At 63.7% G+C, this 113,145-nt stretch carries 108 protein-coding genes and 2 tRNA genes (2 of these 110 cut by a window edge); 57 read left to right on the top strand and 53 right to left on the bottom strand.

Annotated elements, in window-relative coordinates; translation table 11 throughout:
* Positions 1-16, bottom strand: the start of a protein-coding gene (locus tag LDZ23_RS04010; RefSeq protein ID WP_034471274.1) for an aminotransferase-like domain-containing protein. 1,451 nt of this gene lie to the left of the window's left edge; the window shows 16 of its 1,467 coding nt (coding positions 1-16); it begins with the start codon at positions 14-16; its stop codon lies beyond the left edge, outside the window.
* A gap of 176 nt (positions 17-192) precedes the next feature.
* Between LDZ23_RS04010 and LDZ23_RS04005 the strand changes: the two genes are divergently transcribed.
* From LDZ23_RS04005 to LDZ23_RS03980, 6 genes are all read left to right on the top strand, one after another.
* On the top strand, positions 193-975 hold the full coding sequence (locus tag LDZ23_RS04005; protein WP_244807834.1) for a VOC family protein: 783 nt from the start codon (positions 193-195) through the stop codon (positions 973-975).
* Positions 972-1,913, top strand: coding sequence for a DMT family transporter (locus LDZ23_RS04000; RefSeq protein WP_008350719.1), 942 nt, complete (start codon positions 972-974; stop codon positions 1,911-1,913). The genes LDZ23_RS04005 and LDZ23_RS04000 overlap by 4 nt, the downstream gene beginning before the upstream one ends.
* A gap of 75 nt (positions 1,914-1,988) precedes the next feature.
* Complete coding sequence (locus LDZ23_RS03995; RefSeq protein WP_008350720.1) at positions 1,989-3,185, top strand: aminotransferase-like domain-containing protein; 1,197 nt, start codon at positions 1,989-1,991, stop codon at positions 3,183-3,185.
* Between the two features lie 24 nt (positions 3,186-3,209).
* Complete coding sequence (locus LDZ23_RS03990) at positions 3,210-3,671, top strand: RidA family protein (RefSeq protein WP_008350722.1); 462 nt, start codon at positions 3,210-3,212, stop codon at positions 3,669-3,671.
* A gap of 427 nt (positions 3,672-4,098) precedes the next feature.
* On the top strand, positions 4,099-5,010 hold the full coding sequence (locus LDZ23_RS03985; RefSeq protein WP_244807833.1) for a PhzF family protein: 912 nt from the start codon (positions 4,099-4,101) through the stop codon (positions 5,008-5,010).
* A 453-nt stretch (positions 5,011-5,463) separates the two neighbouring features.
* Entirely contained in the window at positions 5,464-7,905 is a 2,442-nt protein-coding gene (locus tag LDZ23_RS03980) for a bifunctional diguanylate cyclase/phosphodiesterase (RefSeq protein ID WP_034471280.1), read from the top strand.
* 13 nt (positions 7,906-7,918) lie between these two features.
* Here the strand turns inward: LDZ23_RS03980 and LDZ23_RS03975 are convergent, their stop codons facing one another.
* From LDZ23_RS03975 to LDZ23_RS03950, 6 genes are all read right to left on the bottom strand, one after another.
* A complete protein-coding gene (locus LDZ23_RS03975; RefSeq protein ID WP_008350729.1) occupies positions 7,919-8,377 on the bottom strand; it encodes a CopD family protein in 459 nt (152 codons plus the stop codon).
* Between the two features lie 204 nt (positions 8,378-8,581).
* A complete protein-coding gene (locus LDZ23_RS34825; protein ID WP_235366286.1) occupies positions 8,582-8,758 on the bottom strand; it encodes an XRE family transcriptional regulator in 177 nt (58 codons plus the stop codon).
* Positions 8,759-8,873: 115 nt separating this feature from the next.
* Positions 8,874-11,192: a DNA topoisomerase IV subunit A gene (gene parC, locus LDZ23_RS03965; protein ID WP_034471282.1), complete on the bottom strand. Its 2,319-nt coding sequence runs from the start codon at positions 11,190-11,192 to the stop codon at positions 8,874-8,876.
* Between the two features lie 26 nt (positions 11,193-11,218).
* Positions 11,219-13,198, bottom strand: a complete 1,980-nt coding sequence (locus LDZ23_RS03960) for a DNA topoisomerase IV subunit B (RefSeq protein WP_008350734.1) — start codon at positions 13,196-13,198, stop codon at positions 11,219-11,221.
* Positions 13,199-13,499: 301 nt separating this feature from the next.
* Positions 13,500-15,434 (bottom strand): ATP-binding cassette domain-containing protein, encoded by a 1,935-nt coding sequence (locus LDZ23_RS03955; protein ID WP_244807832.1) that lies wholly within the window; start codon positions 15,432-15,434, stop codon positions 13,500-13,502.
* Between the two features lie 202 nt (positions 15,435-15,636).
* Positions 15,637-16,044 (bottom strand): DUF4399 domain-containing protein, encoded by a 408-nt coding sequence (locus LDZ23_RS03950; protein WP_033536673.1) that lies wholly within the window; start codon positions 16,042-16,044, stop codon positions 15,637-15,639.
* A gap of 217 nt (positions 16,045-16,261) precedes the next feature.
* Here LDZ23_RS03950 and LDZ23_RS03945 point away from each other — a divergent pair, with 217 nt between their 5' ends.
* The gene (locus tag LDZ23_RS03945; protein ID WP_008350739.1) at positions 16,262-16,444 is read left to right on the top strand and encodes a rubredoxin; all 183 of its coding nucleotides are present in this window, start codon (positions 16,262-16,264) and stop codon (positions 16,442-16,444) included.
* A 527-nt stretch (positions 16,445-16,971) separates the two neighbouring features.
* Here the strand turns inward: LDZ23_RS03945 and LDZ23_RS03940 are convergent.
* From LDZ23_RS03940 to LDZ23_RS03910, 7 genes are all read right to left on the bottom strand, one after another.
* Complete coding sequence (locus LDZ23_RS03940) at positions 16,972-18,003, bottom strand: IS110 family RNA-guided transposase (RefSeq protein ID WP_244807831.1); 1,032 nt, start codon at positions 18,001-18,003, stop codon at positions 16,972-16,974.
* A 107-nt stretch (positions 18,004-18,110) separates the two neighbouring features.
* Positions 18,111-19,703 (bottom strand): GT99 family glycosyltransferase N-terminal domain-containing protein, encoded by a 1,593-nt coding sequence (locus LDZ23_RS03935; RefSeq protein WP_244807830.1) that lies wholly within the window; start codon positions 19,701-19,703, stop codon positions 18,111-18,113.
* Between the two features lie 123 nt (positions 19,704-19,826).
* Complete coding sequence (locus LDZ23_RS03930; RefSeq protein WP_008350742.1) at positions 19,827-21,791, bottom strand: HAD family hydrolase; 1,965 nt, start codon at positions 21,789-21,791, stop codon at positions 19,827-19,829.
* Positions 21,792-21,793: 2 nt separating this feature from the next.
* Entirely contained in the window at positions 21,794-22,876 is a 1,083-nt protein-coding gene (locus LDZ23_RS03925) for a glycosyltransferase family 2 protein (protein WP_244807829.1), read from the bottom strand.
* Positions 22,877-23,463: 587 nt separating this feature from the next.
* Positions 23,464-24,210 (bottom strand): class I SAM-dependent methyltransferase, encoded by a 747-nt coding sequence (locus LDZ23_RS03920; RefSeq protein WP_244807828.1) that lies wholly within the window; start codon positions 24,208-24,210, stop codon positions 23,464-23,466.
* A complete protein-coding gene (locus tag LDZ23_RS03915; protein WP_008350748.1) occupies positions 24,210-25,007 on the bottom strand; it encodes a bestrophin-like domain in 798 nt (265 codons plus the stop codon). The genes LDZ23_RS03920 and LDZ23_RS03915 overlap by 1 nt, the downstream gene beginning before the upstream one ends.
* Before the next feature lie 124 nt (positions 25,008-25,131).
* Positions 25,132-25,206, bottom strand: a tRNA-Arg gene (locus LDZ23_RS03910).
* A gap of 140 nt (positions 25,207-25,346) precedes the next feature.
* On the opposite strand from LDZ23_RS03910, the gene LDZ23_RS03905 reads away from it, so the two are divergent.
* Positions 25,347-25,664 (top strand): hypothetical protein, encoded by a 318-nt coding sequence (locus LDZ23_RS03905; protein WP_244807827.1) that lies wholly within the window; start codon positions 25,347-25,349, stop codon positions 25,662-25,664.
* A gap of 6 nt (positions 25,665-25,670) precedes the next feature.
* On the opposite strand, the gene LDZ23_RS03900 is transcribed toward LDZ23_RS03905, so the two are convergent.
* A complete protein-coding gene (locus LDZ23_RS03900) occupies positions 25,671-27,569 on the bottom strand; it encodes a bifunctional sugar phosphate isomerase/epimerase/4-hydroxyphenylpyruvate dioxygenase family protein (protein ID WP_244808104.1) in 1,899 nt (632 codons plus the stop codon).
* A gap of 249 nt (positions 27,570-27,818) precedes the next feature.
* Between LDZ23_RS03900 and LDZ23_RS03895 the strand changes: the two genes are divergently transcribed.
* Positions 27,819-28,676 (top strand): shikimate dehydrogenase, encoded by an 858-nt coding sequence (locus LDZ23_RS03895; RefSeq protein WP_034471290.1) that lies wholly within the window; start codon positions 27,819-27,821, stop codon positions 28,674-28,676.
* 69 nt (positions 28,677-28,745) lie between these two features.
* Here LDZ23_RS03895 and LDZ23_RS03890 read toward each other — a convergent pair whose 3' ends face one another.
* Complete coding sequence (locus LDZ23_RS03890; RefSeq protein WP_008350756.1) at positions 28,746-29,426, bottom strand: TetR/AcrR family transcriptional regulator; 681 nt, start codon at positions 29,424-29,426, stop codon at positions 28,746-28,748.
* A 131-nt stretch (positions 29,427-29,557) separates the two neighbouring features.
* On the opposite strand from LDZ23_RS03890, the gene LDZ23_RS03885 reads away from it, so the two are divergent.
* A complete protein-coding gene (locus LDZ23_RS03885) occupies positions 29,558-29,956 on the top strand; it encodes a hypothetical protein (RefSeq protein WP_244807826.1) in 399 nt (132 codons plus the stop codon).
* Here the strand turns inward: LDZ23_RS03885 and LDZ23_RS03880 are convergent, their stop codons facing one another.
* On the bottom strand, positions 29,957-31,435 hold the full coding sequence (locus LDZ23_RS03880; protein WP_244807825.1) for a sensor domain-containing diguanylate cyclase: 1,479 nt from the start codon (positions 31,433-31,435) through the stop codon (positions 29,957-29,959).
* Between the two features lie 282 nt (positions 31,436-31,717).
* Between LDZ23_RS03880 and LDZ23_RS03875 the strand changes: the two genes are divergently transcribed.
* The 6 genes from LDZ23_RS03875 to LDZ23_RS03850 all read left to right on the top strand — a co-directional run bounded on the left by LDZ23_RS03875 (position 31,718) and on the right by LDZ23_RS03850 (position 35,901).
* Positions 31,718-32,221, top strand: coding sequence for a YbhB/YbcL family Raf kinase inhibitor-like protein (locus LDZ23_RS03875; RefSeq protein WP_008350762.1), 504 nt, complete (start codon positions 31,718-31,720; stop codon positions 32,219-32,221).
* Between the two features lie 103 nt (positions 32,222-32,324).
* On the top strand, positions 32,325-33,692 hold the full coding sequence (locus LDZ23_RS03870; protein WP_034471296.1) for an MFS transporter: 1,368 nt from the start codon (positions 32,325-32,327) through the stop codon (positions 33,690-33,692).
* A 116-nt stretch (positions 33,693-33,808) separates the two neighbouring features.
* Positions 33,809-34,357 (top strand): type 1 glutamine amidotransferase domain-containing protein, encoded by a 549-nt coding sequence (locus LDZ23_RS03865; RefSeq protein ID WP_244807824.1) that lies wholly within the window; start codon positions 33,809-33,811, stop codon positions 34,355-34,357.
* Between the two features lie 25 nt (positions 34,358-34,382).
* Entirely contained in the window at positions 34,383-34,913 is a 531-nt protein-coding gene (locus LDZ23_RS03860; protein WP_244807823.1) for a DUF4142 domain-containing protein, read from the top strand.
* Positions 34,910-35,269: a DUF1488 family protein gene (locus tag LDZ23_RS03855; protein ID WP_008350770.1), complete on the top strand. Its 360-nt coding sequence runs from the start codon at positions 34,910-34,912 to the stop codon at positions 35,267-35,269. Before LDZ23_RS03860 ends, LDZ23_RS03855 begins: the two co-directional genes overlap by 4 nt.
* A gap of 56 nt (positions 35,270-35,325) precedes the next feature.
* Positions 35,326-35,901: a glycine zipper domain-containing protein gene (locus LDZ23_RS03850; protein ID WP_034471300.1), complete on the top strand. Its 576-nt coding sequence runs from the start codon at positions 35,326-35,328 to the stop codon at positions 35,899-35,901.
* 58 nt (positions 35,902-35,959) lie between these two features.
* Here LDZ23_RS03850 and LDZ23_RS03845 read toward each other — a convergent pair whose 3' ends face one another.
* A complete protein-coding gene (locus LDZ23_RS03845; RefSeq protein ID WP_244807822.1) occupies positions 35,960-36,211 on the bottom strand; it encodes a hypothetical protein in 252 nt (83 codons plus the stop codon).
* 183 nt (positions 36,212-36,394) lie between these two features.
* Here LDZ23_RS03845 and LDZ23_RS03840 point away from each other — a divergent pair, with 183 nt between their 5' ends.
* Positions 36,395-36,847 (top strand): PA2169 family four-helix-bundle protein, encoded by a 453-nt coding sequence (locus tag LDZ23_RS03840; RefSeq protein WP_008350776.1) that lies wholly within the window; start codon positions 36,395-36,397, stop codon positions 36,845-36,847.
* A gap of 102 nt (positions 36,848-36,949) precedes the next feature.
* Here LDZ23_RS03840 and LDZ23_RS03835 read toward each other — a convergent pair whose 3' ends face one another.
* Both LDZ23_RS03835 and LDZ23_RS03830 read right to left on the bottom strand, forming a co-directional pair.
* The gene (locus LDZ23_RS03835; RefSeq protein ID WP_008350777.1) at positions 36,950-37,171 is read right to left on the bottom strand and encodes a hypothetical protein; all 222 of its coding nucleotides are present in this window, start codon (positions 37,169-37,171) and stop codon (positions 36,950-36,952) included.
* A 322-nt stretch (positions 37,172-37,493) separates the two neighbouring features.
* The gene (locus LDZ23_RS03830) at positions 37,494-37,835 is read right to left on the bottom strand and encodes a BON domain-containing protein (RefSeq protein ID WP_008350779.1); all 342 of its coding nucleotides are present in this window, start codon (positions 37,833-37,835) and stop codon (positions 37,494-37,496) included.
* Between the two features lie 450 nt (positions 37,836-38,285).
* Between LDZ23_RS03830 and LDZ23_RS03825 the strand changes: the two genes are divergently transcribed.
* Complete coding sequence (locus LDZ23_RS03825; protein ID WP_008350781.1) at positions 38,286-39,773, top strand: RNA polymerase factor sigma-54; 1,488 nt, start codon at positions 38,286-38,288, stop codon at positions 39,771-39,773.
* 72 nt (positions 39,774-39,845) lie between these two features.
* Here LDZ23_RS03825 and LDZ23_RS03820 read toward each other — a convergent pair whose 3' ends face one another.
* The 9 genes from LDZ23_RS03820 to LDZ23_RS03780 all read right to left on the bottom strand — a co-directional run bounded on the left by LDZ23_RS03820 (position 39,846) and on the right by LDZ23_RS03780 (position 46,605).
* Entirely contained in the window at positions 39,846-40,757 is a 912-nt protein-coding gene (locus LDZ23_RS03820; RefSeq protein WP_034471304.1) for a YihY/virulence factor BrkB family protein, read from the bottom strand.
* Between the two features lie 116 nt (positions 40,758-40,873).
* Positions 40,874-41,221 carry a hypothetical protein gene (locus LDZ23_RS03815; protein WP_008350784.1) on the bottom strand — a complete coding sequence of 116 codons (348 nt, stop codon included), beginning with the start codon at positions 41,219-41,221 and terminating at the stop codon, positions 40,874-40,876.
* 108 nt (positions 41,222-41,329) lie between these two features.
* Positions 41,330-42,784, bottom strand: coding sequence for an alpha,alpha-trehalose-phosphate synthase (UDP-forming) (otsA, locus tag LDZ23_RS03810; protein ID WP_008350786.1), 1,455 nt, complete (start codon positions 42,782-42,784; stop codon positions 41,330-41,332).
* A gap of 191 nt (positions 42,785-42,975) precedes the next feature.
* Positions 42,976-43,212 carry a hypothetical protein gene (locus LDZ23_RS03805; RefSeq protein ID WP_175981823.1) on the bottom strand — a complete coding sequence of 79 codons (237 nt, stop codon included), beginning with the start codon at positions 43,210-43,212 and terminating at the stop codon, positions 42,976-42,978.
* 224 nt (positions 43,213-43,436) lie between these two features.
* Positions 43,437-43,655: a hypothetical protein gene (locus LDZ23_RS03800; protein ID WP_008350790.1), complete on the bottom strand. Its 219-nt coding sequence runs from the start codon at positions 43,653-43,655 to the stop codon at positions 43,437-43,439.
* 222 nt (positions 43,656-43,877) lie between these two features.
* The gene (locus tag LDZ23_RS03795) at positions 43,878-45,281 is read right to left on the bottom strand and encodes a sigma-54-dependent transcriptional regulator (RefSeq protein ID WP_244807821.1); all 1,404 of its coding nucleotides are present in this window, start codon (positions 45,279-45,281) and stop codon (positions 43,878-43,880) included.
* Between the two features lie 323 nt (positions 45,282-45,604).
* Complete coding sequence (locus LDZ23_RS03790; protein ID WP_008350794.1) at positions 45,605-45,838, bottom strand: hypothetical protein; 234 nt, start codon at positions 45,836-45,838, stop codon at positions 45,605-45,607.
* 71 nt (positions 45,839-45,909) lie between these two features.
* Positions 45,910-46,227 (bottom strand): ElaB/YgaM/YqjD family protein, encoded by a 318-nt coding sequence (locus LDZ23_RS03785; protein ID WP_008350795.1) that lies wholly within the window; start codon positions 46,225-46,227, stop codon positions 45,910-45,912.
* A 48-nt stretch (positions 46,228-46,275) separates the two neighbouring features.
* On the bottom strand, positions 46,276-46,605 hold the full coding sequence (locus LDZ23_RS03780; protein ID WP_008350796.1) for a hypothetical protein: 330 nt from the start codon (positions 46,603-46,605) through the stop codon (positions 46,276-46,278).
* 589 nt (positions 46,606-47,194) lie between these two features.
* On the opposite strand from LDZ23_RS03780, the gene LDZ23_RS03775 reads away from it, so the two are divergent.
* From LDZ23_RS03775 to LDZ23_RS03765, 3 genes are all read left to right on the top strand, one after another.
* On the top strand, positions 47,195-48,262 hold the full coding sequence (locus LDZ23_RS03775; protein WP_008350797.1) for a sigma-54 interaction domain-containing protein: 1,068 nt from the start codon (positions 47,195-47,197) through the stop codon (positions 48,260-48,262).
* Between the two features lie 294 nt (positions 48,263-48,556).
* Positions 48,557-49,111, top strand: coding sequence for a hypothetical protein (locus LDZ23_RS03770; RefSeq protein ID WP_175981819.1), 555 nt, complete (start codon positions 48,557-48,559; stop codon positions 49,109-49,111).
* Positions 49,108-49,632, top strand: coding sequence for a hypothetical protein (locus LDZ23_RS03765; protein WP_244807820.1), 525 nt, complete (start codon positions 49,108-49,110; stop codon positions 49,630-49,632). The genes LDZ23_RS03770 and LDZ23_RS03765 overlap by 4 nt, the downstream gene beginning before the upstream one ends.
* Before the next feature lie 63 nt (positions 49,633-49,695).
* Here LDZ23_RS03765 and LDZ23_RS03760 read toward each other — a convergent pair whose 3' ends face one another.
* From LDZ23_RS03760 to LDZ23_RS03745, 4 genes are all read right to left on the bottom strand, one after another.
* Positions 49,696-50,097 carry a type II toxin-antitoxin system HicB family antitoxin gene (locus LDZ23_RS03760; RefSeq protein ID WP_033536674.1) on the bottom strand — a complete coding sequence of 134 codons (402 nt, stop codon included), beginning with the start codon at positions 50,095-50,097 and terminating at the stop codon, positions 49,696-49,698.
* Between the two features lie 13 nt (positions 50,098-50,110).
* Positions 50,111-50,311, bottom strand: a complete 201-nt coding sequence (locus LDZ23_RS03755) for a type II toxin-antitoxin system HicA family toxin (RefSeq protein ID WP_075644177.1) — start codon at positions 50,309-50,311, stop codon at positions 50,111-50,113.
* 173 nt (positions 50,312-50,484) lie between these two features.
* Positions 50,485-51,840, bottom strand: coding sequence for an ABC transporter ATP-binding protein (locus LDZ23_RS03750; protein WP_033536675.1), 1,356 nt, complete (start codon positions 51,838-51,840; stop codon positions 50,485-50,487).
* Between the two features lie 12 nt (positions 51,841-51,852).
* Entirely contained in the window at positions 51,853-53,616 is a 1,764-nt protein-coding gene (locus LDZ23_RS03745) for an ABC transporter permease (RefSeq protein WP_008350803.1), read from the bottom strand.
* A 726-nt stretch (positions 53,617-54,342) separates the two neighbouring features.
* Here LDZ23_RS03745 and LDZ23_RS03740 point away from each other — a divergent pair.
* A complete protein-coding gene (locus LDZ23_RS03740) occupies positions 54,343-56,028 on the top strand; it encodes a sensor domain-containing diguanylate cyclase (RefSeq protein WP_034471417.1) in 1,686 nt (561 codons plus the stop codon).
* A gap of 120 nt (positions 56,029-56,148) precedes the next feature.
* The gene (locus tag LDZ23_RS03735) at positions 56,149-56,412 is read left to right on the top strand and encodes a hypothetical protein (RefSeq protein ID WP_008350806.1); all 264 of its coding nucleotides are present in this window, start codon (positions 56,149-56,151) and stop codon (positions 56,410-56,412) included.
* Between the two features lie 31 nt (positions 56,413-56,443).
* Here the strand turns inward: LDZ23_RS03735 and LDZ23_RS03730 are convergent, their stop codons facing one another.
* Together LDZ23_RS03730 and LDZ23_RS03725 are read right to left on the bottom strand one after the other, a co-directional pair.
* Positions 56,444-57,784: an ATP-binding protein gene (locus LDZ23_RS03730; protein WP_008350808.1), complete on the bottom strand. Its 1,341-nt coding sequence runs from the start codon at positions 57,782-57,784 to the stop codon at positions 56,444-56,446.
* On the bottom strand, positions 57,768-58,490 hold the full coding sequence (locus LDZ23_RS03725; RefSeq protein WP_008350810.1) for a response regulator: 723 nt from the start codon (positions 58,488-58,490) through the stop codon (positions 57,768-57,770). Before LDZ23_RS03725 ends, LDZ23_RS03730 begins: the two co-directional genes overlap by 17 nt.
* Before the next feature lie 245 nt (positions 58,491-58,735).
* On the opposite strand from LDZ23_RS03725, the gene LDZ23_RS03720 reads away from it, so the two are divergent.
* Complete coding sequence (locus LDZ23_RS03720) at positions 58,736-59,332, top strand: Spy/CpxP family protein refolding chaperone (RefSeq protein ID WP_244807819.1); 597 nt, start codon at positions 58,736-58,738, stop codon at positions 59,330-59,332.
* Between the two features lie 69 nt (positions 59,333-59,401).
* Here LDZ23_RS03720 and LDZ23_RS03715 read toward each other — a convergent pair whose 3' ends face one another.
* Positions 59,402-60,100 carry a pirin family protein gene (locus LDZ23_RS03715; RefSeq protein WP_008350815.1) on the bottom strand — a complete coding sequence of 233 codons (699 nt, stop codon included), beginning with the start codon at positions 60,098-60,100 and terminating at the stop codon, positions 59,402-59,404.
* 356 nt (positions 60,101-60,456) lie between these two features.
* Between LDZ23_RS03715 and LDZ23_RS03710 the strand changes: the two genes are divergently transcribed.
* From LDZ23_RS03710 to LDZ23_RS03690, 5 genes are all read left to right on the top strand, one after another.
* Complete coding sequence (locus LDZ23_RS03710) at positions 60,457-61,143, top strand: ABC transporter permease (protein WP_008350817.1); 687 nt, start codon at positions 60,457-60,459, stop codon at positions 61,141-61,143.
* Between the two features lie 27 nt (positions 61,144-61,170).
* Complete coding sequence (locus tag LDZ23_RS03705) at positions 61,171-61,884, top strand: ABC transporter permease (RefSeq protein WP_008350819.1); 714 nt, start codon at positions 61,171-61,173, stop codon at positions 61,882-61,884.
* Between the two features lie 25 nt (positions 61,885-61,909).
* Entirely contained in the window at positions 61,910-62,689 is a 780-nt protein-coding gene (locus LDZ23_RS03700) for an ABC transporter ATP-binding protein (RefSeq protein ID WP_008350821.1), read from the top strand.
* Positions 62,690-63,239: 550 nt separating this feature from the next.
* Positions 63,240-64,388: a porin gene (locus LDZ23_RS03695; RefSeq protein ID WP_008350822.1), complete on the top strand. Its 1,149-nt coding sequence runs from the start codon at positions 63,240-63,242 to the stop codon at positions 64,386-64,388.
* A 332-nt stretch (positions 64,389-64,720) separates the two neighbouring features.
* Positions 64,721-65,830 (top strand): porin, encoded by a 1,110-nt coding sequence (locus tag LDZ23_RS03690; RefSeq protein WP_008350824.1) that lies wholly within the window; start codon positions 64,721-64,723, stop codon positions 65,828-65,830.
* A gap of 78 nt (positions 65,831-65,908) precedes the next feature.
* Here the strand turns inward: LDZ23_RS03690 and LDZ23_RS03685 are convergent, their stop codons facing one another.
* The 3 genes from LDZ23_RS03685 to zwf form a co-directional block, all read right to left on the bottom strand.
* A complete protein-coding gene (locus tag LDZ23_RS03685) occupies positions 65,909-67,819 on the bottom strand; it encodes a bifunctional transcriptional regulator/glucokinase (RefSeq protein ID WP_033536676.1) in 1,911 nt (636 codons plus the stop codon).
* Positions 67,800-68,510 (bottom strand): 6-phosphogluconolactonase, encoded by a 711-nt coding sequence (pgl, locus tag LDZ23_RS03680; protein ID WP_175981807.1) that lies wholly within the window; start codon positions 68,508-68,510, stop codon positions 67,800-67,802. Before pgl ends, LDZ23_RS03685 begins: the two co-directional genes overlap by 20 nt.
* 128 nt (positions 68,511-68,638) lie before the next feature.
* The gene (gene zwf / locus LDZ23_RS03675) at positions 68,639-70,099 is read right to left on the bottom strand and encodes a glucose-6-phosphate dehydrogenase (RefSeq protein ID WP_244807818.1); all 1,461 of its coding nucleotides are present in this window, start codon (positions 70,097-70,099) and stop codon (positions 68,639-68,641) included.
* A 586-nt stretch (positions 70,100-70,685) separates the two neighbouring features.
* Here zwf and LDZ23_RS03670 point away from each other — a divergent pair.
* From LDZ23_RS03670 to LDZ23_RS03645, 6 genes are all read left to right on the top strand, one after another.
* Complete coding sequence (locus tag LDZ23_RS03670; RefSeq protein WP_008350833.1) at positions 70,686-71,939, top strand: ABC transporter substrate-binding protein; 1,254 nt, start codon at positions 70,686-70,688, stop codon at positions 71,937-71,939.
* 255 nt (positions 71,940-72,194) lie between these two features.
* A complete protein-coding gene (locus LDZ23_RS03665; RefSeq protein WP_235366287.1) occupies positions 72,195-73,052 on the top strand; it encodes a carbohydrate ABC transporter permease in 858 nt (285 codons plus the stop codon).
* Entirely contained in the window at positions 73,042-73,899 is an 858-nt protein-coding gene (locus LDZ23_RS03660) for a carbohydrate ABC transporter permease (RefSeq protein WP_008350838.1), read from the top strand. Before LDZ23_RS03665 ends, LDZ23_RS03660 begins: the two co-directional genes overlap by 11 nt.
* 30 nt (positions 73,900-73,929) lie before the next feature.
* Positions 73,930-75,048 carry an ABC transporter ATP-binding protein gene (locus LDZ23_RS03655; protein ID WP_244807817.1) on the top strand — a complete coding sequence of 373 codons (1,119 nt, stop codon included), beginning with the start codon at positions 73,930-73,932 and terminating at the stop codon, positions 75,046-75,048.
* A gap of 106 nt (positions 75,049-75,154) precedes the next feature.
* The gene (locus LDZ23_RS03650) at positions 75,155-77,266 is read left to right on the top strand and encodes a prolyl oligopeptidase family serine peptidase (RefSeq protein ID WP_244807816.1); all 2,112 of its coding nucleotides are present in this window, start codon (positions 75,155-75,157) and stop codon (positions 77,264-77,266) included.
* Between the two features lie 86 nt (positions 77,267-77,352).
* Complete coding sequence (locus tag LDZ23_RS03645) at positions 77,353-77,559, top strand: hypothetical protein (RefSeq protein WP_244807815.1); 207 nt, start codon at positions 77,353-77,355, stop codon at positions 77,557-77,559.
* Between the two features lie 428 nt (positions 77,560-77,987).
* On the opposite strand, the gene LDZ23_RS03640 is transcribed toward LDZ23_RS03645, so the two are convergent.
* Complete coding sequence (locus LDZ23_RS03640) at positions 77,988-79,199, bottom strand: Bcr/CflA family multidrug efflux MFS transporter (protein WP_008350845.1); 1,212 nt, start codon at positions 79,197-79,199, stop codon at positions 77,988-77,990.
* 146 nt (positions 79,200-79,345) lie between these two features.
* Here LDZ23_RS03640 and LDZ23_RS03635 point away from each other — a divergent pair, with 146 nt between their 5' ends.
* From LDZ23_RS03635 to LDZ23_RS03620, 4 genes are all read left to right on the top strand, one after another.
* The gene (locus LDZ23_RS03635) at positions 79,346-79,798 is read left to right on the top strand and encodes a hypothetical protein (RefSeq protein ID WP_244807814.1); all 453 of its coding nucleotides are present in this window, start codon (positions 79,346-79,348) and stop codon (positions 79,796-79,798) included.
* Between the two features lie 154 nt (positions 79,799-79,952).
* The gene (gene hemL, locus LDZ23_RS03630) at positions 79,953-81,236 is read left to right on the top strand and encodes a glutamate-1-semialdehyde 2,1-aminomutase (protein WP_008350851.1); all 1,284 of its coding nucleotides are present in this window, start codon (positions 79,953-79,955) and stop codon (positions 81,234-81,236) included.
* A gap of 18 nt (positions 81,237-81,254) precedes the next feature.
* On the top strand, positions 81,255-82,367 hold the full coding sequence (gene ribD, locus LDZ23_RS03625) for a bifunctional diaminohydroxyphosphoribosylaminopyrimidine deaminase/5-amino-6-(5-phosphoribosylamino)uracil reductase RibD (RefSeq protein WP_034471322.1): 1,113 nt from the start codon (positions 81,255-81,257) through the stop codon (positions 82,365-82,367).
* Between the two features lie 28 nt (positions 82,368-82,395).
* The gene (locus LDZ23_RS03620; RefSeq protein WP_244807813.1) at positions 82,396-83,010 is read left to right on the top strand and encodes a riboflavin synthase; all 615 of its coding nucleotides are present in this window, start codon (positions 82,396-82,398) and stop codon (positions 83,008-83,010) included.
* 19 nt (positions 83,011-83,029) lie between these two features.
* On the opposite strand, the gene LDZ23_RS03615 is transcribed toward LDZ23_RS03620, so the two are convergent.
* Both LDZ23_RS03615 and LDZ23_RS03610 read right to left on the bottom strand, forming a co-directional pair.
* Positions 83,030-83,434 carry a hypothetical protein gene (locus LDZ23_RS03615; protein ID WP_244807812.1) on the bottom strand — a complete coding sequence of 135 codons (405 nt, stop codon included), beginning with the start codon at positions 83,432-83,434 and terminating at the stop codon, positions 83,030-83,032.
* Positions 83,427-83,783, bottom strand: coding sequence for a type II toxin-antitoxin system Phd/YefM family antitoxin (locus LDZ23_RS03610; RefSeq protein WP_425306893.1), 357 nt, complete (start codon positions 83,781-83,783; stop codon positions 83,427-83,429). Before LDZ23_RS03610 ends, LDZ23_RS03615 begins: the two co-directional genes overlap by 8 nt.
* Positions 83,784-83,970: 187 nt before the next feature.
* Between LDZ23_RS03610 and ribBA the strand changes: the two genes are divergently transcribed.
* The 4 genes from ribBA to LDZ23_RS03590 are packed head-to-tail and all read left to right on the top strand — an operon-like array spanning position 83,971 to position 87,307.
* A complete protein-coding gene (ribBA, locus tag LDZ23_RS03605; protein ID WP_033536677.1) occupies positions 83,971-85,134 on the top strand; it encodes a bifunctional 3,4-dihydroxy-2-butanone-4-phosphate synthase/GTP cyclohydrolase II in 1,164 nt (387 codons plus the stop codon).
* A 35-nt stretch (positions 85,135-85,169) separates the two neighbouring features.
* The gene (gene ribH / locus LDZ23_RS03600; RefSeq protein ID WP_008350863.1) at positions 85,170-85,679 is read left to right on the top strand and encodes a 6,7-dimethyl-8-ribityllumazine synthase; all 510 of its coding nucleotides are present in this window, start codon (positions 85,170-85,172) and stop codon (positions 85,677-85,679) included.
* Positions 85,676-86,113, top strand: coding sequence for a transcription antitermination factor NusB (nusB, locus tag LDZ23_RS03595; protein ID WP_008350865.1), 438 nt, complete (start codon positions 85,676-85,678; stop codon positions 86,111-86,113). Before ribH ends, nusB begins: the two co-directional genes overlap by 4 nt.
* The gene (locus LDZ23_RS03590) at positions 86,114-87,307 is read left to right on the top strand and encodes a pyridoxal phosphate-dependent aminotransferase (protein WP_008350867.1); all 1,194 of its coding nucleotides are present in this window, start codon (positions 86,114-86,116) and stop codon (positions 87,305-87,307) included. It abuts the gene before it with no gap.
* A gap of 68 nt (positions 87,308-87,375) precedes the next feature.
* Here LDZ23_RS03590 and LDZ23_RS03585 read toward each other — a convergent pair whose 3' ends face one another.
* Positions 87,376-88,521, bottom strand: a complete 1,146-nt coding sequence (locus tag LDZ23_RS03585) for a lytic transglycosylase domain-containing protein (RefSeq protein WP_244807811.1) — start codon at positions 88,519-88,521, stop codon at positions 87,376-87,378.
* A 587-nt stretch (positions 88,522-89,108) separates the two neighbouring features.
* Here LDZ23_RS03585 and LDZ23_RS03580 point away from each other — a divergent pair.
* The 3 genes from LDZ23_RS03580 to LDZ23_RS03570 are packed head-to-tail and all read left to right on the top strand — an operon-like array spanning position 89,109 to position 92,372.
* Positions 89,109-90,704 carry a UbiD family decarboxylase gene (locus tag LDZ23_RS03580; RefSeq protein ID WP_244807810.1) on the top strand — a complete coding sequence of 532 codons (1,596 nt, stop codon included), beginning with the start codon at positions 89,109-89,111 and terminating at the stop codon, positions 90,702-90,704.
* Positions 90,701-91,699 carry an asparaginase gene (locus LDZ23_RS03575; protein WP_244807809.1) on the top strand — a complete coding sequence of 333 codons (999 nt, stop codon included), beginning with the start codon at positions 90,701-90,703 and terminating at the stop codon, positions 91,697-91,699. Before LDZ23_RS03580 ends, LDZ23_RS03575 begins: the two co-directional genes overlap by 4 nt.
* Before the next feature lie 4 nt (positions 91,700-91,703).
* Positions 91,704-92,372 carry a LysE family translocator gene (locus LDZ23_RS03570; RefSeq protein ID WP_008350875.1) on the top strand — a complete coding sequence of 223 codons (669 nt, stop codon included), beginning with the start codon at positions 91,704-91,706 and terminating at the stop codon, positions 92,370-92,372.
* A gap of 10 nt (positions 92,373-92,382) precedes the next feature.
* Here the strand turns inward: LDZ23_RS03570 and LDZ23_RS03565 are convergent, their stop codons facing one another.
* The gene (locus LDZ23_RS03565) at positions 92,383-93,348 is read right to left on the bottom strand and encodes a threo-3-hydroxy-L-aspartate ammonia-lyase (protein ID WP_175981788.1); all 966 of its coding nucleotides are present in this window, start codon (positions 93,346-93,348) and stop codon (positions 92,383-92,385) included.
* Between the two features lie 129 nt (positions 93,349-93,477).
* Positions 93,478-93,780 carry a hypothetical protein gene (locus LDZ23_RS03560; RefSeq protein ID WP_034471336.1) on the bottom strand — a complete coding sequence of 101 codons (303 nt, stop codon included), beginning with the start codon at positions 93,778-93,780 and terminating at the stop codon, positions 93,478-93,480.
* Positions 93,781-95,111: 1,331 nt separating this feature from the next.
* Here LDZ23_RS03560 and LDZ23_RS03555 point away from each other — a divergent pair.
* The 3 genes from LDZ23_RS03555 to trmB all read left to right on the top strand — a co-directional run bounded on the left by LDZ23_RS03555 (position 95,112) and on the right by trmB (position 96,617).
* Positions 95,112-95,672 carry a YggT family protein gene (locus LDZ23_RS03555; protein ID WP_008350879.1) on the top strand — a complete coding sequence of 187 codons (561 nt, stop codon included), beginning with the start codon at positions 95,112-95,114 and terminating at the stop codon, positions 95,670-95,672.
* 54 nt (positions 95,673-95,726) lie between these two features.
* A tRNA-Gly gene (locus LDZ23_RS03550) sits at positions 95,727-95,801 on the top strand.
* Between the two features lie 75 nt (positions 95,802-95,876).
* A complete protein-coding gene (gene trmB / locus LDZ23_RS03545) occupies positions 95,877-96,617 on the top strand; it encodes a tRNA (guanosine(46)-N7)-methyltransferase TrmB (RefSeq protein ID WP_008350880.1) in 741 nt (246 codons plus the stop codon).
* A gap of 69 nt (positions 96,618-96,686) precedes the next feature.
* On the opposite strand, the gene LDZ23_RS03540 is transcribed toward trmB, so the two are convergent.
* The 3 genes from LDZ23_RS03540 to LDZ23_RS03530 all read right to left on the bottom strand — a co-directional run bounded on the left by LDZ23_RS03540 (position 96,687) and on the right by LDZ23_RS03530 (position 98,536).
* Positions 96,687-97,520: an undecaprenyl-diphosphate phosphatase gene (locus tag LDZ23_RS03540; protein ID WP_244807808.1), complete on the bottom strand. Its 834-nt coding sequence runs from the start codon at positions 97,518-97,520 to the stop codon at positions 96,687-96,689.
* Positions 97,521-97,582: 62 nt separating this feature from the next.
* Complete coding sequence (locus LDZ23_RS03535; RefSeq protein WP_244807807.1) at positions 97,583-98,176, bottom strand: DUF1439 domain-containing protein; 594 nt, start codon at positions 98,174-98,176, stop codon at positions 97,583-97,585.
* A gap of 72 nt (positions 98,177-98,248) precedes the next feature.
* Positions 98,249-98,536 (bottom strand): YkgJ family cysteine cluster protein, encoded by a 288-nt coding sequence (locus tag LDZ23_RS03530; protein WP_033536695.1) that lies wholly within the window; start codon positions 98,534-98,536, stop codon positions 98,249-98,251.
* Positions 98,537-98,684: 148 nt separating this feature from the next.
* Here LDZ23_RS03530 and hemN point away from each other — a divergent pair, with 148 nt between their 5' ends.
* From hemN to LDZ23_RS03490, 8 genes are all read left to right on the top strand, one after another.
* Positions 98,685-100,067 carry an oxygen-independent coproporphyrinogen III oxidase gene (gene hemN / locus LDZ23_RS03525; RefSeq protein WP_008350884.1) on the top strand — a complete coding sequence of 461 codons (1,383 nt, stop codon included), beginning with the start codon at positions 98,685-98,687 and terminating at the stop codon, positions 100,065-100,067.
* 146 nt (positions 100,068-100,213) lie between these two features.
* Positions 100,214-101,593, top strand: a complete 1,380-nt coding sequence (locus LDZ23_RS03520; protein WP_244807806.1) for an amidase — start codon at positions 100,214-100,216, stop codon at positions 101,591-101,593.
* A gap of 145 nt (positions 101,594-101,738) precedes the next feature.
* The gene (locus LDZ23_RS03515) at positions 101,739-102,257 is read left to right on the top strand and encodes a disulfide bond formation protein B (protein WP_033536679.1); all 519 of its coding nucleotides are present in this window, start codon (positions 101,739-101,741) and stop codon (positions 102,255-102,257) included.
* A gap of 466 nt (positions 102,258-102,723) precedes the next feature.
* Entirely contained in the window at positions 102,724-103,749 is a 1,026-nt protein-coding gene (gene xdhC / locus LDZ23_RS03510; protein WP_008350887.1) for a xanthine dehydrogenase accessory protein XdhC, read from the top strand.
* A 40-nt stretch (positions 103,750-103,789) separates the two neighbouring features.
* Entirely contained in the window at positions 103,790-104,812 is a 1,023-nt protein-coding gene (locus tag LDZ23_RS03505; protein ID WP_008350888.1) for an adenosine deaminase, read from the top strand.
* A 9-nt stretch (positions 104,813-104,821) separates the two neighbouring features.
* A complete protein-coding gene (locus LDZ23_RS03500; protein WP_008350890.1) occupies positions 104,822-106,192 on the top strand; it encodes an NCS2 family permease in 1,371 nt (456 codons plus the stop codon).
* Positions 106,193-106,217: 25 nt separating this feature from the next.
* On the top strand, positions 106,218-107,546 hold the full coding sequence (gene guaD, locus LDZ23_RS03495; RefSeq protein WP_244807805.1) for a guanine deaminase: 1,329 nt from the start codon (positions 106,218-106,220) through the stop codon (positions 107,544-107,546).
* Positions 107,547-107,695: 149 nt separating this feature from the next.
* Positions 107,696-108,130 carry a hypothetical protein gene (locus tag LDZ23_RS03490; RefSeq protein WP_008350894.1) on the top strand — a complete coding sequence of 145 codons (435 nt, stop codon included), beginning with the start codon at positions 107,696-107,698 and terminating at the stop codon, positions 108,128-108,130.
* Here the strand turns inward: LDZ23_RS03490 and LDZ23_RS03485 are convergent, their stop codons facing one another.
* The 5 genes in view from LDZ23_RS03485 to LDZ23_RS03465 are tightly spaced (at most 24 nt apart) and all read right to left on the bottom strand, a layout consistent with a single transcriptional unit that may run on beyond the window.
* A complete protein-coding gene (locus LDZ23_RS03485; RefSeq protein WP_244807804.1) occupies positions 108,131-109,195 on the bottom strand; it encodes a 2-aminoethylphosphonate aminotransferase in 1,065 nt (354 codons plus the stop codon).
* Entirely contained in the window at positions 109,195-110,352 is a 1,158-nt protein-coding gene (gene aepY, locus LDZ23_RS03480) for a phosphonopyruvate decarboxylase (protein WP_008350898.1), read from the bottom strand. Before aepY ends, LDZ23_RS03485 begins: the two co-directional genes overlap by 1 nt.
* Positions 110,345-112,042 (bottom strand): phosphoenolpyruvate mutase, encoded by a 1,698-nt coding sequence (gene aepX, locus LDZ23_RS03475; RefSeq protein WP_008350901.1) that lies wholly within the window; start codon positions 112,040-112,042, stop codon positions 110,345-110,347. Before aepX ends, aepY begins: the two co-directional genes overlap by 8 nt.
* On the bottom strand, positions 112,039-112,815 hold the full coding sequence (locus tag LDZ23_RS03470) for a phosphocholine cytidylyltransferase family protein (protein WP_008350902.1): 777 nt from the start codon (positions 112,813-112,815) through the stop codon (positions 112,039-112,041). The genes aepX and LDZ23_RS03470 overlap by 4 nt, the downstream gene beginning before the upstream one ends.
* 24 nt (positions 112,816-112,839) lie before the next feature.
* Positions 112,840-113,145 carry the 3' portion of a flippase-like domain-containing protein gene (locus LDZ23_RS03465; RefSeq protein WP_244807803.1) on the bottom strand. 711 nt of this gene lie beyond the right edge of the window, so 306 of the gene's 1,017 nt are visible here — the last part of the coding sequence; the start codon falls outside the window, past its right edge; its stop codon occupies positions 112,840-112,842.

The following is a 113,145-nucleotide window of genomic DNA, read 5'->3' as shown; positions in this document are numbered from 1 at the left end:
CGAGCGGAACGGACATGCGGGCCTCCGGTCTGCGGCGCGCAGCGTGACTGGGCCGTCAAAAAGTGTACCGAATAGTATGGGGCCGATTGTACCGTTACTGTTCCGGTGCAAGCGGCTACATTTTGCTTTCGGGCTGCGCGGCGCGTGCGAACGAAGCGCTATGCTATCGGCCCTTTTTATCGCTCGCCCGTCATGACCGACCATCGACTGAAACTCGATCACCTCGTGATCGCCGCACGCACGCTGGAAGAAGGCGCGCAGTTCGTCGCCGCGAAATTCGGCGTGGAAACCGCGCCCGGCGGCGCGCATCCGCTGATGGGCACGCATAACCGGCTGCTGAATCTGTGGGGCGGCGCGTATCTCGAAGTGATCGCGATCGATCCGGCGGCGAATGCCGAAGCAGCGCGGCCACGCCTTTTCGCACTCGACGATCCGTCGATGCAGCGCCGCCTCGACGAGCACGGACCGCAGCTCGTGCACTGGGTCGCGCGCGTGGACCGGCCGAAGTCGCTCGCGCGCTGGCGCGAGCAGTATCCGGAGCGCATCGCGCCCGTCGCGGCAATGTCGCGCGCAGGCAATACCTGGGGCCTGACCGTACCCGACGACGGCGCGTTCCCCGCCTGGCAGGGCGCCGGCGATGGCGTGCTGCCGTCGCTGATTCAGTGGGACACGCCGCGTCATCCGAGCGGCGCGCTGCCGGAAACCGGCATCGCGCTGCGTTCGCTGACGGGGTTTCATCCGCGCGCGCGGGCCGTGGCGGAGCAGCTCGCGTGGCTCGGCGCGGCGCATCTGATGCGCGTCGAGGAGACGGCGGGCGCGCCGGTGCTCGTCGCGCAGTTCGATCTGCCCGATGGCACGACGCTCACGCTCGGCGAATCGGCGGAACAGGCCGAGGCGCGGGCGGCATCGAAGCCACGTCGCCCGAAGAAAACGGATTCACCCGACATGACCGACCACGGAGACACCGCACAATGAAGACCCGCGAAACCGAAGGCATGCTGCTCGGCCTGATCGGCGTCGTCATTTTCAGCCTGACGCTGCCGATGACGCGCATCGTCGTCGCGGAAGTCAATCCGATCCTGAACGGCCTCGGACGCGCGCTCGTGGCGGCCATTCCCGCCGCCGCGCTGCTTTTGTGGCGTCGCGAAAAGCTGCCGACGTGGCCGCAGGTCAAGAGCCTCGCGGTGGTCGCGCTGGGCGTCATCATCGCGTTTCCGGTGTTTTCCGCGTGGGCGATGAAAACCGTGCCCGCGTCGCACGGCGCGGTCGTGAACGGCCTGCAGCCGCTGTGCGTCGCCATCTATGCCGCGTGGCTCTCGCACGAGCGGCCGTCGAAGGCGTTCTGGGCGAGCGCGATCGCGGGCAGCGGGATCGTCGTCGCGTTCGCGTTGCAGGCGGGCGGCGGCGGGCTGCAGGCCGGCGACCTGCTGATGCTCGTCGCGGTCGGCATCGGCGCGCTCGGTTATGCGGAAGGCGCGCGGCTCGCGCGTCAGATGGGCGGCTGGCAGGTCATCTGCTGGGCGCTCGTGCTCTCGGCGCCGTTCCTGCTGCTGCCGGTCGGCTGGCTCGCGTGGGCGCAACTGTTCGGCAGCCACGCGACGCATCCCGAACCGCTCGCTCTCAAGACCTGGCTCGCGTTCGGCTACGTGACGCTGTTCTCGCAGTTCATCGGCTTCTTCGCGTGGTACGCCGGACTCGCGATGGGCGGCATCGCGCGCGTCGGGCAAGTGCAACTGCTGCAGATCTTCTTCACGATGGCGTTTTCCGCGCTCTTCTTCGGCGAGCACGTAAGCGGGTCGACGTGGCTGTACGCGGCCGCCGTCATCGTGACGGTCGTGCTCGGACGCAAGTCCGCCGTGCGCGCCGCGCCGCAGCCGGCCGTGGTCGCTGCCGGCACGACGCACGCAAGATGACGCCTTCGCGCGATAATCGACGTTTGCGGTACGTTCCGCGATAAGAAATCACCCCAGAGACAATCGAGGCATTTCATGAATCAAGCCGATCTCCGCGCCACGCCGTGGCAACTCTCCGAACGTGCTCGCAAGCTCACCAGTTCGGCGATTCGCGAAATCCTGAAGGTCACGGAGCGGCCGGAAGTCATTTCGTTCGCGGGCGGTCTGCCCTCGCCGGCGACGTTCCCCGTCGAGGAAATGCGCCACGCCTCCGAACGCATCCTGCGCGACCAGCCCGCCGCCGCGCTCCAGTACAGCGCGACCGAAGGCTACATGCCGCTGCGCGAGTGGATCGCGAAGCGGTATTCGGTGAACGGCGCGCATATCCGTCCGACGCAGGTGCTCATCACGACGGGCTCGCAGCAGGCGCTCGACCTGCTCGGCAAGACGCTCGTCGATCCGGGCAGCCGCGTGCTCGTCGAAACGCCGACGTATCTCGGCGCGCTGCAGTCGTTCTCGCTATTCGAGCCGCACTACGTGCAGGTGCCGACCGATGAATCGGGCCTGATCCCCGAAGCGCTCGACGCCACGCTCACCGCGAACGCGCGCCTGCTCTACGCGCAGCCGAATTTCCAGAACCCGACCGGCCGCCGCCTGCCGCTCGAACGCCGCCGCGCGCTCGCCGCGCTGGCTCAAAAAGCGTCGTTCCCGGTGATCGAGGACGATCCCTACGGCGCGCTGGACTACGCGGGCGCGCCGCTGCCCACGATGCTGTCGATGGCGCCCGATCACATCGTGCATCTCGGCTCGTTCTCGAAAGTGCTGGCGCCGGGCCTGCGCGTGGGCTACATCATCGCGCCCGAGGAGTTGCACTTCAAACTCGTGCAGGCCAAGCAGGCGACCGACCTGCACACGCCGAGCCTCACGCAGCGCATCGTTTATGAGGTGGTGAAAGACGGCTTCCTCGACACGCACGTTCCCAAGATCCGCGCGCTCTATCGCGATCAATGCAACGCGATGCTCGACGCACTGGAACGCCACATGCCCGCGGGCGTCGAATGGAACCGGCCGGAAGGCGGCATGTTCGTGTGGGTGAAGCTGCCGCAACACATCGATTCGATGAAGCTGCTCGAACAGGCGATCGCGCAGAATGTGGCCTTCGTGCCGGGCGGCCCGTTCTTCGCCAACGAAGCCGAACACAACACCATGCGTCTGTCGTTCGTGACGGTGCCGCCCGCCACGATCGACGAAGGCGTCGCGAAGCTCGGCGCGCTGATCCGCGCGAGCATCTGATTTCAACGTTTAGAGGAGCAACCGATGGCATCGAACGTGTACGACAAGCTGAAGGAACTCGGCATCGACCTGCCCGTCGCGGGCGCGCCCGCCGCCGCTTACGTGATGAGCGCGCAGAGCGGCAACACGGTGTATCTCTCCGGACACATCGCGAAGAAGGACGGCAAGGTCCACGTCGGCAAGCTCGGCGACAACATCACGACGGAAGAAGGCAAGGCGGCGGCGCGCAGCGTCGCCATCGACCTGATCGCGACGCTGCACGCGCACGTCGGCGATCTGAACAAGGTCAAGCGCATCGTCAAGGTGATGAGCCTCGTCAACTCGACCTTCGATTTCACCGAGCAGCACATCGTCACGAACGGCGCGTCCGAGCTGATCGCGGAAATCTTCGGCGATGCCGGCAAGCACGCGCGCTCGGCGTTCGGCGTCGCGCAGATTCCGCTCGGCGCGTGCGTCGAGATCGAGCTGATCGCGGAAGTCGCGTAAGGCGCGCTTTCGCTTCTGCATGGAGGCGAACCAAACGCCTGCTCCAATGACAACGCCCCGTCTCCGGACCGCGAGAACGGGGCGTGCGTCACGTCACTTCATGTGAGTCTTACTTTGCCGGACGGCCGAAGCTCTGGAACTCGAGGTCCAGCCCCATCGGGCGCACCACGGCGACGCGGAAGGTCAGCGAATCGTATGCCGCGGCGGAGACGCCCTTCAGATCGGTGATAGTCGATCGCCAGCGAGATCGCGTACTTCGCATTGTCGACCGTCGAAGGTGAAACGCCGACGAAGCGGCTTGCCGCCGCATTGGTCGCTCGCGCCCGGCGCCAGACCGCAACGTGAAGCGCGGACCGCGGCCTTTCACAGACCGCGCCGGAGTGTATTGGGGGCAGAATGGCCCTTCCATCGAACTCATTCCAAAACCATGTCCTCACGCACCGTCCAGTTCAAGCAGGTCGATGTCTTCACAGCCGTTCCATTCAAGGGCAATCCGCTCGCGGTGATCTTCGACGCGGAAGGCCTCACGGCCGAGCGCATGCAGGAAATCGCCCGCTGGACGAATTTGTCGGAGACGGCGTTTCTCCTGCCGCCGACCGATCCGCGCGCCGACTACCGCGTACGCATCTTCACGACGGCAGTCGAACTGCCGTTCGCCGGACATCCGACGCTCGGCAGCGCTCACGCGCTCATCGATGCCGGTTACACGCCGAAGACGCCCGGCCGGCTCGTGCAGGAATGCGGCGTCGGACTCGTGGAGCTCGCGCAACGCGGCGATGCCAATGGCGATGCCGATGGCGGCGAGTGGGCGTTCGTCGCGCCGCCCGCCACCATCGCGCCGCTTTCAGATGCGCAGTGCGAGCGCCTCGCCGCCGCACTCGCACCCGCCGTAATCGATTTCAGTTCGCCGCCCGCCGCCTTGGACAACGGCGTGCCGTGGCTCGTCGTGCGCGTGAAGGACGCGGCGCAGTGTTTCGCGACGTCGCTGCAAGGCGCGGCGCGCGAATCGCTCGCGGCGCTCGTCGCCGAGGTCGGCACACACGGCATCGCCATGTATGGGCCGCACGAAGCCGGCGGACCCGCGACGTTCGAATTGCGCGTGATTCTGCTCGGCGCGGAGAACATCGAAGATCCGGTGACGGGCAGCGCGAACGCGGCGCTCGCGACGCTGCTGCGCGCGCGGGACCAGCGGCCCGGCCAGCGCTTCACGGTGAGACAAGGCACGGCGCTCGGCCGCGATGGCCGCGTCAGCATCGAATTTGACGATGGGGCGGACGGCGCACCGATCTGGATCGGCGGCGCCTCGGTAACTGTGATCGACGGCACATTCCGCATCTGAAACAATGACCTACGCGCTGCCCGACGCCGCGCGTATACCCCCAAGCGCGGCCCCTTTCTTAATCCCGGCGGCTTCGTTAATATCTGAACAATCGGGGATCGGAACGCAATGGCGGTTCACATCGGCGGGCGACAGGCGTCGTGAGGGTGAGCCGCTCGCGCCGCAGCGCAAACGTATGCACTCGACGACACCGGATGCTCGCCGTCTCGCTCATGCCGGGCTTCGGGCGCTGCAGCGGCAAACGGCTCGCCGAACGGCCGTCGCGCGCGGACCTGAGGTGGATCGAGATGTGGATCGGGTCTCGGAGAAAATATCCGCCGATCATCCGCTGTGCGCCGCGCGCGGTATATTCACTCGTTTCGGTCGAACGCCTCAGAACATGCATCGCTTCATCCACCTCGCGCAGTCCGCAGCACGCAAGGCGCCACGCGACAGAGCGCCGACGGACACCCCATGAAGCGCACGCGCTCCCACGCCTTTTCCGACACCGTCCTCGGCGCGCCGTCGGCGCGGCGTCGGCGCGCGCTTCTCGCGATTCCCGTGCTCGGCACCTTCGTGCTCGTGCTGCTGTGGGCGGTGATCTTCGCCCGGCTGTCGGTCGAGCGCGAAGCGACCACGCATGAGTCGATGTCGTCCGCCGCCATTCTTTCGTCGGCGCTCGAACAGCACACCATCAAGGCGATTCACCAGGTCGACCAGATCACGCGCTTCGTCAAATACGAGTACGAGAAGTCGCCCGACAACTTCGATCTGATCGCCACCGTCGAAAAAGGCGTCGTGCAAAGCGACACGCTCGTGCAGGTTTCGCTGATCGACGAATACGGGACGCTGATCGCCAATACATCCGATCCGCATCCGAAACCGATCGATCTCTCCGACCGCGAACACTTCAAGGTCCACGCGCATTCGAACGACGATCTGCTCTACATCAGCCGCCCGGTGCGCGGGCGGGTATCCGGGCTCTGGACGCTGCAGATCACGCGGCGGCTCAATCATCCGGACGGCTCGTTCGCGGGCGTCGTGGTCGTGTCGGAAGACCCGGCGTATTTCACGAACGACTTCTACAACGTCGCGTCGATCGGGCACGAAGGCGTGATCGCGGTCGTGTCGGACAACGGCTCCGTGCTCGCGCGCAGCACGGGCGGCAGCCTGGCCGAGAGCGCCGCCGCGAATGCCGCCGCGAGCGCCCCGGCGAAAGGCAGCGCGCGCAGCGGCCCGGCCGATCGCTCGCACGCCGCGTTCAGCGCGACCGGCGTGTATCCGACGACCGATCACGCGTCGGGCATCTACGTCGATCCGATCGATCACGTGAAGCGCATCGTGTCGTACCGGCATATCGACGGCTATCCGCTCGGCGTGCTCGTCGGCCTGTCCGAGCGCGAGGAGATGGTCGACTACAACCACACGCGCAATGTCTATCTGCTGATGGCGAGCTTCATTTCGCTCGCGATGCTCGGCTTCTTCGCGGTCGCCACGGGCCTCATCGGCAAGCTGCTCGGGCGCGAGCGCGAGATGACGCATCTCGTCGAATACGACCTGCTCACCGGCCTGCGCAACCGGTATTCGACGCTGCGCGCGCTCAGGCTCGACGTGGCGCAGCCGGAAAACATCGGGCGCCTGGCGCTGCTCTTCATCGATCTCGACAACTTCAAGACCGTCAACGACACGCTCGGCCACAACGCCGGCGACATCGTCCTGCAGATGACCGCGTCGCGGCTCGCCGAAACGGTCGGGCAAAGCGGCACGCTGTCGCGCATCGGCGGCGACGAGTTCGTGGTCGTCGTGAAGGGCGACGACGTCGAGCAACGCGCCGTCACGCTCGCCGACGACATCTCGACGATGTTCGCCACGCCCTTCGACGTGCGCGGCAGCGCGTTCGTGCTGCATGCGAGCATCGGCATCGCGCTCTTTTCCGTGTCGAACGAGAGCGAAATCGATCTGCTGAAGAAGGCCGATCTCGCGATGTACAGCGCGAAGGACGCGGGCCGGAACTGCTATCAGTTCTATTCGCCGCAGTTGTCGCATCGCGCGGACCATTTGATGAAGTGGGAGCAGCAACTGCGCGTCGCGTTGACGGAGCAGCAGCTTTTCCTCGTCTATCAGCCGAAGATCGATCTGACGCGCCGCTGCATCACCGGTTTCGAGGCGCTCGTGCGCTGGAATCATCCGCAGCACGGGCTCATTCCGGCGAACGAGTTCATTCCGGTGGCGGAATCGACAGGACTGATCGTCGCGGTCGGCGATTTCGTGATTCACACCGCGTGCATGGAGCTCGCGCAATGGCAGCGCGACGGGTATACGGGACTGTCGCTCGCCGTGAACATTTCGGCCGTGCAGTTCTGGCGCGGCGATTTGCTGGAGACGGTCGCGCGCGCGATCGAGGCGAGCGGCATTCCGCCCGACAAGCTGGAGCTCGAAATCACCGAGACCGTGATGGTCGAGTATCCGGAGCTCGTGCAGGAGAAGATCGTCGCGCTGAAGCGGCTGGGCGTGCGTATCGCGCTCGACGACTTCGGCACGGGATATTCGTCGCTGTCGTATCTGAACCGCTTTTCGGTCGATACGCTGAAGGTGGATCGCTCGTTCATCCAGGCGATTCCGGAAGATCGCAGCGTCTGCGTGATGGTGTCGGCGATCGTCAATCTGGCGCGCTCGCTCGGGTTGACGGTGATTGTCGAAGGCACGGAGCGCGAGGAGCAGATTGCGTGGCTCGCCGCGCTCGGGCCGGTGGAAGCGCAAGGCTTCCTGTTCTCTCGCCCGGTGCCGGCGGATGGCGTGCAGGCGCTGCTCGACCGTTTCGGCGTATGCGGATGGCCGCGCGGACACGCCCCGCGATCGCGCAAGGACGCCGGCCACGAATCGAGCACCGCGCTCAGCGACGAGCGCGGCGTTTAAGCGACGGGTCGAATCAGAAGCCGCGCGAAAGAACCGCCGTGCCGATCGTCACGACGCCCAGCACGAGATTGATCACGACGAGCCTTCTCACGGTGCCGACCGCCCTCGCGCCATCGGGCCAGTTCTGCGCCTGCACCGCGCGGCGGATGCGCGGAAAAACGGCGAAGCGGATGTGACCGAAGATCAGCATCATCACGATGCCGAGACCGGCCATCGCGTGCAGCGGCCACGCCGCATGACCGCCGCCGAATTGCATGAGCAGGAAACCGCCGGTGAGCAGGATGACGATCACCGAGGCGCCCACCCAGTTGAAGAAGCGCGCGAATACCGACTCCCAAAGCGGAAGACGCAGTTGCGGCGTGAGATCTCCGAGCGCGGGACGCAGGCAGAAATGCGCGAAGATCATTCCGCCTATCCAAACGGCGACGCCGAGCAAATGCAGAAAGAGCGCCGCTTCGATGGCTTTGTTCATTGTGAATTCCGGGGCTGATTTGAGTTGTTGAGTACGTGCAGGCACAAGGCATAGGAATACGCGCGGAGTGTGGAGTTCCCCGCCCGGCCGATTTTGTTCGACGATGACAGCGTGGCACGCGAAAGAACCGGATTATTCGTGACCCTAAGGATCGCGCGAATGGGATATGTTTTGCCGATGCCCCATGCCAGTCCGAGGCTTGCCTTAGTGACGGATATCGGCCGCCGGGCAGCTTTCCCGCCCCGGCTTCGCCGAGCGCCGCGGTGGACCGACGACGATCTGCACATTGCGACCAAGGCGCGCGAGCAGTTCGAGCATCTTCGCCTCGCCGAGCCCGCGAAACTGGCCACGCATCAGCTGCGAGAGCTTGGGCTGACTGATGCCAAGAAGCGTTGAAATGATTAATGTCTGAATCTCGCGAACGACAGACGATAAAAAGCCCGCACTGAGCGGGCTTCATGCCGTCATGGAGCGCGCGCGGCGCCCCACTGAAACATCACCCCTCGAACACCGGCCGCAGCTCCGTCACCTTCAACGACGAATCCGGCGCCCTTCCCTTTCTCGATCGCTTGCCGAGATGCAGTTGCAACTGCGATCCGCTGAGCTTCTCGTCCCTCGCCTTCCCGCCGCGCCCGGTGCCGATCATCATCACGCCGCGCGCATCGATGGCGAGCGCCTGGCGCAGCGTTTCCTTCGGATCGAGGCCCATCAGAATGACGCCGCGCCCCCCGCCCGACAACGTCTTCATCTCGTCCATGCCGAAGACGAGCAGTTTGCCCGCGCTCGACAAGCACGCGACATAGATCGCGCCCGGAATGACGGGCATCGGCGCGAGCGGTGCCGCGCCTTCATCGATCGTCATGAACGCCTTGCCGGCCTTCTGGCGGCTCACCATGTCGCCGAGCTTCGCGATGAAGCCGAAGCCGTTGCTCGATGCCAGCAGCAGTTGTTGTTCAGCATTCGCCGCGAAGTAATGCAGCAGATGCGTGCCCGATTCGAGCTCGATCAGCGACGTCACCGGCACGCCATCGCCGCGTCCGCCCGGCAACGCCGAAACCGGCACCGAATACACGCGACCCTTGCTGCCCCACGCGACGAGCGAATCCGGCGTGCGCGCCTGGAACGCGGCGTACAGCCCGTCGCCCTGCTTGAACGTGAAGCCCGCCGGATCGAGCCCGTGGCCCTTCAGCGCGCGCACCCAGCCCTTCTGCGACACGACCACCGTCACCGGTTCGTCGACGACACGCGCCTCGAACGTCGCGCGCTTCTCCTGCTGAATCAGCGTGCGGCGATCGTCGCCGTACTGCTTCGCGTCCGCTTCGATTTCCTTGATCAGCACGCGCTTCATCGCGGCGTCGCTGTTGAGCAGTTCTTCGAGCTTCGTCTTTTCGTCGCGCAAGTCGGACAACTCTTGTTCGATCTTGATCGCCTCCAGCCGCGCCAACTGACGCAGGCGGATTTCGAGAATGTCTTCGGCCTGCCGGTCGGAGAGATTGAAGCGCGCGATCAGCGCCTGCTTCGGTTCCTCCGATTCGCGGATGATGCGGATGACTTCATCGATATTCAGGAAGACGATCATTCGTCCTTCGAGAATATGGATGCGGTCGTTGACCTTGCCCAAACGATGCTGCGTGCGCCGCGTCACCGTGACGAAGCGAAAGCCGATCCACTCGTGCAGGATCTCGACGATGCCCTTCTGACGCGGCCGGCCATCCGAGCCGATCATCACGAGGTTGATCGACGCGTTCGATTCGAGGCTCGTGTACGCGAGCAGCGTGTTGACGAACTCGGTCTGATCGATACGGCTCGACTTCGGCTCGAACACGAGCCGCACGGGCGCGTCCTTGCCCGACTCGTCGCGCACGGCGTCGAGCAGCGCGAGCATCGACTGCTTGGTCTGCACCTGCTCGGGCGTGAGCGTCTTCTTGCCGAGCTTGATCTTCGGATTCGTGAGTTCCTCGATTTCCTCGAGCACTTTCTGGCTCGACACGCCCGGCGGCAATTCCGTGATGACGACCTGCCACTGGCCGCGCGCGAGATCCTCGATCTTCCAGCGCGCACGCACCTTCAGGCTGCCGCGTCCGGTTTCGTAGGCCGTCGAGATTTCCGTCGGCGATGAAATGATTTGCCCGCCGCCGGGGAAATCCGGTCCGGGCAGTTTCTCCATCAAGCCCGCGTGGCCGATCTTCGGATCGCGGATCATCGCGACAGCGGCTTGCGCGACTTCGCGCAGATTGTGCGACGGAATTTCCGTCGCCAGCCCGACCGCGATGCCCGATGCGCCGTTCAGCAACAGGAACGGCAAGCGCGCGGGCAATAGCTTCGGCTCTTCGAACGAGCCGTCGTAGTTCGGCATGAAATCGACCGTGCCCTGATCGATTTCATCGAGCAGCAAACGCGCGATCGGCGTCAGACGCGCTTCGGTGTATCGCATGGCCGCTGCGCCGTCGCCGTCGCGCGAGCCGAAATTGCCCTGGCCGTCGATGAGCGGATAGCGCATCGAAAAGTCCTGCGCGAGACGCACGAGCGCGTCGTACGCCGATTGATCGCCGTGCGGGTGATATTTACCCAGCACGTCGCCGACCACGCGCGCCGACTTCACCGGCTTGGCGTTGGCCGCGAGGCCCATCTCGCTCATCGCGTAGAGAATGCGGCGCTGCACGGGCTTCTGTCCATCGCACACGTCGGGCAGCGCGCGGCCCTTCACCACGCTCACCGCGTAGTCGAGATAAGCACGTTCGGCGTAATCGCCGAGCGTCAGTTGTTCGCCGTCCGGTGCAGTCTGTTCGGCGAAGAGATCGTCTGTGATTCCCATCGAATGTCCGTGTTAATGCGTTCGCGTCAGATGTCCGCTTCGACTTCGTTGCCCTTTTCTTCGAGCCAGCTTCGGCGCGAGGCCGCTTCGCCCTTGCCCATCAGCATCGTCATGCGCGAAACGGTGAGATCGAAGCCGAGATCGCCGAGCGCGACCGGCAGAAGACGGCGCGTGTCCGGGTTCATCGTCGTGTCCCAGAGCTGTTCGGCGCTCATTTCGCCGAGGCCCTTGAAGCGGCTGATGGTCCACGCCGTTTCGCGCACGCCGTCCTTGCGCAGCTTGTCGAGGATCGCTTCGAGTTCGCCTTCGTCGAGCGCGTAGAGCTTCTGCGCGGGCTTCTTGCCGCGCGCGGGCGCATCGACTCGGAACAACGGCGGACGCGCGACGCACACATGGCCGCGCTCGATCAGTTGCGGGAAATGCTTGAAGAAGAGCGTGAGCAGCAGAACCTGAATGTGCGCGCCGTCGACGTCCGCATCGGAGAGAATGCAGATCTTGCCGTAGCGCAGATTCGACAGATCGATCTGATCGTCGGGACCGTGCGGATCGACGCCGATCGCCACCGCGATGTCATGCACTTCGTTGTTCGCGAAGAGCCGGTCGCGTTCCGTTTCCCACGTATTTAGCACCTTGCCGCGCAACGGGAGAATCGCCTGGAACTCCTTGTCGCGGCCCATTTTCGCGGAGCCGCCCGCCGAATCGCCCTCGACGAGAAAGAGTTCGTTGCGGGAGATATCCGTCGATTCGCAATCGGTGAGCTTGCCCGGCAACACGGCGACGCCCGAACTCTTCTTCTTCTCGATCTTCTGGCCCGCGCGCGTGCGCGCCTGCGCCTGGCGAATCACGAGCTCCGCGAGCTTCTTGCCGTATTCGACGTGCTGATTCAGCCACAACTCCAGCGCCGGCCGCGAGAACGACGACACGAGCTTCACGGCATCGCGGCTATTGAGGCGTTCCTTGATCTGCCCCTGGAACTGCGGATCGAGCACCTTCGCCGACAGCACGAACGACACGCGCGCGAACACGTCTTCCGCGAGCAGCTTGACGCCCTTCGGCTGGAGATTGTGAATCTCGACGAAGTTCTTCACCGCCTGAAAGAGACCGTCGCGCAAACCGGATTCATGCGTGCCGCCCGCGGGCGTCGGAATGAGGTTGACATACGATTCGCGCAGCAGCGGGCCTTCCTCGGTCCACGCGACGACCCACGACGCGCCCTCGCCTTCCGCGAACGTTTCCTCGGTGTTCTTCGAGCTTTCCGCGTAGCGTTCGCCTTCGAACAACGGAATCAGCAGTTCGCTGCCGCCCATGCCTTCGAGCAGATAACCGCGTAGACCGTCTTCGTATTTCCACGTCTGACGCTCGCCCGTTTTCTCGATGACGAGCACCACTTCGACACCCGGCAACAGCACGGCTTTCGAACGCAGGAGGCGCTGCAATTCGCCGAGCGGCAGATTCGGCGAGTCGAAATACTTCGGATTCGGCCATGCACGCACGCGCGTGCCGCTCTTCTTCGCGCCGCGTTCGGCCGGGCGCGTCGTCAGCTCTTCGATGACGTCGCCATTGGAAAACGCAAGCTGCGCGACCTTGTTGTCGCGCCAGACGGTGACTTCGAGACGGGTTGCGAGCGCGTTCGTCACCGAGACGCCGACGCCGTGCAGACCGCCCGAGAACGTATAGGCGCCGCCCGCGGCCTTATCGAACTTGCCGCCCGCATGCAGCCGCGTATAGACGATCTCGACGACCGGCACGCCTTCTTCCGGATGCAGCCCGAAAGGAATGCCGCGGCCGTCGTCCTCGACGGTCACGGAGTTGTCCTGATGCACGGTGACGGTGATTTGCTTGCCGAAGCCGCCGAGCGCTTCGTCGGAGGCGTTGTCGATCACCTCCTGAATGATGTGCAGCGGATTCTCGGTCCGCGTGTACATGCCGGGCCGCTGCTTGACCGGCTCCAGGCCCTTGAGCACCTTGATCGATGCTTCGCTGTAGCCGGCTGCCTTGGCGTTCATGACCTGGCGCTTGCCTCGTTCAGTGCCTGTCGCCATTGCGCTGGATTTTTTCGTGGACATAGTTGAACGTTGATCCGGCTCTCGAACGCCTGACGGAATGTCACGACATGACGCCCGATCTGCCGGCAAATGCTTGATGTTGTGCCTGGCCGGATGCGTTGAAAGCGAGGCAAAAAAACGCCCGCCGATCCGAGCCGCGCTAGGAGAATAGCGGTTTTCGCCCGCCGCGCCCACCTCGGCGCGATAAAACGCGCTTCGTTCGCGTACATGCGTTCAGCACACGCACAGCGGGCGCGAGCCGCTATTTGCGCTTCGCTTCGAGCTCTTCCCAGCGCTCGAGGGCGACGAGCAACTCCTCTTCGATCGCCGCGTGTCGCTCGGAAAGACGCGCGCCTTCCTTCGCGTCCTTCGCGAAGATCGAGCCGTCTTCGAGTTGCGCGCCGATAACCTTCTGCTCGTCTTCGAGTTCGGCGATGCGCCCCGGCAGCGCTTCGAGTTCGCGCTGTTCCTTGAACGACAGCTTCACCGTGCGCTGCGCATTGCGGCCGGCGGCGCTGTCTTTCGGCGCATCGTCTTTCGGCGTGTCCTTCGCGGTCTGACGCGCCGCTTCTTCAGCAATGCGCTCCGAACGTTCGCGCTGAACCTGCCAGTCGGAGAAACCGCCGACATATTCGCGCCACTTGCCGCCGCCTTCCGCGGCGAACACCGACGTCACGACGTTGTCGAGGAACGCGCGGTCGTGGCTCACGAGCAACACGGTGCCGTCGTAATCCGCCAGCAGTTCTTCGAGCAGTTCGAGCGTCGGGATGTCGAGATCGTTGGTCGGCTCGTCGAGCACCAGCACGTTCGCCGGCCGCGCGAAAAGGCGCGCGAGCAGCAGGCGATTGCGCTCGCCGCCGGACAGCGACTGCACCGGCGAGCGCGCGCGTTCGGGCGCGAACAGGAAGTCGCCGAGATAGCTCATGACATGCTTCTTCACGCCGTTCACTTCGACCCATTCGCTGCCGGGACTGATGGTGTCGGCAAGCGATTTGTCGAGATCGAGTTGCGCGCGCATCTGATCGAAATACGCGACCTGAATGTTGGTGCCGGTCCGCACGCGGCCTTCGTCGGGCTGCAGTTCGCCGAGGATGAGCTTGAGCAGCGTGGTCTTGCCCGCGCCGTTCGGGCCGACGAGACCGATCTTGTCGCCGCGCATGACAGTTGCCGTGAACCGGTCGACGATCGTGCGTTCGCCGTAGCGCTTGGTCACATCGGTCAGTTCGGCGACGATCTTGCCGGACTTCTCGCCCTGCCCGACATCGAGCCTGACATTGCCCTGCACGTTGCGGCGCTCGGCGCGTTCCTTGCGCATTTCGACGAGCCGCGCGATGCGTCCGACGCTGCGCGTGCGCCGCGCCTCGACGCCTTTGCGGATCCACACTTCTTCCTGCGCGAGCAGCTTGTCGAACTTCGCCTGTTCGATCTGCTCGACTTCGAGCTGTTGCGCCTTCCTCGTCTGATACGCGCTGAAATTGCCGGGATACGACAGCAACCGACCGCGATCCAGTTCGACGATGCGCGTCGCCACGCGATCCAGAAACGCGCGATCGTGCGTGATGAAGAGCAGGCCCGTGCGCAACGTGACGAGCAGATCCTCCAGCCAGTGGATGCCGTCGAAGTCGAGGTGGTTGGTCGGCTCGTCGAGCAGCAGCACGTCGGGCTGAACGACGAGCGCGCGCGCCAGCGCCACGCGCTTTTTCATGCCGCCGGACAGATCGCCTGCGCGGGCATCGCCATCGAGACCGATCTGCGCGAGTGTCGTCGCGACGCGCGTGCGCCAGTTCCACGCGTCGCGGGTATCGAGCGCCGACTGCAGCGCGTTCATGCGCGCGAGCAGCTCGTCGTGCTTCGCGCCTTCGGGCGTATCGGCGAGCGCGTGCGCGACGGCGTCGTACTCGTCGAGCAACGCGCGCGCTTCGGTGAGGCCGGACGCGACGACATCGAACACGGATGCGTCGAGATCGAACTCGGGCTCCTGCGGCACGTAGACGGTCGTGAGCTCGCTCTGACGCGTGACGAGCCCGTCGTCGGGCGCGGCGAGCCCCGCGACGATCTTGAGAAGCGACGACTTGCCCGCGCCGTTGCGGCCGATCAGCCCGACACGCTCGCCCGCTTCGAGCGAGAAGTCGGCGTGGTCGAGCAATGCGACGTGGCCGAACGCGAGCTGCGCGTCCGAGATGGAATAAAGCGACATGGGAAAACCGGATGAATGGCGAAGAATCGGCGCCGAACACCCGAGCAACCGATGGAAGCGGCCATTGTACCGGGCGCGGCGCGCGATCACGCACGCTGCATCCGCCATTGGCCGAACGGACGAGGCGCGCGGCGCCAGCAAGCGCGAAAGGCCGCCCGGATGCGCTCCGTGGCCGCCTTTCCTCGCGTCGTGCCGAAACAACTTACTGCACGTGCACCTTGATCGTCTGGCTCATTTCGGGGCCGTACGAGCGGTGCGCGCCGTCGCCGAACTGCATTGTCAGCGTGTGATCGCCGGGCGGCAGCTTCACGTCGGCTTCGGTCTGGCCCTTGCCGAAGTGCAGCGACGTGTCGTTCGCCGGGATCACGGTGCCTTTGGGCAGCGGCTTGCTATCGATCAGCAGGTGGTGATGGCCGGTTCCATCGGTCATCGTGCCCGCCGGAGCGACCGACATGCCGTCGACGCCGAATCTGACGTGCACGGGGCTCGTGACGGTCGCGCCATCCTTCGGTTCGACGAAATAGACGCGCGCCTGCGCATGCGCCGCGCCGGCGTACTGGGTGAGCAGGACCGCGCCCGTCAGCATCGCGCCCAAGAGCTTTTTCTTCATCGTTTTCTCCACGTTGTGAAACCGGTCGATGGCGCGAGTCGGCGCCGGAGCCTCGAAAAGCATACACCGGGCTTTCGGCACGCCGGAATCGGGACCATCCTGCCTACGGCGATCGGGGAACGATCGCGCCGATTACGGTAAGATGCCGGCTCGCTGCGCCGCGCATCGTCTTCGAACGCACGCGGTCCGTTTATTTCTTTCGAATCAAGAGTCTGTCGTGAGCGAAGTCATCGAATTCAAAAGCTGGGTCTGCCTGATTTGCGGCTGGATCTACAACGAGGAAGAAGGTCTGCCGGACGATGGCATCGCTGCCGGAACCCGTTTCGACGACATCCCCGCCGACTGGCGCTGCCCGCTGTGCGACGTGGGCAAGGCCGATTTCGTCGTCGTCGAGTTTTGATGCTGGCGCCGCGCCTAATTGGCGGCGCGGCGCAGGCCCTGTCAATCGCAAAGTTTTAGCATCGCGACAAGGTGGCGGGTGCGCCATCTGGTTGTGACCAATCTACTTTGCAGATATGACGCTACGGTGCGCGCGGCATGAAGCAGTCGGTCATGGCGCAATTCTAGCGCCGCCAGCCTGCTACTCAACATCACCGCATCGCTTTCTGCTTGCTCGCGCAACGCGACTTCCGTTGCTTTCTGCGCGTTGATGTTTGCAAATTCCTCTATATGAGCGCCTCCCTTTGCACAAGCATCGATATGCTCACTCCGTGACAGGATGGGTTGCTGCTCTATATCCGGGCTTGTGGCAGCGATTCAACCTGCTGCGGCCCCCTATGAAATCCGCTGACTCGCACCTCACTCCCACATCGAGCTCGAAGCTCCATGGAATTTTCAGGTTTAGCGAATCCCGGTCCGACCTGTCATGTCATCACATACGCTGCCCGCGCAACCTTTGTTCTAAACCATTCCTTCTTCGTTCCTGCGCTATACGACCTTCACGATCGGCTTCTCGCTCACATATCCCTTCTCATACGGATGGCCGTGTGCGAGAACCGCCCAGATAGTTCTGGCCAACTTGTTTGCCAGTGCAACGACAACGACATTCGTTGGCCGCCGCTTTTTCAGTTGTTCGACCCAAAGACCGGGGTCTTTTGCGTTGTTCAGTACACTACGTGCACCATGCACGAGCAGCATTCGGAGATATCCGTTTCCGCGTTTACTGATACCGTGAAGTTGCACCCTCCCGCCTGAACCCGTTTGTTTCGGGACAAGCCCGATCCAAGCAGCAAACTCGCGGCCGGACTTAAATGCCTTGACATCACCCATCATCGCGACCGCCGCCGTTCCTGTGAGCAGGCCAACGCCCGGAATCTCGCATATCGCTTTGACCGCAGGATCATCCTTCCGCCAGTCCCGCATGCGTCGTTCGATTCGGGCGATTTGCTCATCGAGTTCGGCAATCCGGCTCCATTGTTCGCGTAAGGTATCGATCAGAACTGCTGGCAATCGCGCTGCAACGCGGGCGAGAACTTGCGGTATAGCTTCAATCAGAGCAGCACGGCCTTTGTTCATCACTTCGCCGTATTCGGTCAACATCCCACGAAGACCGTTTATCTGCATCGTGCGGAAAGCTACCAGTTGTTCTCGCGCACGATGAAGCGCAAGCATCGCCTGTTGACTTTCAGTCTTGACTGCAACTGGTTTGCTCGGCTGCTGTACCGCAAGCCAAATTGCGCGCGCATCCGCACTGTCGTTTTTGTTCCTGATGTTGAAAGCCTTCACGAACTCCGCCGGCATCAGTTTGACCTGGTGTCCCATCTTGGTGAGTTGCCGGGCCCAATGATGCGCGCCACCGCACGCTTCCATTCCGATTAAACACGGCGCACGGTTTGCGAAGTGTTCTAAGAACTTCGCGCGCTTCACGGACCGATTTACGATCTCACCTGTATTCGCATCAACGTAATGCACTTGCATAATGTTCTTTGCAATGTCGATTCCGACGGGCGTGAGCTTCATGGGTGTTCTCCGAACCGGTTTGGGAAGACCCATGATCCTCCCAAACGAAATCGAGAATCCGCCGCTGTTGTAGTTATAGCGTCGGCGCAGGGCGGGAGGCGCTCATTTCATTCCCTTAAACGCTCGTGTTCTTGCTTTTCATTTTCCCGCGCTTCCTTCGACTCCGCCAACTCCAGCCGTAACACTTCGGCTTCTGCCGACAGCCGATCAAGCGCAACGTTGCGGTCATTCAGCGCGAGTTCCTCGGCAGCGCTTCGGCCATCCGGTCTTTCCGAACTTGCGTTGTGCTCGATGCCGCAGGTTTCCAGCACCCGAATTCTGGCGTCTCGCTCCGCGATCCACTGATCACGCTCTTTTATCCAGCCGTCCCTATCGCTTATCCAGCGATCACGGTCGAGAATGAACGTTTGCAGTTGTGAGATACGGGTATTTTGCTCAGCGCACTGACGTCTCAGATTGAAGAGCTCATCAAGGAGTTTATTTGGAGCATCAACCTCCAGCGTTCGGCCGCTAGTTTCCGGAACTGGCTTTTTGTCCACGAGCCGTTCACCGCGCCGTTGATTCTGAAACGAAACGAAGTGCTTTTCTGCGATGTCCGCAACTGAAGGGTTCGATAACCGCCATAAGTAGTATTCAGACGAAAACAACAGCGAATACGGTATCAAATAATTCAGGAAGAACCATATCCGAAATAACCGTGACGACTCGCCGGACTCGTCGAAAAAAGTCTGAATAGGGGTGCTACCGAAGAATCGAACCTTTTTGCGCCACAGTACCGCCTCGATCCCGAGGCTCGAATTGATGGTCCATAATTCCTGAATCGCGCCAAGGAATTTCAATGGCGAGCTTCCCAGGTCAACCTTGCCGGGATAAAGCGCCTTTCCGTTCGGATGATATCGGACAAGCGGAGTGTGTTCGGAGGTTGATCTTGACGCGAATTCGAGCAGCGAGAGATTGTTCCATCCTTTGCTGAAGGCGAGCGCGTTAGAGTCCGTTTCCACCTGCAGCGCGACGCCGATCGTATGCGAGCCTTCCGAAGAACGATACATCTCGCGCGCTGCATCCGAGATCAGTACCGATTCGAGAGTCTCGGAAATCGCGGCGTCACCTCGATCGCCGACCCAATCGCGAAATGCGGCTTTCTCGCGCTGCCACCGGATGCCGACTTCAGTATCTCCGTTGACTCCGCTCGTGTCCCAGTAGGCGCATTGTGCGTAATACGGTTTTCGCAGTGGTCCGATCTCATTGAAAACAAGCGCGCAACCGGACTCTTGGGCCGCGCGTCGCATTGACGGACAATTGAGCCATGTGACCGCGACAACTTCTTGATGCAGCGCTTTCAAGCGCGAAAAGGCGTCTGCGAAATATCGATGCAATTCCGAAGAGTCTCGTGTCACGTAAGAGATGAACCGGTCAAGCGGTGCTTTGTCAAGTGACCAGTCCGTCAAACCGTCTTCATAGCAAACCAGCCGGACCCTTTCAGAATCCAAATTCCCCACGTTATACTCGTGAAACTGCTTTGACCAGTCCGACAGTTCCCAACGAGAAAGGTCGGATTCGATATTCAAGTAGTACCGCGGTAAAAGAATGGTCGACTGCTTTGCTCTGAACGCGTGAAGCCATTTCAGGATTACCCAATAGTAATGAGCAGTTCCTTCCACCGGAGCGACGAGTGGAACGAACAGGACGAAATGCGTCATACGATTTGCCGGTCTGATGCTTCGTTATTTTCGATGGGACTTGAACGAAGCGTGCAATGCGTCCTCGCGTCGTGCGCGAGCCATTTGCGGCGCTTCTTCCTCTCAGCAATCCAGCTACTTGTTTTAAGTTAGCGCATTCAATACATCAAAACCAGCCTTCCAGAAAGAGCGAGCTCTGCTGAGCGCGATTTCCTCGTTGCTCGGCCGGCCATTTTTGACGTCAAGCCGTTCGGCGAGGCTCGTTCGTGCGCTGGTGTCGCCTGCAGAATCCGAGTGCGTGAGCGCGCCGAATAACGCCGCCTCGCTCTTGCTCGGACGCTCGACCAGTCGGCTGAACGGCTGCGCCCATGCCGGCGAGATGAATTTCTCGTAGCCGAAAGCCAGGATCGTCGGCAAGACCGTATGCACATATTCGAGCGCGCCAGCTTGAACCTCCGCCGCAAGCTTTTGCACGGCGATGTCTTCGTTGTTCTCCTCGAGTATGGGAACGATCTCCTCTCCTTCACGACGGTATCCCAATGTCGTGCCGTGCGGTGCTACCGTCGCAAACTCCAGAATTTCGACGCCCCCCGCTTGCAAAAGCTCCGTTTCGTGACGGGGATCGCTGTTCTGAACCATGAAACCGAAGTAGGCGTCACTCGGTAGCTGATTGATTCTCACCGATTCGAAAGTCCCGAAATAATAGCCAAACGTACGGAAGTCGCTTCGAGACGTCTGGAGGATACGTGAGAGGCCCCCTTGCATGTTTCCTCCCCAGCCAATGTCAGACACGGCGATTCTCTTGCATCCGATAACTGTCTTCGACAAGTACGCAGATACCAGCGCACGCTGCTCGGCTGCGACGTCCATGAGTTGCGAAAGAAGAATACTGATCAGCCGGTGCATTCGCATGTCGCCGCCTACTACTCGCTCGTCTTCGCTTGCGAAGCCGACCGCCTTTATCGCGGCACGATTACGCGAAACGTCGAGCCCCAGACGTTTGAAATGCTGCTTGACCGTTCTCTCCGTTTTTCCACCGAAAAGATGCCACACACGATCGGGCGGAAAATCGACGAAGCTCGGCAGGAGCGTGGCGGCGCGCGAAATGTAAACGTACTCGCTCGGAATTTTGACACCCATTTGCTCCGCGTACTGCTCATACAGCTTATGGAACAGGTAACTGTCACGCGCGAAGAACAGAACCTTGTCAACGTTGTCCAGCTTCAACTGATGCATCATCCAGATGAAGTAGCCGAGGAACAACGGTCCAAACACCTGTGCGCCGATGTCGAACCATGGCTCCGCCACCTCGCGCTTTCTCTGCATAAGTACTGCCCGCGTCCCGCCGGCGATGAGACTGGCGGTGTGCGGCATGTCCACTGACGACACTATCGGATTCCGTAAGAAATCGGACTCGATGCGGGCGAGATAATCGAAATGCACGCCCTTCACGCCAGCGCGCTTCGCCATTTCTACATCCGCGTGGAGGTTGTCACCGAAGTGCAGCATGCCCCGCGTCGTGCCGCCTGCCCTTTTTGCAGCGATCGCGAAAAGAGAGCCTTCGTGCTTGCTGGCTCCCTCCTCGCAGGACACCACCAGTTCTATCTTTCCGTATCCGCATGCCTGAATGAGTTCGAGAATGACCGTCGACGGGAGATACATGTCGGAGCAAAGCACCACGGGCTTGCCAATGGCTTGCGCGTATTGCACTAGCTCCCGCATGACTGGGTTGCAATAGACGATTGCCCGCTCCACCTGGAGTTCTACCACCTTGAACCGGTCAACCAGGCGATCCGCTCCCAGTTGCGATGCCAACTCTTCATAGATCTCGTCGTAAGTCACTTCGTAGGAGTTGCGGAGCCTGTAGTACTTCTCGCGCGTCTGAATTTCTGCGAGAAGTCGATTCGCCGGAAACGAGTCGACCATCCCGTAATCCAATTCAGTGTACTCATCGTGCCGCAATTGAGCCGCCACCAAGTCGAAAACGTCAGCAGGTCTTGCAACCAGACGATGAATGAGCGTATCGAACACGTCGAACGACACGATTCCTGCTTCGTCGATCAGACGTTTTGCGTCCTCAAAACTGCAATTCTTGTTTATGCGCCACATATCTATCGCTGCAGGAGTAACCAGGTTTTTGTTCGGTCCACGGCTTGCCGCAAGCCGACCGAATTCGCCGTCCGCAAGAACTGAAGCAAGTAATGAAGTGCGCGGCCAGAGCGCAGCCACAAATAGCCGAGCTTGAACACGTTTCGCACTGGACGACGTGAGACTCTGCCGGACACGTTCGACAGCTCCGCCCCCAAGGCCCCTATGTCGCCGTGTAATCGTTCGAGCATCGCTCGGGACGAGTTGCTGCTTTGCGTCGCGTACCACGACAAGTGCTCAAGAACCGGTCGAATGCTGTTCAGAAACCCAAGGCCGACTGTTCCCGATGAAATGTCGGCTCTAAGCCAGGCATTTCCCAAAATCGTTGCTTCTGCGACGGTCCCGGCAAATGCACGAGCGGCGGCCGAACGGTTTGCATAGGGGCCGCGTACCGAGCTTCGGACGTGAGAAAACACTAGCACCTGCGGAATAACATAGATATCTCCTGCCATGAGCAGACGAAGGTGAAAATCCCAGTCTGACATTCCGCCGAATAGCGAATTGAAGCGAATTTTGGCAACCGCACTTTTCTTTACGAGTAGCTGAATGTTCTTGAACTGATTTTCGACCACCATCGCATTAAGCGAAATAAATCCCGCGCTCATATGCGGCCGCATCAGCTCCGTGCTTTTGACACGCACCACGTTACCGTCGATTTCCTCATCGACGCGTTTTCCCAAAGCTATCACGGCCACCGTTGCCGGATATATTTCCGATAATGTTTCTAATTGCCTAACGCAGATTCCCAGAAAATCCGGGGCCCAGCTATCGTCATCGTCGTGAAATGCGATATGCTCTGCGCCGCTCAGACGCTCCAGCGCCGCGTTCGTTGCATCTTCCGCGCTGAGCTCCTTGTCCAGATGCACTATCTCGATAGCTAGACCGTCGGTGGCTCCCAAGCTTTCCAACACGCGTTGAACGACTCGCGGATCACCGGTATTAGCAATGACGACGTGCCATTTTTTCCACGATTGCCGCATGACGCTTTTCAGCGCTCTACGCAGAAGGACTGGCCGGTCCTTCGTACGCATCACAATCCCGATCATGACGATTCCTTGACCGCTGACTTGTAGAGGTTTCGCGACATCGAGAAATCCGATGCCGAGATGGGACGGGTTGAATTCATAAAGTGCGAACCATTTGCTTTTATGCGCCTTAAGGCCCGAACCAGCCGGATGTCTAACTGGGTCTCAAATTGACGATCCGAGCCATGCGCGATAATTGCCGAAAATCAACGGACGCTTGCCCTTCAGCCGACCTTCGGAATTAACCTTCGCATCTTCCGCTAAGGCCTGAACACTATAAGTGTAATCGCCGATGCTCACAGGTCGATCATGATGCGCTGAATACAACGATGATTTAGGAAATTTCGGCGTTTATTCTGTGATAAATTGTTTTCCGATGTACAGGTTTAGATGCGCAACTGCTATTTGTATAAAGCCTATTATCAGGATAATATCGCGAATTAGATTGCAAACGTTCGAGGTTTTCGGCGCGTCAACTTATCGATCCCGGCGAAAGGCATAGGGTTCGCGCATGACACCGCGCGCGCCGAGGTTCAAACAATGCGAAGAACATTGATCCCCTGGACAGAATGCCAACGCGTTAAGTCAGGGGATTGAACTTGATCCAGTCAGCGCGCCACCGCGATCAACTCGCGGCTCACTTCATCAACCGGCGCGCGGTTCCAGTCTCCGAACCAGTCGATTTTTGCGAAACCCGCATCGGTCAGCAAGCGCGCAAGTTCGTCACGCGTGCGAAAGCGCAGCTCGCTCACGGCGCTCAGCGTTTCCTCCGGCGCATCGGGCGTCGGCATGAAGCGGTAATGCGTCGTGAACGCGACGCGTCCCGTCGAAAGCGGATCGGGCTCGGCGTGCCGCTCCTGCCACACTTCCACCGCGCGTCCATCGGGCGCGCTCACGCATCTCGACGAACGCTCGCGCGTCCAGTTGTCCCACGCGCGCGCCGCCGGATGGCGGCTCTCGAACGCGATCGCGCCGCCCGGCCGGATCGCCCGGCGCGCGGCTTTGAGCGTCGCGAGAAACGCGTCATCGTCGAGAAAGACTTGCGCGACGTGGCCCGTCATCACGAGCAGATCGGCCGCGCCGACGAACGGCAGCGCGCTCGCGTCGCCTTCGATCCACGTCACCTCGTCGCCGTCGGGACGCGAGCGCGCGACGTGCAGCATCTGCGGCGACGGATCGATGCCCGTCACGCGATGGCCGCGCTTGGCCAGCTCGCAAGCCAGCAACCCCGTGCCGCAACCCAGATCGACGACGTGCCGCGCCGATTGCGCCAGCGCGAGATAAAACGCCGTGTCGGCGGCGAACGGATTGAGGACGTCGTAGAGCGCGACGAGGCGCGGATCGTCGTAGAGCATCAGCGGGATTCGTAGGAGAGCGCGTCGCGCATCGGCTGGCTGCCGACCATGATCGGCCCGGTGAACGGCGTATCGAGATCGAGGATCACGAGCACCGCCGACGCGATCGACAGCGCGCCGAGCATGATCGTCACGAGCGAGAGCGCGTTGCGCGGCGCGATCAGCCCGAAGCACAGAAAGATGATGAGCAGCCAGCCGACGAGAATCCGGTCGAACGGATACGAAATCGATCCGTGCGCCTCCTCGATCAGCTTCCAGCGCAGCGCGATCAGCTGCTCGAAGCGCGCGGCGGCTTCGACCGCGAGCTGGCGATGATAGTCATCGCGCGGAACCAGCAAGCGCACTTCGCGCTGCGCCTCGCTCAGCATGGCGCCGAGCGTGCTGCTCGCGAGACTGTCGTTCTTGTTCGGTGCCTCGACCGCCGGATATTCGCCGGGCGGCCGCGGCTCGCTCGGCCACGTGCTCGCCACCGCCGCCGCCGTGTATTTGCGCAGGAGTTGCCGCGCGTGACCGAGTTCGGCGCCGTAGTCGCGCATCGTGCGATCGAGTTCGATGATCGAGGACGCGTAGCTGCGCATGTCGTTGTTGGTCGTGTCGAAAACCGTTTTCGCCGATGCGGTCAGAAGGCCGAGCACGAGCGCCGCGAACGTGACCAGCATGCCGACGAGCAACTGGACCAGTTGCACCGTCTCCTGCGCCTTGTGTTCCTCGGGCAGAAGCGGCCGCACGATCGCGCCGATGCCCGTGCTGGCCAGAAGGAGAACGAAGACGAGCACCGCGGATTGAATTTCCGTCATGAGCGCGCGAGCCGTGATGGCGTGACCGGAGTGGACGCATTATCGACGGGAAAGCGCGCGCGGTCCAATGCGGACCGGATACGGCGAAGAAAAAGAAGGGGGGAAAAACGGCGTGCGGGAATCGTGGTCCCCCCGGCAGGAATCGAACCTGCATCTAGCGCTTAGGAGGCACTCGTTCTATCCATTGAACTACGGGGAGCGGACCGCGCAGGGCCGACAGCGTCGGCGAAGCGAGCGCAGAGTATAGCAAACGCTTTCGTTCGCCGCGTATCCGAAAAATCGGCGAAAACCAGGGTTTGCACCTATCAAGTTCCGCCTGATCGCGCCGCCATCGGAGTAATGGACCCATTTCCCGATACAAAGCCGCAGGGCGCGTTTTCGGCGTTGCTGGCAGACCAAGACCTGACGCACCTCGAACTGGTGCTGCGTCGTTCATTGTCGTGCGATCTCGGCGGCCCGCTGCTGCCGCCTTCGTACTGGCGCGAGCGGCTCGCATCGATCACGCGTCGGTCACATCTCTCTCATACGCAGATCCAGACCGTGCATCGGCTGTTTCTGCACATCGACGCGTTCGAGGCCGCCGTCCGCGCCCGCGAAGAAGAACTCAGGCGCGAGCGCGAACTCGCCGCGGGCAGCGGAAAAACCGCAAGCGCCTGAGCGTCTTCAGGCCGACTGACGCGCGCGCTGTTGCGCGTGCGCGGCGAGCCGCACCGCCGCGTTGGCCGCGCCGTAGCCGTCGTAGCCGCCGCGCCGCTCGATCACTTCGAGGAAGAAGCGCTGATCGAGCTGCTCCGTGTACGCATGGAAGAACTCGCCACCGCGCTCGTCGCGGTCGTAGAGGATATTGTGCTCGCGCATCTGATCGATCTGCTCGTCGGGCAGGCCGAAACGCGCGACAAGGTCCTCGTAGTAGTTGCGCGGGATTCGCAGGAATTTGACGCCATCGGCTTCGAGGCGCGGAATCGCGTCGAAGATATCGGGCGTGCTGAACGCGACGTGATTCAGACCCGAGCCCCGATACGTCGACAGCGACTCCGACACCGCCGTATAGCGATCCATCGACGCATTCAGCGCGATTCGCACCGAACCATCGCGGCTTCGCACCGCGCGGCTGCGCACGAGCCCGTACGGATCGGGCACGAGCACGGCGGGCTCGGTCTCGAAACCGAACGCGCTGCGAAAGAAAAGCACCCAGGTATCGAGCGCATCGGCGGGAAGCGACAGGCACACGTGATCGATGCGCGACAGCGGCCCGACTTCGTACGGCCCGTCGATGTCCGTCAGGATGAAATCCGATTCCCACAACGTCGGGCCGCCTTTCGCTTCGTCGACGAAATAGTCGAGGCTGCCGTCGGGCGACTGCACGCCCGGCACCACGCGCTCGTTCGGACCGACGCGCCCCGAGAACGGCTGCGAGCCATACGCGGCGGCGCGCTCGAACGCCTGCTTCGCGTCATCGACGTGAAACGCCGACGCGCACAGCGACAAGCCGTGCTTCTGGAAGAACGCGCTCGCGAAGGAATCGGCCTCGGCGTTCAGCACGATCGAACCCGCGCCATGCCGATACAGCGCGACATCCTTCGAGCGATGCTTGCCCGCGAGCCTGAAGCCGAGCCGTCCGAGCCATTGCGACAGATGCTCGCGCGTCGAATCGTCGACGGCGAATTCGAGGAACTGAAAGCCGATGTGCTCGGGCGGCGCGGGCGGATTGAACAGCTCCGGCGGCACGGCCTTGCCTTCGGAAACCAGCAGCTCGCGCGTCTGCTCTTCCAGAAAGCGCAGCGAGCGATAGCCGTCCGCCGCCGTGATCGCGGTCGGCGCGGCGCGAAAGCCGTCGTTGAAGATTTCGAGCGACAGCGGCCCCTTGTAGCCCGCTTCCAGCACGCGCGCGGTGAAGCGTGCGACATCGAACGCGCCTTGCCCCGGAAAGCACCGATAGTGACGGCTCCATTCGAGCACGTCCATCGCGAGAATGGGCGCATCGGCGATTTGCACGAACGCGATGCGCTCGCCCGGAATCGACGCGATCTCGTCGACGGAATCGCGGATCGACAGCGTGTGGAACGTATCGAGCGCGAGGCCGAGACTCGGATGATTCACGGCATCGACGAGTTTCCACGCGTGCTTGTACGAGTTGACGTAGCGGCCCCACGCGAGCGCTTCGTACGCGACGATCACCCCCGCTTCTTCCGCGATTTTGGCGAGCACGCCGAGCTGGTCGACGATGAGCGCGTCGTCGCGAATCGTATCCGGCGACACGTTGCTGCAGACGAGAATGCGGTCTGTGCCGAGCTCGTGCATCAGCTCGAACTTGCGCTTCGCGCGCTCGACGTTGCGCGCGAGACGCTCGGCGCTCACGCCGTCGAAATCGCGGAACGGCTGAAACAGATAGATCTCGAGGCCGAGATCCGCGCACATGCGGCGCACGTCGGCGGGCGTGCCGTCGAAATACAGCAGGTCGTTCTCGAAGATCTCGACGCCGTCAAACCCGGCGGCCTTGATAGCGTGCAGCTTCTCGGGAAGCGTGCCGCTGATGGAAACCGTCGCGATGGAAGTGCGGATCGAACGCAGCATCGCTGCCTCCTCGTTGCAATTCAGTGAATGCGGGATGGATCGAGCGGTGCCTTCCAGTGTAGGACGTCCGCATGGCGAACGCGCGCAATCCATGTCATTCTGCGAGATAATAACAAACTAACTAGACCGTACAAATCAGTGGAAACACGAACCGACAAGCCTCGCGCGGGCGTTCACACTGCGACGTATTCATCTCGCACTGCAGCATGCAGTGCTCATCCATGCCGGAGCGCTCGCATGACCAACAAGACTTCGTATCTCATCGGCCTGATCGGATCGGGCATCGGCGGCTCGCTCACCCCCGCCATGCACGAAAAGGAAGGCAGCAACCTCGGACTCAATTACGTCTACCGGCGCATCGACCTGCAAGCGCTGGAACTGGAGCCGTCCGCCCTGCCCGATCTGCTCGATGCCGCCGAGCGCATGGGTTACGACGGCCTGAACATCACGTATCCGTGCAAGCAAAGCGTGATCCCGTTGCTCGATGACCTCGATCCCGACGCGCGCGCGCTCGGCGCGGTCAACACCGTCGTGCTGAAGGACGGCAAGCGCATCGGCTACAACACGGACTGGTCGGGCTTCGCGCGCGCGTTTCAGCGCGGTCTGCCGGACGCGCCGCTCGAACGCGTCGTGCAACTGGGCGCGGGCGGCGCGGGCGCGGCCGTCGCGCACGCGGCGCTCACGATGGGCGCGCGCGAACTCACGCTCTTCGATTCCGACGACGCCCGCGCGGCTTCGCTCGCCGCCGAGCTCGCGGCGCGCTTTCCGGATCGCGTCGTGAAAAGCGGCGGCGACTTGCGCGACACGCTCGCCGGCGCGAGCGGCCTCATCCACGCGACGCCGACCGGCATGGCGAAACTGCCCGGCCTGCCGTTGCCGGCCGAGTATCTGCACAAGGAACTGTGGGTCGCGGAAATCGTGTACTTCCCGCTCGAAACCGAGCTGCTGAAAGTGGCGAAGGCGCTCGGCTGCCGCACGGTGAGCGGCGGCGGGATGGCGGTGTGTCAGGCGGTCGATGCGTTGCGCATCTTCACCGGGCTGGAGCCGGATGCCGAGCGCATGTTCGCGCACTTCCAGAGCCTGCTGGAACGCTGATGCATCGGCAGCAATGAAAAAACGGCGACCTCGCGAGAGCGTCGCCGTTTTGCTTTGCGCGCGGGGAAATCAGCCGTCGCGCCGCATGAACCGCAGCACCGCATCGACGATCATCTCGCGATGACGCGCACGCGAGCGCGCGCCCGACGGATCGCGCCCGAACGCCGCGCCCCAGGTATGACGGTTCGCCACGCGATGAAAGCAGAACGAGCTGATCATCAGATGCAGGTCGATCGGATCGACGTCTTCGCGAAACTTGCCGGCAGCGACGCCACGCGCGATGAGATCTTCGATCGTCTTCACGACCGTCGAATTGCGCGCCTTGAAGGTCTTCGATTGTTCGATGTACTTCGCGCCGTGGATGTTTTCGATTGTCACGAGCCGCACGAAATCGCGATGCTTGTCGTGATAGTCGAACGTGAAGCCGACGAATTCGCGCAGCGCTTCCTCCGGCTCCATTTCCGCGAGCTGCAATTCCTGTTCGAGCGCGCGGATATCGCCATAGACCTGCTCCAATACCGCTTCGTACAGCCCTTCCTTGCTGCCGAAGTAGTAATACAGCATGCGCTTCGTGGTGTTGGTGCGCTCCGCGATGGCATCGACGCGCGCGCCCGCGAGTCCCATCGCCGAGAACTCCTGCGTGGCGATGTCGAGAATGTTCCGCTTGGTCTCCTCAGGATCGTACTTGCGCCGCCCCTGCTCCGTGGTCGACGAGGGCGCGGCGCTAGCGGCCTTGCTTCCTTTTTTCATTTTTCTGTCTGAGAACGGCGTTGAAAATCGATTCTAGCACGCGATATTGACGCATCCTCGCCATAACAGACGTTGCGCACGGAGGGCTTCACCTATAATTTTTTGACCCCACGAACAAAGCGAAAAATCACATGCCGACGAAGCGCTCGACCCTACTCGTTCCCGCCGTTCTGACCACATGGTGCCTGTGTGCGATGGCGCAGACCGCGATGCCGCCGGGCCATCCGTCATCGAAGGAACTGGCGGCTGCGGAAGGCGTGATGACGAGCGCGAACATCGCTCGGGGCGCGGCGGATGTCTGTCATATCGACGCCGCCAAGGTCGCGCGCTTCAAGAACGTCGTGCGGACAAGCTATCCCGACGCACCCGATTTCGATGGCGAATGGAAGCTCGGCCTTGCGCAGGCGCAACCGACCGTCGATCGCTTCGACAAGCTGAAGACGAGCAATCCCGCCGAGTACAAGAAGCAGATCGGCGAAGCGTGTCCGGCACTCAGCCGCGGCATCGACGAAGTCGCACAGTCGCAGTGATCACTCGCTCGCGCCGTCGTAATGCGCGCGTTTTTCCGCGTACATCGCGGCATCGGCGCGTTGCAGCATCGGTTCGAGACGCTCGCCTTCGTGCGCGGTGGCCGCGCCCGTCGCGAAGGAAAGCGGATTGCCCGAATAGAACTGATTGTTCACTTCGAGCAACTGGCGAATGCTCTCGATGACCGTCTCGCCGCCGCGTTCGTCGGTGCCCGGCAAGAGCACCATGAACTCGTCGCCGCCGATGCGCGCCGCCTGGAACGGCTTCTCCACCGCCTTGGCGAGCACTTCGCCGGCGCGCCGCAGAAGCGCATCGCCGGCGGCGTGGCCGAGTTGATCGTTGACGGCCTTAAGGCCATTCACGTCGATGGCGATCGCCGTCACCGGGAACGGGCCTTTGCGTTCGAGACGATTGATCTCATCGATATAGAACGAGCGATTCTTGAGCTTCGTGAGCACGTCGTGCTTGCCGAGAAACTCCAGATACGCCTCGGCCTTCTTGCGCGCGGTGATATCCGTCAGCGCGACGAGCACGAGATCCCAGCGCGCCTCGTGCCCCGGAAACACCGAGAACTGCAGATGCACGTGCACCTCGTGGCCTTCGAGCGAATAGTTCAGCACTTCGCGCTGCTGGAAGAGCTTGCCGTCCCACAAATCGATGAGCTGTTCCTGAAAGTACTGTTGCATGTCGTCGCGGAACACATCGGACAGGCGCGCGAGCAGCGTCGCCTTGTCGGGCGCGGCGAACATCCGCAGCGTGTGCTGATTGACGTCGAGAACGTGAATCTCCTGCATGCAGCGCTCGACGAACTCCGGGTGCACGTTCGTGAAAGTGCGAAAGTCGACGATGCCGCGCTCGCGCACATCGTCCAGCAACGACTTGACGGAACTGAAATCCTCGACCCACAGCGACACCGGCGAATGCTCGAAGAGCCCGCGTGCATAGAGCTCGCTTGCGGCGGCGCTGCGGCGCATCGCTTCGAGCTCGGTGATGTCTTCGATCGTGACGAGCACGCGGCTCCATGTGTCCTCGTGTCCCGGCAGCACGACCGCGTTGAGCAGCACGTCGAGACGCTTGCCGTCGAGCGTGTAGTTGACCGTCTGACTGACGAAGCGCGATTGACCCGCCCAGAGTTGCTCGAGTTCGTCGACGTGCGTGGTGAGCATGTCGTCGCGGAACACGCGATCGAGGTTCTGCACGAGATGATCGACATCCTTCGCGTGAAAGAGCGACAGCGTGCGCCGGTTGACCTTCACGACCCGAATGCGCGACGAGCACTCCGCGATACGCCCGGGATTCTCCGCGAGAAACGACCGCAGATCGGCGACGCCCGCCGCGCGCCAGCGTTCGAACTGCTCGCGCACGGCGCTGAAATCTTCGAGCCAGAGCGAAACGGGCGCGAGCTCGAACATGTCGGCGTCGTCCGCCGGCATGCTCGCCGGCACGAATTGACCGGCAGCGCGGCGCGGGTCGTTTGGCATGGTCGTCCTTTCGGCTCGCGCCGGCTGAATTCATCTCATTATTGTAACGCGCGTCATATTTCGAGGGCTCGATCGCCCGCTTCCGGCCGTCTTCGCGCATTCCGTCCAGCGGCATTCGCGCTCATGCGGGATATCGGGGGCGGATGCTACACTCGACTGGCTTCGTCCTTGCCGCCTCGGGCACGTTTGCTGCACCGGCTCACGCGAGGCTCGCGGCGCCACGCAGTCCGATGCGCCGTGCCGCATCCATCCACATCGCTATAAGAAGGAGGCTCGACTCTCATGGCTGATTTCCGCATCTGGTCCGACGAATTTCCGGCGAACGGCTTCATGACGCGCGCGCAGGAATTCGACCAGCAGGCCTTCGGCGGCTCGGGCGAGAACGTATCGCCGGCGCTGCAATGGGAAGATCCGCCCGCCGAAACGCGCAGTCTCGCGCTCACCGTCTACGATCCCGACGCGCCGACCGGCAGCGGCTTCTGGCACTGGATCGTCGTCAACATTCCGCCCGACGTGCGCTCGCTGCCGCGCAACGCCGGCAAGGCCGACGGCAGCCTGCTGCCGCCAGGCGCGCTGCAGTTGCGCAACGACTACGGCACGGTCGGCTTCGGCGGCGCGGCGCCGCCGCGTGGCGACAAGCCGCATCGCTACATCTTTCGCATCCACGCGCTCTCGGCGGAAAGCCTGCCGCTCGATGGCAACGTGACCAATGCCGTCGCGCGCTTCATGACGCATCTCAACGAGATCGATTCGGCAACTTACACCGGCCTCTACGAACTGAAGTAAGCACGCGGGCGAAGACGCGGCCCCGCGTGGCGGCGTCTTCGTCCTGGCCATTCGAAAAAACGGCGCGACACACGATGCGCCGCCCGCCACTTCCCGCCCATCGATGGACTCCGATAAAGGTCTGCCGCTGCCCCAGCGATACTGGGCCATTGCCGTCGTCGCGCTCGGCATCACGCTCGCGGTGCTCGACGGCGCCATCGCCAACGTCGCGCTGCCGACCATCGCGCGCAATCTGAACGCGTCTCCCGCCGACTCCGTCTGGATCGTCAATGCGTATCAGCTCACGATCACCATATCGCTGCTGCCGCTCGCCTCGCTCGGCGACCGCATCGGCTACCGGCGCGTGTACATGACGGGGCTCGCGCTCTTCACGCTGTCGTCGCTCGCGTGCGCGCTGTCGGGGTCGCTCGCTGCGCTCACCATCGCGCGCGTCGTCCAGGGCTTCGGCGCGGCAGGCATCATGAGCGTGAACACGGCGCTGGTGCGCATCATCTATCCGCAGGATCAGCTCGGTCGCGGCGTGTCGATCAACGCGACGGTCGTGGCGATCTCGTCGGTGATCGGGCCGACCGTCGCGTCCGGCGTGCTTTCGGTCGCGACGTGGCCGTGGCTCTTCGCGATCAACGTGCCGATCGGCGTCGCGGCGTTCGCCATCGGCTGGAACGCGATGCCGCGCACGCCGGGGCATCGGCAGCCGTACGACTACATCAGCGCGATCATGAACGCGCTCTTTTTCGGCCTCGCGATCGTTGCCGTCGACGGCATCGGGCACGGCGAGCATCGGCCGTATCTCGTCGCCGAATTCATCGCGACGGCGGTCATCGGCTATTTCTTCGTCAAGCGGCAACTGACGCAAAGCGCGCCGCTTCTGCCCGTCGATCTGCTGCGCATTCCGGTGTTCGCGCTGTCGGTCGGCGCGTCGGTGTGTTCGTTCTGCGCGCAGATGCTCGCGTTCGTTTCGCTGCCGTTCCTTTTGCAGAACAATTTCGGCATGGGCCAGGTCGAGACCGGGTTTCTGATGACGCCGTGGCCGCTCGTGATCGTGTTCGTCGCGCCGCTCGCGGGCGTGCTCGCGGACCGGTATTCGGCCGGCCTGCTCGGCGGCATCGGTCTCGCGATACTGACCGTCGGACTCGTGCTGCTCGCGAGCGTCGGCGCGCATCCGACGGCCCTCGACGTCGCATGGCGCATGGCCGTGTGCGGGCTCGGCTTCGGGCTGTTCCAGTCGCCGAACAATCGTCAGATGCTCGCCTCCGCGCCGCGTCATCGCAGCGGCGGCGCGAGCGGCATGCTCGGCACCGCGCGCCTCACCGGTCAGACGCTCGGTGCCGCGCTCGTCGCGCTGATCTTCGGCGTCGCGCCCAAGCAAGGCCCGGTGATCGCGCTCGGCGTCGCAGCCGTGTTCGCGGCTGCCGCAGCGGTCGTCAGCGTGCTGCGTCTGACGGGCAAACGCAGCGTCGAGCCCGCCTGATCCGCCCTTCCCGCTCAAGGCCGCCCGGCCGTTCCGCTGGGCACAGCCTTTGCTGAACTTCGACCATGGATTCCGCACGCGCGGAAGAGTCGAAATCAGCAATAAGGAGTGTGTTCATGGCCAATTCCCTCAACGGTTGCAAGGTCGCGATTCTCGCCGTCGACGGCTTCGAGCAGGCCGAACTCGTGGAACCGCAACGCGCGCTCAAGGAAGCGGGCGCGCAGGTGGACGTCATATCGCAGAAAGCCGGTCAGATTCAGGGCTTCAAGCATGTCGACAAGGGCGACAAGGTCGATGTCGACGTGACCTTCGACGCCGCCAATCCCGCCGACTACGACGCTATCGTCCTGCCGGGCGGCGTCGTCAACGGCGACGCGATCCGTCTCGACGCGAAAGCGCAAGCCTTCGTCAAGGACGCCGACCGCGCGAAGAAGCCGATCGCAGTGATCTGCCACGGCGGCTGGCTGCCGATCTCGGCTGGCATCGTCGCGGGCCGCACGATGACGAGCTGGCCGAGCCTGCAGGACGACGTGCGCAACGCGGGCGGAACGTGGGTCGATCAGGAAGTGCAGATCGACGGCAATCTCATCACGAGCCGCAAGCCCGACGATATTCCGGCGTTCAACAAGGCGCTGATCGACGCGCTCGGCAAGGCGCGCGCCTGAGCGCATGTTTATCGGAGGCTCGCCGATGCCGAGATACTTTCCATCCGTGACGCGCGCGATCGTGCTGTCGCTCGCCGCTGCTTTCGCGCCGCTCGCGCAGGCACAGACGCCAAGCGAGAAGCTCTCGCCCATCGATCAGCAATTCCTGCAGGACGCGGGTCAGGCGGGCGCAACCGAACTCACGGCGAGCAAGCTCGCGCTCACGCATGCGAGCGACCGGCAGGTGCGGGAGTTCGCACAGCGAATGATCGTCGATCACACGAAGCTCGCGCGCAATCTCGACGTGCTCGCGAAGCGTCACGGCATCACCGCGCCGCCCGCCGCCGATACCGCCGTGATCGGCAGCCTGCAAAATCTCCAGGGTGCCGAGTTCGACAAGGCCTATATTGAAAAGGTGGCCGTGGGCGGGCATCAAAAGGCCGTCGAACTGTTCAGAAAAGAGAGCGAAACCGGCAACGACACCGCGCTGAAAGCCGCGGCGACCAAGGCGTTGCCGATCATCAGCCATCACTACGAGATGGCGCAGCAGCTCGCAAAAGCGAAGGCGGCGTCATGAGGATCGCGCACGTCGCCGGTCGCGCCGCCTTGCGTTCCGTTTCCCGTCCCGCTTATGAGGACTCGACCATGCACATCACGTTTGCCGACGAACCGCCTGTCTACGACGGCGACGATCTCGCGATTCACTTCGCCGCGCTCATCGACGGCGAGCCGGTCGTCTGCTCGATCACCGCCGAAGCCCTCGAAGATCACTTCGGCGCGAAATCGCCGCGCGAGGACGATCTGCTCGCCGCGTTCGAACAAGGCGCGTCGCGCATCCGCGCGGTGTGCGCCGAAGTGCTCGACGACAACGGCGGCCAGCCCGCCGTGCTGAGGAGCGGATTGTTCCGCGTCGCCGGCCTGGAGCCGGAGTGAGCGGCCTTGCCGTCTGAACGACGCATTCCCAAAACCCAAGCCAACAAGGAGGGAACATGTCCCTGATCATTGCGGGCCGATTTCAGACTTTTCGCGCGGCCGAAACGGCAGCGCAGAAGCTCTTTGCGCGCGGCTTCCTGGAAGAAGACGTGACGCTTTTCTTCGTCAATCCGAGCGGCCAGCACGCACGCCATCCGATCGGCGGCGATGTCGGCACCGATGCGGGTGCGAGCGGCGCGCCCAAGGGCGCCGGCAAGGGCGTGACGATCGGCGCGGTGGTCGGCGCGGTCATCGGCGCCGCCATCTTCGCCGTCTTCAAGGCGCCGCTGCTGGTTTCGGTGATCGCGGCGGGCGTCGGCGCGTACGTCGGATCGCTCGTCGGCGCGATGTCGCATACGAAGAAGAAGCCGCACGGCGCGGCGCAAGCGGAAGAGCCCGCGCGTCATGCGGGCGTGCTGGTGGCCGTGCACGTTTCGCCGGAAACGCACGATCAGGCCGCGGCGGTATTGCGTGAAGCAGGCGGAATGGACATCGAACGCGCGTCGGGCCGCTGGCAACAAGGCCGCTGGAGCGACTTCGATCCGCTGAAGCCGCCGCAACCGGCTGGCGAGTTCGCGCAATCGCGCGTGTGATCGTAGTTTCGCGCCGTATCGATGAAACGCCCGCTTCGCGCGGGCGTTTTCGTCTGTGCTAGACCCAGGGCGCGTTCGGCCGATTCGGCTGCACGTTGGCGGGAATGGCGCAGTCGGCCGGCAGCACGCGCCCCTTCTCCGCATGTGCGACGGGCGGCTCGCAGATGCGTCCGTATTCCGCGCGCGAAACGTGTGTCGAGCGCGCGTGCGCGTCGATGCTTTCTTGTCGGACATGCAAGGTCAGCGCCGATGCGGCGACAGCCGCCAGCACCAGAAACTCGCGATGCGCGAGCCGGTTGAAAAATTTCACTGCGTTCTCCTGTTGCCTTGTCGCGCGCACGTCCCGAACCGGTCGCGCGCTGTAGTGCGGTGACGGCAGCAAGGCGTATGCCGCGCGGCCCGCGATCGGGCACGCCGCGTGCGTCATGAATCCGCGAGCCGCATCCCGCAGGGGTTGCGCAGTGGCAATGTCCTAACGAAAAGGAGGTCTCATATGAGCACGAATGTCGTATCGGTACTCAACGATCTGGTCGAAACCTCGAAGGACGGCGAAAAGGGTTTTCTCAAGGCCGCCGAGGATACGCGTGATCCAAGCCTCAAGCTGCTGTTTCAGAATCGCGCGCAAAAGTGCGCCGAGGGCGCGCGCGAATTGCAGGACATCGTTGCACGCCTGGGCGGCAAGCCCGAAACCGGCGGATCGGTGTCGGGCGCGCTGCATCGCGGCTGGGTCGACGTGAAGTCGGCCGTAACCGGCCATAGCGATCACGCGATCCTCGCCGAATGCGAGCGCGGCGAGGATGCAGCGAAGAAGAATTATCGCGAGGCGCTCGACAAGGACCTGCCCGCCGATGTCCGCGCCGTGGTGGAGCGCCAGTATCAGGGCGTGCTGGAGAACCACGACCGCATCCGCGATCTGCGCGATCAATACGCAGCCGCGAAGTCCTGATGCTGACGCGGTGAAGCACGCGGCCCGGCTTTCCGGGCCGCTTCGAAAGCAAACGGCCGCACGAAGCGGCCGTTTGTTCGTCAAGCGACAGTACGACGCGGGTTACTGCGGCTGACCCTTGTCATTGGTGCCGAGCGCCGAAGCCGCTGCCGCTGCGGATGCGCCGTGCAGCTTGTGCGCCTTGTTCTGCTGATGCAGATTGGTGCCCTTCTGCTTCTTCGCCACCGGCGCCGAGGCTGCCGCATCGGAGGCTGCCTGGGCGAATGCCGTCGTCGAGAATGCCAGCGCGAGCGCGCCGATCAATGCCATCTTTTTCGTCTTCATGAAGAGCTCCTTTTTGCCGGGGCCTCTGAACGCCGGGCTACTGCGCATTCGTGAGCCGCCTGTTTGAGTGTCGACCTGAACGGCCGTCTCGTTTTTGAGTTTCGAAGTGCTGCGAGGTGCTGCGCACTGGTGAAGCGTCTTGCGAGAACTTGCGACTGAAGCACCGGACGACGAAAACGTGAACCGATGCCTCCAAGCGAGAACCCGCGCTTCGTCCGAGTCATCGCCTTTTGCGGCGAATCGTCGAACCCGCGCGGGTTCCGGTACTGCTGGCACTCAACCGCGGCCCGCCGAGGCGAAGCCGGGCATACGAACTATGCCATTACTTGGCGGCAATTTTAAGATGGTTCTTCACGGAAGCAACACCCGAGACGTTCGAGACGACTTCTTCGGCGGCGGTCTTGTCTTCCGCCGACGGCACCGTGCCCGTCAGGGAGACGACGCCCGCGTGCGTCTTGACGTGGATATGCGTGGACTTGACGTTCTTCGCGCCGAGCAGTTCGGCCTTCACTTTGGTGGTGATCGCGCTGTCGTCGACCTTCTGGCCCATCGACGTGCCGGAACCGCTCGTCGACGACGCTGCGTTGGTCTGTGCGCCGACGTTGAGCGCGAACACCACGCACGCGATACCGCCGGCTGCCTTCAGGATTTGAGTCGTCTTCATGTCGATACTCCCTTTTTTCGATTTTGGTCTGACGCCGCGTTCACGCATTCCGTGCTAGACGCGGCTCTTCGATGACGTCCGCGCCGTAGCACGCGGATCGTGAACTTCGATCCGCAACTTGCGTGCCAGATCCGGCGGCCGCGCGAGCCGACCGACGCCGAAGTGTCCTGAATGCCCCGCGCGGCAAGGCCTGAGTGCGTAGGCGAACAAATCTTCGCCGTTCATCGGAAGGCTTGCCCGCGCGCAACGCGACGCGCCTGAATCCCGCAGCGGTTTTGTCTGAGCGCGTGTAAAAACTGCGTGAAAGCGGCCTTGGAAAGGCTTCAAAAGAAGGGTGCCGGTGAGGAAAAACGTAGTCCCTGCACGACCTTAACGTTCGATGGCATGGCTGTTGCTTTATTAGTCGCAAACCTGCCCATCACGTCTGGAACAATCGAGGATTAGCAAGCAATGCCGCCTACACTCGAACTACGCGCGAAGCAAACGCTCGCACTCACGCCGCGCCTTCAACAGTCGGTTCGCCTTCTGCAACTCTCGTCGCTCGAGTTCCAGCAGGAACTGCGAAACGCACTGGATACCAACCCCTTTCTCGAATACGACGAGTCCCAGACCGAGGACAACGCGCTCGGCGCCGACAACGGCAGCTCGATGTCCGACTCGACCCTGTCGACCACATCCGACAACGCCACCGAGACGCCGCTCGCGCCCGAAGCGAGCATGGAAGCCGAATCGAACGTGGATTCCGGCTCGCGCGACGATTCCGTCAGCGAATTCTCGTCCGATCCGTTCGGCCGCGGCGCGTCGCGCAACAACGGCGACGGCGAAGGCTCCGATCCCGCCGACTGGGTTCGCATCGAACCTTCGTTGCACGAAACGCTCCACGACGCGCTGCGCCTTTATCAATTGAACGAACGCGATCGCGCCATCGCGCAGCTCATCATCGAAGCGCTCGATGACGACGGCTATCTGCGGCAGGACTTGAGCGACCTCGCGAATGTCGTGGAGATCGAACCCGCGCTTCACGAGGACGAACTCAACATCGCGCTGAAGCTCGTGCAATCGCTCGACAAGCCGGGCGTCGGCGCGCGCAATCTCTCGGAATGCCTGACGCTCCAACTCCAGGCGCTCGACGAGGACACGCCGGGCCGCGCCGTTGCGATGGAAATCGTCGCGCATCATCTGGAGCGCCTCGCGCGCCGCGAGCAGGCGGAACTGCAGAAGAAGATCGGCTGCAGCGCGGATGAACTGCGCATCGCGTGCGCGCTCGTACGCCGCCTCGATCCGAAACCGGGCGAGAACTACGGGTCGAGCGAGGACAACTACGTCGTGCCCGACGTCATCGTGCGTCAGGTGAAAAAGCAGTGGGTCGTGACGATCAATCCGGCGGTGTTGCCGCGTGCGCGCATCCATCGGATGTACGCGGAACTGTTCGCGCAGTCGGCCGGCGCGAGCCGTTCGCCGCTCGCGCAGCAGTTGCAGGAAGCGCGCTGGCTGATTCGCAACGCGCAGCAGCGCTTCACGACGATTCAGCGCGTGGCCGAATGCATCGTGTCGCATCAGAAGGCGTTCTTCGATTACGGCGAAATTGCGCTGAAGCCGCTCGTGCTGCGCGATGTCGCCGATGAACTCGGCCTGCACGAATCGACCATCTCGCGCGCGACGGGCAACAAGTACATGGCGACGCCACGCGGCATCTTCGAGTTCAAGCACTTCTTCCCGCGCGAGCTGTCGACGGAAAGCGGCGGCACGTGTTCGGCCGCGGCCGTGCGCGCGCTGCTCAAGGAAATGATTTCGAAGGAGAACACGCGCGATCCGCTCTCCGACGTGAGTCTCGCGAAGATGCTCGCCGATCAGGGCGTGATCGTCGCGCGCCGGACGGTAGCGAAGTATCGCCATCTGATGAAGGTGCCGCCTGCGGAATTGCGTCGTCAGGCGTAAGGCGTTTCACGCATCACAGCGGGTAACTGCTGAAGAGGCCGTCCCTTCGCGGACGGCCTCTTTCATTGATGCTCAACGCCAGCCCGATGCGCGATGCGTGCGCTTCCTCGCCGCCGTCGCCGCTAGCTCCGCGCCTAGCAGAAACACCGCCGCCGAGTAGTACAGCCACATGAGGATGATCGCGAGCGAACCGGCCGCGCCGAACATGTTCGCCGTGCCCGCGTGCGCGAGATAGAACGCGAAGAGGCGCTTGCCGGCTTCGAAAAGCATCGCGGCGGCGGCGGCGCCGAGCGCGGCATCGCGCCAGAGCATGCGCGTCGTCGGCAGGAATTTGAGCAGCACGGTGAAGGCGATCATCAGCACGCCGAGCGATATCGCGCGTCGCGTCAGCCCCGAGAGCACGACGAACGGACTGCCATCGCCCAGCACCCAATGTCCGAGCAACTCGACGAGCGCGTCGAGCACGAGCAGCACCGCGACCAGCAAACCCGAACCGACCACGAGCCCGAACGACATCAGCCGCACGCGCAGCAGCGTGACGATGCTTTCGCGCGTGCTCACGGCGGGCGTCGGCCAGATGACGTTGAGCGCGCTGTGCAGCGACGAGAATGTCGCCGATGCGCCGATCAGCACGCCCGCGAGCGACAGGATCGCCGTGCTGCGCGCGATGTCCGCGTGCCACGCGTTCGCGACGATCGCTTCCAGCGCGTGCGCCGCATCGACGCCGACGACGCCGCTGATTTCGTCGAAGAGCCTGCCTTGCACGGCATCGGCGCCGAAGAAGACGCTCGCCACCGCGATCACGATGACGAGTGTCGGCGCAAGCGAGAACGCGGCGAAGAACGCGATCGCCGCCGAGAACATCAGGCAGTGGTCCTGCGACCATTGCATGACGGGATCGACGATCCACGAAAGCCAGCCGAAGCGCGACGTGCGGCCCGATGCGACGGGCGCGGATTGTGTGGCGGAGACGTCCTGATCCATCGTGAGCGTGACTGGGAGCAATCCGACGATGTTAGCCCCGCGATGCGAAGCGCGTGTAAAAAGCGGCGCGCTCCGTCCGGAGCGCGCCGCTTGCAGTGTGCCTCAGCCGATGCGTGTCAGGATCGATCGGCTGCGGGGTCGGCGTCCTCGTCGGGGAGATCGCGCGTTTCGTCCTCGATTTCGTCGGGCAGGATGTCGGCATCGGCTTCCAGATTGTTGTCGCCATCCGCCGATGCCGCCTCGCCCGTGCCGAAGCGGTCCGTATCGCTGTTCAGCTCCGCCTCGGACTGCCCGAGCGCGTGGGCGTCGAGCTCGTCCTCGATGTCGCCGGGATAGCGCTTTTCGCCCTGCACGTCGGAGCCGCTATCCGACGAGTCGCTCGGGCCGAGCGCGCCGGTGCCGTGTCCCTTGCCGTATTCCGCGCCGTCGTCTTCGGGCGGGTTCAATGTGCTTCCGCTCATCATGACCTCCTTCGTTCGTGTCCACGATGAATCCGCAAGTCCCGTTCCGCGCGTAAAAAACCCGCGCTTCTTTCGAAGCGCGGGTTCTTCTCTATCGGCGAATCGGAGCGTTCAGGCCTTGGCGGCCGGCCGCTTGGCTTCGGACGCGCCCTGCTTCACGGTCTTGACGGTTTTCTCCGTGACGGAAGTCGCCGTCGCGACGCTGCGCAAGTCCGACAGGAACGAATCGCGCCAGACCGAAAGATTATTCTCGCGCAGCGGCGCCATCATGTCGGCGTGACGCGCCTGGCGTTCGGCGAGCGGCATCGACAATGCGCGCTCCAGCGCTTCGGACATCTGCGACAGATCGAACGGATTGACGACGAGCGCGCCCGGCAACTGGTCCGCCGCGCCTGCGAACTGCGACAGGACGAGCGCGCCCGGATCGGCCGGATCCTGCGACGCGACATATTCCTTCGCGACGAGATTCATGCCGTCGCGCAGCGGCGTCACGTAGCCGACTTGCGAGAGCCGGAACAGCGCCATCAGCAGATTGCGCTCGTATTTGCGGTTGAGATACTGGATCGGCGTCCAGTCGAGCTGCGCGAAACGTCCGTTGATGCGCCCCGCCTCGCCTTCCAGATTCTGTCGAATGCGCTGATAGGTCTGCACGTCCGAGCGCGTCGGCGGCGCGATCTGCACGAGCGACACGCGCCCATGCCAGCCGGGCGCATTCAGCAGCAGGCGCTCGAACGCCTGAAAGCGCTCGACGAGACCCTTCGAGTAGTCGAGACGATCGACGCTCATGATGAGCTTGCGGCCGCGCATGCTGTCACGCAGGCTTTTCACCGGCTTGCGGTTCGAGAACTGCTCGGCGGCCTTGGCGATGGCGTCCGGATAAATGCCGATTGGATACGCGCCCACCTTGAGCATGCGGCCGAAGGCCTGAAGCATGCCGTCGTCGTCGTTGTAGTGGCCGCGGCTCGTGCGTTCCACGTAATCGATGAACGACTGCTTGTCGGCATCCGTCTGAAAGCCGACGACGTCGTACTGGCACATCGCCGCGATCAGTTCCTCATGCGGCGGAACCGTACGCATCATCTCCGGCACCGGAAACGGAATATGCAGGAAGAAGCCGATCGGATTCGCGACGCCGAGCTTGCGCAGTTCCTGCGCGAACGGGAGCATGTGATAGTCGTGCACCCAAATGATGTCGTCGGGCTTGAGCAGCGTCTTCAGCTTGGCCGCAAGACTCGCGTTCACGCGCATGTAGCCCGCGTACTCCTCTCGATCGAAGCGCGAGAGGTCGTTGCGATAGTGAAAAGTCGGCCACAGGGTGGCGTTCGAGAAACCTCGGTAATACTGGTCGTAATCGCGGCGCGTCAGGCCGACGGTCGCGTAGGTCACTTTTCCGCTGTTCTCCAGAACAGGCGCGCCCGATTCGCCGACGATCTCGCCGCTCCATCCGAACCACACGCCCCCAGTCTCCTTGAGCGCGTCCAGAACGCCGATCGCGAGGCCGCCCGCGCTGGGCTTGCCTTCCTGGATCGGTGCGACGCGATTCGATACCACGATCAATCTGCTCATTACAGCATCACCTCATCAGTTGTCGTTGCATGCTCGAATTGGCGATCAAGGGTATGCAAAAGCTGTGCCTTTTTGTTGGTTTTTGTAAACGAAAGTTTGTATGAAGATGTTACGGACGAACGAAAACACGCGGCGAAGGCGCGCCGCGTAGAAATTTTTGTTCTTTTGCCGGATGCTGCCGCCGGCTGAAATCACGAGTCCTGCTCGGAGCCCAAATCGCGCTGATAGTCGATTCCTTCGCGCCGCACGCCGCCCTGATTGTGTTCGCCATCGGGCGGTACGCCAGGCGCGGGGCGGTTCTGCGAGGCGGGATCGTGTTCGGCGGAAGGTGCGGACGCGCTCTGCGTGCCGGCCGACTTGGCGGCTTCGGCGCGCGCTTCGCGCTTGGAAGAATGACGCGCGGAGCGTCGAAGTGCGGGATGCCTCATGATGCCTCCAGGTAAGAAGGCCGTCGCGATAGTGACGTCGGCGGCGTCGGACCGATGCGCTGCGATGAGCGCGGCTTCAGAAAAAACGACCGGCGACAGAACGTGTCGCCGGTCATCGTTGCGTCATCCGTTGTAATCCCTACGTCCGGGATGGAAACTTATTCAAACCTTGCACGAATTCTGGGCATTGTCCAACGTCTGCGGTTCAACATCGTTCTGACACGCTATTGCACATGCGGCTGATCGCCCGGTCCAGGCGGCGGATCGCCGATCGGCTGCGACGGCGGTTCGGGCGGCTCGCGCGTCGGGTCCGGATTGGTGTCGGGCGGAATCGGCGTGGGCGGCGGCTGGTCCGGCGGCGTCACCGGCGGGTCCGGCGGCTGCGGCGTCTGAGCTTCGAAACGGGCATCGTCGGAAGCGCGGATCGACATGTTGAGTGACATGATGGGCTCCTTGCGGTCTTGTGATCGTACTTTTCCCATCCGCGACACGCACTGGCGCGACTGCGCGGATGTCATTCGATCGGCAGCAAGGGCCATGCCCCTGAGACACATCGGCTACGTTCGCTTCTGAGACATTATCGGCGTAGAAAACGCGCCTGCCAATGAAAAACGCCTGCGGTTTTACAAGCCGCAGGCGTCGATTTGTCTAAAGATACGCGAAGTTCAGGAATTTTCGCTGTCGGAATCGCTTATGTCGCCGCCTTCGCCGACGGCAGCCTTGTTCGCATCCTCGCCGTACTCGACGAGCCGGTTATAGAGCGTTTTCAGGCTGATGCCGAGGATTTCCGCCGCGCGCGTCTTCACGCCGCCGCACTGATCGAGCGTCGCCAGAATGAGCTGACGGTCGGCCTGCGCGAGCGACGTGCCGAACGGAATCGTCACCGCCGTGCCCGCCGACGGCTTCGAAAGCGAAATCTGCAGCGGCACGGTCGCGGTGCTGTCCGAGTCCGACGCCGACATGATGTACGCGCGCTGCACGTAGTTCTTCAGTTCGCGCACGTTGCCGGGCCAGTTGTACGACGCCAGCATCTCGCGGACGGCGGGCGGGAAATCCTTTTTCGTGTTGTACCGGGCGTTCAGTTCGTCGAGAAACGCCTGGCCGAGCAGCTCGACGTCCTTGCCGCGCTCGCGCAGCGGCGGCAGGTTGATCGGGAACACGTTCAGACGGTGATAAAGGTCGAGGCGCAGCTTGCCTTCGAGCACGGCCTGCTCGGGATCGCGATTGGTCGCGGCGATCAGGCGCACGTCCGTCTCGATTTCCTTGGTCGTGCCGACGCGCATGAACATGCCCGTCTCCAGCACGCGCAGCAGTTTCACCTGAAGCTCGATCGGCATTTCCGTGATTTCGTCGAGGAACAGCGTGCCGCCGTTCGCGCGTTCGAAATAACCCTTGTGCTGCCGATCCGCGCCCGTGAACGAGCCGCGCTCGTGGCCGAACATCTCCGATTCGATCAGGTTCGGTGAGATCGCGCCGCAGTTCACCGCGATGAACGAATGCTTGCGGCGCAGCGAGAGCTCGTGCAGCGTCTGCGCGGCGACTTCCTTGCCGGTGCCCGACTCGCCGATGAGCAGCACCGATGCCGCCGTCGGCGCGACGCGGCCGACCTGGTCGTAGACGGTCTGCATGGCAGGTGAATTGCCCAGCATCAGACCGAAGCGGCCCATGCGGCGCAATTCGCCGCGCAAGGTGCCGATTTCCGCTTTCAGGTCGCCGGCGCGCGGCAGGCGCGAAAGGATGGCCTTCACGCGCTGCATGTTGATCGGCTTGACGAGGTAGTCGGCGGCGCCCATCTTGAGCGCGCTGACGGCGGATTCCACCGTCGCGTGTCCCGTAATGACGATGAACTCGACGCCCGAGCGCGGATCGAGATCCTCGAACAGGTCGACGCCCGTGCCATCGGGCAGTTTGAGATCGGTGAATACGACGTCCGGCGTTTGCCGCACGAGCTGGATGCGCGCCTCGCGCAGATCGCTGGCGGTGGCCGTCGTCAATCCGTCTTCGCCGATGATCGCGGCTAGCGCCTCGCGGGTACTGGGATCGTCATCGACAATCAATACGTGTGGCATTGCGTTTCGAATTCTTCCTAAGCGTTTCAGGGTCACACGCCAGGTGGCGGCGTGGTCTTCTCCGCGCGGCGGCGCTGCCGCACGGGCCGGTGCGATTCGCGGTTACGGCCGAAAAAAGATAATCGGCGTCACGCAGAATGCGCGAAAAATAAAATAATTTCCGATTTCTGCACGCTTGATTCGGCCCAAGTAAGTTTTTCCATTTAGGCAACTTATGGCCGAAGTTTCACTGATTATAAGCGTTTATCAAGATGAAAACGCACGCTGGTCCAGCGTGCGTTTGATTGATCGGACCATTAATTCGGCCGAATGTCTGAAGTGAATCAACTCCGCGGAAAATGCCATGCATCGGCGGTGCCGCCGACCGCACCGTGGCCATTTACGGCCTGCCCGCTCGCGCCGGTGGCGGGCGTGAGCACCTTGCCGCCCTCGTCTTCCCAACGGCTCAGATCGCGTGCAGTGCGCCGCCCGGCGTCCTGAGACTGCACCCACTTCCATGCGAGAACGCCGCCTAGCGCGAACAGCGCGCCGAAAATTCCGATTGAAGGCCGTGCCATTTGTGTTCTCTCCTTCGTCTAATGAAAATCGCCGCTGTCAGGAAAGCCGGCCGGAGCGATAAAGCTGTAAATCACCGCGAAACCAGAAGTCCCACCAGAAAACCGACGCCCGCCGCCATGCCGAGCGATTGCCAGGGATTGTCCTTCACGTATTTCTCGGTGCAATCGACGCCTGCGCGGTATCGGCTTTGCGCACTCGCCTGTGCATCTTCGAGCGCGCCGCGCGCCGAATCGACGTGATCGCGCAGACGCGAGCGCAGCGCATCGACGCCCTCGCCTGGCAGCGTCGCCGACAAGCGCAGCAATTCCTCGGCGTCGTTCAGCAGCACCTTGATGTCTTCGATGATCTTTTGCTTGCCCAACGCAAGCTGGACAGTCGTTTGACTCATGGAATGTAGTCCTCGCCCAAGTGGGTTTGTCGGGATCGTCGGCGCGCGTCAGCGCGTTTCGGCGACAGGCACGCCCGCGACGCGGAGGCGCTCGCCCGCCGCGCTGCGCGCGCGCAGGCTGCGCACGACGCCGCTCGCCATCAACGCGCCGCCCATCGCGCCGAACACGAGGCTCGTCACGTTCGCGGCACGCGCGAGCGCTGGCGTGCCCGCCGCATAGCCTAGCACCGCGCACATCAGCGCGGTCACGAGCGCGACAGCGGCCCAGTGATAGATGTCGATCGGCTCGCCGGCCGTGAGTTCCTTCCGGGTCCGGGCCGGCCGCGTGGGAATCGAGCGCGGATGTGCGCCCCCGTCGAAGTTGAAAATGTCTTCCATGATGCGTTGCCTCTCTCGCCCATCCTCGTGTGTGCGCCTCCGAGACCGCGCCCGTCGGCAATTTCTCGAATATGAGTCACGATGTGAGCCCTATCTTGCAGCTTTCGTGCCAGATCCGGCGACATCGCGCAGGACTGCCGATGGGAGGCGAACCCGCCGACGATCGGGTAACAATTACGCCGTCGCCTTGTAAATTTTCAGTACGGCAAGGAGAACCTTTCCGGAAGCGCCGCGAGGGCCCGCGCGATGCAGACAAAATGCGCTGAACGGCCGGCCCGCGCATTGCCGCAATGTCGTTGCGAATGGTTAAATAGCGTTTATGAGATAGGTGCGTTTGCAACGAACCGGCTCTGAACAAGCAGCCGATGCAGACGCGCCTGGACCGACGCTCAACCAGGAACGACGCTCACGGATCGCGTGAGTCTCAAGGGCAGCGCGCAAGGGCGCGTCATATGCCGATGCGCGCGGTCATCCACGGTTGCGCCGCTCGCGCGCGCCGAGCCGCGCCAGGCCGATTGCGACCGGAAGCGCCCGCGCGAGTCCGCCGCCCGCCCACTACATACGCAGCACTCAGGAACGATCAGGACACATGGCGTCAACCGATCTGGATCAGCCGCCCGCCGCGGTCGGCGATACACCCGCGCAAAGAAAACGCAACACGGGGGAAGTGCCGGGCTTGAAGTCTTATGGACTGCTCTATGGCTCGTCGCCCGTGATGCAGGAGTTGTACGCGCAAATCGAGCGCGTGGCCGCGACCGATGCGACCGCGCTCATCATCGGCGAGTCGGGCACAGGCAAGGAGCTCGTCGCCCGTACGATTCACGACCACAGCGCGCGCAAGGACGCGCCGTTCATCGCGGTGAACTGCGGTGCGATTCCCGACAATCTCATCGAGGCCGAGCTCTTCGGCCACGAGAAAGGCAGCTTCACGGGCGCGGTGCAGGGACGCATCGGCTATTTCGAGCATGCGAACGGCGGCACGCTCTTCCTCGACGAAGTGACCGAGATGTCGCCCGTGCGCCAGGTCAAGCTGCTGCGCGCGCTGGAAACAGGCACGTTCTTTCGCGTCGGCGGCAACGATCTCATCAGCTCCGATGTGCGCGTGATCGCGGCGACGAACCGCGATCCTGTCGCGGCCGTGAAGGAAAACGGCCTGCGCGAGGATCTCATGTACCGGCTCGCCGTATTCCCGCTGCGCGCGCCGCCGTTGCGCGAGCGCGACTCGGATCGCGAACTGCTCGCACAGCATTTCCTGTCCGAAATGAACGCGCAGGAGGGCACGAACAAGGTCTTCAGCAAACGCGCGCTCGACGTGCTGCGCACGTATTCGTGGCCGGGCAACGTGCGCGAACTGAAGAACACGGTTTATCGCGCGTTCATTCTGGCGGAGAAGACGGTGGAGATCGCGCATCCGCATCTCGCATCGCGCGTGAAGAAGCCGGTCACGCAAGGCGACGCCATGAACGTCTGGGTCGGTACGCCGCTCGCCGATGCGCAGAAGCAGATCATCCTCGGCACGCTCAAACACTGCGGCGGCGACAAGCGGCGCGCCGCGAAAGCGCTCGGGGTGAGTCTGAAGACTTTGTACAACCGCTTGGGCGCGTACGAAAACGAGGACACCGAGGGCAGCGACGCGTCGTCGAATAGCGAAAGCTGAAGCGTATCCGAGGCGATATCCGCATGACCGGGAAGCGAGCGCAGACATCCGCGCTCGCTTTTATTTCGCCCTCGGTGCGGTACGTGGATCGAAACGTGCTCTTCACGCTTGCAATTTCTTGCAATTTTCTCAAACCGGTAATTAGAAGCATGCTTCAAAATGCGCGGAGCCCGCGTGCGCGTTTCGTCGCTTCGCGTTGCCGGGCGGTGACTTGAGGGCGGAACCTCAAGTAGATTCGAGGCCCTCGAACCCCGATCGCAAGCGTCGGGAAACGGAAGACGAAGGAAAAGCAACATGCAGATCAGGGTTCATCGGAGCGGGTCGCGTGCCGCCGCGCTCGCCGCGATCGTTTCGGGCGCCATCGCTTGCGTGAGTCTCAGCGGATGCAATTCGCTCTACAGCGAAGGCGCGACGGCCGGCGCCGGTATCGCGGGCGCCGCGGTGGCAAACAGTGTCACCAGCAACGCCGCCGTCGCAACGGGCATCGGCCTCGGCGCGGTCGCCGCCGCGCGCGCGGGCGTGCAGTACACGCAGCGCGTCGCGCATACCTACTCGCAGGATCAGATTGCGACCGTCGCCGGTCCGCTCGCGGTCGGCGCGGTTGCGCCGTGGAAGGCCGTGCATTCAGTGCCGATCGAGGACGACGAAAAAGGCCGCGTGACGGTGAGCCGCACCATCAGCAGCGGCGTGCTCGAATGCAAGGAGATCGTGTTTTCCGTCGATCGCGACGCGACCAAGGACCGCCCCGCCGACAGCGCGTTCTACGTGGCATCGGTATGCCGCGACGGCAACAAGTGGAAGTGGGCGTCCGCCGAACCGGCTACGCCGCGCTGGGGCGCGCTGCAATGACGCTGTCTTTCGACGTATCTTTTGCGCTGCGTCTTGGGCTCGTCGCTGCCGGCGCGGCCGCGTGCCTGACGATGAGCGGCTGCGCATCGATCGGCGCCGCGACGGGTGCGGTGGCGGGCGTCGCGACCGGCGCGTTCACGACGAACCCGGCTGTGGGCCTGGGCGTCGGCATCGCGGTGCAGGCCGCCACCGACGAACTCGTCGCGCGCACGATGAAATCGCTGCATCAGGATCAGCAGGTCATGATCGCGGTGACGGCGGGCATGTCGCAGGTCGGCGAAACGCGGCCATGGAAGGTCAAGCATACGTTGCCGGTCGAGAACGGCCACGGCGAGGTGCGCGTGCTGCGCGAGTTCAATAGCGCGCTCGCGAGCTGCAAGGAATTCGCGTTTTCGGTCGTCGATGGCGACGATGCGAAAGCGCCCGCCGAGTGGTTCGTCGCTACGGCCTGCCAGCAATCCGAAGGATGGAAATGGGCGTCGGCGGAACCGGCCGTCGAGCGTTGGGGGAATCTGCAGTAGGTTTCCCGCGGCTGGATATCGAACGCGCGGCGCTCGTCACGAGCGCCGCGCTTTTTTGCGGTCTCAGCCGTTCGCGATCGCTTCGAGCGCGACCCGCGCCAGAAAGCCGCTGCGGGTTTCGTGGCGCGCCTCGACGTAGCTGTCGATCTTGCGCAGCACGAATCGCGGCAGGCTGATGTTGATGCGCTCGGGACGCGAGTCGAGCTTCGAGAGATCGACTTCGACGTAGGCCCAGATTGCCGTGGCGAAGTCGGGGTTCGGCATCAGATCTTCAATCGGGGAAGGCACCAGCGAAACGTCCAAACCGTCCTCTATAAGAATCGAGACGTGGCTGTAGATTGCCTCCTTCGTATTTTTAATTGCCTCGTCGACCGTCTCTCCCGCAGAAAAAACGCCGGGAATGTCAGGCACGGTAACGCCGTAGCAACTGTCCGGGTCTTTGTGAATGGCGACTGGGAATTCCACTTTCGAATCTCCGTTATGAAGAGTACAGCCGGTTGAGCAACCCGGCCGTCTTGAGGACGCTTCTTACCGTTCCAATGGAAAGATCTTTTCGGGGATGAGGCACCGTGACCAAGCTCATATTTCCCCGACGTTTGAAATGATGGTGACTGCCGACAATTCGGTCCAAGTGCCACCCGTCATCCAGCAGCATTCGTATCAAGCGCGATGAATCCATCTCGTCTCCGAACGCTGCGTGTGTAGCTTTACACACGCAGCAACACTGTTCAAGACGAAAACGGTACGATTCAACGCACCGCGCGAACATTCAGCCAAACGGCCAACGCGCAAAGAAAAAGCGCGGCGCCGTCGCCGGCAACCGCGCTTCGCGTGCTTGCATCCACAGGAAACTCAAGCCTCCACGTCCTCCAGGCTCAGCATCTCGGTCTGATCGTTGTACGAGAAAATTTCCCCGTAGCGGCCCCAGTCGATAACCGCATCGAGCGTTTCCTGCGCGGCCTTGTCGGAGAGAAAGTCCTCCAGTTCCTGCTCGAAGCGCAAGCGCGGCGCGCGATGCCCAGGCCGCTCGTTCAGCACCTTCTTGATCCGCGCCGCCAGCGGCACGTGCCGCAGCAGATGCTCCGCGAACATCATCTTGCGCTCCTGCGTGCCGAACTCCGCGAACACGCGCGCCTGCGGCGTCAGATAGATGTCGCCCTCGCGCACGTCCGCGAAACCGAGATGTTGCAGCACTTCCGCGATCGGGAAGAGATCGTCCACTTCGAGATGCAGCGACCGCGCGATTTCCGGCATGTCCGCGCGGCCGTGGTACGGCTCGGCCGCGAGCGTTTCGATGAGACCCGCCATCAGGTTCGTCGAGACTTCGGGCAGCCAGCTTCCCAACTCCAGCCCCTTCTTCTTCGCTTCGCCCATCTGCCGCGCGGTCATCTTCGCGTAGATATCGTCGACGAGACGCCGGAACGCCGGATCCAGGCGATTGCGCGGATGCTTGAACGGCACCTTGATCTCGGCCATCACGCGGCCCGGATTCGACGACAGCACGAGAATGCGGTCGCACATGAACACCGCTTCCTCGATGTTGTGCGTGACGATCAGCACCGACTTGATCGGCATGCGCCCTTGCGTCCACAAATCGAGCAGGTCGGTGCGCAGGTTTTCGGCGGTGAGCACGTCGAGCGCGGAGAACGGCTCGTCCATCAACAGCAAGGTCGGATCGACGACCAGCGCCCGCGCGAAACCCACGCGCTGACGCATCCCGCCCGACAATTCACGCGGATACGCGTTCTCGAAGCCGTCGAGACCGATCAGGTCGATCGCGGCCAGCGCGCGCTCGCGCCGCTCGCGCGCGGCCACGCCTTGCGCTTCCAGACCCGCTTCCACGTTCTGCAGCACGGTCAGCCACGGAAACAGCGCGAAGGTCTGAAACACCATCGCGACGCCCTTCGCGGGACCGCGCAACGGCTCGTTCAGATAAGTGACTTCGCCGCCCGTCGGCTCGATCAGCCCGGCGATGATGCGCAGAAGTGTCGACTTGCCCGAGCCCGAACGTCCGAGCAATCCGACGATCTCGCCTTCGCGCAGCGAGAGATTCGCATCGTCGAGCACGAGCAGTTCGCCCTGCGTCTTGTTGAAGCCGCGGCTCACGTTCGCGACGCGCAGGATTTCCGCGCCGAGACGCGGCGGCGTGCCCTGGGGTCGCCGCGAGTCTTGCGCAGCGGACGTCTGCGTAGTTTTCAGGTTCTGCATCGGAACTCGTCCTCAATCCAGCCGGAGTCTTGCTTCGGCGTAGGCGTATAGCGGGCGCCACAACAGTCGGTTGAACAGCGTGACGAACAGCGACATCACGGCGATGCCAAGAATGATTTTCGGATAGTCGCCCGCGGCGGTCGTCTGGGCGATATACGCGCCGAGACCATGCGCGACAACCTCCGTCTTGCCCCACGACACCGCTTCCGCGACGATGCTCGCGTTCCACGCGCCGCCCGAAGCGGTGATCGCGCCGGTGATGTAGTAAGGGAAGATGCCGGGGAGCATGCACTTCTTCCACCACTGCCAGCCGCGAATCTGGAAGTTGGTCGCGGCCTCGCGATAATCGTTCGGGTAGGAAGACGCGCCCGCCACCACGTTGAAAAGGATATACCACTGCGTGCCGAGCACGATCAGCGGCGAGAGCCAGATATCCGGGTTCAGATGCCAGCGCACGATCACGACGACGAACACCGGAAACAGCAGGTTCGCCGGGAACGCGGCGAGGAACTGCGCGAGCGGCTGGATCTTCTCGGCGAGCGCCGGGCGCAGGCCGATCAGCACGCCGAGCGGCACCCAGATCACCGAAGCGATCGCGATCAGCACGACCACGCGCAAGAGCGTGATGAAGCCGAGCACGAACACGTGGCCGACTTCGCTCCACGTGACGCCCGTCGCGACGAACGACGCGACCTTCCACACGACGAACACCGTGACTAGCAGCACGGCCGTGCCCCACGCGATATCGCCCGCGCGCGTGGACGGCACCTTCGCGCGCAGCGGCAGGCCGACGTTTTCCAGCGCGCCCTGCAGCGACGGCAGCTTGATCGGCACGCGCGCCGCCTTCGCGAGAATCCAGCCGGCCGGAACCAGCAGACGATGAATCAGGCGCGTGCGGCGGATCAGGTCGAGCAGCCACGACTTCGGCTCGTCGCCGGAACTCGTGTTCTCCATGCGGAATTTGTCCGCCCACGCGACGAGCGGGCGGAACATCAACTGGTCGTAGGCCAGGATGACGACGGTCATCGCGAGAATCACCCAGCCGATCGCGGAGAGATTGCGCTCGCCGATGGCGGTCGCGAGATACGCGCCGATGCCCGGCAGTACGATCGTGCGGTTGCCGACCGTGATCGCCTCGGAGGCGACCACGAAGAACCAGCCGCCCGACATCGACATCATCATGTTCCAGATGAGGCCCGGCATCGAGAACGGCACTTCGAGCTTCCAGAAGCGCTGCCAGTTGGTGAGATGAAAACCGCGCGAGACTTCGTCCAGATCGCGCGGCACCGTGCGCAGCGACTGATAGAAGCTGAACGTCATGTTCCACGCCTGGCTCGTGAAGATCGCGAAGATCGCCGCGCATTCGGCGCCGATCACGCGCCCCGGGAACATGGCGAGGAAGAACGTCACCGTGAACGAGATGTAGCCCAGCACCGGCACCGACTGGAGAATGTCGAGAATCGGCACGAGCACGATCGACGCGCGCCGGCTCTTCGCCGCGAGCGTGCCGTAGATCAGCGTGAAAATGAGCGACGCGACCATCGCCAGCAGCATGCGCAAGGTCGTGCGCAACGCGTATTCGGGGAGATTCGCGGGGTCGAGCGAGATCGCCTGGGTCTGCAGGGTCGAGATCGGCGCCAGGGTCTCGTGGAAACCGACTGCGGCGAGCGCGATGATGCAGATGATCATCGGGAACGCGACGAAATCCCAGCGGTTGGGCAGGATCCGCCACGCCGACGCATTCGCCGTGCGATTCAGATTGAAACCAAATTCCATGCAAGGCCCTCCCCGTAAGGCTTTGTTCCGACCGCGCCGGGCGCGGGATGTTGCTTCTGACGGCAGATAACCGTCAGGCGGGCAAGAAGCCTCTGCCCGGGACGACCCCATGCTCAACGCACGGAGCCGCCGAAACGACGACACGTTCAGTTCGCAGCGCGGCGCCAGGCAGTCGCCGCGTCAGACGATCCCCGTTCTGAACCGCGCGACACTACACCAACCCGCGTGACAGGCACAACCTTCATGCGGTCCGGCACGCGAATCATGCGATGTTTCTGTTGCTCTTCGGCACGGCACGGGCAAAATGAAGGGCAGCCCGCGTCGAATGCGCCCGGCGCTCGTGCTTTCGCTTCCTTTCAGTTTGGCTGCGGCTCGCCGCTATTCGACGAAGAAGCGCCAGCGCGTGCGCCCGGCGCGCGTCCGTTGTGTTGGACAGACGTCGCACGCCGTGACATGGCGCTTGATAGGCGGCAAAAAACATCGTCCAATCTGGGCTTATCACAAACAATAATTTGAGCGCCGATGCGATGCGAGACGCCAGATCCGAGCCGAATAACCGCCTGAGCCGCGCCCGCCGCCCCGTTGCGAGCACAAGCCGGAATACGGCAGACATCACGCGCTGCAATCCACACGCCCGCGTCGACCGCCATGTGCACACCGCGCCGAATGGCCGGCATGGCGCATGCGACCTTTGTCTCGCGTGAACCTCCCATGCGCGCGCGTCCGATGAACAAACTCATCCTGCACCGTGTGATCGCGACGCTCGGCATCGCCGCGTTGGCGTGCGCGTGCTGGGTGGCCGCCGGCTTGTTGTCGGACCGAATGGTACAACAGGAGATGACGGCGACGGTGCGTACCGAGCGTCAGATGGCGGGGTCGATCGTCGACAACATGGCGCAGATCATCGCGAGCGATCTGGCGATGTCGCGCGCCATTCCCGCCACGCTCGCGCAGATGGACCTCACGCAGCGCGCGCTCGCGGAGTCGCGGAATTATGCCTCGAACCCGGCCGGGACGGAACTCGAACGCCGCAAGGACTGGACCGCGCGCCCCGCGCTCGAAAAGGTCAATCACTTCCTGCACGACGCGCAGGGCTTCTCCGGCCTCGACTCGATCTGGCTCGTCAACGAGCGCGGCTTCTGCATTGCGTCGAGCAACGCCGCCGACGACGACAGCTTCATCGGCTACGACATGAGCGCCCGGGGCTATGTCGCCCGCGCGCTGCTCGGCGGCTTCGTCGAGATGTACGGCGTCGGGCGGCTGTCCGGCGAGCCGGGCATCTTCATCGCGGCGCCCGCTTACGAAGACGGCATCCTGGTCGGCGCGGTGATCGCCAAAGTGAGCATCGACCGGCTGCGGCACTGGGTGTCGCGCGCCGGCACCTTCGTGACCGATGAAAACGGCGTCGTCGTGATGGCGCACGACGGCCGGCTCGAATACCAGGCGATGCCCAATGCGCCCATCGCGCGCATGACGGAGCGCGAACGCGTCGAGCACTATCGGCGCGAGTCGTTTCCGGAGCTGCGCATCGCGCACATTGGCGAGCAGATGCGCGCCTCGGAGCACTGGCTCGCGCCCGCGCTCGCGCAAACCTTCTACGCCGCGAACGGCAGCAACGTGCCTTCGCTCTACGACGAGCGCACGGGTCTCAATTCGGGACTGTCGGCGCATATCGTGCATCCGCTCACGAGCTGGCCGGAGATCAGCCGCAATCACAGCCGCGACCGCTTCCTCGTGTTCCTGACGATGCTCGGCGTCGTGACGCTCGCGATCGTGATCGCGACGTCGTATTCGCGTGAGCGGCGCCTGCACCGCGCGACCCGCGATCTCGCTGAACAGCTCCAGTCGGCCAATACGCTGCTTTCGGCCGAAGCGCGCCACGACGCGCTCACCGGCGCCCTCTCGCGCCGCTATTTCCTCGACACGCTGCGTCACGAAGTGGAGCTCGCGCGCTCGGTCGGCACCCCGCTGTCGGTGGCGATCGCGGATCTCGATCACTTCAAGCAGATCAACGACCGCTTCGGGCACGCGTCGGGCGATCGCGCGCTGGAGCATTTCGTCGAAGTGTGCCGTGCGCAGCTTCGTCCGAGCGATGCGATCGGGCGGCTCGGCGGCGAGGAATTCGGCATCCTGCTGCCGCAAACCCCGCTCGCCGACGCGCACGCCGTGCTTGAGCGCCTGCGGAAGCGCTTCCATCACGAGCACTGCGCGCATCTGCCGGACGACGCGGCGCTGTCGGTATCCATCGGCATCACGGAGCTCGCGCCCGACGACGCGCTCGAATGGATTCTCTCGCGCGCCGACCTCGCGCTTTACGAGGCGAAATCGCGCGGGCGCGACCGCAGCGAAGTGCGCCCCGCCGATCCCGGCCCGTCCACCCGGCATCCCGAAGACACGCTGGCCGGCAAGTAGCCGGCCGAACCGGCGCGTCGAGTCACCGCACGGTCATGCGCGTGCCGCGACGCGCACGCATCGCGCAGGTATCATCGATGTTCGAAATCGAATGCCGCTGGCGTGAATCGGGAGGATTGCATGAAGGGAAATCTGGTCATCGTGTGCCGGGATCAGGACGCAGAAACGTTCGACCACCTGCTCGCCGAGTACGGCTCTTTTCAGACGCGGCTGTCGTCGACGACGTGGTTCCTGAAGATCGATCTCGCGCCCGAGGTGATTCAGGAGGAGATTCTCTCGCGCCTCGGCAAGTACACGACGCACTACATCTTCGAGGCGTCGACGGTGACGTACAACACGGTGGACAGCGAAGCGGCGTCCGCGCTCGAAACCCTGTTCGACTGACGCCGCTCCGCCTCTCTGACCGAGCGCGCCGTTACAGCGCGCGCTCTTCGTGCTGCGACCCGGCGCGGCGCTCCTGCACCGGCCGCGTGGCGCTGTCGAACGGAAAGGTCATCGTGACCTGCAATCCGCCGTCGGCACGATTGCCGATCTCGCACTCGCCGCCCGCACGTCGCGCGAGCCGCTCCACGATCGCGAGTCCGAGCCCGCTGTGGCCGCTGCCGCCGCGCGCCGGATCGAGCCGCACGAAAGGCCGGCTCGCCTTGATGAGATCGTCCGGCGCGATGCCCTTGCCGTGATCGGACACCGACAATACCCAGCCCTTGGCTTCCCGCCGCGTCTCGATGACGACCGGCGGCGCGCCGTATGCATGGGCGTTATCCAGCAGATTCGACAGCAACCGGTCCAGCGACGCCGCCGGCAGCGCGAAAGCGGGCCCCGCTTCGAGCTTCAAGCGGATCGGCTGCGCGTCCGGCGACACCGCGCGATACGCCCGCGCGATCCGCTCGCACTGCTCGTCGACGGGAACCGGCTCGCTGCCGTCCGGGCGGTCGTGCGCGAACACGAGGAACTGGTCGACGATATGCGCCATCGAATCGACATCGCGCACGACGCCGTCGCGCATTTTGTCGTCGTCCATCATTTCGGCGCGCAGACGCAGGCGCGCGAGCGGCGTCTTCAGATCGTGCGCGACGCCTGCAAGCATGACGGCGCGATCGTTCTCCGTCTGCGAGACCTCGCGGACCATCTGATTGAAGCCGTGCGTGAGCTGCCGCAATTCGCGCGGACCGCGCTCCGGCACGGGCGGCGTCGGCTGGCCGCGTCCGAAGCGCCCGACCGCCTGCGCGAGCGCGCGCAGTGGCGACTGCAGCTGCCACGCGCCGAAAAGCGCGGCGAGCACGGCGGTCGAAAAGATCAGCGCGAGCCAGACGAGCATGCGGTCGCGCGAGCGCGGCGGACGCAGCGGCTGCACCGGCACGACGACCCAGCCTGCGTCCTTCGCGCCGTGCACCCAGACGCTCGGCGGGCCGCCGGGCTCGTTGAGACGCACGTCGGTGCCGTCGGGCAGACGGTCTTTCAGATCCTCGACAAAGCGCTGCAGCGGCGGCGGCGTGCCCTCGTCGGGCTGCTTCGGCACGTCCGGGCTATCGAGCGCCACGAGGCGCACGCGCGGCGGCAGCGGTTGATCCGGCGTATTGGCGATGTGCTGGCGCACCGCCTCGACCAGGAACACGGCCTCCTCGACGGCGAAGCGCGTCTGCACGTTATCGCGCTCGAAGCGGATGATCGCGAACCACGCCACATGCGACAACACCAACATGCCGATGACGATGACGACCAGCCGGCCGAACAGCGTGTCAATTGCCCGGCGCATTTTGCTCGCCGTCCGGCACGAACACGTAACCGCGTCCGCGCACCGTCTGGATGAAGCGCGGCGCCGACGGATCGGTTTCCAGGATGCGGCGCAGGCGCCACACCTGCACGTCGATGCCGCGATCGGTGCCGTCGTACTCCGGACCGTGGAGCAATTCGAGCAGGCGCTCGCGCGTGAGCGTGCGCATCGGGTTGTTCACGAAAATTTTCAGAAGCGCGAATTCGCTGCCCGACAGCGTGAGCGGCCTGTCGTCCTGTTGCAGCGTGCGCGACTGGAAGTCGAGCCTGAAGCGGCCGAACGAATACGGTTCGCGCTGCTCCGGCGCGGCGGACGGAATCGTGCGGCGGCGGCGCAGCACGGCCTGCACCCGCGCGAGCAGTTCGCGCGGATTGAACGGCTTGCCGAGGTAATCGTCCGCGCCGAGTTCGAGGCCGACGATGCGGTCAACGTCGTCCGCGCGTGCGGTCAGCATGATGACGGGGATGTCGTCGCCGGATGCGCGCAATGCTTTGAGCGCGGTCAGCCCGTCGACGCCCGGCATCATCAGGTCGAGCACGATGAGATCGGGCCGCTCGCGTTCGATGCGGCGTTCGAGACCGCCGGCGTCATGCAGCACCGATACCTCGATGCCCTGCCGGACCAGATAGTCGCGCAAAAGGTCGCGCAGTTCGGCGTCGTCGTCGACGACAAGTATTTGCGTAGTCATGGAATGGAGTTTAGCGCGTGCGTCAGACCTCGATTGATGACAGGCCTGCCATAAGGGTTACGGGGTGTTACGACGAAAGCGAGGCGTAAACCTGCGTAACAAGCCTAAACCATGCCGTAACACGCCGTGCACGGCGAACCCCTACGCTGTGTCTCACCGACAAGCGCGAGACCTCCACGCATCAACCCGTACGTCGATGCAGGTTTCGCGGCTTCGGCTTCGAAAACAATCAAGGGAGTATCAAGATGGCCAAGCAATATCGCATCCTCACCGCCGCCGCTGCCGCAATCGCGCTGACGTTCGGCACGGCCTACGCCGCGACGAACGACGCGCCGCCCCCGCCGCCTCCGGGCGGTCCGGCCATGATGGGCGGCCCCGGCGGTCACGGCGGCCACCGCATGGAAATGCGGATGCAGAAGCAGCTGGACGAACTGCACGGCCAGTTGAAGCTGAACGCGGATCAGGAAAAGCTGTGGCAGACCGCGCTCACGACGATGAAGCAGAATCGTCAGGCGATGCGCGAAAGCTTCAGGCAGATGCACGATCAGATGAAGTCGATGGAAAACCAGCCGATCCTCGACCTGAACGCGATGCACGCCGCGCATCAGAAGACCGAGCAGCAGAACGAGCAGTTGCGCGAGCAGACCGCGACCGCGTGGTTGAACTTCTATAACGCGCTGAACGACCAGCAGAAGACGACGGTCAGCACGGCGCTGAAGAAGCACTTCGCGAAGATGCGCGAGCACGAGCAGAAGATGCACGAGCGCTGGGGCAAGCACCGCGGCGGCCCGGACGGCGCACCGGGCGCGGCGGCGGGCGCATCCGCCACGGCCAAGCCGTAAGCCGTCTCGGCGCATGAAAGAAGGCCGCGGAGCATGCGCTCCGCGGCCTTCTTTACATCAGTGGAACGATCAGGCGAGGTCGAACAGCAGCACTTCCGCGTTATCGCCCTTCTCGATCGTCACCTTCGACACGTCTTCGAGCTTCACGGCGTCGCCCGCGCCGAGCGCTTCGCCGTTGACCGTCACCGCGCCGCGCGCCACATGCACATACACGCGGCGGCCCGCCGGCACGTCGAAGTCCGCGCGCTCGTCGCCGTCGAAAAGTCCCGCGAAGATGCGCGCGTTCGCGCCGATCTTCACCGAACCGTCGGTGCCTTCCGGCGATGCGATCACCCGCAGGCGGCCGCGCTTTTCATCGTCGGCGAAGCGCTTTTCCTCATACCCGGGCGCGCCGCCCGGCGCATCCGGAATGATCCAGATTTGCAGGAAGTGCGCGGTGTCCGTCGGCGAACCGTTGAATTCGCTGTGGCGCACGCCGGTGCCGGCGCTCATGCGCTGGACATCGCCGGGACGGATCGTCGAGCCGTTGCCCATGCTGTCGCGATGCGCGAGCGCGCCCTCGAGCACGTAGCTCACGATTTCCATATCGCGATGGCCATGCGCGCCGAAGCCCTGTCCGCCCGCGACGCGGTCCTCGTTGATCACGCGCAGCGCGCCGAAGTGCATGTGCTCGGGATCGTAGTAATCGGCGAAGGAGAAGCTGTGATACGAGTCGAGCCAGCCGTGGTTGGCGTGACCCCGTTCGTTGCTGCGGCGAATCTCGATCATGGTATTTGCTCCCGCCCAAGGCGTTGTTTTGCGATGGAGAGAATGTAAGGGCGACGCCCTTCCGAAACAACGCGCGCCACGGCACTACATCGTTCCGCTGATGCATGTAATCGGACACATCCTGCTTCGAACTCGCGCCCTGGCCGGCTTCGGGTAAAATACCGCGCTTTTCCGGGCGGCGACGGGTTGGGAACGCCCGCGAGACGCCGGGAACGCGCCGCGATGCGCCGGAAAAACGCATCGGAAACGTTGGCAGGGTTAGCAGCAGCGGCTGCTCGCAATTTTGGCCATCTAGAATACCGACCGCCGCGCTCGTCACACTCCATGCACGTCAGGCACCTTACCAAGGAATCACCATGTTGCAAGGCTACGGTCCGCTGATCCTCGCGGGCACCTGGCAGACCGTCAAGCTGGCGGTGCTGTCGCTCGTGTTCGCCTTCGTGATCGGCCTGATCGGCGCGGCGGCGAAGCTGTCGAAGAACCGCGTCGCGTCGGGCGTCGGCACCGTCTACACGACGCTCATCCGCGGCGTGCCCGATCTCGTGCTGATGCTGCTGCTCTTCTACAGCATCCAGATCTGGCTGAATCTCTTCACCGACGCGATGGGCTGGGATCAGATCGACATCGATCCATTCCTCGCCGGCATTCTGGTGCTCGGCTTCATCTACGGCGCGTATTTCACCGAAACCTTCCGCGGCGCGTTTCTTTCCGTGCCGCGCGGCCAGCTCGAAGCGGGCGCGGCCTACGGCATGACGCCGTGGCAGACCTTCGCGCGCATCATGTTTCCGCAGATGATGCGTTTCGCGCTGCCGGGCATCGGCAACAACTGGCAGGTGATGGTCAAGGCGACGGCGCTCGTGTCGATCATCGGTCTCGCGGACGTCGTCAAGGCCTCGCAGGACGCGGGCAAGGGCACGCTGCGTTTCTTCTTCTTCACGCTGCTCGCGGGCGCGATCTATCTCGCGATCACCACGATCTCGAATCTCGTGCTGATCTGGCTGGAGCGGCGCTATTCCATCGGCGTGCGCAAGGCCGACCTCTAATCGGTCCATTACAGGGCGGCAGGGATCATGATCGAAATCATCCAGGAATACTGGAAGAATTACCTCTTCACCGACGGCTACCGCATCACCGGTCTCGCGATCACGATGTGGCTGCTCGTCATCTCCATCGGCCTCGGCTTTTGTCTTTCGGTGCCGCTCGCGGTCGCGCGGGTGTCGAAGAACAAGCTGCTCTCGCGTTCGGTGTGGCTCTATACCTACGTGTTTCGCGGCACGCCGCTCTATGTGCAATTGCTGCTCTGCTACACGGGCCTGTATAGCCTCCAGGTCGTGCGCGATCACATGCTGCTTTCCGAGTTCTTCAGAAGCGGGATGAACTGCACGCTGCTCGCGTTCACGCTGAATACGTGCGCCTACACCACCGAGATTTTCGCCGGCGCGATCAAGGCGACGCCCTACGGCGAAATCGAAGCCGCGCGCGCGTATGGCATGTCGAGCTTCACGCTGTATCGGCGCGTGATTCTTCCGTCGGCGTTGCGGCGCGCGCTGCCTTACTACAGCAACGAAGTCATTCTGATGCTGCACGCGACCACCGTCGCGTTCACGGCGACCGTGCCGGACATCCTCAAGATCGCGCGCGATGTCAACTCGGCGACGTATCAGTCGTTCGAGGCGTTCGGCCTCGCCGCCCTGCTCTACCTCTGCATTTCGTTCGCGCTCGTGTGGCTGTTCCGCCGCGCCGAGCATCGCTGGCTCGCTTATTTGCGGCCGCAAGGCAAATAAGTTCACCGCCGCTCAAGGACCGTTCATGATTTCCCAGCAGCACAAGCTTTTCGTCGATGACATTCACAAGCAGTACGGCAGCAACGAAGTTCTCAAGGGCGTGTCGCTGAAGGCGAAGGCCGGCGACGTCATCAGCATCATCGGGTCGTCGGGCTCGGGCAAGAGCACGATGCTGCGCTGTATCAACTTTCTCGAACAGCCGAATCAGGGGCGCATCTTCGTCGACGGGAAAGAAGTCCGCACGATGAAGGACAAGACCGGCGCGCTGAAGGCGGCGGACGCGCAGCAATTGCGGCAGGTTCGCTCGAAACTGTCGATGGTCTTCCAGCACTTCAATCTCTGGTCGCACATGAACGTGCTGGAGAACGTGATCGAGGCGCCCGTCAACGTGCTCGGACTTTCGCGGAAAGAAGCGGAGGAGCGCGCGCGTACCTATCTGGAGAAAGTCGGGCTCGCGCCGCGCGTGGAGAAGCAGTACCCGTCGCATCTGTCGGGCGGGCAGCAGCAGCGCGTGGCCATCGCGCGGGCGCTCGCGATGCATCCCGATGTCATGCTCTTCGACGAGCCGACCTCCGCGCTCGATCCGGAGCTCGTCGGCGAAGTGCTGAAGGTGATGCAGACGCTCGCCGAGGAAGGCCGCACGATGATAGTCGTCACGCACGAGATGGCGTTCGCGCGCAACGTGTCGAACCATGTGGTCTTTCTGCATCAGGGGCGCATCGAGGAAGAAGGCCATCCGGATGCCGTGTTCGGCAACACGAAGAGCGAGCGCCTGAAGCAGTTTCTGTCGGGCAGCCTGAAGTAAGCGATCGCTGCCGGAAGCAGCCTTCCACTCCAAAAAAAGCGTCCGTGAGGCGCTTTTTTTACGCCCGGCCGCAAGGCTTTAGACCTCTTTCGCGCCCTGACTCGACCTAGCGCCGCGGCGAGCGCGCGTCAATAGGCGACAAACCTGACCCCGAAACTTACATGCCGCTGAAGCCCTGATGGAATAAGGCTTTGCGGCGTATTTCCCATCCTGTGGGTCGACTGCCTAGCACATGGGCATTGCATTTTTGACACAAACGGTCGGCGATCGTCATTTTTCTTTGGCGACCATAACGTAATTTGTTAAATTGGTAACGAAAGTACCAAAACGAAGTACACAAAAAGTAGTTTTACTTCAAAAGTCCAAAAGAAACTGAGGAACGGCACCGATCGACGGATCGGGGTCAGATTCGCGCCCACGACGTGCGAATCGTCACTAGCACTACAGCCCGCGCGTGTCCTTCCTCTGAAAACATTTTCGGTTGGGTGCGCTCGCATCGAACCACACAGCAGCACTTGGGTTCTATTTCTTGACAGGGTTGGAGGAGATGATGAAGAAAGCTTTGCTCGCGTCGGCAGCACTGCTGGCGTTCAGCGCGGGGGCGCACGCTCAGAGCAGCGTGACGCTGTATGGCCGCCTGGACGCGGGGCTCGAATACATGAACGGTGTGCCGACCGGTCCGGCCGGCGCGCCCGCCACCGGCTCTTCGCACCGCTTCAAGGCGGAAAGCGGCGATTGGGGCACGAGCTTGTGGGGTTTGAAGGGCGTCGAAGATCTGGGCGGCGGCTATCGCGCCGTGTTCCAGTTGGAAGGCAGCTTCAACACCATGACGGGTCAAGGCCCGGGCGGCGGCGGCCTCTTCAATCGCTGGGCGACGGTCGGTATCGCGAACAATCAGTTCGGTACGCTGTTGCTGGGTCGTGAACTCTTCATCGCCAACGGCGTATGGGACTTCGATCCGTTCGGTCAGTCGAACTGGTCGTCCGCATCGCTGGTGCGTGGCCGCAACTGGCCGCAGTCGAGCAACAACATTTCGTACCAGTCGCCGAAGTTCGCGGGTTTCGACTTCTACGGTCAGTACTCGCTCTCGAACGCGACGAACTGGAACGGTAACGGCACGACGCCGCAAGGCCGCGAAGCGGGCGCGTACATCACGTACACGACGCCCCTCTTCCAGATTCGCGGTATGTACGACGAAATCCGCAACCCGGCAAACGGTACGCTCGGCGGCGCGTACAACCCGATCGACGGCGGCTCGGGCGGCAACGGCGTCTATGCGTACTCGCGCGAGTACACGGCGATGTTCAACCTGTTCCTCGGTCAGTTCAAGGTACAGGGCGCTTATCAGGCAATCCGCAGCTCGGGCATGACGGGCCAGTTGCCCGGCCAGCCGACCACGCTCGATCACGAATGGGGCGGCGTGACGTGGCAAGCCACGCCGGCAGCAGCGCTGATCGCGGCGGTGTACCACGTCAACGGCAACAACGGCGCGGGTAACGCGACCATCTACACGGTCGGCGGCTCGTACAACCTGTCCAAGCGCACGCTGCTCGACCTGCAGGTTGCGACGGTGCAGAACAGCAAGGCCGCGAACTACGGTCTGAACGCCAACAACTATGGCTCGGCTGCTTCGACGGACAACCCGTTCCCTGGCCACAGCCAGACGGGCGTGTACGCAGGTATCCAGCACTCGTTCTAAGCAACGGGTCTGACAGAAAAGTCTTTTAGAAGGTTTTCACGCTGCTGCGAGAGGCGCGTATCGGTGCGGTGCCCGAAAGGGTATCGCACCGTTTTTTATTGGATCGCGAGACTTTCGGGCGTTTGCAGTTGGGCATAACGAACGTCGATGCCGACGGTATCCTGCCCGCGCACGACATTTGTCAACTCGGCAACTAAAACTACAAAACCGGGCATCCGACAAAGTAGTTCTACTTCACAATCCCTCCGAATTCGAGAAATGACGCGGATCGCGGCGTGATCGCGATGCCTCGTCATGCACATGTTTTCTTTGACAGCGTTTTGGAGGGGATGATGAAGAAGGTATTGCTCGCGTCGGCAGCACTCATGGCGTTCAGCGCAGCGGCACATGCACAGAGCAGCGTGACGCTGTACGGCCGCATCGACGCGGGACTCGAATACATGAGCGGCGTGCCCGACGGCGCCGGCGGCAGCACGCATCGTTTTCGCGCCGAAAGCGGCGATTGGGGCACGAGCCTGTGGGGCATCAAGGGCGCCGAGGACCTGGGCGGCGGCAACCGCGCCGTTTTCCGGCTGGAAAACGGCTTCAACGCGATGAACGGCCAGGCGCAAGGCAACCTCTTCAATCGCTGGGCGACGGTCGGTATCGCCAACGATCAGTTCGGTACGGTTCTGCTCGGCCGTGAGCTCTTCATCTCGAACGGCATATGGGACTTCGATCCGTTCGGTCAGTCGAACTGGTCGTCGGCATCGCTGGTGCGTGGCCGCAACTGGCCGCAGTCGAGCAACAACATTTCGTATCAGTCGCCGAAGTTCGCGGGCTTCGATTTCTACGGCCAGTACGCGCTGTCCAACGCGACCAACTGGAACGGCAACGGCACCACGCCGCAGGGCCGTCAGGCCGGTGCGCAGATCACCTACACATCGCCGCTGTTTCAGGTGCGCGGCATCTACGACGAGATCCGCAACCCGGCGAACGGCACGCTCGGCGGTGACTACAGCACGGGCAACGGTGCCTACGCCTACTCGCGCGAATACACGGCGATGTTCAACGTGTTCCTCGGCCAGTTCAAGCTGCAGGGCGGCTATCAGGCGATCCGCACGTCCGGCATGACGAACCTGCTGCCCGGCCAGCCGAGCACGCTCGATCACGAATGGGGCGGCGTGACGTGGCAAGCCACGCCGGCAGCGGCGCTGATCGGCGCGGTGTATCACGTGAACGGCAACAACGGCGCGGGCAACGCGACCATCTATTCGGTCGGCGGTTCGTACAACATCTCGAAGCGCACGCTGTTCGACATTCAGATCGCCACGGTGCGCAACAGCAGCACCGCGAACTACGGCCTGAACGCCAACAACTACGGCACGTCGGCGGCGACGGACAACCCGCTCGTCGGACACAGCCAGTCGGGCGTGTACGCGGGCATCCAGCACTCGTTCTGACGCGCCGGTTCGATCCGCAAGACAAAGGGCCGCCGATTCGCATCGGCGGCCCTTCGTTCATCGCGCTTCGAAAGCGCTTCAGTCGCGCGCCATTCCCGATGCGCCGTGGCTCAGCCAGTCGAGCACGGCGGCGGCGTCATCGTCGCTCGACTGACGCGCCTTCGCGACCGTCTCGCTGATCTTCGCGCCGGGCTTCGGCGCGGCACGGCGAATCGCGACGCCGACCGCGAGAATGTCGATGATGACGAGGTGCAGAATGCGCGAGATCATCGAAAGCTGCGACTCGCGGATCTCGATGTGATCCGTCTCCAGCGCGACCGTCGCGCGCTTGGCGAGCGGCGTGTTGCTCGACGTAATAGCGATGACCGTCGCGCCTTGCTGCATCGCCACTTCGAGCACGCGCAGCAGTTCCGGCGCGCGCCCCGACTTCGACACCGCCACGATCACATCGCCCTTGCCGAGCAGCGCCGCGGACGCCGCCTGCATGTACAGGTCGCCGTACGCGATCGTCGGAATGCCGAAGCGGAAGAACTTGTAGTGCGCGTCCTGCGCGACGATATTCGAATTCCCGAGCCCGTAGAACTCGATGCGCCGCGCGCCGTTGAGGATATCGATCGCGCGCTCGACGTTCTCGAAGTTCAGATGCTCGCGCAACTGCAGGATCGCCGACACGGTGTTGTCGAGCACCTTCGCGCCGAAGTCCGTGGCCGTATCGCCGAGATGCACCTGGCTGTGGCTCACCGGAATGGTGCCGGTCAAGCCGGTCGCGAGCTTCAGCTTGAAGTCGGACAAGCCCTGGCAGCCGAGCGAGCGGCAAAAGCGGATTACCGTCGGCTGGCTGACGTCGGCCTTGCGCGCGATGTCGATGATCGGATCGTTGATGATCGAGCGCGGATGATTCAGCGCGAGATCGGCGACGCGCCGCTCGGCGGGCGTCAGCGCGTCACGCATCTGGCGGATGCGTTCGAACACGGCCGACGAACCGCTGTTCGCGCGATTCGACAACTGTTCCGACAAAATCGCCGACACGCCGAGAAACGCCGGATATTCCGCCGTGATGATGTACGTCGGAATGCCCGACAGATACTGCTGGAAGCGCCCTTTCGACTCGAAGCGCTCGCGAAACGGCGACTTGTGGAACAGCTCGCCGAGCTTCAGCACGATGCCGCCGCCGATGTAAATGCCGCCCAGCGCGCCCAGCGTCACCGCGATATTGCCCGCGAACGTGCCGAGGATCGCGCAGAAACAGTTCACCGTTTCGAGCGCGAGCGGCTCGCCTTGCAGCGCGCGCGTCGTGACATCGGCGGCGGTGAAGGTGTCGGCGACCGTGACGTTGTCGCGCTCCGCGAACGCCCGGTAGATCAGCTCCAGCCCCTGCCCCGCGCACACGCGCTCGAACGAGACGTGCGGAAACTTGCGGCGCGCATAGCGGGTGACGAGGTCTTCGTTCTCGTCGAACGGCGAAAACGTCGCGTGACCGCCTTCGCTGCCGAGCGCGATCCAGCGATCGTCCGCCGGAATCAGCCCGGAGACGCCCAAACCCGTGCCGGGGCCGAGCAGACCGATCACGCTGTTCTGCCGCCGCGAGCCGCCGCCGACCTGTTCGCGCTGGGCGTCGGTCAGGCCGGGCAGCGCCATCGCGAGCGCGGTGAAGTCGTTCACGACGAGCAGCGTGTCGAAGCCGAGCGCGCGGCGCGTCGCCTCGATCGAGAAGCTCCAGTCGTGATTGGTCATCTTCACGTGATCGCCGTCGACCGGATTCGCGATCGCGATCGCCGCATGATTGACGCGGCCGACCTTCGTGTCCTTCAGATACTGCTGCATCACCTCCGCGATGCCGGGGTAATCGGCCCCCGGATACACGCGGATCTGCCCGATCTCGCCGGTTGCGGTCTCCAGCGCGAAGCGCGCGTTCGTGCCGCCGATGTCGGCCAGAAGCCGCGGTCCGTCGGCGTGCTGAGCCGCTGTCTTATGCACACCAGTAGACATCGAGCTTCACTCCTTCAGCGTGGGCCAGCGTCGAGATGGCGTTTTTTTGCGGCGCGGCGAGCGCCGCGTTCAGGACGTCGAGTTTCTTCTGCCCGGCGATGAACAGATACAACTGCCCGATCTGCTTGAGCGCCGACATCGACAGGCTCACGCGCGCATGCGGCGCCGCGCCCGGATGCACGGCGATGAACCGGTCCGGCGTGGAGATCGCGAAATCCCATTCGGGCGCGTCGGCGAAAATCGAGGCCGTGTGGCCGTCCTCGCCCATGCCGAGCACGGCCACGTCCGGCAGACGGCGGCGCGGATCGGCGTTCAGTTCGGCGATGTGCGCCTCGAGCGGCTTGGCCGTATCGACGAGCGGCAGGAAATACGCCGACGCCGCCGCGTTCTGCAGCAGCGTGTCGCGCACGAGCTGCGCGTTGCTCGCGGAATCGGTTTCGGGCACCCAGCGGTCGTCGACGAGCGTCACGTCGATGTGCGCCCAGTCGAGCGGCTCGCGCGAGAGCGACTGCAAGAACGGTTTCGGACTCGTGCCGCCCGAGACCGCCAGCGTGGCGTGAGCGGTTTGTCCGGCGGCATCGGCCGATGCCGCGCCTCTTGCCGCGAGGGACGCTTTCAGCGCGTCGCTCACGGCTTTCGCCAGCGCGTTCGAATGGGCGCGCGGATCGTCGAAAGTATGAAGCTCGATCACTGCTCCTCCTGCTTGTTCTGGTTTATCGATCCGCTTTCTGTTCGCGCCGTCGCAATGACGGGCGAAGCGGTGTCCTGAATCTTCGTGCGCGCCGCGCGCCTCTTGCGGGCTGCGTCGGCGTCACTCCCTCAATTCTCTTCTTCCAGCCAGCATGTGCCCGCCTGCGCGAGCATCGCGCTCGATGCCGCCGGTCCCCACGTGCCCGCCGCATACGGCTTCGGCTTGCTGGTCGCCGATGCCCACGCGTTCAGGATCGGCTCGACCCAGCGCCACGCCGCTTCCTGCTCGTCGCGCCGCACGAAAAGCGCGAGGCGGCCGTGAATCACATCGAGCAGAAGCCGCTGATACGCCTCCATCTGTCCTTCCTTGAAGAACTGATCGAACGCGAGATCCAGATGCACGCTCGCGAGGTTCATGCCCTCGCCCGGCTGCTTCGCCAGGCAGTAGAGACGAATCGACTCGTTCGGCTGCAACCGGATCACGAGACGGTTCGCGCCCGCGCGCAATGCGTTCGCGCCGAGCGCCGAATGCGGCACCGCGCGGAAATTCACGACGATCTCCGCGACGCGATCCGCGAGCCGCTTGCCGGTGCGCAGGAAAAACGGCACGCCCGCCCAACGCCAATTCTCGATCTCCACCTTCAGAGCGACGAAAGTTTCCGTCGTGCTGTCGGGGCGCACGCCCGGCTCGGTCACGTACGCGGGCACCGCCGTACCGCGGATCACACCCGCATGATATTGCCCGCGCACCGCGACGCGGCTGATGTCGCGCTCGTCGACGGGCTTGAGCGCGCGCAGCACGCGCAGTTTCTCGTCGCGCACGGAGTCGGAGTCCATCGAGTGCGGCGGCTCCATCGTCACGATGGAAAGCAACTGGAGCAAGTGGTTCTGCACCATGTCGCGCAGCGCGCCCGTATTGTCGTAGAAGTCGCCGCGCGCTTCCACGCCCAGTTCCTCGGCGATCGTGATCTGGATGCTCTCGACCCATTCCCGCCGCCACAGCGGCTCGAAAAGCGCGTTGCCGAAGCGCAGCGCGAGCAGGTTCTGCACCGGCTCCTTGCCGAGATAGTGATCGATCCGATAGATCTGCTCTTCCTGGAAGATTTCGCCGACGGCGTCGTTGATCGCGTTCGACGACTTCAGGTCGTAGCCGAGCGGCTTTTCGAGCACGATGCGCGCGTTCTGGTTCAGGCCGACATCGGCCAGCGCCCGGCAGATCGGCACGAACAGCGACGGCCCCGTCGCCAGATAGAAGACGCGCGTGCCGTCGAACCGGGCGAGCGCGTCGCGCAAGACGACGAAGTCCTCCGGACGTCCCAGGTCCAGCCCGACGTACTCGAAGCGCTCGATGAAGCTCTGCCACGCGGCTTCATCGATGCCGTTCTTCGCTACATGCGGCTTCACGTGATCCTCGACCCACGCGCGGTATTCCTCTTGCTGCTTGGCCTCGCGCGCGACCGAGACGATTCTGCCCGCCGGATTGAGCATGCCCGCGCGATGCGCCTCGAAGAGCGCGGGAAGAATCTTGCGCATGGAGAGGTCGCCGGTGCCGCCGAAGAGTACGAAGGTGAAGTTCGAGTCGCTTTGCATGAGTCTCTACGTGGGTTCGAGAGCGGATGTGAGTCGAATCGGGGCGAGTCGCCCGGGTGACTACGGATGACAGCGTAGTCCGATAAAATTTTTTTTGACACTGAATTGTAGTTTAACTACAATCCAAATCAAGAGGAAATGTCATCTACAGAAAATTGCCAAAGTCAATCAGACAAGTCTGGTGACGAGCTTTTTTACAGATGATCGTTCTGAGCGCATGTTAACGGAGCGCGCGGCGCGCCGCTTTCCACGGAAAGCGCCCCTTGCGGCTCACGATCGTTCAGGCCTCGCGCCTCGCCGTCGAGTGCGTCTTTCGGGGCAACGCTCGAACGAACGGGTAAAAATCAAAAGAGGAGACAGCCGTTGCGATTCAACCCACTCATCTCTTGAGCGCCGTGCGGCCGACTATCGGTCTGCCGGCCCGGCACGTCGCGTCCGTCGTGACTCGCGCCTGCCGCATCCCCGCCGACACCGCCGATTCCCGGCCATCCAGTTTTGCCGTTTTTTCGACCACCGCTTCTTAGCCATGCTTCTGGCTGCATCGGGAGCCAATCGTTTCTTGTCAGGTGTCTGGAGGAGATAAACAATGAAAGTCCGTAAGCTCATGGGCGCGCTGTGCGCCGCAGGTCTTCTGTGCGGCGCGACGGCGTCGGCGGTTCAGGCTGCCGAGGCCGTTTCCGTGTTGCACTGGTGGACGTCCGGCGGCGAATCCAAGGCTGTCGGCGTGCTCAAGGACGACATGACGAAGCAGGGTTACACCTGGAAGGACTTCGCTGTCGCGGGCGGTGCGGGCGCGGCCGCGATGACCGCGCTGAAGACGCAGGTCATCTCGGGCAACGCGCCGTCGGCGGCGCAGATCAAGGGTCCGCTGATCCAGGAATGGGCCGAGCAAGGCGTCCTCGTGCCGATCGATTCCGTCGCGGGCGACTGGAAAAAGAACCTGCCGCCGGAAATCGACAAGATCATCCACGCCGACGGCCACTACGTCGCCGCGCCCTTCTCGGTGCATCGCGTGAACTGGCTGTACATCAACAAGGCCGCGCTCGACAAGGCGGGCGGCAAGGTCCCGACCAACTGGAACGAGTTCTTCCAGGTCGCCGACAAGATGAAGGCCGCGGGCATCATGCCGATCGCGATGGGCGGCCAGCCGTGGCAGGACCTGACGCTGTGGGAAGACGTCGTGCTGTCGCAGGGCGCGGACTTCTACAAGAAGGCGATCGTCGATCTCGATCAGAAGACCTTGACCTCGGACAAGATGGTTCAGGTGTTCGACACGGTCCGCAAGATCCAGGGCTACTTCGATAGCGGCCGCACGGGCCGCGACTGGAACCTCGCGACCGCGATGGTCATCAACGGCAAGGCCGGCATGCAGTTCATGGGCGACTGGGCGAAGGGCGAATTCGCCGGCGCCGGCAAGAAGGCGGGCACGGACTACGTGTGCGCGCCGGTGCCGGGCACGGAGAAGGCCTACACGTTCAACGTCGACTCGTTCGTGTTCTTCCAGCAGAAGGGCCAGAAGGCTGCGACGCCGGGCCAGCTCGCGCTCGCGAAGACCATCATGACGCCGGAATTCCAGGAGCAGTTCAGTCTGAACAAGGGGTCGATCCCGGTGCGTCTCGGCGTCCCGATGGATAAGTTCGACGACTGCGCGAAGAAGTCCTACGCTGATGAACAGACGGCGATCAAATCGGGCGGCTATGTTCCGTCGCTCGCGCACGGCATGGCTCAGGGCGATGCCGTCGCCGGCGCGATGACCGACGTCGTGACGAAGTTCATGAATTCGTCGCAGGATTCGAAGAGCGCGGTTGCCGCACTCGCGAACGCCGCCAAGACGAAGTAAGGCCGCATCCGCCCGGCGCGTGTGCGAAAGGCATGCGCCGGGCGGGGCAAGACAGAGCAGGACTGCATCTGTAACGTCGCAACATTTCAGCGCCAGCAGGCATTCGCCACAGAAGCGCCAGTCAGTGCACCTAAACGCACGAAAAGCGCCGGCGCATCTTCCAGGAGTCGAGTCGTGACTGCCTCCATCGCCGCGGACAAGAAACCGCAAAACCCGCCCCGTCGCGCGTCACCGACGGCGGCGCTCGCCGATCGCATGATTCCGAAGCTGGTGCTCGCTCCCAGCGTCGTGATCGCGCTCGTTTTCGTGTACGGCTTCATCGCCATTACCGGGTATCTGTCGCTTTCCGAATCGCGGCTCATGCCGCGCTACGATTTCGCGGGCTTCGACCGCTACAAACAGCTTTTCGCCAACGACGTCTGGTGGACTTCCGCCGCCAACCTCGGCTGGTTCGGCATTCCGTTCATCGGGATTTGCGTGTTCCTCGGCCTTTTCCTTGCGATCCTTCTCGACCAGAAGATCCGCAACGAAGGTGCATTGCGCGCGGTCTTCCTCTATCCGATGGCGCTTTCGTTCATCGTGACCGGCACCGCGTGGCAGTGGATTCTGAACCCCGGCCTCGGTCTTGAGAAAGTATTTCATGACTGGGGCTGGACGAGTTTCTCGTTCAACTGGCTCGGCGACCCGGACAAGGCGATTTTCTGCGTCGTGATCGCCGCGGTGTGGCAATCGACGGGCTTCGTGATGGCGCTCTTCCTCGCCGGTCTGCGCGGCGTCGACGGCGAAATTTTCAAGGCCGCGCAAGTCGATGGCGCGACGCTGCCGACCATCTACCGCAAGATCGTGATTCCGAGCATGCGCCCGGTGTTCTTCTCCGTGCTGCTGATCCTCTGCCACATCACGATCAAGACCTTCGACCTCGTCGTCGCGTTGACGGCGGGCGGTCCGGGCACGTCGTCGTCGCTGCCGGCAATCTTCATGTACACGTTCTCGTTCAATCGCGGGCAACTGGGCGTGGGCGCCGCATCGTCGATGATGATGCTCGCCACCGTCGTCGCCGTGCTCGTGCCGCTCATGTATCTCGAATCGAGGAGCACCCGCAATGCAGCCTAAGATGACCCTGAGCCGCGCCGTCATCTACGCGGTGCTCATACTTTTCGCGCTCTACTTCCTGTTCCCGATCTACGTGATGCTGTCGACGTCGTTCAAGGATCTCGACCAGCTTCGCACGGGCAATCTGCTCACGCCGCCGACGCACTTCACGTTCGCGCCGTGGGTCAAAGCGTGGCAGGAAGCGTGTACCGGCGTGCGCTGCGACGGCATGGAGCCGTTCTTCATGAACTCGGTCCGCATGGTGATCCCCGCCGTGCTGATCTCGTCGTTCATCGGCGCGTTCAACGGCTACGTGCTCACGCACTGGCGCTTCCGCGGCGCGGACGCCATCTTCACGATGCTGCTCGTCGGCTGCTTCATCCCCTTCCAGGCGATCCTTCTTCCGATGGCGCGTCTGCAGGGCTTTCTCGGCCTTTCGAACACGACGACCGGCCTCGTGCTCGTGCATGTGATCTACGGCATCGCGTTCACGACGATGTTCTTCCGCAACTTCTACGTGAGCATTCCGGCCGAGCTCGTGAAGGCGGCGCGCATCGACGGCGCAGGTTTCTTCACCATTTTCACGAAGATTCTGCTGCCGGTGTCGCTGCCGATCTTCATGGTGTGCCTGATCTGGCAATTCACGCAGATCTGGAACGATTTCCTGTTCGGTATCGTGTTTTCGGGCGTGGATTCCATGCCGATCACGGTGGCGCTGAACAACCTCGTGAACACATCGACGGGCGTGAAGGAATACAACGTCGACATGGCCGGCGCGATCATCGCCGCATTGCCGACGATCCTCGTCTACATGATCGCGGGACGTTATTTCGTGCGCGGGCTGACGGCCGGCGCGGTGAAGGGTTAAACGAGCAGTATCGAGAGATAGAGGATTCACATGGCAAGCCTTTCCATCCGTGACGTGTACAAGACCTACCCGAACGGGGTGCCGGTTCTCAAGGGCGTCAATATCGATATCGAGGACGGTCAGTTCCTGATCCTCGTCGGCGGCTCGGGCTGCGGCAAGTCGACCCTGCTGAACATGATCGCGGGTCTGGAGACCGTGACCCGTGGCGACATCATGATCGACGGCAAGACGGTCAACGACCTCTCGCCGAAGGACCGCGATATCGCGATGGTGTTCCAGTCCTACGCGCTCTACCCTTCGATGAGCGTGCGCGACAACATCTCGTTCGGTCTCAACATTCGCAAGGTGCCGAAGGACGAGCAGAAGAAGATCGTCGATCGCGTGTCGGAGACGCTGCAGATCGGTCATCTGCTCGATCGCAAGCCGGGGCAACTGTCGGGCGGGCAGCGTCAGCGCGTCGCGATGGGCCGCGCCCTCGCACGCGATCCGGTGATGTTCCTGTTCGACGAGCCGCTTTCGAACCTCGACGCGAAGCTGCGCATCGAGATGCGTTCGGAGATCAAGCTCTTGCATCAGCGCCTCGGCACGACGATCGTCTACGTGACGCACGATCAGATCGAAGCGATGACGCTCGGCGATCGCATCGCGGTGATGAAGGACGGCATCGTGCAGCAGTTCGGCACGCCGCAGGAGATTTACGATTCGCCGTCGAATCTGTTCGTCGCGGGCTTTATCGGCGCGCCGCCGATGAACTTCATCACGGGCAAGCTCGTCGAGTCGGGTTCGGGCGTCGGTTTGCAACTCGATACGGGCGTCACGCAGAAGGTGCTGAATCTGCCGTTCGATGCGGGTCGTTTGCGCAGCAAGGTCGGGCAGGATGTGATTCTGGGCCTGCGTCCGGAGCGCATCACCGATTCGCGCAGCGCGCACGATGTGTCGGATGCGAGCCTGCAGCCGGTCGACGTGCGCGTCGACGTGATCGAGCCGACCGGCCCGGACACGCTCGTGTTCGCGCAGGTGAACGGCAAGCGCGTCGTGTCGCGCGTGCACCCTGCGAGCAATCCGCAGCCGATGACGAACATGACCCTGCTGTTCGATGTGTCGAAGGCCGTGCTGTTCGATCCGCAGACGGAAGAGCGGCTGGCTTGAGTCTGCCTGGTCGTTGAAGTTGAAAGCCGCGCTGATGCGCGGCTTTTTCATTGCGCCGCCATAACAGGCACAATCGGCGTTTTGCCTTTCGAAGCTCCGATTCCGCATGACCATCCTCGATCAGAATCCCGAACTCGCCTGGCCGCCCTCCGACGGCCCCGATCCCTTCATCGGCCTCGAAGCGCTCGACGACGCCCGCGTGCAGTCGTGGATCGACGCCCAGAACCGCCGCACCGAAGCCGCGTTCGGCAACACGCCCGACGCGCGCGCCCTCGCCGGCCGGCTCGAAAAGGCGTACACGTCGAAAGACCGCATCGTCGCCTGTTCGCGTTACGGCGACTGGGGCTACAACACATGGCAGGACGACGCGCATCCGCTCGGCATCGTACGCCGCACGCCGTGGTCTGCGTGGCTCGAAGGCAAGCCCGCATGGGAAACGATCCTCGACGTCGACGCGCTCGACCTGAACACCGACGCGGTGGGCGACACACGCTGGGCCCTCGCCGACTTCGACATGCTCTATCCCGACTACGATCGCGCGCTCGTGAGCCTGTCGCCGGGCGGCTCGGACGCGTGCATGGTGCGCGAGTTCGAGATCGCGTCGAAAACGTTCGTCGCGGATGGCTTCGCATTGCCCGATGTCGGCAAGCACGACATCTCGTGGATCGATCGCGACACCGTGTACGTCGGCTGGGACGACAGCAAGACGAACCCGAGCCCCGCGCTGACGACATCCGGATTTCCACGGCAGGCGCGTCGCTGGAAGCGCGGCACGCCGCTCGCGGATGCGCCCGTCGTGTTCGAAGGCAATCGGCGCGACGTGTCGGCGGGCGTGGACTACGATCCGATCGAGAAGCTGCATCTCGCGTCGCGCGCGGTCACGTTCTACGACACGCTCAACTACTGGCTCGACGAAACCGCCAACGAATGGCGCCAGTACGATCTGCCGTCGCACGCGGAAATTGAGCACTGGAACGGCTGGCTCTTCGTCACGCCGCGCAAGTTCTGGAACGCGGGCGGGCGCCGCTACGCGCCCGGCACGCTGACCGTCATCCGCCGCGACGCGTTTCTCGCCGGCTCGCGCCGGTTCACGGCGCTTTTCACGCCGTCGGAACGCCTCGTCCTCGCGGGCATCGACTTCACGAAGCAGTTCCTCATCGTTTCGCAGATGGATGACGGCACGCCGCGCGTCACGCTGCTGCGCCCGGACGCGAATCCCGATGACGCATGGCAGGCGCGCGAATTCGCGCTGCCGGAAGCGAGCCAGTCATGGGTCGATTCGATTGACAGCGAACGTGACGACACCGTGCTCATCCACGTCGAGCATTTTCTGTTGCCGCCGTCGCTCTATCACGCCGATCTCGCCAGCGACGCGCCCTGGCGACTGCTCGCGCGCCTTCCCGCGCAATTCGACGCAACCGGTCTCGCCGCCGTGCGCCGCCACGCGATCGCGCCGGACGGCGAGCGCATTCCGTACTGGCTGATCGGAAGAGACATCGAGACCACCGCCGAACCGCGCCCTTGCCTGCTCTACGGCTACGGCGGCTTCGAAGTCGCGCTCGACCCCGGCTACGACGCAACCACGGGCATCGCGTGGCTCGAACGCGGCGGGCTGTACGCGGTCGCGAATATCCGTGGCGGCGGCGAGTTCGGCCCGGCGTGGCATCAGGCGGCATTGCGCGAGAACCGTCAAATTTCGTTCGATGATTTCACCGCGGTGGCGCAAGCGCTCGTCGATGGCGGCGTCACGACGCCGAAGAAGCTCGCCATTCGGGGCGGCAGCAACGGCGGCCTGCTCACCGGCGCGTGCATGGTCCAACGGCCCGAGCTTTTCGGCGCCGTGCTGTCCGAAGTGCCGCTGCTCGATATGGCGCGCTTTCACTTGCTGCTGCAAGGCGCATCGTGGATCGACGAATACGGCGATCCCGACGACGCCGGCGATCTTCATCATCTGATGGCGTATTCGCCGTATCAGAACGTGAAGGCCGACGTGACGTATCCGCCGGCGCTGTTCACGTCATCGACGAGCGACGACCGCGTGCATCCCGGCCACGCGCGCAAGATGGCCGCGAAGATGCAGGCGCAAGGCCACGCCGACGTCTGGTATCAGGAGACCGGCGACGGCGGGCACGGCGCGGGCGTCGAACCCGGAGCGGTCGCGCAGGCGGAAGCCGCGGCCTTCACGTTTCTCGCGGCGACGATCGGCCCGCTCGAATAGCAGCACGCGGGGACGCAGTCGATGCCTATCGAGAAGCGCGAACGCATTCTGCAGGATCTGGACCCTTCGAATGCGCTTCCCGAGTCATGCCGATACCGATCCCGCCGACACGCTTCACGCTCGACCCCGATGCGTTCGCCGCCGCCGGCGAACGCGCCTTCGTCACGTCGAACCTGCATGAGATCGTCGCGCTCTGCGTGATCTCCGATGTCAACGAGGCCACGCTGTCCGCGCTCGCGGCGCGCGGCATTCGTCTCGCGCCGCCCATGCCGACGCTCGCGCGCGCAGTTTAGGCGAACATCGGTTTCACGGCGCGCAACAGCGCGTTTCGGCCGTCACGCGCCCTTGCCCACCGATTCGAATTCCTTCGATATGTCGTCGTTCGACGACGGCCTACACTCGTCTCATTCCTTGATGCAGTCGAGCTTCGTCGACAAGGCTGAAACGGCAACGAGGAATAACCGAATCGACACGAACCCGATCAGGAAGCACCTTTGACCCAGGCACCACTGATCGCTCATCTGGAGAACATGCCTATTGCCCCTGCGACCGAAGCGAGCCGGTAAACAACTTTGACCCAGTAAGTTACCGAATCGACAAACAACTGCGATCGACCCAGGAAGCACCTTTGACCCAGGCACATCTGATTCGAGACCGCAAAAACGAGCATCAAATGTTGAGCCTCGCCACATAGCGAGGCTTTTTTGTTTCTGCGCGCCGTTCAGACCTTCACGGGCGCCGCGTGCGAGCGCAGCACCAGCGTGCGCCCGGCGAATGTCAGCACGCCGCACACGCCTATCACGATGCCCATTCCATGCGGCGAAACATCGTGAAACAAGCCGACGGCGAGACTCGCGAGCGCGCCGAGCGCGAGCTGCATCGCGCCGAAAACCGCGGCGGCCGCGCCCGCGTTGTGCGGATACCGATGCATCAGCTCGGTCGTGCAATTGGCCGACAGCAGTCCGACCACGCCGACCACGAAGAACAGCGTCACGACGATCGACCACAGGCCGCCCAAGCCCGTCAGCGCCACGAACGCGACCGCGAGCGCCGCCGCGACGCTCACGAACGATGCAGCCGAAATCATCTTCATCGCGCCGACGCGGCCGACGAACTTCGTGTTGAGCACATTCCCCGCGATGATGCCGACGATGTTCAGGCCGAACAGCAGCCCGTAATACTGCGGCCTGACGTGGAAGTAATCGATATAGACGAACGGCGTGGCGGTGATGTACGCGAACATCGACGCGAAAGCCATGCCGCCGCACATCATGTGGCCCCAGGTGACGGGATCGGTCAGCAGATGCCCGTAAGCGGCGAACGATTTGCCGACCGCCGCGCTCGCGCGCCTTTCCTTAGGCCATGTCTCCGGCACGCGCAGATACGCCGTCACCGCGCATGTCACGCCGAAGAGCGTCAGCGCGACGAACACGACGCGCCAGCTGCCCAGCAGCAGCAATTGCCCGCCGATCAGCGGCGCGAGCAACGGTCCGATCGACGTGACGATGGACAGCATCGACAGGACGCGTGCCGCGTCGGTCGGCGCGTGGGCGTCGCGGGCGATCGCGCGCGCGAGCACCGACGCCGCGCCCGCGCCGAGCGCCTGCAGGAAGCGCACGAAGACGAGCGCGTCGATGGAAAACGCCGCCGCGCAGCCGATGCTCGCGAGCGCGTACAGCGCGATGCCGCCGAGCAGGACGGGGCGGCGGCCATAGGCGTCGGACATCGGACCGTAGAGCAGCATGCCGAACGAGAAGCCGAACATGAAGCTCGTCAGCGTGCTTTGCGCGGCGGCCGGGCTCGTGCCGAACGCGGCGGCGAGCGACGGCAGGCTCGGCAGATACATGTCGATCGACAGCGGGCCGCACGCGGCGAGCGCGCCGAGCAGAAGGATCAAACGGCCATCGGGCCGGCGCCGGGTGGTGTCGGACATGGAGTTCGGGAGACGGGGAAGCGTTGAGGCCGCGCGGTATCCTTACCGCGCAAGGAGCAAACATTGTACGCGAGCCCTTGCCGCGATCCGGCCCCGGTCGCGACGCTGCGTTAAGCTCATCGCTCTCTTCTCGTCCGACCGAACCCATGACCGCCTTTCTGCTGATCTGGAGCCCAAAGAAATGGCCGTGGCCCGACTTGCCCGAGTTCGCGCGGCGCGTCGCCGCAGGCGATGCCGTCGCCGACGTATGGGGCTGCGGCACCGCGCGCGGACTCTTGCCGGGCGATCGGGTCTTCGTGCATCGCGTGTCGCAGGAACCCAGGGGCGTGTTCGCGTCGGGCTGGGTGACGCGCGCGCCGTACGAAGTGCCGGATGCCGGAGCCAAGCGCGGCTATCGGCTGCGCATCGACTTCGTTTATGACTGGCTCGTCGATGCGCGCGAGCAGGTCGTCGTCACGCGCGACGAATTGCGCGCGCATCCGTTCTCCGTGCAGACGTGGGACGCGCAGATGTCCGGCACGCTCATCAAGCCGATCGCCGAGGGCGCGCTGGAAAAACTGTGGACCGCACGCACCGGACGGCGCTCGATGCGACCCTAGCCGGACACGGTTGCATTGCAACGACTCCGGTACAATTTCAGCATCGTTTTTCGCGCCGGACGGCGCGTTTCGCGCGCCGTGCAGACGTTGCAGCGGCAGCCGGGCGCGTGTCCTCGCGACTCCCGCATCCACTTTTCAGTGCAGGCTTCCATCCATGTCCAAGAATCAAGCTCTCTTCGAACGCGCGCAGCGAACCATTCCCGGCGGCGTGAACTCGCCGGTGCGGGCGTTCCGCTCGGTCGGCGGCACGCCGCGCTTCATCGAGCGCGCAGAAGGCGCGTATTTCTGGGATGCGGATGGCAAGCGCTATATCGACTACATCGGCTCGTGGGGCCCGATGATTCTCGGCCATGTCCATCCGGAAGTGCTCGGCGCCGTACAACGCGTGCTCGCGAACGGCTTCTCGTTCGGCGCGCCGACCGAAGCCGAAATCGAAATCGCCGAGGAAATCTGCAAGCTCGTGCCGTCGATCGAACAGGTGCGGATGGTGTCATCCGGCACCGAAGCGACGATGAGCGCATTGCGCCTCGCGCGCGGCTTCACGAACCGCAGCCGCATCGTCAAGTTCGAAGGTTGCTATCACGGGCACGCGGACAGCCTGCTCGTCAAAGCCGGCTCCGGTCTGCTCACGTTCGGGAATCCCACTTCCGCCGGCGTGCCCGCCGACATCGCGAAGCACACGACCGTGCTCGAGTACAACAACGTCGAGCAATTGAACGAGGCGTTCAAGGCATTCGGGCCGGAAATCGCGTCGGTGATCGTCGAGCCGGTCGCGGGCAACATGAATCTCGTGCGCGCGACGCCCGAGTTTCTCAACGCGCTGCGCGAACGCTGCAACGAATACGGCTCCGTGCTGATCTTCGACGAAGTCATGTGCGGCTTTCGCGTGGCGCTCGGCGGCGCGCAGCAGGTCTACGGCATCAAGCCCGATCTCACCTGTCTCGGCAAGGTCATCGGCGGCGGCATGCCGGCGGCCGCGTTCGGTGGACGCCGCGACATCATGGCTCATCTCGCGCCGCTCGGCGGCGTCTATCAGGCGGGCACGCTGTCGGGCAATCCGATCGCGGTGGCCGCGGGCCTGAAGACGCTGCAACTGATCCAGCGTCCCGGTTTCTACGACGATCTCGCCAAGCAGACGCGCAAGCTCGTCGACGGCCTCACCGGCGCCGCCCGCGACGCGAAGGTGCCCTTCTCCGCCGATTCGATCGGCGGCATGTTCGGCCTGTATTTCATGGACAGCGTGCCGGGCAGCTTCGCGCAGATCCAGCAAGGCGACACGAGGCGCTTCAATGCGTTCTTTCACGCGATGCTCGATGCCGGCGTGTACTTCGCGCCGTCCGCGTTCGAAGCGGGCTTCGTGTCGAGCGCGCACGACGACGCGATCATCGACGCGACGATCGACGCGGCGCGCGGCGCGTTCGCGTCGCTCGCCGCCTGACGTTTCCGGGCCGCGCCGATGTTCTCGCAAACCGACTTCACGCACATGGAGCGCGCGCTCGCGCTCGCCTCGAAGGGCATGTACACGACGACGCCGAATCCGCGCGTCGGCTGCGTGCTCGTCAAGAACGGCGAAGTGATCGGCATGGGCTACACGCAGCCGGCCGGCCAGGATCACGCCGAAGTGCAGGCGCTGAAGGACGCCCGTTCGCGCGGCAAGGATCCGCGCGGCGCGACCGCGTATGTGTCGCTGGAACCGTGCAGTCACTTCGGCCGCACGCCGCCGTGCGCGCATGCGCTCATCGATGCGCGCGTCGAGAAAGTAATCGCCGCGATGGAAGATCCGAACCCGTCGGTGTCCGGCCGCGGCTTGACGATGCTGCGCGACGCCGGCATCGACGTGCGTTGCGGACTGCTCGCGAACGAGGCGCACGAGATGAACATCGGCTTCGTGTCGCGTATGACGCGCCGCCGTCCGTGGGTGCGAATGAAGGTTGCGGCCACGCTGGACGGCCGTACCGGTTTGCCGACGGGCGAGAGTCAGTGGATCACGGGCGAAGACGCGCGCGCCGACGGCCACGCGTGGCGCGCCCGCGCCTGCGCGATTCTCACGGGAATCGGCACGGTGCGCGAGGACGATCCGCAACTGACCGTGCGCGCGGTCGACACGCCGCGCCAGCCGCAACGCGTGCTGATCGACAGCCGGCTGGATGTGCCGATGCACGCGCGCATCCTCGACGGCGCGCCGCCCTGGATTTTCCATTCCGCCGACGCCGATCCGGCGCGCATCGACGCGTTGCGCGAGAAAGGCGCGGATCTGATCGAGCTGTCGAACGAGTACGGCAAGGTCGATCTGCCCGCGATGCTCACGGCGCTCGCCGATCGCGGCATCAACGAATTGCATGTCGAAGCGGGCCACAAGCTGAACGGCTCGCTGCTGCGCGAAGGCTGCGTCGACGAACTGCTGATCTATCTCGCGCCGAGCCTGCTCGGCAGCGCGCCCGGCATGTTCGACTTCGCGCCGCCCGACACGCTGGATGCGCGGCCGCATCTGAAATTTCATCGCATCGACCGGCTCGGCGACGATCTGCGCATACTTGCGCGTTTTGCCGAAGCCAACGTGGCGAGCTGACCCAGCACCGAATCGAGGAATCCGACCGATGTTCACAGGAATTGTCGCGGCCGTGGGCCGAATCGAAAAAGTCACGCCGCTCGGTGCCGAGCCGGAAGCGGGCGTGCGTCTGACGGTCACCGCGGGCGATCTCGATCTCGCCGACGTCGAGCTCGGCGACAGCATCGCGATTCAGGGCGCGTGCATGACGGTTGTCGAGAAATCGGCCGGCACGTTCGACGTCGAAGTGTCGCGCGAGAGTCTCAACAAGACCGTCGGACTCGGCGATGCGGGCGCCGGCGTGAATCTGGAAAAGGCGTTGCGCGCGCACGACCGGCTTGGCGGGCACCTCGTATCCGGTCACGTCGATGGGCTGGGCGTCGTGTCGAAGTTCGAGCCGGTGGGCGAATCGCACGAATTGCGCATCGTGGCGCCGAAGGATATCGGCAAGTACCTGGCTTACAAGGGCTCGGTGACGGTGAACGGGGTGAGCCTCACGGTGAATTCCGTCAGCGACAGCGCCGACGGCTGCGAGTTTTCCATCAATCTGATTCCGCATACCGTCGAAGTGACGACGCTCAAGGCCCTTGCCAAAGGCGCGAAGGTCAATCTGGAGATCGATCTGATCGCGCGGTATGTGGAGCGGATGATGAGTGCGGGGTGAATGCTCGCGTTGTCCTGACCTAGCGCTCCGGACCCCACAGATCCCTGAATTCGGAGGAAGTCTCTTTCATGTGCCGGAGCGACAAGAAAGTGATCGTGTCACCGGACAACAGATAGAGCAGCACGTAGTCATCGAACAGATGTTCGTGTAGCTCGCCTTGATGAGGCGCGCCCGACTTCGTGACGTCCACGATCTCCTCGATCGTCAGCAAAGCATCGACCGTATCCGGCTTCGAATTGAGAAGGCGTCGTCCAAGAGCCGGAAAGCGCCGAAGCACCGGTACGACCTTCTTTTCGATCGCCTCGACTAGCCGAAGGAAGCTTTCAGGCCGGTCAACGCGGTTCCAGTAGCGCTCGATATCCGTGAGTCGGGCATTGAATTCGCTCGAGATTCGGATGGTCGTGCGCTTGCGTTCATCATTCACGGTCCGACTCTCCGTCATCGGTTTGCGGCGCTCCCAGACGCGCTTTCAGACGGATGAAGTACTCGTCGGCATCTTCCGTTTCGTGCTTGTCGAGGCTCTTCAGAGCGGTCAACGCGTCGTTCAGCAGCACCAGATGAATGCGGGACCTCTCCATGCGGTAGAACGCTTCGAGCTTTTCCGCGCTGATCAACGCGGCATAGCTTTCTCCGTTCTTCGTGATGATCTTTTCATTGCCGCCGCGAACCTCGTCGACGAGTTCAGAGAGATTTGCACGCGCCTGAGACAGCGGAATGATGTCCCTTGCCCTATAAGCCATGTTCGGCCCCATTAAGTTTAATGTACACAACATTGTACAAAATCCATCCGCTTTAAAGTTACAGTGAGGACAGTTTCCCAAACGCTTGCCCGTCGCGCCATTCGTCCGAATGGCTTAGGAAACCTCCACCTCTCGAAGAGAGTCGATTTCCCCGACGCTCCACCAGCCGTGGCGTAAAATACGCGCTTTCCCCAAATCAGAGCCCGCTCGGGACGTCATCATGTCGCTCGCCTCCACTCCTGAGATCATCGCTGAACTGAAAGCCGGCCGGATGGTGATCCTCGTCGACGAAGAAGACCGCGAGAATGAAGGCGATCTCGTCGTCGCCGCCGAATTCGTCACGCCCGAAGCGATCAACTTCATGGCGAAGCACGGCCGCGGCCTCATTTGCCTCACGCTCACGCAGGAACGCTGCAAGCAGTTGAACCTGCCGCTCATGACGCATCGCAACGGCACGCAGTACGGCACGGCGTTCACGGTGAGCATCGAAGCCGCCGAGGGCGTGACGACCGGCATCTCGGCCGCCGACCGCGCGAAAACCATCGCCGCGGCCGTCGCGCACGATGCGCGCGCCGAGCACATCGTTCAGCCGGGCCACGTCTTCCCGATCATGGCGCAGCCGGGCGGCGTGCTCGTGCGTGCGGGCCATACGGAAGCCGGCTGCGACCTGACCGCGCTCGCGGGTCTCACGCCCGCCGCGGTGATCTGCGAGATCATCAAGGACGACGGCGAAATGGCGCGTCTGCCCGACCTCATCGAGTTCGGCCAGCAGCACGGCATCATGATCGGCACCATCGCCGATCTGATCCACTACCGCAGCCGCACCGAATCGATCATCGAGAAAGTCTGCGAGCGGACGATGCAGACCGCGCACGGTCCGTTCCGCGCGCTGCTGTATCGCGACGAGCCCACCGGTTCGCCGCACATCGCGCTCGTGCGCGGCACGCCGCGTCCGGATCGCGACACGCCGGTGCGCGTGCACGAACCGCTCTCCGTGCTGGATCTGCTCGAAATCGACTCGTCGACGCACTCTTGGACCATCGACGCCGCGATGAAGGAAATCGCCGCGCGCGATCTCGGCGCGATCGTCATGCTCAATTGCGGCGACACGAAGGAACATCTCGTCGACGTGTTCCGCGCGTTCGACCAGAAGGACAAGGCGGCGGAACTCAAGCGCCGCCCGATCGACTTCAAGACCTACGGCATCGGCGCGCAAATTCTGCGCGATATCGGCGTCGGCAAGATGGAAGTGCTCGCGAATCCGCGCAAGCTCGGCAGCATGTCGGGCTACGGCTTGGAAGTGACAGGCTTCGTGCCGATGCCCGGCTGCCCCGCCACCGCCGCGCCCGCCGATACGAGCATCACGCAGTTGCGCTCGGCCTGAACGCCAAACCCAATCTGAACCAACGGAAATCATTCATGGAAATCGGACAATACCAGCCGAACCTCGACGGTGACGGCCTGCGCATCGGCATCGTGCAGTCGCGCTTCAACGAACCGGTGTGCAACGGCCTCGCCGACGCCTGCATCGAGGAGCTGGAACGCCTCGGCGTGATCGGCCAGGACGTGCTGCTCGTCACGGTGCCCGGCGCGCTCGAAATTCCGCTCGCGCTGCAAAAGCTCGCGGAATCCGGCCAGTTCGACGCGCTGATCGCGCTCGGCGCCGTCGTGCGCGGCGAGACGTATCACTTCGAGCTCGTGTCGAACGAAAGCGGCTCGGGCATCTCGCGCATCGCGCTCGACTTCGGCATTCCGGTTGCGAACGCCGTGCTGACGACCGAGAACGACGAGCAAGCCGTCGCCCGCATGACCGAAAAGGGTCGCGACGCCGCGCGCGTGGCGGTCGAAATGGCGAATCTGTCCGTCGCGCTCGAGCAGCTCGGCGGCGACGATGAAGACGAAGACGAAGAAGACGAGGACCGCGCATGAAGAGCGCACGACGCCGTTCGCGCGAACTCGCGACGCAAGGGCTTTACCAGTGGTTGCTGTCGGGCGCGCCCGCCGGCGAAATCGACGCGCAGTTGCGCAATTCTCAAGGTTTCGACAAGGCCGATAAGGATCATCTCGATGCGATCCTGCACGGCGTGATCAAGGAATCCGACGCGCTGTCGGCCGAGTTGCAGCCGTGCCTCGATCGTCCGATCGAGCAGCTGTCGCCGGTCGAGCGCGCGGTGCTGCTGGTTGCCGCCTTCGAGTTCAAGCATCACATCGACGTGCCGTATCGCGTCGTCATCAACGAAGCAGTCGAGTTGACGAAAACTTTCGGCGGCTCGGACGGCTACAAGTACGTCAATGGCGTGCTGGACAAGCTCGCCGTCGTGATGCGGCCCACCGAAGCGCAGGCGCGCGGCCGCGGAGCATAAATGAACCAGACAGCCGAACCGCTCGTGCGGCTGGCGTCGCGCGTCGACGCAATCGAGCCGTTCTACGTGATGGAGCTGATGAAAGAGGCGCAGGCGCTCGAGCGCGCGGGCCGCGACATCATCCACATGAGCATCGGCGAGCCGGATTTCACCGCGCCGGAGCCGGTCACGAACGCCGCCGCCGATGCCCTGAAGCGCGGCGTGACGCAGTACACCAACGCGCTCGGCATCCACGCGCTGCGCGAGGCGATTTCGCAGCATTATCGCGATACCTTCGGCCTGGCCGTCGACCCCGAGCGGATCGTCGTGACGGCGGGCGCGTCGGCGGCGCTGCTGCTGGCGTGCATGGCGCTCGTCGATAACGGCGACGAAGTCCTGATGCCCGATCCATGCTATCCGTGCAACCGGCATTTCGTGTCGGCGGCGGATGGCAAGCCGGTGCTCATCGCGAGCGGCCCGGCCGAGCGCTTCCAGTTGACGGCCGAGCATGTCGAGGAGAACTGGAGCGAGAAGACGCGCGGCGTGCTGCTCGCGTCGCCATCGAATCCGACGGGCACGTCGATCGAGCCGGACGAACTGCGGCGCATCGTCGACACGGTGCGCGCGCGCGGCGGCTTCACGATCGTCGACGAGATTTACCAGGGCCTGAGTTACGACGCGAAACCCGTGTCCGCGCTCTCCTTCGGCGACGACGTCGTCACCGTGAACAGCTTCTCGAAGTACTTCAACATGACCGGCTGGCGGCTCGGCTGGCTCGTCGTGCCGCACGCGATGGTCAGCGCGGTAGAAAAGCTGTCGCAGAATCTGTTCATCTGCGCGTCGGCGCTCGCGCAGCATGCGGCGCTCGCGTGCTTCGAGCCGGAGACGATCGGGATCTACGAAGCACGGCGACTGGAGTTCAAGCGGCGTCGCGATTACATCGTGCCGGCGCTGCGCTCGCTCGGTTTCGGCGTGCCGGTCGTGCCGGACGGCGCGTTCTACGTCTACGCCGACACGACGACGGTTCACCACCCCGCCGCCGGCGACAGCGATGCGCTCACGCATTCGATGCTCCACGACGCGGGCGTCGTGCTCGTGCCGGGCGCGGATTTCGGTTTTCACGCGCCGCAGCGCTACATCCGGCTGTCGTATGCGACGTCGCAGGCGAAGCTGGAAGAAGCGGTCCAGCGACTGGGCACGCTGTTCCGTCGATAATCGCGACGGCACACGCAACAAAAAGGGCACCCGCGGGTGCCCTTTCCTTTTTACGTCTGCCGAAAGCCTTACGCGCCCAGCTCCGCCGATGCGACGTGCTTCGTCTCCCCGTCGCCATCGTCCTGCGATTTCTTCGGCGATTCGATCGTCGCGTGAACGCGTTTGTCCGCGGACGTCGAGGCGAGAACCTGCTTCGGCGCGGCCTGGACCGGCGCCTGCGGCGCGTTGATCGGCACATTGCGGCCGCGCGCGACATCGCGCAGACGCGAGCGCTCGGCCAGCACCTTCGCGCCGTAACCGCCGTCGTCCTGCGTCGTCGAGCCGACGTAGTAGCGCAAGCCGCCCGCCACCGAGCCGCCGCGCGCGATGCAATCCTTCAGCACGAGCGCGCCGACCTTGATGTTCGCGAGCGGATCGAGCGCCGCGTGCGAGCCGCCGAAGTACTCGAATTTGTCGGAATGCACCTTCGACATGACCTGCATGAGGCCCTGCGCGCCGACGCCGCTTTCCGCATACGGATTGAAGCCCGATTCGATCGCCATCACCGAAAGCAGCAGCAGCGGATCGAGGCCGACTTCGCGACCCGTATCGAACGCGGCGCGCACGAGTTCCGTGACCGGCTCTTGCGCCACGCGATAGCGACGCGCGATGAAACTCGCGACGAGCTTCTGCTCACGCGCCGAGACGAGCACGCGGTCATCGCGCGCATCCGCGACGACGCGTTGCGCAGGAATCAGGTTCGCCAGCATGCCGACGGACGGCATCGTGCGCGGATCGAGCCCGTTGGGCGACACGGCCAGGCTGATGCCGCCGGTGAGCTGACGGGTGCTGGCGTCGTCGCTGGCCGCCGCGCCGAGCGACGGGGTCACGGCGGCCGGCGCCTTGGCAATTTCGGGCGCCGCCGTGTTAGCGGCCACGTTCACGGGCAGCGCGGCGTCGCCGGGCGCGCGATGCACCGCCGAGAACGGCGGCAGCGGCTGGCCGGCGAGCAAACGCGCCGGACCGGCCTGGACCGCGGCCGACACGAACGGCATGATCTTTGCGGCGAACGTCGTGCGCCAGGAAGGCGCCAGCCAGAGCGCGAGCGCACTGACAACGGCCGCGCAACCGACCACGGCGAAGAGATGGTGACTCAAACGGCGTCCGCGACGTAGCGCTACGCGCACAACCTGCGCGGCGCGGGAGTCGGAACCCCACCAAACCGAAGCATTCATCGATACTCCCAATGTTGCATGATTTGCGCAGATGAATACGAATGAAGCACGTACTCGAGAGACAAATCAGACACCGCTCACTCTCGGTAAGCGTCAGCGGCATCGGGGATACGGCAAGCGCCGTCTGAAAAGCCGATCCGGCAAAAATCCGCCGGGTTGCGCGGCACGAACTGCATGCCCTGAACGCGCACGTGGCTTTCCACGCGAAAAACCGGCGTGCGAAACGCCGGCAATGACAACCAACAGCCATGAATCGCCGGGCAGGAGCGGCGCAGGCGACGCATTGGCGTCTGACAGACCTGAGGCTAAGGTAAAAAGTTTCAAAACCTGCAATGGATGCCAAGCGATTCTAACAGGGTTTAATGATCCGTCAATGCTATAGATTTTGGTTTCAATTACTTATAGTTATATTGAACAGTGTTCAGCAGCCGAGAACCACGTCTCCCGGGCGATTCCAAGCGGTTTTCGCTGAATGTCGCCCAACGCACGGACGCCGACGCAGGTAAAATCGACAATCGCTTAGCGCGCAGCCGTCCCGCCCGGGGAGTTCTGCCTCCGGGCGCCTTCGAGTCCACTTCCGACCATCGATGAAATACAAAGATCTGCGCGACTTCACCGCCCGCCTTGAAGCGCTCGGTGAACTCCGCCGCATTCGGCAGCCCGTCTCTCCCGTTCTCGAAATCACCGAAGTCTCCGATCGCGTGTTGCGCGCGGGCGGACCGGCGCTGCTGTTCGAAGCGCCCACCGGTTACACGATGCCCGTGCTCGCGAACCTGTTCGGCACGACGCGGCGCGTCGCGCTCGGCATGGGCATCGAGACGGACGCGCAAAGCGGTTCCGATGTGAGTCTCGGCAGCGACGTCGCCGCGCTGAGTTCGTTGCGCGATGTCGGCAGGCTGCTTTCCGCGCTCAAGGAGCCCGAGCCGCCGAAGGGCCTGAAGGATGCCGGCAAGCTGCTCTCGCTCGCGAAGGCCGTGTGGGACATGGCGCCGAAGTCGGTCAGCGCGCCGCCCTGTCAGGAAATCGTGTGGGAAGGCAACGACGTCGATCTCAATCGGCTGCCGATCCAGACATGCTGGCCCGGCGACGCCGGTCCGCTGCTCACCTGGGGCCTCACCGTCACGCGCGGGCCGAACAAGCCGCGTCAGAATCTCGGCATCTATCGGCAACAGCTGATCGGGGGCAACAAGCTCATCATGCGCTGGCTCGCGCATCGCGGCGGCGCGCTCGATTTCCGTGAGTTTGCGCTCGCGAATCCCGGCAAGCCGTATCCCGTGGCGGTCGTGCTCGGCGCCGATCCCGCGACGATTCTCGGCGCAGTGACGCCCGTGCCCGATTCGTTGTCCGAATATCAGTTCGCCGGTCTCCTGCGCGGATCGCGCACCGAACTCGCGAAATGCCTGACGCCGGGCGTCGATGCATTGCAGGTGCCGGCACGCGCGGAAATCGTGCTCGAAGGTTTCATCTATCCGCAAGACGGCGCGCCGCCGCCCGCGCCCGCAGGCGCGCCGCCGCGTCCGTCGGCGGGGGCGTCGGCGAAATACGAGCACGCGCTCGAAGGCCCGTACGGCGATCACACCGGCTATTACAACGAGCAGGAATGGTTTCCGGTCTTCACCGTCGAGAAGATCACGATGCGCCGCGACGCGCTGTTCCATTCCACCTACACAGGCAAACCGCCGGACGAGCCTGCCGTGCTCGGCGTCGCGCTGAACGAAGTCTTCGTGCCGCTGTTGCAGAAGCAGTTCACCGAGATCACCGATTTCTATCTGCCGCCCGAGGGCTGCAGCTATCGCATGGCGATCGTGCAGATGAAGAAGAGCTATCCCGGCCACGCGAAGCGCGTGATGTTCGGCGTCTGGAGCTTCCTGCGGCAATTCATGTATACGAAGTTCATCGTCGTCGTGGATGAAGACGTGAACGTGCGCGACTGGAAGGAAGTGATCTGGGCGATCACGACGCGGGTCGATCCGACGCGCGACACCGTGATGGTCGACAGCACGCCGATCGATTATCTCGATTTCGCGTCGCCGGTTGCGGGTCTCGGCTCGAAGATGGGACTCGACGCGACCAACAAGTGGCCCGGCGAAACGAATCGCGAATGGGGCCGCCCGATCGTCATGGACGAAGCCGTAAAGCGCCGCGTCGATACGCTCTGGACCGAACTCGGACTCGACAAATGACGATCGCGGCCACGCTCTATCGAGGCGATGTCATCGAGAACACGCACGCGGCGCATGTCGCGGTCGTCGATGCCGATGGCCGCCTCATCCATTCTTTCGGCGATCCGCGCCGCGTGACGCTGCCGCGCTCGGCCGCGAAGCCCGCGCAGGCGCTCGCCGTCATCGAAACGGGCGCGCTCGAACGCTTCGGCTTCACCGACGAGGACCTCGCGCTGATGTGCGGATCGCACAGCAGCGAGCCGCGTCATATCGAGCGCGCGCTCGCGATGCTCGCGAAGTCGAACGCGAGCGAAAGCGATCTGCGCTGCGGCGGCCATCCGCCGATTTCAGACGCCGTGTACAAGGACTGGATCCGGCGCGATTTCACGCCGACCGCCGTCTGCAGCAATTGCTCCGGCAAGCACGCCGGCATGCTCGCGGGCGCGCGCGCGATGAACGCGCCACTCGCCGATTACCACTTGCCCGGTCATCCGCTGCAGGCGCATGTGAAGCGCACGGTGGCGCGCGCCGTCGATCTCGCCGATGACGAAGTGCAATGGGCCATCGACGGCTGCAATCTGCCGACGCCCGCCTTCCCGCTCGAACGTCTCGCGCGGCTCTATATGAACATCGCCGCCGCGCCGGACGGCTCGCCGCTCGCACGCGTCCATCGCGCGATGACGTCGCATCCGGAACTCGTCGCGGGCGAAGCCCGCTTCTGCACGCTACTGATGCAGGCGTTCGGCGGCGCGCTCGTCGCCAAGACCGGCGCGGACGCGAGTTACGCGATCGGCGTGCGCCGCGAGACAGGTCCGATCGGCATCGCGGTGAAAGTCGAGGACGGCAATACGGCCGTGGTGAACGCGGTCGTCGTCCATCTGCTCGATGCGCTCGGCATCGGCACGCAAGCACAGCGCGATGCCCTCGCCGCCTTCCGTAATCCGCCCACACGCAACACGATGAACGTGCCGACCGGCCGTCTCGATGTCAGCTTCACGCTTCACAACCATCAATAACAACATGCATTCGTGGTCGTTGCTGTCGGACGGGTTCTTTCTGTCGCTGTCGCTGTGTCTGGATATCGGGATCGCCAACGTCGCGATCATTTCGCTCGCGCTGTCGCACGGATTCAAGCCGGGGATGGTGCTCGGCCTCGGCACGTGCTTCGGCGATCTGTTCTACGCGGCGCTCGCGCTCGCGGGCATGTCCGCGCTCTTGCAGTTCTCCGCCGTGCGCTGGGTCGTGTGGATCGGCGGCGCCGTCGTGCTGCTCTTTCTCACCTGGAAGATGGCGCGTGAAGCGCTCAATCCGGCGTCGGCGCCGCCCGTCGAAGGCGAAGCGGATCTCACCGTGCCGCGCCCGAAGCATTGGCAAAGCTTCGTGCGCGGATGCCTGCTCGCGGTGTCGTCGCCGAGCGCGATATTGTGGTTTGCGGCGGTCGGCGGCGCGCTCATCGCCAAGGCCGGCGCGACGAGTCCCGTCAGCGCGTCGGTGTTTCTGATCGGCTTCTTCTGCGGCGGGCTCGGCTGGACGATCTTCATCTGCACGCTCGCGAGCCACGGCCGAAAGCGCGCCGGCACGCAGCTCCTGCGCGCGTGCCACGTGATGTCCGCCGTGCTGTTCGCGTACTTCGCGTACAGCGTGATCGTGAACGGCTACCGCGATCTGATCGTCAACGCAGCGTCGTGACGATCCGCCATCACGCGAGATACTGCGACAGCTTCGGCAAATCGACGTTGCCGCCCGACACGATCACGCCGACGCGCTTGCCTTCGACCGGCACGACCTTCTGCAGCACGGCGGCCGCCGCGAGGCAGCCGGTCGGCTCGACGACCATCTTCATGCGCTGCGCGAAGAAGCGCAGCGTGTCGATCAATTGCGCATCGCTCACGGTGACGATCCGGTCCACGTGACGCTGGATGATCGGAAAGTTGTATTCGCCGACGTGCGTCGAAGCGGCGCCATCGGCGATCGTGCGCGGCACGTCGATATGCACGATTTCGCCGCGAGCGAGCGATTGCTGCGCGTCGTTGCCCGCCTCCGGCTCGACGCCGATCACCTTGCAGTCCGGCGACAACGCCGCCGCCGCGAGCGCGCATCCGCCGATGAGCCCGCCGCCGCCCAGACACACGAACAGATAATCGAGCGGACCGGTTTCCTCGATCAGTTCCTTCGCCGCCGTGCCCTGCCCCGCGATCACATGCGGATGGTCGTAGGGCGGAATCAGCGTCATGCCGCGTTCCTCGGCGAGCTTGCGGCCGATTTCCTCGCGATTTTGCGTGTAGCGGTCGTAGGTGATCACTTCGCCGCCGTAGCCGCGCGTCGCCTCCATCTTCGCGGCGGGCGCGTCTTCCGGCATGACGATCGTCGCGCGGATGCCGGCGAGCTTCGCGGACAGCGCGATCGCCTGCGCATGATTCCCCGACGAGTACGTGATGACGCCCGCTGCGCGCTGGCGGTCGTCGAAATGAGAGAGCGCGTTGTAGGCGCCGCGGAACTTGAACGCGCCCATGCGCTGGAAGTTCTCGCACTTGAAGAAGAGCGACGCGCCCGCGATGGCGTCGGCGGTGCGGGAAGTCAGGACGGGCGTGCGATGGGCGAATCCTTCGATGCGCCGGGCGGCGTCGGCGACGTCATCGAAAGTCGGGGCGGGAAGAGTGGACATCGGCGTGAGAGCGTGAGGTGAGGAGGATCATCATTGTCCCAGTTCCGTCGCAAAAATCCAGAAATCGGCCCGTAAACGCAGAAGGCGATGCATGCATGCATCGCCTTCGGAATAAGCCGTTCGGGCCGATCAGCGGCGCCAGTAGCCCGGTCCGTGACGGTAGTAACCGTGATGCCGGTAATACGGACGGCCGTAGTAGCCATAGCCGCCGTAGCCGCCATAAACCACCGCGGGCGGCGGCGCATACATGACAGGCGGCGGCGCCACATAAACGGGCTGCGGCGGCGCGACATAGACAGGAGCCGGCGGCGCGGCGTACACCGGGTAAGCCGGCACCCCGATACCCACGCCCACCGACACATGCGCCTGCGCTGCACCGACGAATCCCACGCCGAGCGCACCAGCGACCAACAAACCACCGAGCTTTTTCACTTTCGTTCTCCTCGCCGCTACGCATGATGGCCGGTCCAGGCGGCTCACGAGCGACGGTATGAGTCGAATTTATCGAAAAAGCAGATCGGTCGGCGGAGTCATTTGTTGCAAATTGCAAGATGCTTAACGCTGCCAGGAGACCGAAAGCCGGGCGATGGCCGCAAACAGGCTCCGATCGACCGTTCGGCGGACCTGCGCGCGGTGGCTCGACTCGATATACGCCATAAGTTAAAAAACGGCGTAACGTCTATTTACAAAAGAACGGAAAAGCCCCGACGGACAATGCGTCCGCCGGGGCTTCTCATGTAATGCGCGAGATTCTTAAAAGCTCGAAGCGTCGTTCAACCCACTTTGACGTAAGCGAATTCACGCGTGACGTTCGGCGGCACATAAGCCGCGCCGATAACGACGCGGGGCGTCAGGCGCTTTTTCTGATCCCACCAGCGGCGCCGTTGGGCTTGGCTCAAAAATCGCAGATGCTTTCTATAAGAGAAAATGCTCACGGCAACCTCCGAACGTAGCGAATGAAACCTTGATGGGAGAGCCGGCCGCATCCCGCCGCGCCTGCGCTCCCGCTGAAATCGTCTTCTCTTTAGTATCGAGCGCCCTGTTCGTTCCTCAATGTACGCAAAGAAACCAAGCCTTCACGTCGATATGCGATTGATGTGTGTTAAACCACATTCAGCGAAAAGCATGCTTTTTGGCCGGAAAATTCGTCCTGTCCGATTTCTCGCCCACTCATTCGAAGGGAAACAATCCCGCCCAATGAAGCGCTCGGCCCTTTCGCTTTCCGTCTTTATATCCTGCCAGTTTTGCGTGAAATACGCTTTTCGCGATCGTCTCAAAATGGCAACACTAGGGTTTTCCGACACTGGCGTTTCATGCGGATGAGTCTCCTGCGATTAACTTTCGCGTACCTTTCACGCAATCGCCCGACCAATCGCGCGCGGCGCGTGCGACAACGTCCCCAAGCGGCTGCAAAGCCATGTTAAGGTGACGTCCGGCGCCCCATCAGGCAAGCCTGTTGGGCGGGGAGTTCGAATCGCCGAGAACAGAAAAACGCGAAGCTTCGTCTAACGGCGTGCGTGCGACGGGCGCGCAAACGCGCATGATGCGCCGCGCGCCGCGATGACTTCGACGAGATACTCAGTCCAGAGAACGAACAATGATCAAGGTCAGCATTCAAGATTCGCGCCGCGCGGACGGCCGCCATCCAGACATCACTCGCGGGCGGCTCTGCGCCCGCTAGCGCCTTTCGTCTCCCTTCACCTTTCGCTTAACCCGACCCGGCGCACGTCGCAACACTGCGCACGCATCCTAGAGGACCCGAGATGTTCGGCGATATCGCCCGTTTTCTGCTCAACACCCTTTTCACCCTGTTCGGCGCGGCGCTCCTGCTGCGCGCATGGATCCAGGTCGTGCGGATGCCGCCCTACAACCCCGTGTCGAACGCCGTGATGCAGGCGACCAACTGGCTCGTGCTGCCGCTGCGCAAGATTCTTCCCGGCGGGAAGATCGACTGGGCGAGCATCGTCGCGGCGTTCATCGCCTCGGCTGTCTACGTGACGCTGATGGTCGTGCTCGCGGGCGTCGATCCGACGCTCATGGCGCCGACCCTTCTGCTCGTCGCGTTGCTGACCGTCGTCAAATGGGCGCTGAACCTGATTATCTGGGTGACGATCCTGATGGCGCTCCTGTCGTGGCTCAATCCGCAGTCGCCGGCGATGCCGCTGCTGTATCAGATCACCGCGCCGTTTCTCGATCCGCTGCGGCGCATCCTGCCGCGACTCGGTGGCATCGATCTTTCGCCGATTCTGCTCTTCGTGATCGTGCAGGTGCTGCTGATGGTCGTGACGCGCGTCGCCGTCTCGATGACGCTCTTCGGCATCTGAAACCCGCGCGCAATTGCGCCTCGGGACGCGTTGCGCTTACAATAGCCGGCTCATGCGGGCGTCGTATAATGGCTATTACCGTAGCTTCCCAAGCTACAGACGTGGGTTCGATTCCCATCGCCCGCTCCAGAATCCCAGCGAAAGCCGCCCCAAGTCACGTTTGGGCGGCTTTTTAGTTTCGCGCATCCGTTCCAGCATCGCCTCATGAGCCACGATCCCCAAGACGAAGCCGACGACAACGGCACGCACCCGTCCGACGTCAACGAAAACGCCACGCTGCGGCATCGGCGCATCCGCAGCTTCGTCACGCGCGCGGGGCGCGTATCGCCGGGCCAGCAGCGCGCGATCGACGATCTCGGCCCGCGCTACGTCGTGCCCTACACGCCGCAGCTCGCCGACTGGGACGCGCACTTCGGCCGCCACGCGCCGCGCGTGCTCGAGATCGGTTTCGGCATGGGCGCGACGACGGCGGAAATCGCGGCCGCGCGTCCGGGCGATGACTTCATCGGCGTCGAAGTGCACGAGCCGGGCGTCGGCGCGCTGCTGAAGCTGATCGGCGAGCAAGGGCTCGGCAATATCCGCATCCTCCAGCACGACGCCGTGGAAGTGCTCGAACACATGATCGCGCCGGACAGTCTCGACGGCGTACACATCTACTTTCCGGATCCGTGGCACAAGGCGCGCCATCACAAGCGCCGCCTGATTCAGCCGAAGTTCGTCGCGCTGCTCGTGTCGCGCATGAAGCCGGGCGGCTATATCCATCTGGCGACCGACTGGCAGAACTATGCCGAGCAGATGCTCGAAGTGCTGTCGGCGGAACCGGCGCTCGAAAACACCGCCGACGGCTACGCGCCGCGCCCCGATTTCCGCCCGGTCACGAAGTTCGAGCGGCGCGGCCTGCGGCTCGGCCACGGCGTCTGGGATCTGATGTTCCGCCGCCGCTGAACGGCATCGCCCAGAAAGGAAAACGCCACGGCAAGCCGTGGCGTTTTCCTTTGCGTGGCGAGAGCGGGATCAGTCGGCCCAGCTCAATCCGCCGCTGTATCCGACGATCAGGATCAGCAAGCCGAAGCCGATGCGATACCACGCGAACGCCGTGAAATCGTGCGACGCGACGTAGCGCAGCAGCCAGCGCACGCAGACGAACGCGCTGACGAAAGCCGCGACGAGCCCGATGACGAACAGCCCGATATCGTTCACGGTCAGCGTGCGCCAGTACTTGGCCATTTCGTAGAGCGTCGCGCCGAAGATGATCGGAATGGCGAGGAAGAACGAGAACTCCGTCGCCACGCGCCGTTCGAGCCCGAACAACATGCCGCCGATGATCGTCGCACCCGAACGCGAGGTGCCCGGAATCAGCGCGAAACATTGCGCGAGGCCGACCTTGAAGGCATCCCCATAGGAAAGATCGTCGACGGAATGCACGCGCGTGATGACGCCCCGCTCGCGCTGGCGCGACTCCGCCCAGAGAATGACGATGCCGCCGACGATCAGCGCGACCGACACCGGCACCGGCGAGAACAGCACCGCCTTGATTTGCTTCTCGAGCAGGAGACCGAGCGCGATGGCCGGAATCGTCGCGATGATGACGTTGAGCGTGAAGCGCCGCGCGTCGGAGCGTGCGGGCAGGCCGGCGACGACGGAGCCGATCTTCGCGCGGTATTCCCAGCAAATCGCGAGAATCGCGCCGAACTGAATGACGACGTCGAAGGTTTTCGATTGCGCGTCGGTGAAATTCAGCAAGCTGCCCGCCACGATCAGATGCCCCGTGCTCGAGACCGGCAGAAATTCGGTCAAGCCCTCCACGACGCCCAGGATGAGCGCCTTCACCATCAATATCCAGTCCATCCGTCAGCCCTTGTTCGCGGTGTAGCCGTAGGTTTTGATGCACATTGCGCAGCGATTTCGATTCACTTCTCGACAATCTGCACACGTATGCCGTTTGTAAGGACTGTGATTGTACCGGGTTCGTAAGACACCCCGGCGAACTGGAGCTCCTCGGGCTTGAAGGTGTGGATCGGATAGCGGTCGAGCAATTGCGCCGCGAGTTGCGCGCCGACCGACGCGATCTGCTGGTTATATTGCGCGGCATCGCCCGTGAACTGCGCATCGTCGACGGACGGCGACACGAGAATGACCGAGCGGCTCGGCGCATCGTAGCCAAGCTGCGTCGAGAGCGTGAACGCGCCGATCACGGGATTCGGCATGAACGGCGTCGAAAGTCGCGCATCGACGCGCACGGTCACGCGATTGCGATCCGGCGCCATCCCGACGACGGGATTGCTCAGGACGACGTCGAATATCTGCGAAGCCGTGCGTTGCAGCGGGAACTTGCGCGCGACGGCGGCTTGCACCTGCTGCGTCGAGAATGTGTAGTGATCCGGAATGAAGGGGAATACCGAGTTCGAGGCCGCGTGGGCCTTCGATGCGAGTGCGAGCGCGGGCAGCGCCATCAGCCCTGCCCGCACGAACCGGCGCCGCAGCGGCGCGACGGGTTCCGTCATGCTTGATCCTCCAGTGTTCTTCTTCGAATCTGCGCCGTCTTCGGCGCGGTCCGCGAATTGGACTGTCGATCGTCACGACAGTTGCGTCGGCTGCGTCGCTGTTTCGAGCCGCTCGATCCACGTCAGCGCATATTCGCGCGTCTCGCCGCACATCTCGTGCGAAGGCTGCAATCCGCCGCAGCACGCCGGCCTGCGCGGATCGCCGAAAATCCTGCAGCGCAGATCGTCGCCCAATTGAACGCAGCGTTCGCCCGCGCGCTTGCCATCCGGCATCCCCGGAATCGGACTCGAGATGGACGGCGCGATGCAACAGGCGCCGCAGCCCTCGCGGCAGGCATGGGGCGAAGAATCGATCGACATGGCGTGACTGAACAGCGCAAAGAGAACCGGCATTTTCTCATGCCTCTTCTTTGCGGTTCGTCAAATGCTGCCGTTGGGCTGCGACCTTATCACGCAATGTTCGCGCGCATCGTCCGACTACACTCGGACGTTCCCCCCGAGGTCCGCCATGACTCCCGCCGCCCCGCTCTTTCGCCCCGACCTGCTCGCGCGCTACGACGCGCACGGTCCGCGCTACACGTCCTATCCGACCGCCGTCCAGTTCACCGATTCCTTCGACGCCGCGCACTATCGCGAAGCCGCGAGCCAGTCCAACGCGAACGCCGATCTCTCGCTCTACTTCCACATTCCGTTCTGCGACACCGTCTGCTTCTACTGCGGCTGCAACAAGGTCGCGACGAAGAATCGCGCGCACGCTCGCCCGTACCTCGATCGCATGAAGCGCGAGCTGGCGCTGCAAGCAGCGCTTTTCGATACGTCGCGCCCGGTGACGCAGCTTCACTGGGGCGGCGGCACGCCGACTTTCCTCTCGCACGACGAGATGGCCGAGCTGATGTCCGCGACGCGAGAGCACTTCAATCTCGTTTCCGACGAGCGCGCGGAATATTCGATCGAAGTCGATCCGCGCGAGGCGTCGGCGCAAACCGTCGCGTTGCTGCGCGAACTCGGCTTCAACCGCCTGAGCCTCGGCGTGCAGGACTTCGACGAACGCGTGCAGCGCGCCGTCAATCGCATTCAGCCGCGCGAAATGACCGAAACCGTGCTCGACGCCGCGCGCGCGAACGGTTTCAAGTCGGTGAGCGTCGATCTGATCTATGGCCTGCCGCATCAGAGCGTCGAAAGCTTTTCGCGCACGCTCGACGCGATCGTCGATCTGAAACCGGATCGCGTCTCCGTGTTCGGCTACGCGCACATGCCGGCACTCTTCAAGATGCAGCGGCAGATCGACGAAAGCGCGCTGCCTTCACCGGCCGTGCGTCTCGCGATTCTCGAGCGCGTGATCGGGCGCATGAGCGACGCGGGCTACGTTTACATCGGCATGGATCATTTCGCACTGCCCGGCGACGAGCTCGCGCGCGCCTTCGAAGCCGGCACGCTCCAGCGCAACTTCCAGGGCTACAGCACGCATGCGGATTGCGATCTGATCGGCATCGGCGCGTCGTCGATCGGCAAGATCGGCGATGTCTATGCGCAGAACGCCCGCGAACTCGCCGACTATGCCGCGGCAATCGACGCGGGGCGGCTCGCCATCGCGCGCGGCGTGCGCCTGTCCGCCGACGATGCACTGCGCCGCGACGTCATCATGCGTCTCATGTGCGGCGGCGAGCTGCGCTTCGACGATGTCGCGAGCGCGCACGGCATCGAATTCCCCGCCGTTTTCGCCGACGAACTCGCGCGCCTCGCGCCGATGGCCGGCGATGGCCTCATCGATCTCTCGCGCGACGCGATCCGCGTGCTGCCCGCTGGCCGCATGCTGGTGCGCAACGTCGCATCGGTATTCGACCGCTATCTGGGTCAATCGAGTCTGCGGCGCTTCTCGCGCACGATCTGAGCGGTGTTCGATCGGCGTCGGTGGCTTAGAATGACAGCCACCTTGGACGCCCCGGCTTTCGGCTGCGGCGTCCATCCACTCACTGCCGATGCGAAGCGCCGGGCATTGCCGGCTTCTCGCAGACGGCGACGCCACTGCCCGACGCCATGCCGACCACTTCGCCGCAGTTCGCCCCTCTCGCCCAACTCGCCGCCGATCTGAAAAGGGGCCGCACGACGAGCCGCGCGCTCGTCGAGACGGCGCTCGAACGGATCGCCGACCCGGCGGGCCAGGGCTCGACCGTTTTCCTGCATGTCGATGCCGATCACGCACGCGCCGCCGCCGATGCGCACGACGCGCTGCGCCGCGCCGGGACCGTGCTCTCGCCGCTCGCGGGCATTCCTGTGTCGATCAAAGATCTCTTCGATGTCGAAGGCCAGGTGACGCGCGCCGGCTCGAAGGCGCTCGCCGACAACGCGCCCGCCAGCGCCGACGCCGTGACCGTCGCGCGCCTGCGCCGTGCGGGCGCGGTGATCGTCGGGCGCACCAACATGAGCGAGTTCGCGTTCTCGGGCCTCGGGCTCAATCCGCATTACGGCACGCCGCGCTCGCCGTGGCGCGCGAACGTGCCGGACGACGCGCGCATCGCGGGCGGCTCGTCGTCGGGCGCGGCGGCATCGGTCGCCGATGGCATGGCAGCCGTCGCGCTCGGCACCGACACCGGCGGCTCGATCCGCATTCCGGCCGCGCTGTGCGGCCTCACCGGCTTCAAGCCGACCGCGAGCCGCATCCCGAAGCAAGGCGGCGTGCCGCTGTCGAAAACGCTCGATTCGTTCGGTCCGATCGGCGTGTCGGTCGCATGCTGCGCGCTCGTCGACCGGATTCTCGCGGGGCGCGATCCCGGCGTGCCCGCGACGCGCCCGCTCGAAGGCGTGCGCCTCGGCGTGCTGACGAACTACGTCACCGATGGCGTCGAGGCGAGCGTCGCCAGCGCCGTCGCCGCGGCCGTCAATCATCTCGCGGCGGCCGGCGCGCTCGTGGAAGACGTGCGCTTTGCGCCGCTCGATCGTCTGCCGGAGATCAATCGCTATCCGCTCGTCGCGATCGAAGCGTATGCGTGGCATCGCAAGCTGATGGCCGAGCGCGGCGCCGATTACGATCCGCGCGTGCTGGCGCGCCTGCAACGCGCCGAAGCGGCGAGCGCGGCGGATTACATCGACTTGTGCGAGGCGCGCGCCGCGATGATCGAAGCCGCGCGCACGACGCTCTGGCAACGTTTCGACGCGATTCTCTGCCCGACGGTGCCGGTGCTGCCGCCGCGCATCGCCGATCTCGAATCGGATGACGACGCCTTCACGCGCACCAACGCGCTGATCCTGCGCAATCCGACCGCGTTCAATTTTCTCGATGCCTGCGCGCTCTCGCTCCCCTGCCATCCGCGCGGCGAGGCGCCCGTCGGCCTGATGCTCGCGGGCGCGCCGAACTCCGACGACACGTTGCTGTCGATCGGACGGGCGGTCGAAGCGGTGCTGGAAACGACGCGCTGAACGGGCCGGGAAACTCGGCCAATCGTCGCGGCTGATTTTGCGCACCGGGCGTTCGCGCTAGAATTCCCCGCGATCCCCGCGCAACTCAGGTGCTTCCTTCTCGAATCGTTGCGAAATAATGAACAACTCTTTACATCACTTCACGATGCATCAGGACGACCGGGTGATGCGCCGCGAGCGCCGCCTGCTCGTGCTGCTCGGTTTGGTCAGTCTCGGTCTCGTCGGCGGTGCGCTGTATCTGCAGTTCTTCCATAACGAAGATCCCTGCCCGCTTTGCATCATCCAGCGCTATTTCTTCGTGCTGATCGCGATCTTCGCGTTTCTCGGCGCGGCATTCCGCAACTGGCGCGGCATTGCGCTTTTAGAGACGCTGGTCGCGATTTCGGCGCTCGGCGGTCTCATCACCGCGATTCGCCACGTCTATGTGCAGTCGCATCCCGGCTTCAGTTGCGGCTTCGACGCGCTGCAACCGATCGTCGACGGCCTGCCGCCCGCAAGCTGGCTGCCGCAAGTGTTCAAGGTCGCCGGTCTGTGCGAAACGCCGTATCCGCCGATCCTCGGACTCTCGCTGCCGCAGTGGTCGCTGATCGCGTTCGCGCTGATCTTCGTGCTCGTCGCGGCCAGCCTGCGATTCAAGCGCAAACTGCGCTCGACCGTCCGGTAATGTGTTCCGGGCGGCCGTCCGCGCCGCCCGTCCTTCCCCGCTTCATCGCGCTTTGCGCGCTTTCTCTTTCCCGCATCAGCGCATCCGCATAATCTTGATACGTCTGCCGCAATGTTTTTGAGATATTGCGGTGTTAAGGTCGTGTCTGGATGGCGATCTACGTGCGCGCAGTCCGCTTCGCTCAAAGGCAACCGGTTTTTTTTCACGGTAACGCATGAAACGAACGGAAACCGCGTAACGCGCGCCCGGTCCGCAATGTCTTCCTGAATCATGACAACGCAAACCATCCGCTTCCCTTCGGCTCTGCGCCCTATTCCTATGCGCTCGCACGCGTTTGCGTGTGCGCGCTTTTCCCGCTTTTCTCTCGCTGGCCGATGGGATGTCCATCGCCCGGTAAACTAGCGTCTGCGACGACGCAAATCCGCCCAAACCCCGCACAAAACCGATCACTTCCGGAGCTCACTCGATGCAAGTTTGGCTGAACGACCTGCAACACCTGCTCGCGCACGGCGACGCCGTCGTGCTCGTGACGGTCGCGCGTGTCGAAGGCTCCGCGCCGCGCGAGCCGGGCACGAAGATGATCGTCACCCGCGAGGACGCGCGCTACACGATCGGCGGCGGCCATCTGGAATGGAAGGCCATCGAAACCGCACGGCAAGTGCTGAAGGACGGCATGCGCAGCCCGCGCATGCGCAGACTCGAGCGTTTCGCGCTCGGCCCGAGCCTCGGCCAGTGCTGCGGCGGCGCCGTCGTGCTCGCATTCGAGCGGCTCGACGTCGCGGATCTGAACTGGGTGACGACGCTCGGCAAGCGCACCGCGCAAGGTTTATCGACCGTGCGCAGCGTTTCCTTCGCGCCGGATCCCGAGCTTCGCGATGCGGTGATGCTCTCCGATCCCGAACCGGGCGCGACCGACGCCGACTGCCTGCTGTGGGACGGCGCCGGTTTCGACGAGCGCGGCGCGCTTTTGACCGAGACCATCGCGCCGAACGACTTTCAGGTCGTGCTGTTCGGCGCGGGCCATGTCGGCGCAGCGCTCGTGCGCGTGCTCGCGACGCTGCCGTGTCACGTGACCTGGGTGGACGAGCGCGATGCGGCATTTCCCGCACCGCAGTTCGTGCCCGATAACGTGACGATCGAGCCGACCGACGCGCCCGACGAAGCTGTCGATAATGCGCCGCCCAACGCGTACTTCATCGTGATGACGCACAACCACACGGTGGATCTCGCGCTGGCCGAATGCATCCTGCGGCGCGGCGACTTTGCGTTCTTCGGCATGATCGGCTCGTTCACGAAGAAGAAGCAGTTCGAGCATCGGCTCGCGGCGCGCGGCATCGACCCGGCGCGCATCGCGCGGATGGTGTGTCCGATCGGCATCGACGGCATCGTCGACAAAGCGCCCGAAGTGATCGCCGTTGCAGCGGCAGCCCAACTGCTGCAGGCGGTCGAAGCCAACGCTTCGAGCCATGCGTCGTCGCAACAGACCGCCTGACCCACAGGCGAACTTGTAGCCCCAAAACTCAAAAGCCCAAATGAATCCCACACTCGCCGACAAGATTGCGCACGCGCCGAAAGCCGAGTTGCATATCCATATCGAAGGGTCGCTAGAGCCGGAACTGATCTTCGCGCTCGCGAAGCGCAATAACGTGAAGCTCGCGTACGACTCGATCGATGCGCTTCGCGCGGCTTACGCGTTCACCGACTTACAGTCGTTTCTCGACATCTACTATGCGGGCGCGAGCGTGCTGCTCACGGAGCAGGATTTCTACGACATGACGATGGCCTACGTCGAACGCGCACTCGCCGATCACGTCGTGCATGCGGAAATCTTCTTCGATCCGCAAACGCACACGGAACGCGGCGTGCCGATCGAAACGGTCGTCGCGGGCATCGACGCCGCGCTCGCGGAAGGCGAAAAGCGCGGCTTGTCGAGCAAGCTGATTCTCTGCTTCCTGCGCCATCTGTCCGAAGACGACGCGCTCGCCACCTTCGACAGCGCGTTGCCGCTGTTCGACAAGTACGCGCATCGGCTGATCGGCGTCGGGCTGGATTCGTCGGAACGCGGCCATCCGCCGTCGAAATTCGAGCGTGTGTTCGCGAAAGCGCGCGAACGCGGTCTGAAGCTCGTCGCGCATGCGGGCGAAGAAGGACCGCCGTCGTATGTCTACGAAGCGCTCGATCTGCTGAAAGTGGATCGCGTCGATCACGGCGTGCGCAGCATCGAGGACGCGGCGCTCGTCGCGCGTCTCGCCGATGCGCGCATCGCATTGACGGTGTGCCCGCTCTCGAACATCAAGCTCTGCGTGTTCGACGACATGACGAAGCACACGCTGAAGGATCTGCTCGATCAGGGCGTCGCGGTGATGATCAATTCCGACGATCCGGCGTACTTCGGCGGCTACGTCAACGCGAATTACTTCGCGATCGTCGATGCGTTGAAGCTCACCGATCACGAGGTCTACACGCTGCTGAAAAACAGCCTCGAAGCCTCGTTCGTCACCGAAGAAGAACGCGACGCGATGGTCGCGCGCCTGGATCAGCACTGGAAGCAGTAAGCAAGCACGATGGAAACAACCGCAACAACACAACAAGACAGCACCGCGCTCGAACGATTCTTCGGCATTCGCGCGGCCGGCTCGCGCACGAAGACGGAAATCGTCGCGGGCATCACGACGTTCCTCACGGCGATGTACATCATCGTCGTCAATCCGGGCATTTTGTCGGCGGCGGGCGTGCCGTTTCCGGCGGCGCTCACCGCCACGGTCATCGTCAGCTTTCTCGGCAGCTGCGCGATGGGCCTGTATGCGCGCAATCCGGTGCTCGTCGCGCCCGGCATGGGCATGAACGCGCTTTTTGCATTCGTCATGGTTCACGGCGGCAAGATGCCGTGGCAGACCGCGCTCGGCTGCGTGTTCTGGTCCGGCGTGATCTTCGCGATTCTCGCGGCGTTCAACGCGCGCAAGCTCGTCGTCGATGCGATTCCCGCGAATCTGCGGCACGCGGTCTCGTGCGGCATCGGACTCTTCATCAGCCTGATCGGGCTCGTGAACGCGAAGTTCGTCGTCGGCGATCCGGTGACGATCGTGCATTCGGCGTCGCTCAATCCGGTGGTCGTCACGTTTCTGATAGGCCTCGCCGTCACGACGATTCTCGTCGCGCGCAAGGTCACGGGCGCGCTGATGCTCGGCATCGTGTTCACGACGATCATCGCGATTCCGATCGGCCGCTTCTACGGCGACGGCACCGCGTACTGGCCCGCCGCCATCGCCACGAAAACGCTCGTCAACTGGAACGGCCTCTTCGCCGCGCCGGACTTTTCGGCGCTCGGGCAGCTCGATCTGATGGGCTCGCTGAAGGTCATCTACTGGCCGTTCATCTTCGTGATGCTGTTCACGTCGTTCTTCGACGCGCTGTCCACGTTCATGGCGATTTCGGAAGCCGGCAAGCTCTACGACAAGGACGGCAATCCCCGCAACATCCGCCAGTCGATGATGGTCGACTCCTTTTCCGCGCTCATTTCCGCGCCGCTCGGCACGAGCCCGGCGAACGCGTACATCGAATCGGCGGCGGGCATTTCGGCGGGCGGACGCACGGGTCTCGTCGCGGTCGTCGCCGGATTGTGCTTCCTGCCGTTCCTGTTCCTTTCGCCGCTCCTGTCGCTCGTGCCGGCGATCGCGACCGCGCCCGCGCTCGTGCTCGTCGGCGTGTTCATGATGGAAGCGATCACGAAGATCGAATGGCATCGCTTCGACGAAGCCATTCCCGCGTTCCTCGCGATGATCCTGATCCCGCTGACGTACTCGATCACCGATGGCGTCGCGTACGGCTTTCTCGCGTTCGTCGTGCTGAAGTCGGCGACCGGGCGCGCGCGTGAGATCAAGCCGGCGATGTGGATCATCGCGGCTTTCTCGTTAGTCCTGCTTTCGCAGCTTTGAACATCAGATACGGAGACGTTGCACCATGACTCAGACCGCCTACCGCGCCCAATTGCTGACCTTTCGCGAGGACCCCGCGCATGCCGCCGACGGCGCGGTGTACGAGGCCGATGGCCTCCTCGTCGTCGATGACGGCAATGTGGTCACGGCAGGCGCGTATGCGTCGCTGCGCGACACGCTCGCCGCCGACGCGACCGTCCACACGATGCGCGACAAGCTGATCGTGCCGGGTTTCATCGACTCGCACATCCACTATCCGCAGACGGACATGATCGCGTCGCCCGCGCCGGGCCTTTTGCCGTGGCTCAACACGTACACGTTTCCGACCGAGCGCGGCTTCGAGAATCCCGCCGTGGCGCGCGAGACGGCGAGCTTTTTCATCGACGAGCTGCTCGCGTGCGGCACGACGACCGCGCTCGTCTACTGCACGGTTCACAAGCAATCCGCCGATGCGTTCTTCACTGAAAGCGAAGCGCGCGGCACGCGCATGATCGCGGGCAAGGTGCTGATGGACCGCAACTGCCCCGAGTTTCTGCGCGACACGGCGCAATCCGGCTACGACGACAGCGCCGAACTCATCGCGCGCTGGCACGGGCGCGGCCGTCAGCAGTACGCGCTGACGCCGCGTTTCGCGCCGACATCGACAGAAGCGCAGCTCGAAGCATGCGGCGTGCTCGCGCAGAAGCACAACGACGTGTTCATCCAGACGCACGTCGCGGAAAACGCCGACGAGATCAAATGGGTCGAGAGCCTGTTTCCGGGACATCGCAGCTATCTCGACATTTACGATCACTACGGCTTGCTGCGTCGCCGCGCGGTGTACGGCCACTGCATCCATCTCGACGACAAGGACCGCGCGCGCATGGCGGAAACGGGCTCGGTTGCATCGCACTGCCCGACTTCGAACCTCTTCCTCGGCAGCGGCTTGTTCGATTTCGAGAAAGCTGGCGAGTCAAACATGCCGGTCGCGCTCGCGACGGATGTCGGCGGCGGCACGTCCTTCTCCATGCTTCAGACGATGGGCGCCGCGCACAAGATCGCGCGTCTCACCGGCCATCATCTGACCGCGACGCGCATGTTCTGGCTCGCGACGACAGGCGCCGCGCAAGTGCTCGAACTCGACGACAGGATCGGCACGCTCGCGCCCGGCAGCGAGGCGGATTTCGTCGTGCTCGATCCGAACTCGACGCCGCTGCTCGCGCGCCGGACGTCGCGCACCGAATCACTGGAAGAACTGCTGTTCGCGTTCGCGCTGCTCGGCGACGATCGCGCGGTCTTCGAGACCTACGCGGCCGGCAAGCGCGTGCACGCGCGCGACACGCGCAACACGGCGAAGCTGGAACTGGCGGCCTGACGCGTTCAGGAATCCGCGCAACCGACGCCCTTCCTTCGAAGGGCGTTTTTGTATGTAGCGTCACGCAAACCGCGACGATCCACTCGACGGAATGAGCACTTTTGTTGCAATCTCGTTAAAGTGCTGGCTGTTAGGTTCGCTGCTTCGCCATGATCGCTGCCCGACTCGTTCGCTTTGTTCTGCCGATGACGCTCGCGTCGCTGGCCGCGCTCGCCCACGCGGAAGCGCTCGATGCGCAACTCGATTGCAAGTCGACGCCGCACGCTTTCATCGCGCCGCTGCAAGAAAACAATTTGCTGGAAAAGAAGCCGATGCGCGTCGAGCCGAACTCGATCAACGCGTTCCGCGCGGCGAAAGGCGCGACGCTGACGGCATATGGATTCAAGGTCTACGCGCTGGTGGCGTATCAGAAGGACGATCCGCTCTTCAGGCAGGGCAAGGGCGAGCCGATCGGGGATGCGGCATACGGCGCGGTCGTCTGGGGCGGCGACGCCGAAGTCGAGCAGAAAGTGCGCGCGGCGGGCAGCGACGCGGTCGTGCGCCACGTCGCGCCCTTCATCACGGCGATTTTCTGCAAGCTGTAATCAGCGCAGCAGCGTCACGAACGACGAAATCAGGCGATCCATGTCGTTCGCGTCGAGCGCGCCCATCGTCGAGATGCGGAACAGTTCCTTCGACAGGCCGCCCTGCCCCGCATAAATCACGAAGCCCTTCGCCTTGAGCGCGTCGTGCAGCGTTTCATACGTGACGCCCTTCGGCAGCCGATACGCACGCAACACCACCGACGACTCTTCCGGCGGCAACGCGCTCTCGATGCCGAGCGCAGCCAGCCCCGCGCGCACCTGTTCGGCGAGCTTCGCGTAACGCTGATGCCGCGCGCGCCAGCCGCCTTCTTCCTCGAACTCGCGCAGCGCCTCGACGAGCGCGTAATACGCATGCACCGACGGCGTGAACGGCGTGTTGCGCTCGTCCTGCAGCTTCGCGAGGCGCGCGATGCCGAGGTAATAGTTGCGGCTCGCGGCCTGCGCCAGCGCATCGCGACGCGCGATGACGAACGCCGCGCCCGGCACGCCGTGCAGGCACTTGTTCGCGGTCGCGGCAATCGCGGCGATGCCGCCGCCCGCGAAATCGATCGCTTCGGCGCCGAAGCTGCTCACCGCGTCGAGCAACAGACCGACGCCGCGTTCCTTGCACGCGCGCGAAAGCTGATCGATCGCGTTCAGGCGGCCGGTCGTCGTTTCGTGATGAATGATCGCGACATTGCTGAACTTCTTCGTGTCGAGCAGGCCGACGATCGCGTCGATGTCCGGCGCCTGCATCCACTCGTATTTGACGACCTCGTGATCGATCCCGTACTGCTTCGCGATCTGCGCGATGCGATCGCCATACACGCCGTTTTCCACGACGAGCAGCCGCCCGCCTTCCGGCACGAGCCCGGCGATCATGCTTTCGACCGCTGCCGTGCCCGAACCGGTCATCAGCACGGCGCTCCACACGGCCGGATCGAGCGCGTAAGCGGCGACGAGACGCTCGCGCGCTTCGTCCTGCAGATCGAAGAACTCCGGCTCGCGATGGCACAAGTCGGTTTGCAGCAGGCTCTTGCGCACGCGTTCGCTCAGCGTGACAGGGCCCGGATTGAGCAGCAGCATCAACGGCCTCCTATGTGTTGTTGCAGGCGCGCGCGTACATCCTCGGGCGTGATTTTCGGACGAGGCAAGTCGGCGGGCGTGCCGGTTCTGATCGACAGCCGCGCGAAACGCACGCCGCCGACATCCTTCGCTTCGAAGAGACGATCGATCACGCCGATGTCGTCGCCGTCGAGCGCGAGCGCATAGCCGCACGCCGATGCGATCGACGCGAAATCGACTTCGCGCGACACCGTCGCCTGGCCGCCGGTCGATTCGTGCGCGCCGTTGTCGAGCAGCAGGTGAACGAGATTCGACGGGCCGTATGCGCCGAGCGTCGCGAACGCGCCCATCCGCATGAGCGCGGCGCCGTCGCCATCGAGGGCGACGACGGTCAGATCCGGACGCGAAAGCGCGAGGCCGAGCGCCATCGGCGTGACACAACCCATCGAGCCGACGAGATAGAGCTGATTCTCGCGGTCGTCGATCGCGTACAGCTCACGTCCGCAAAAGCCGGTCGATGCGAGCACGACCGTCGCATCCTTCGGCGTCTTCGCGATGACCTTTTGCAGCGCGTCGTGGCGCGTCACGCGCTCGCCTTCGAAGCGCTGCACGCTCGCCGGATTCGCATTGACGCGCACGCCGGACAAGCCGGTTTTCTTCAGCTCGTAAGGCGCGACGCTGCCCTTTTGCATCACGAGCGCGTACGGACGGCCCGTGCGGTCCATGTAGTCGGTCGCGCGATCGAGCGCCGGGCCGATCTCGCCGGCTTCCGTGGGGAACAGCTCCCACGGGATTTCCATCGTCTCGAGCATCTGCGGCGTGATGGGGCCCATCAGCGCGTGCTGCGGCTCGTCGTGGACGCCCGGCTGGCCGCGCCACGTGACGATCAGCAATTGCGGCAGACGGAAGGTCCACGTGAGCGACGTCAGCGGGCTTACGGCATTGCCGAGACCGGAGTTCTGCATCATCGCGATGCCGCGACGCTTCTTCCCGCCGCCCAACGCGACGCCGGCGATCAGCGCGACCGCGTCGCCTTCGTTCGCCGCCGACACGTAATGCAGCGATTCGTCCTGCAACACGTAGTTGATGAACGGAGTCAGAAACGAGCACGGCACGCCTGCATACCAGTCGAAGCCTCGCTCGCGCGCCGCCTCGACAAACTGGGCGGCCTCAATCACGCGCGTTCTCCGTGCTTTCCGAGCCGATCGGCGTCTGACCGTGCGCGAAATCGCCCGCGCGACGGAAATCGTCGAGATCGTTCACGCCGCGCCAGTGGCCGTGCACGTATTGCACTTCGATTTTCTGGCCATCGGCGATCAGCGCGTTGAGAAGCGCGGCCGTGTCGAGCGTGTCGAAATCGGCGCGTTGCTGCAGCGTGCCGAGCGTTGCGAGCAGGCGTTCGCGCGCAGCGGCGCGCACCTTGACGAGGCCCATCCAGCGGCCTTGCGGCGCGCGTCCATCGGCGATCGTCTGGCCCGCGCCGACCACGCTTTCGAGCCACACTTTCTGGCCGAAGAGCGCGCGGTCGTCAGCGGTCGAGCAGTACGCGAAATCGGTTGCCGCCGCGCCCGCCTGTAGCGTCTGCGACGAATCGACGACCACGCAGAAGTCGCTGTCCGACTCGACCAGATCGCGCAGGATGTAGCTGCGGAACAGCAGGTCGCCGTAGGAAATCACAGTGTCGCCGTTCATGTGCTGGACGGCGCACGCGAGCGACGCAAGTTCGCCCGTGCTTTCGTGCTTCTCGTTGACGACGAGGCGGATGCCGCCCTTCTCGATCGCATCGGCGCGATATCCGCCGACCACGGTGATGTCGTTGATGCTTTCCTTCTTGAACGCCTCGACGAGATGGCGCAGCAGCGGCTTGCCGGCGACCGGCAGCATCACCTTCGGACGCGCTTCGGTCAGCGCTTCGAGGCCCGCGCCGCGGCTCGCGGCGAGCACGATCGCGCTGCGCTTCTCGTTGGCCGCGCTCAGGTAGATGTTCTCGGCGGCGGAATATTCGTCCGCGTCCTGCAGACGGAAAATCTCGTTCACCGACGCGATGCGGTCCTCGACGTTGACGAGCGTCTCGCTGTCGTGGATTTCCTTCGCGATCGCCTGCATCGCCGAAACCGCGCCGCGAATCAGATGATTCGCCCAGATCACGCAGCTGATGCCCGCCTGACGGAACGCATCGGTGGGCGTGCTGTAGTACTTCGTCGGCACGATGACGAGCGGACCGCGCCCCGCCCATTCGCGCGCGAACGTGAGGATTTCGTCGGGCTTGGAGAGCTTGCTGTGGATGAGAATCGCATCCGCGCCCGCCTGGCGATACGCTTCGGCGCGCTTCAACGCCTCTTCCATGCCCCAGCCGGCGATCAGCGCTTCCACGCGCGCGACGATCGAAAAATTCGGATCGCTTTGCGAATCCTTGCCCGCCTTGATCTTGCCGCAGAACTCGTCGATATCCGCGAGCGGCTGCGCTTCGCCGTTGATGAAGCTGTTGGTCTTCGGAAACTGCTTGTCCTCGATGCACACGCCCGCGATGCCGCGTTGCTCGAGCTTGCGCACGAGACGCCGCACGTTGTTGAAGTTGCCGTAGCCGGTATCGCCGTCGAGCAGGATCGGCAGATCGCTTGCGTCGGCCATGAATTCGAGGTTGTCGACGACCTGCGTCCAGCTCGCTTCGTTGTTGTCGCGCACGCCGAATTGCGCGGAGATCGACAGGCCCGAGCCCCAGATCGCCTTGAAGCCGGCTTCCTTCGCGATGCGCGCCGAAATGCCGTTGTGCGCTTCCATCAGGAATTCGAGGCGGTTGCTTTGCAGCATTTCGCGCAGGCGCAGCGTGCGCGAGTAGCCAACCGGGATTTGCGTGGGTGCGTTCATTGTTGCGAGGCTCCTGCAAACTGACGCAGCGCGTTGAGCGACGGCAATACTTCGTCCGCGGCGCGCTTCACGTCGTTCTGAAAATCGATTTCGATCCACGGCGCGCCGGTCACATCGGCGATATCGAACGCGTGGGACTTTTCCAGCAACAGGTCGCGCACCGCTTCTTCGTGCGGCATCTTCGCGCGGCCCGTCGCGACATAATCGGCGCAGATTTCGGCGAGGCGCGTGGCCGTCGCGTGATCGAAGCGGAAGAAGCCGACAGATTCGCCGATCGTGTCGTACTTCAGCCCCGCCGCGACCTGCTTGCGCAGTTCGACCGGCACGCCGTTCTCGACGCACAGCTTCACCGGCTCGTCGCCGGCTTCGAAATCGCGATCGATCAGCAGACGATTCAACGAGCCGCCCGCGACGAGCGGCTCGAAGATGCGTTCGTCGTAGAGCACGTCGGCGTCCATCAGGAGGACGTCGCCGCCGCGCGTCATCGCGTCGCGCGCGGTGTGCACGGACAGCACGCTGCCGAGCGTGAATTCGTCGTTGACGACGATTTCCGTCTTCGGCTTCCAGTCGATCGCCGCAAGCTCCGCCTCGATCTGCTCGCTCTTGAAGCCGGTCACGAAGACGACTTCATCGACGTTCGCGGCTTTCAAAAAGTGCAGATGACGTTCGAGCAACGATGCATCACCAAAGCGCAGCAGACACTTCGGCTTTTGCTGGCCTTCGGGCTGAACGAGGCGCAAGCCCATCCCGGCCGCAAGAATAATTGCGCGCATGCTTGTGTTCCCTTCGTGGGTGGGTCAGTCGATATCCGGCACGCGCGCGAGACGGCGGCGCTGCCAGCCTTTTTCAACGAAATGCAGATAGACGATGCCCGGCACGCCGAGCAGCAGTTCGCGCGCGCGCTTCGCAAGCGACAGCGCGAGCGCCGCTTCCGGCGGCAAGCCGACCAGACGCGCAAGCAGCAGATAGCCGCCTTCCTGCACGCCGAGCGAGCCGGGAATGGCGAAGGCCGCGCCGCGAATCGCCTGGCCGAGACTTTCGAGCAGCAACGCTTCCGCCCAGCCGACCGGATGGCCGAGCAGATGCAGCGCAAGCCACACTTC

It is taken from the genome of Caballeronia zhejiangensis, from assembly GCF_022879815.1.
GTDB classification, from domain to species: Bacteria; Pseudomonadota; Gammaproteobacteria; order Burkholderiales; family Burkholderiaceae; genus Caballeronia; species Caballeronia zhejiangensis.
This window is presented reverse-complemented; position numbering and strand designations above follow the sequence as displayed.

Coding starts and splice junctions, on each gene's coding strand:
- LDZ23_RS03620 (WP_244807813.1), top strand. CDS start 82,396: ATGTTCACAGGAATTGTCGCGGCCGTGGGCCGAATCGAAAAAGTCACG.
- trmB (WP_008350880.1), top strand. CDS start 95,877: ATGAGCCACGATCCCCAAGACGAAGCCGACGACAACGGCACGCACCCG.
- LDZ23_RS03575 (WP_244807809.1), top strand. CDS start 90,701: ATGACGATCGCGGCCACGCTCTATCGAGGCGATGTCATCGAGAACACG.
- LDZ23_RS03715 (WP_008350815.1), bottom strand. CDS start 60,100: ATGATCGAGATTCGCCGCAGCAACGAACGGGGTCACGCCAACCACGGC.
- LDZ23_RS03645 (WP_244807815.1), top strand. CDS start 77,353: ATGCCGATACCGATCCCGCCGACACGCTTCACGCTCGACCCCGATGCG.
- aepX (WP_008350901.1), bottom strand. CDS start 112,042: ATGAACGCACCCACGCAAATCCCGGTTGGCTACTCGCGCACGCTGCGC.
- LDZ23_RS03790 (WP_008350794.1), bottom strand. CDS start 45,838: ATGGCACGGCCTTCAATCGGAATTTTCGGCGCGCTGTTCGCGCTAGGC.
- LDZ23_RS03485 (WP_244807804.1), bottom strand. CDS start 109,195: ATGCTGCTGCTCAATCCGGGCCCTGTCACGCTGAGCGAACGCGTGCGC.
- ribBA (WP_033536677.1), top strand. CDS start 83,971: ATGTCGCTCGCCTCCACTCCTGAGATCATCGCTGAACTGAAAGCCGGC.
- LDZ23_RS03770 (WP_175981819.1), top strand. CDS start 48,557: ATGCAGATCAGGGTTCATCGGAGCGGGTCGCGTGCCGCCGCGCTCGCC.
- LDZ23_RS03665 (WP_235366287.1), top strand. CDS start 72,195: ATGATTCCGAAGCTGGTGCTCGCTCCCAGCGTCGTGATCGCGCTCGTT.
- LDZ23_RS03610 (WP_425306893.1), bottom strand. CDS start 83,783: ATGTTGTGTACATTAAACTTAATGGGGCCGAACATGGCTTATAGGGCA.
- LDZ23_RS03985 (WP_244807833.1), top strand. CDS start 4,099: ATGTCCTCACGCACCGTCCAGTTCAAGCAGGTCGATGTCTTCACAGCC.
- LDZ23_RS03650 (WP_244807816.1), top strand. CDS start 75,155: ATGACCATCCTCGATCAGAATCCCGAACTCGCCTGGCCGCCCTCCGAC.
- LDZ23_RS03825 (WP_008350781.1), top strand. CDS start 38,286: ATGCCGCCTACACTCGAACTACGCGCGAAGCAAACGCTCGCACTCACG.
- LDZ23_RS03975 (WP_008350729.1), bottom strand. CDS start 8,377: ATGAACAAAGCCATCGAAGCGGCGCTCTTTCTGCATTTGCTCGGCGTC.
- LDZ23_RS03990 (WP_008350722.1), top strand. CDS start 3,210: ATGGCATCGAACGTGTACGACAAGCTGAAGGAACTCGGCATCGACCTG.
- LDZ23_RS03955 (WP_244807832.1), bottom strand. CDS start 15,434: ATGTCGCTTTATTCCATCTCGGACGCGCAGCTCGCGTTCGGCCACGTC.
- hemN (WP_008350884.1), top strand. CDS start 98,685: ATGACTCCCGCCGCCCCGCTCTTTCGCCCCGACCTGCTCGCGCGCTAC.
- LDZ23_RS03685 (WP_033536676.1), bottom strand. CDS start 67,819: ATGTCTACTGGTGTGCATAAGACAGCGGCTCAGCACGCCGACGGACCG.
- LDZ23_RS03980 (WP_034471280.1), top strand. CDS start 5,464: ATGAAGCGCACGCGCTCCCACGCCTTTTCCGACACCGTCCTCGGCGCG.
- LDZ23_RS03800 (WP_008350790.1), bottom strand. CDS start 43,655: ATGTCACTCAACATGTCGATCCGCGCTTCCGACGATGCCCGTTTCGAA.
- LDZ23_RS03865 (WP_244807824.1), top strand. CDS start 33,809: ATGGCCAATTCCCTCAACGGTTGCAAGGTCGCGATTCTCGCCGTCGAC.
- LDZ23_RS04005 (WP_244807834.1), top strand. CDS start 193: ATGACCGACCATCGACTGAAACTCGATCACCTCGTGATCGCCGCACGC.
- LDZ23_RS03890 (WP_008350756.1), bottom strand. CDS start 29,426: ATGAAAAAAGGAAGCAAGGCCGCTAGCGCCGCGCCCTCGTCGACCACG.
- xdhC (WP_008350887.1), top strand. CDS start 102,724: ATGCAAGTTTGGCTGAACGACCTGCAACACCTGCTCGCGCACGGCGAC.
- LDZ23_RS03540 (WP_244807808.1), bottom strand. CDS start 97,520: ATGGACTGGATATTGATGGTGAAGGCGCTCATCCTGGGCGTCGTGGAG.
- LDZ23_RS03570 (WP_008350875.1), top strand. CDS start 91,704: ATGCATTCGTGGTCGTTGCTGTCGGACGGGTTCTTTCTGTCGCTGTCG.
- LDZ23_RS03705 (WP_008350819.1), top strand. CDS start 61,171: ATGATCGAAATCATCCAGGAATACTGGAAGAATTACCTCTTCACCGAC.
- LDZ23_RS03860 (WP_244807823.1), top strand. CDS start 34,383: ATGCCGAGATACTTTCCATCCGTGACGCGCGCGATCGTGCTGTCGCTC.
- LDZ23_RS03530 (WP_033536695.1), bottom strand. CDS start 98,536: ATGTCGATCGATTCTTCGCCCCATGCCTGCCGCGAGGGCTGCGGCGCC.
- LDZ23_RS03580 (WP_244807810.1), top strand. CDS start 89,109: ATGAAATACAAAGATCTGCGCGACTTCACCGCCCGCCTTGAAGCGCTC.
- LDZ23_RS03565 (WP_175981788.1), bottom strand. CDS start 93,348: ATGTCCACTCTTCCCGCCCCGACTTTCGATGACGTCGCCGACGCCGCC.
- zwf (WP_244807818.1), bottom strand. CDS start 70,099: ATGCAAAGCGACTCGAACTTCACCTTCGTACTCTTCGGCGGCACCGGC.
- LDZ23_RS03855 (WP_008350770.1), top strand. CDS start 34,910: ATGAGGATCGCGCACGTCGCCGGTCGCGCCGCCTTGCGTTCCGTTTCC.
- LDZ23_RS03670 (WP_008350833.1), top strand. CDS start 70,686: ATGAAAGTCCGTAAGCTCATGGGCGCGCTGTGCGCCGCAGGTCTTCTG.
- LDZ23_RS03830 (WP_008350779.1), bottom strand. CDS start 37,835: ATGAAGACGACTCAAATCCTGAAGGCAGCCGGCGGTATCGCGTGCGTG.
- LDZ23_RS03585 (WP_244807811.1), bottom strand. CDS start 88,521: ATGAATGCTTCGGTTTGGTGGGGTTCCGACTCCCGCGCCGCGCAGGTT.
- LDZ23_RS03505 (WP_008350888.1), top strand. CDS start 103,790: ATGAATCCCACACTCGCCGACAAGATTGCGCACGCGCCGAAAGCCGAG.
- guaD (WP_244807805.1), top strand. CDS start 106,218: ATGACTCAGACCGCCTACCGCGCCCAATTGCTGACCTTTCGCGAGGAC.
- LDZ23_RS03880 (WP_244807825.1), bottom strand. CDS start 31,435: ATGCCAAACGACCCGCGCCGCGCTGCCGGTCAATTCGTGCCGGCGAGC.
- LDZ23_RS03780 (WP_008350796.1), bottom strand. CDS start 46,605: ATGGAAGACATTTTCAACTTCGACGGGGGCGCACATCCGCGCTCGATT.
- LDZ23_RS03930 (WP_008350742.1), bottom strand. CDS start 21,791: ATGTGGCGCATAAACAAGAATTGCAGTTTTGAGGACGCAAAACGTCTG.
- LDZ23_RS03470 (WP_008350902.1), bottom strand. CDS start 112,815: ATGCGCGCAATTATTCTTGCGGCCGGGATGGGCTTGCGCCTCGTTCAG.
- LDZ23_RS03660 (WP_008350838.1), top strand. CDS start 73,042: ATGCAGCCTAAGATGACCCTGAGCCGCGCCGTCATCTACGCGGTGCTC.
- LDZ23_RS03935 (WP_244807830.1), bottom strand. CDS start 19,703: ATGACGCATTTCGTCCTGTTCGTTCCACTCGTCGCTCCGGTGGAAGGA.
- LDZ23_RS03885 (WP_244807826.1), top strand. CDS start 29,558: ATGCCGACGAAGCGCTCGACCCTACTCGTTCCCGCCGTTCTGACCACA.
- LDZ23_RS03925 (WP_244807829.1), bottom strand. CDS start 22,876: ATGATCGGGATTGTGATGCGTACGAAGGACCGGCCAGTCCTTCTGCGT.
- LDZ23_RS03835 (WP_008350777.1), bottom strand. CDS start 37,171: ATGAAGACGAAAAAGATGGCATTGATCGGCGCGCTCGCGCTGGCATTC.
- LDZ23_RS03695 (WP_008350822.1), top strand. CDS start 63,240: ATGAAGAAAGCTTTGCTCGCGTCGGCAGCACTGCTGGCGTTCAGCGCG.
- LDZ23_RS03520 (WP_244807806.1), top strand. CDS start 100,214: ATGCCGACCACTTCGCCGCAGTTCGCCCCTCTCGCCCAACTCGCCGCC.
- LDZ23_RS03995 (WP_008350720.1), top strand. CDS start 1,989: ATGAATCAAGCCGATCTCCGCGCCACGCCGTGGCAACTCTCCGAACGT.
- LDZ23_RS04000 (WP_008350719.1), top strand. CDS start 972: ATGAAGACCCGCGAAACCGAAGGCATGCTGCTCGGCCTGATCGGCGTC.
- LDZ23_RS03500 (WP_008350890.1), top strand. CDS start 104,822: ATGGAAACAACCGCAACAACACAACAAGACAGCACCGCGCTCGAACGA.
- LDZ23_RS03850 (WP_034471300.1), top strand. CDS start 35,326: ATGTCCCTGATCATTGCGGGCCGATTTCAGACTTTTCGCGCGGCCGAA.
- LDZ23_RS03720 (WP_244807819.1), top strand. CDS start 58,736: ATGGCCAAGCAATATCGCATCCTCACCGCCGCCGCTGCCGCAATCGCG.
- LDZ23_RS03795 (WP_244807821.1), bottom strand. CDS start 45,281: ATGCCACACGTATTGATTGTCGATGACGATCCCAGTACCCGCGAGGCG.
- LDZ23_RS03875 (WP_008350762.1), top strand. CDS start 31,718: ATGGCTGATTTCCGCATCTGGTCCGACGAATTTCCGGCGAACGGCTTC.
- LDZ23_RS03490 (WP_008350894.1), top strand. CDS start 107,696: ATGATCGCTGCCCGACTCGTTCGCTTTGTTCTGCCGATGACGCTCGCG.
- ribD (WP_034471322.1), top strand. CDS start 81,255: ATGTTCTCGCAAACCGACTTCACGCACATGGAGCGCGCGCTCGCGCTC.
- LDZ23_RS03905 (WP_244807827.1), top strand. CDS start 25,347: ATGGACCCATTTCCCGATACAAAGCCGCAGGGCGCGTTTTCGGCGTTG.
- LDZ23_RS03785 (WP_008350795.1), bottom strand. CDS start 46,227: ATGAGTCAAACGACTGTCCAGCTTGCGTTGGGCAAGCAAAAGATCATC.
- LDZ23_RS03805 (WP_175981823.1), bottom strand. CDS start 43,212: ATGAGGCATCCCGCACTTCGACGCTCCGCGCGTCATTCTTCCAAGCGC.
- LDZ23_RS03950 (WP_033536673.1), bottom strand. CDS start 16,044: ATGAAGAAAAAGCTCTTGGGCGCGATGCTGACGGGCGCGGTCCTGCTC.
- LDZ23_RS03635 (WP_244807814.1), top strand. CDS start 79,346: ATGACCGCCTTTCTGCTGATCTGGAGCCCAAAGAAATGGCCGTGGCCC.
- hemL (WP_008350851.1), top strand. CDS start 79,953: ATGTCCAAGAATCAAGCTCTCTTCGAACGCGCGCAGCGAACCATTCCC.
- LDZ23_RS03815 (WP_008350784.1), bottom strand. CDS start 41,221: ATGATGAGCGGAAGCACATTGAACCCGCCCGAAGACGACGGCGCGGAA.
- LDZ23_RS03655 (WP_244807817.1), top strand. CDS start 73,930: ATGGCAAGCCTTTCCATCCGTGACGTGTACAAGACCTACCCGAACGGG.
- parC (WP_034471282.1), bottom strand. CDS start 11,192: ATGGGAATCACAGACGATCTCTTCGCCGAACAGACTGCACCGGACGGC.
- LDZ23_RS03735 (WP_008350806.1), top strand. CDS start 56,149: ATGAAGGGAAATCTGGTCATCGTGTGCCGGGATCAGGACGCAGAAACG.
- LDZ23_RS03920 (WP_244807828.1), bottom strand. CDS start 24,210: ATGCTCTACGACGATCCGCGCCTCGTCGCGCTCTACGACGTCCTCAAT.
- LDZ23_RS03590 (WP_008350867.1), top strand. CDS start 86,114: ATGAACCAGACAGCCGAACCGCTCGTGCGGCTGGCGTCGCGCGTCGAC.
- LDZ23_RS03765 (WP_244807820.1), top strand. CDS start 49,108: ATGACGCTGTCTTTCGACGTATCTTTTGCGCTGCGTCTTGGGCTCGTC.
- LDZ23_RS03840 (WP_008350776.1), top strand. CDS start 36,395: ATGAGCACGAATGTCGTATCGGTACTCAACGATCTGGTCGAAACCTCG.
- LDZ23_RS03750 (WP_033536675.1), bottom strand. CDS start 51,840: ATGCAGAACCTGAAAACTACGCAGACGTCCGCTGCGCAAGACTCGCGG.
- LDZ23_RS03895 (WP_034471290.1), top strand. CDS start 27,819: ATGACCAACAAGACTTCGTATCTCATCGGCCTGATCGGATCGGGCATC.
- LDZ23_RS03515 (WP_033536679.1), top strand. CDS start 101,739: ATGCATCAGGACGACCGGGTGATGCGCCGCGAGCGCCGCCTGCTCGTG.
- otsA (WP_008350786.1), bottom strand. CDS start 42,784: ATGAGCAGATTGATCGTGGTATCGAATCGCGTCGCACCGATCCAGGAA.
- LDZ23_RS03775 (WP_008350797.1), top strand. CDS start 47,195: ATGGCGTCAACCGATCTGGATCAGCCGCCCGCCGCGGTCGGCGATACA.
- ribH (WP_008350863.1), top strand. CDS start 85,170: ATGGAAATCGGACAATACCAGCCGAACCTCGACGGTGACGGCCTGCGC.
- LDZ23_RS03940 (WP_244807831.1), bottom strand. CDS start 18,003: ATGAAGCTCACGCCCGTCGGAATCGACATTGCAAAGAACATTATGCAA.
- LDZ23_RS03740 (WP_034471417.1), top strand. CDS start 54,343: ATGAACAAACTCATCCTGCACCGTGTGATCGCGACGCTCGGCATCGCC.
- LDZ23_RS03820 (WP_034471304.1), bottom strand. CDS start 40,757: ATGGATCAGGACGTCTCCGCCACACAATCCGCGCCCGTCGCATCGGGC.
- LDZ23_RS03870 (WP_034471296.1), top strand. CDS start 32,325: ATGGACTCCGATAAAGGTCTGCCGCTGCCCCAGCGATACTGGGCCATT.
- LDZ23_RS03700 (WP_008350821.1), top strand. CDS start 61,910: ATGATTTCCCAGCAGCACAAGCTTTTCGTCGATGACATTCACAAGCAG.
- nusB (WP_008350865.1), top strand. CDS start 85,676: ATGAAGAGCGCACGACGCCGTTCGCGCGAACTCGCGACGCAAGGGCTT.
- LDZ23_RS03730 (WP_008350808.1), bottom strand. CDS start 57,784: ATGCGCCGGGCAATTGACACGCTGTTCGGCCGGCTGGTCGTCATCGTC.
- LDZ23_RS03915 (WP_008350748.1), bottom strand. CDS start 25,007: ATGACGGAAATTCAATCCGCGGTGCTCGTCTTCGTTCTCCTTCTGGCC.
- LDZ23_RS03710 (WP_008350817.1), top strand. CDS start 60,457: ATGTTGCAAGGCTACGGTCCGCTGATCCTCGCGGGCACCTGGCAGACC.
- LDZ23_RS03745 (WP_008350803.1), bottom strand. CDS start 53,616: ATGGAATTTGGTTTCAATCTGAATCGCACGGCGAATGCGTCGGCGTGG.
- LDZ23_RS03535 (WP_244807807.1), bottom strand. CDS start 98,176: ATGACGGAACCCGTCGCGCCGCTGCGGCGCCGGTTCGTGCGGGCAGGG.
- LDZ23_RS03725 (WP_008350810.1), bottom strand. CDS start 58,490: ATGACTACGCAAATACTTGTCGTCGACGACGACGCCGAACTGCGCGAC.
- LDZ23_RS03960 (WP_008350734.1), bottom strand. CDS start 13,198: ATGAACGCCAAGGCAGCCGGCTACAGCGAAGCATCGATCAAGGTGCTC.
- LDZ23_RS03640 (WP_008350845.1), bottom strand. CDS start 79,199: ATGTCCGACACCACCCGGCGCCGGCCCGATGGCCGTTTGATCCTTCTG.
- LDZ23_RS03555 (WP_008350879.1), top strand. CDS start 95,112: ATGTTCGGCGATATCGCCCGTTTTCTGCTCAACACCCTTTTCACCCTG.
- LDZ23_RS03755 (WP_075644177.1), bottom strand. CDS start 50,311: ATGGATTCATCGCGCTTGATACGAATGCTGCTGGATGACGGGTGGCAC.
- LDZ23_RS03690 (WP_008350824.1), top strand. CDS start 64,721: ATGAAGAAGGTATTGCTCGCGTCGGCAGCACTCATGGCGTTCAGCGCA.